The following is a 115343-nucleotide window of genomic DNA, read 5'->3' on the forward strand; positions in this document are numbered from 1 at the left end:
GCCAAATTTAAGTTAACTGAAACTGTCAGAACTTATTTGTTAGTATCACTGGTAGGTTTTCTAGCTTTCATGCCTTGGATAACAATTGTGATGGGTGACTTTTTTCAATTTTTGCTTTCAGCAGATAAAACAAAAATTCAGTCATCTTTGATGCCTATATTTCCATTTTTGCTAATCCAGTTAAGCCGGATTTTTCTTGATATAGACCTTAGCCCAGCTAATCCTTTGAATTCTTTAATTACACCAATATTTTTAATTATTGTAGGATATTCAATTTGTTTTCTTTGTCTAACAACTAATTATAAAGTTTGGTTTTTTCTCATTACATTGATTTTAGTGCCAGCATTACCTCTAATACTGTCAAGTTATGGTAGCATACAATTATCCACTGAACCATATTTGCTACCATCTTATTTAGGAATCCAAGTAACTGTTGCTTACCTACTAGCTACGCAAATATATAATGAAAGCATATCACGCCGCAGCATTTGGCAAATAATCATGACATTGGTGATTATTTGTGGGCTGATTTCTTGTAAGGTGAGTTCCCAAGCAGAAACTTGGTGGAATAAGGGTATGAGTTATGGCAATCCACAAGTTGCCCGAATCATCAATCAGACGAGTAGTCCACTTTTGATTAGTGATGCTTTGGGTAATAATTATAGGAATGTTTTCTCTCTAAGCTATCTTTTGGAACCAAAAGTGCGATTTTTGTTGGTGAACAACCAACAAATCCTTAAAATACCTGATGGGTTTGCTGATGTATTTTTACTCAATCCTTCAGACAATTGGCGCGAAACAATAGAAAAAAATTATAACTTAAAGACAGATATTGTTTACAGCAATCAATATTATTCGGTCTGGAAATTGGTTAAATCTTCTAATTTGCGCCGACGTAATATTTCAAATAATAAGTTAGTTAGTTAGCCATTTCTAGCACAATATATTTAAGTTAAGGATTTTTTTTGGTATTTAAAGACGTTACATGGCAACATATCTACAAAAAATTTGGGGCTTAAATGAACTGTGTTGATTTATAGCGGTTCTCAGTTGAATAGGTACAGAACTTCACCCCCAACCCCTTAAGAGCAAGCGGGGAGCTTAGATTATTTGATTAGGAAAAGCCATATAGTGAGGCTATTTGATTCTCATTTAGCCCGCCTCAGAATTAATTTTGAGTTTGATACCGAAAGTCGTCTAAAAACAACTGAGAAAATGCAAGATTGTCTATAAGCGATCGCTAATTATTTTAAGTTGCTCTTGAGTATTAATTGGCTCTCGCGGTGCTGGTAATTCGGTGTTAGGCCAGCTAGGTAAATCATTACAGGGGCATAACAACGGCGGCATTCCGACGTTTCGCGCGGCTACTGGCATACTACAACGGCTGCAAGGTAGCATTTCCCACGCTGGTGTCAAAAGTTCAGCAATGGTTTCGTGTGTACCCTCTAGGTAACAATCACCCGATTCCGGTGAGAGAATTTTTTGCCAGCACTCTTCAAATTCTTCACTATAGCGATCGCCATTTAGCACCGATTGGGGCAAAAAGCTTGCCTTACCGTTGCTCGTAATCACTTTCTTACCCAACTGAAACCAGTAGGCAAGGTATCCTCTAACTTCTTGTTTGGTTGCCATATTACAATTTTAGATTTTAAATTTTAGATTTTGGATTAATTTGAATTAATAGTTAAGAATCTTGACTCCTCACTTCTCCTTTATTTGGCAATGGATAACCAAGCCTGCTGAGATTGAGAACATGACCACCTGTAACTAAATAAACAGTATTACTAAGTACACCTAGCTGGCGGACTAAAGAACCCAGGCGATCGCGGAACGCCCTTCCAAGAGGATAAGCTGGTATCACACCCCAACCAACCTCTTCTGCTACAAACACCATATCAGCAGCCACCAGATCCACCGTCTCTAACAACTCTGCAACGATGTTTTCCCAGCTAGACTCGTCCTCTTCTAAGAGATTCGCAACCCAAGTTCCTAAAGAATCAACTAAAAGACAGGTATAAGGTTTGGCATCAGCGAGGGTAGCAGACAGTTCCACAGGTACAGATAAAGTCACCCAGTCTTGGGGACGACGTTGTTGATGTTCTAAAATGCGTTGATGCCATTCTTCGTCATCTGGGTTATCGGTGGCTGTTGCTACGTAAATAACAGCTTTTTTTGACTGCATAGCCAGAGTTTCCGCCCATTCACTTTTACCAGATCGGGCTGGCCCTATTACTAAGATGATTTTACCCAAAGTTGTTTCCTGAATATTTTAACAATATGCTTACGGTTGTAATTTATCACCCCAGTTTTTTACTTTCTTGGCAAAATTTTTAGTTTCAAATAACTTTTAAGAGATAAAATTAGCACCAGCATCATTGATGTCAAAATTGGCAAAAGCCGAAAATCCCAACAACCCCATTCTTAATTATCCAACACCATCGGGGACAGCAAACCTTAGGATGTCTTTATGAACGCAGGCTTAAAACGCATAGAAGCAACTCTACATGATTTAGTGAATCGCGGCACTGCCTCTGCCGCCGAAGCTGGTGATTCGACAACAAAACGGCCTTTCTCCTTTAGAATCAGTGTCGGAGCCAACGAACCCACAGAAAGTACACAAACTCAATCTTCTCAAGAAGAACAAACAGTTGACACTGAGAGAGATTATCCTGCTGAACAAGATTTCTTTCCTCACCATGAGTCTGTGCAGACCTTTCAAGCACAAGAGGATGGTAGCAAAACACCTAGCCTACCCAAGTTGAAAACTCCGAGCTTTAGTAGCCATCGCCACGGAGCGAATCCAGGATTGGCGATGAATTTATTGCAAGAAATTCAGGAAACTGTCGCCGGTTGGCAAATAGAACTGCAAAATATTTTGAAGCAAATTCAGGATATTTACTTAGAAGGGCCAATTGTTAATGGCTGGTTAGAATCCAATCCCAAGGAACCAGAAGCAGGAGGAACTGCAACACTGCGCCATGCAGAAGTTGACCGCCTGATGAACTATGTAGAAGAAATTTGCGCCACTGGTGGGAAAGTATCTTATCAATCATCTATTACTGGCTACCGTCTCTGTGGTATAGACGATACTGGTAAAGTCTGGTCGCGTCCATGTCCAGCAGATCAGATTCCCAATGTTAGCATGGCGATCGCGCGTTACCAAAAGTTACGTCAACTGTTAGGACGCAAGCAATCTTTGGAAACCCGCCTGAGTCAACTGGCCCAAACACTTGTTGTTTTACACGGTCATATTCAACAAACGTAAAGTTTTAAAGATTAATTCCGAAGAAACTCGGTTGGTGGGTCGGTAATTTTTAGTTTAGATTAACTCTCAGCAGGTGTGCCTTGGATTTCAGATTTTTATCTAAAATCCCAAATCTAAAATCCAAAATAAAAGCTATGCCAGACACCCAAATCTCTGCCATTATCTGTACCCACAATCGAGATACCTATTTAGGGGCTGCAATTGATAGTCTTTTAGCGCAGGATTTTCCTGCTGACTTTGAAATTGTAGTAGTTGATAATGGGTCTAGCGATCGCACCCGTGAGGTTGTAGAACAAAGGGCCCACAATCCGCGCTTGAAATATATATTTGAACCTACCATTGGTTTATCTGTCGCCCGCAACACGGGTGCAAAAATAGCTACTGGTGATATTCTTGCTTATCTCGATGACGATGCCGTTGCTAGTAAGGGCTGGCTACAAGTTTTATATTTTGCCTATTACAATAATTCTAAATTAGCGATCGCAGGTGGCAAAGTCACTCTCATCTGGCCTCCAGGAATTCAACAACCACGGTGGCTATCTCCCGGATTAGCTGCAAATCTAGGTGCATACGATTTGGGTGACAGTATCATCTACATCGAGCAACCTGGCTTAACACCCAGAGGCTTAAATTACTCCATCCGCCGCAGTTTTTTAGAAGAAATTGGCGGTTTTGATCCTCATCTCGGCCGAGTGGGAAAAAATTTATTATCAAATGAAGAACTGCAAATGACCGAATTTGCCCTACAGCGTAATTGGCAAGTCGCTTATCTTCCCGAAGCACTGGTTGCTCACAATGTTGCTCCAGAACGCCTCCAACGCTCCTGGTTTTTAAACCGGGGCTGGTGGCAGGGTATCAGTGAATGCTATCGAGAACAACTCGTTGGTAAAGCTGGAATTGCTCAATTACAGCGAGGTAGCGAACGGTTTGTGCGCGGCTTGTATAAGGCATTGCAATATTTTTCTGATCCAGCAGAACGGTTTGACAAACTTGTATATGCTTACGGTCAGATTGGGTACTTAAATGCTGCTATTCAAGGTCTTTTATCCAGAGCAAATAAGAAATAAAAAAGAATTCAGAATTTAAAATTCAGAATGCTTTACTCCTAACTCCTGTACAGACGCGATTAATCGCGTCTCTACTTATAACTCCTAACTCCCAAATATATGTCATCTAAAATACCAGTTTCTGTATTAATTCCGGCAAAAAATGAACAAGCAAACTTACCTGCTTGCCTTGCTAGCCTCAGCAGAGCAGATGAGATATTTGTAGTAGATTCTCAAAGTACTGATAACAGCATTGAAATTGCTAACAGTCATGGTGTAAATGTCGTACAATTCAACTTCAATGGACGCTGGCCCAAAAAGAAAAATTGGTCTTTAGACAATCTACCTTTTCGTAACGAATGGGTGCTAATTGTAGATTGCGATGAGCGTATTCCTCCTGAACTTTGGGAAGAAATTGAGCAAGCAATTCAAAACAAGGAATATACAGGTTATTACCTAAATCGCCGCGTATTTTTCTTAGGAAAATGGATTCGTTATGGCGGGAAATATCCCGATTGGAATCTACGTTTATTTCAACATAAAAAAGGTCGTTACGAAAATCTACATACAGAAGATATTCCCAATACTGGTGATAACGAAGTACACGAACATGTGATTTTGCAGGGTAAAGTTGGGTATCTCAAAAATGATATGCTCCACGAAGACTTCCGCGACCTTTATCACTGGTTAGAACGACACAACCGCTATTCTAACTGGGAAGCCAGCGTTTATTTTAATATTCTCACAGGTAAAGATGATAGCGGCACTATCGGCGCGAATCTATTTGGTGACGCAGTGCAACGCAAGCGCTTTTTGAAAAAAGTTTGGGTACACCTGCCATTTAAACCCATTTTACGATTTGTTTTATTTTATATTATTCAACGCGGTTTTTTGGATGGCAAAGCCGGATATATCTATGCACGTTTGCTGAGTCAATATGAATATCAAATTGGTGTTAAACTCTACGAATTACGCAACTGTGGTGGTCACTTAAATACTGCAACTACCTCGAAGGAGGGAGCAGAGGGGCAGGGGAGCAGGGGAGCAGAGGGAGAGCTATTGACCATTGACTCTTGACTATGACAATTTTAGATTTTTAATTTTTAATTTTGGATTGAAGGAAAAATTTAAAATCTAAAATCTAAAATCTAAAATCCAAATTTTAATTTTGAATTGAAGGAAAAATCTAAAATCCAAAATTGAATGACTAATGACCCTTTCGTAGATTTACGCAAATACGACCAATCCTGGTTTGATCGGGGGCGCCCAGGTTGGTATATTTTGTTATGGTGGCTTGTGCAAGCGATCGCCTTTCCCCTGACTCCTCAACCGTTAAATATTCTGCGTTGTGCTTTGCTACGACTATTTGGCGCTCGTATCGGTAAAGGCGTATTAATTCGACCCACTGCCCGCTTCACCTACCCTTGGAAAGTTACGATTGGCAACTACAGTTGGATTGGAGATAACGTAGTTTTATATAGCCTCGATCAGATCCTCATCGGTGAACACTGCGTAATTTCGCAAAAAAGCTACCTCTGTACTGGTAGTCATGATATCCAAGACCCCGCCTTTGGGTTGAAAACAGCGAGTATCACCATTGACAATGGTGCATGGGTAGCCGCAGATTGTTTTGTCGGGCCGGGAGTGAAAATCGGCGCTAATGCTGTGATTGGCGCTCGCAGTAGTGTTTTTACTAATATGCCTGCTGGGCAGGTTTGTTGGGGAAGCCCCTGTTGTTCCAAGACAGTTCGGATAAAACTTGATCCCTCCACAACCCCATGATTTGATGGATAAACAACATAGTAAGGTAGCACAGCTAGCTGTGCTACCTTTGTTTTCTATTTATATAGCGGTTCCTAATCTTTAAAATAAATTTAATAATAGACCTCTTGGTATTTGTGCTTTTTGCACTCTTGGGGAAAAGGGTTCATGTTAAAGGGGAAAAGGACGATACAGAACTTTTTCCCCTTCCCCCCGCCCCTTATCCCCAGAGGGGGCCCCACCTTCCCCTTTTCCCGACTTATGCAAGAAGTCTAATATGCAAGTATGAATTTTAACAAAAATATCATTCTAATAGTTGATGATACTCATATTCACTTAAAAGTATTAATACAAAGTAGAGTTAGTCATTTGTGATTAGTGAATGCAGATGCCCAAGCAAAATTGTAAGCAGCAGTGGTAATATATTTTTACGGCTGCTCTAATCCTTGCTATTGATGAACAAATTACTGGATGAAACGCTGTCAATCAAAATTGCTGAAAGTATAAACAGCAGAGCTAGCACTCCGTTTGATAATGCTTATAAAGCAGCATTATCCACTGAGGGAGCAAGATATATTCAGGGATTTTTAGCTTTTGCAGGGAAACCATACAGACCGATTGAACACGGTTGGATTGAGGTAGGCAACGGTTCCGATGTCCGTATTGTCGATCCTACATTACCGTACCTAAACAAAAATCCTCAAGAACTTTGGTATTTTGCAGCACAAAGGCTGAGTGTTAAAAAACTGAAAGCCATCATTGAAGAATCTAAAGAAGATTATCCAGAAGATGATCCATTGCCAATCTATGGCGATCCACCTTATGAATATTACGGTGATGTAATGTTGGGTGGTCAAGACTATCTAGCAGCATATCAAGCCGCAGAGGCTAAATGCCGAGAAATCAGCGAACTAAACCCTGAGAGTAACTAAGAAGAGTCTATTAAATAATTCATAATTACGAATTATTTAATATGATTTACTGTCACTGCCAAAGTATTCCCTATAGCTGCAAATTTTTTCTCCACGCACATCAAAAGAAACTGCTACCCGATTTTTGTAAGGCTGTCCAAACAAAAGTCCTTCATCCCGAAACTCAAAGACAGCCGTTGTTTCATTGCTAGTAACACGGTCTAGACTAGTCAGGTTCAACCCAGGACTGAATGATTCAGAAACGTATTGGAAAAATTCTCTAGCTCTCTCTTTTCCCACATTCAAACCGTGGAATTTTCCCATTGGGAACCAAAGGGTAAAATCTTCTGTGAGCATATCTAAAAATGGTTCCCACTCTCCTGTTGCCATACCATGCGTTAGATTCTCAAATGCCTGTTGAGCAACTTTTAAAGTATTTTCTGAATTTTGTGTCATTCTCACCCCCGACCGGATATAAACTAATACCATGTTACTTAAAACCTCACCACCACTTTGCCACAATTCTGACCACTGAGAAGATATTCTACAGCGTCGGGTATAGATTCTATGCCTTGAAACTGTGTTGGGTCAACGGCAACTTTAAGTTTGTCTGTGTAGAACAGGTTTAAAAGGCGATCGCGTGCTTCTGGCATATATTCTTTATAATGAGGCATCAGAAAACCTCTCACAGAAGCAGCTTTCCAAAATAGCTGGTGATAAATGCGTGATTGTGTAATTTGCTCTACATTATTTGCGTATTCGGAGATAAAACCAACCACTACTAAACGTCCGCGCACTGCCAAGTTTTCAACACAAGTATCAAATACTGCTTTGCCTACACACTCAAAAATTAGATTAATCCCATTGGGGTATTCTTGTTTGAGAACTTGATTGAGGTTTTCTGTGCGATAGTTGATAATGCGATCGCACCCTAATTCCTTTAATAAATCTGCCTTCGCCTCAGAACTGCAAGTACCAATGACATGATTCCCGGCTAACTTTGCCAATTGCACCGCAATATGACCGGTTCCTCCTGCTGCTGCTGTTACTAGAACGACTTCATTACTTTTCATCTCTCCCACTTGTTCCAATGCAACCAAAGCTGATATACCTGTAGGTATTAGTGTTAGCACCTCTGGCGTTGCTTCCCGCACCTTCACCGCTAAGTTTGCATCGATAAGCTGATATTCTCGATAACCGCCACCACGCACCGTAGTTATTACAGCATCACCTATTTGAAAATCTTTAACATTTTCACCTACAGCAACAACTTTTCCCACAGCTTCCACGCCCAAGTCAAAGGGAGGAATCAAGTTAACATAGGGAACTCCACCACGACAAAGTAAGGTGTCAAAGCCACCGTTAACGCCAGCAAATTTGTTTTGAATTAAAAGTTCACTAGACGCAGGTTTAGAAATAGGAACTTCTACAATTTCAATGGCAGATTTAAAATCTTGATTAAGTTGTTTTGCTATTAACTTTTTATAAGTTTTTGCGTTCATTTACTCATCTTATTTAAATATAAATGAGGGAGTTTTAGTTGAAAGTATAACGCACCATTAAAAATCTAAGGTGCATTATACTAAGCTTATAAAGCTTTATCCCACTCTAATTGATGAGCTAAACCATACTTGATAAAATCTTCTTCTTTAGCTTTATCGCTTTTACTAAAAACACCTAAGCTGTAAGGATTATCTTGCATACGTTGCGTAACTTGCTCTTTTTCAAATCGGATAACTTCATCTCTAGGTTTATCGGGTTTAAAAAAATCTACAACCAAGACGGTTCTATCATAATTAGTGTAATTGTGTGGACAATGTGGATAACTGTGATCTAAAACCAGGAATTTTCCTTCATGCCAATAAAGTTGCTCATGGCATATTTTCATAGCCACATCTCCCTTTGGGACGATTAATCCTAAATAGCCACGATTCATGTGAGGATTATAGTTTACATGCAGTTTGATATCTAAGCCTGGATGGAATGTTCCAAAATACACATTTCTGATGATTCCTTCATCGCTAAAGTTGACTTTTTCTATTACTTTAGCCAAACTCGGAAAATATTTTTCTCTTAATATAAGTGCTTTTTGTGATGCGTCATCTGGGCCATAGTCAGGATATTGTATTTGATGCGCTTGAATATATTTATCAATAAACATACCTTGAAATAAAATCCCAAAAGCACTGTATTTTGCATCACCTTTGGTTTTAATTGTTTGACTTTTAGGCCCCAAAATATCATAAGTTGACTTTAACTCGTCATCAGATGCATTCTTAAAAAAACATATAAACTCATCTCTAATCACTTGCCAGTTATCTTCAAAACTTTTGAGGAAAGCAAATTCTTTTGGGTCTATATGATATTCATTAAACCTTTCCATTGTCTTTTCTCCTGAAGATGATTTCATAAAAAACCGTTATATAATGATGAAATTTGGTCTTCGTCCCAATTCGATGTTGGAATTCCTGACTAAACTCATTTTAGTGTGAGGTCTACTGTGTCTGAAACTCCCGTATTAGATAAAATTATCAAAAATGTGCGGGTAGTTCGTCCCCATCAGGATGCAATCGAACTACTTGATTTAGGCATTAAGGATGGAAAGTTTGCTCAGATTGCCTCTAATATTAGCCCAGACACAGGTAAAGAGGTATTTGATGGCAAAAACCTACTAGGCTTTCCTGGGGTCGTAGATGCCCACATGCACATCGGTATCTATCAACCTTTGGATAAAGATGCTGTAACTGAAAGCAAAGCAGCAGCAATGGGAGGTGTGACAACCAGCTTAAATTATATCCGTACAGGGCAGTATTATCTTAACAAAGGCGGCTCCTACCGCGATTTTTTTCCAGAGGTCTTGGCGTTATCCGCAGGTAATTTTTTTGTAGATTACAGATATCACATCGCACCTATAGCTAGCCAGCATATTGACGAAATACCTTTATTATTTGAAGAACACGGTGTTTCTTCGTTTAAAATCTTCATGTTTTATGGCGGATATGGGTTGCATGGTTTGTCAGACCAGCAAAACCTCTTTTTGATGATTAATAAAGAGGAACGGTACGATTTCGCCCATTTTGAATTTATTATGCGTGGTCTAACTCGCTTGATGGAAGCACATCCAGAAGCGCGAGATATTATCAGCTTGAGTTTGCATTGCGAAGTTGCAGAAATTCTCAACGCCTACACCAAAATAGTTGAAAACGATTCTAGTCTTAGCGGATTACACGCTTACAGTGCAGCACGTCCACCTCATTCCGAAGGGTTAGCAATTTGCATTGCTTCTTATTTGGCGCATGAGACTAACTGTGCAAATATCAATTTGCTGCACCTGAGTTCGCGTAAAGCAATGGAAGCAGCTTTGACTATGCAAACTGCTTTTCCTCATATCAATTTTCGGCGAGAAGTTACTATCGGACATTTACTATTAGATGTCGATACTCCCAATACAATTTGGGCAAAAGTCAACCCTCCTATTCGTCCCCGTGCTGATGTGGAATACTTATGGCAAGCAGTACTCAACAATCAAGTAGATTGGATAGTTAGCGACCACGCTTGCTGTTCTGCTGAACAAAAAAGAAGTGCTAAAGACCCGAATAATATTTGGTTAGCGAAGTCTGGTTTTGGCGGGACAGAATATTTACTTTCTGGTGTATTTAGTGAAGGTAGCAAGCGGGGGATGTCTTACAACCAGATGGCTAAGTTGTTATCTTGGAACCCATCGCGGCGTTTTGGTTTGTTAGAAAAAGGCGATATTGCAATTGGCTATGATGCTGACTTGGTGCTGGTAAATTCCAATGAAAGCTTTGTAGTATGCGCTGCTGAGTCGGAGTCACAACAAGGTTACACACCTTTTGAAGGAGTGGAGTTAACTGGAAGGGTAAAAAGTACTTTTTTGCGCGGAAATTTGATTTACAACAATGGACAGGTTATAGGTTCACCTATTGGGCGGTATTTAAAAAGACCTTCTAGAATGCCCACATAGAAACCTTGCTGGTTACAAACTATATGTTAATTAGTATGGATATGACAAGACTGTTCCAACTTGTGATAAATCTCTATCAACTCTGACAAAGAACAAACCGCCATCATCTGTTCTATGCCAAGGAGAGGTCATAAAACTAGGGCCATAAGCAAAATAATCTTTTACAAATCGGTGATCTCCAATATCACAGTATCCAGCTAGGCAATACCCTTCCTCGTTATAACATTGAATCATTGGGGACTTACCATCATAATGTGGCAAGATAGCAAGCAGCCAGACTCCACCTCCGTTACTATTCTTCCTTAGCCACTTCTTATTTGCTTGTACAAATTGAACTGTATCTGTATTGCCCCACGGTAGCAATTTGCTATCTAATGCTGGGATGAAGCCACTTAACTTAGCATCTGGATGATTATTTAGTGCATATTTATACTTGAGAGAACCGTTTTCCATCCAGAGGATTTCCGCTTCCTCATCACCTAGTACTTTCCAAGGGCCTACTCTTACTCCTGCAGGGATAAAGGAGTAGCCATGCTTGCTTAATCGCCACTCTCCTACTTGGATTGCACCCCTAAGCATGAAAATCTCTAAATCAGAAGTAAAAAAGCCAGACGGTGCTTCAAATTGCCGTGGTATTACAACTCTTGAGGTTGATGCACCACTGTCATGCCAAGTAAGTAATCGACGGCTTCCAGCTACTACATTCTCTGGCATTCCACTGACTCGCCAACCGTGTTCTTCTGGTAGGGTATTTGTATCAAAGAATTGGTATTGGCGAGGTACATACTCTTTCGAGATCGCTGTGTGTCTTCCTGATAAATTCATGCGCCCTCTGCCATCTCCACCCCAATCCTCTTTTACAGATGCTACGTGCAAAAAATCATCAGTTTGGTTTTCTTCTGCGGAATTAAAGTTTATATTTTCTTCGCCCACGACTTCGCATTCTCCTAGTTATATGCTTTTCTTTAGGCATTCAATTTTATATTGTGTTGGCTGGATTTTCCTCCAAAAATTAAATTGTTAATTTAGCAAATTACCTTTTCTATGCTATGGTTTGTAACCATTCAATCAGGGGTCTTAAAGTTCCTGGCAATGCTGCCTCACTAACAATCACTGTATGCTGCTTGCCGTTATCTTCTACTGTTAACTTATACTGAAAGCGATCGCTCTGAGGATTTGGCGAGGTAATATGTTCAGGTAGCCTAAATAAATCAGCAACTTCCACCAGTCGGACAAGTGTGCTGGCTTCATTTGGCGGGAGAGTATTTGTATCAACGCTTGTTTTCTTAGTAATCCCAGCAAAGCCGCCTGTGCGTTCAAAGGATATCTGCATTTTTCTGCTCTCCATTGTGCTACCTGGTTGGGAAAATACAAGTACTGGGAGATGATAGTTTTCACCTCCCGGTTTAGCAATAACAAATAGTACATCTAAAAGTTAGAAGTTAAAATAAAACTCCTAATTCTAAACAACTCCTACATTTTGCCAAGCATTCTGTACAGCTTTTTGCTCATCACTGTCATTACCGTAGACTTCGCCTGCAACTTTAATGGTGACGTCGGCAGCTTTTTTAAAATCTGCTTTGGCATTTAAGCGATCGCGTAAAGCAATATACCAGATTTTGCCTACTGTTTCCCAAGCATAACCACCAATCTCAACAGCCGCTAGATAAAAGGCATGGTTAGGAATTCCTGAGTTGATATGCACCCCGCCGTTATCATCAGTACCAGTATATTTATCTTTTATATGGGCTGGTTGCGGATCTTTACCCAATAATGGGTCATTGTATGCTGTTCCTGGTGCTTTTAGCGATCGCAGGGCAACACCTTTAACTGTGGGTATCAACAGACCTTCGCCAATCAGCCAATCTGCCTCTTGTGCAGTCTGATTTTTGCTCTTTTGTTTTACTAGGGAACCGAAGACATCAGAAAACGATTCATTCAGTGCCCCAGGTTCGCCATAATACTGTAAACCCGCTTCATGCTGGGTTATACCATGAACTAGTTCATGCCCAATAACATCTATTGACTTGGTGAAGCATTGAAACATTTCTCCGTCGCCATCACCATAAACCATTTGGTCACCGTTCCAAAAGGCGTTGTCATATTTTTCCCCATAATGCACGGTGGAGTCTAAGCGTAGTCCTTTGTCGTCGATGGAATTGCGATCAAATATCTCATAAAACAATTCATAAGTAGTACCAGCAGCATCGTAGGCTTCATTAACTGCTTCATCACTGCTGGGAGGATCTCCCTCACCACGCACTAGTGTACCAGGAAGTTGCTGGCCATATTTTGCATCGTAGATAGTGCGCCGCTTTATACCCGGAGAAGGTGCAAAGGAGACATTACCTATTACATCTCTCCGTCCACGAAGCTGTGCCGAAATATTTAATGTATGAAAAGCCCAACTACGCTGCTGGGAGTTGCCATTTACAACGATATTTTCCAGGATATGGGGCGGGATAATACAACAAATAGGGCATCTAGAGTTAAGTGAATGCTCAGAATTGAACCCAGCTGATTTTTTATTTCGAGCCATCCAAGATATTCTCCTTTTCAAACAGGTATATGGTACATCGGTGGGAGAAACATTTAGTATTAAAATATATGGACTAAAATATACTTTTTCAAAAACAACGTACAATGTTATTGAGAGGCTTGCTAAATTCGTGATAGTGAGGATAACTCTGTGGGATTGGGGTTTGAATGGCATGAAAAAAAAGCCAAAGAAAACCTCAAGAAGCATGGAATTAGCTTTGAGGAAGCAAAAACTGTATTCAATGACCCGTTTTCGATTACTATCACTGATCCTGACCACTCAATTGAGGAAGAACGATACATTGATATTGGTCTTTCTGTACGAGGAGAGTTACTCGTTGTAGTTTATACAGAACGTCAATCTAATATTCGCATTATCAGTTGCCGCCAAGCCACAAAAGCAGAACGGAGAGTTTATGAACAAAGTTAATTCTGAGCAGCCTGATATCACGGATAACGATATGCTTCTAGAGTACGATTTCACTGATGGTGTTCGTGGAAAGCATTACCAAGCTTATCGGCGTGGACATACTATTACCATTCATCAAGCTGATGAGACAACTGTTGTACAGCACTTTACCCTTGAAGATGGGGCCGTAATGCTTGATCCCGATGTACAGGAATATTTTCCTAATGGAGAAGCTGTCAATCAGGCTTTACGTACATTGATTAGTCTGTTCCCGAAAAATAACGAATCCATTACACCTCAATCTGTTGAATAATCTGCATTGTCTCCACGCTGACGGTGCAGACTCTTTGTAGTAAATCTATTACCTGTTCTTTGTAGTCAGCAAAGCTATATGTATTGAATTTTTCAGCAATAGTAGGGTCTTTAGGTTTCTTTTCTTTGTATTGATCTAAAATCCATTCTAAAGCACAACGGTTGCCAAGACGATATTCCCAAGCAATTTGGGGAACACCTTCTAAAGTTGTGACATCATCTAAAATTATGGTTCCTTTCGTTATATCAGCTTTGAGTTTTGCCTTTGGTGTTCTATTTGTAGCGAGAGGTAAATCAATTCGTTTTAAAGGATAGGGTTGGACAGTTTCATAATTGATGTGCAAATCCATCAACTGTTTACCCCAGTTAACCCATTGGTGAAAGTCATCATAGAAGGGTATGCGGGGAAATTCTTGTTTTAGTTTGAGTTCGTATTTGGTGCGATAGGCGGGATTGTGCAGGACAGCGTAGGTGTAGTGAAAAATATCTAATTTGCTAATTGTCGAGTTATTGTAACGGGTTTGGAATTGTGCCAATCCCCAATCAGTGATGTTGTCCATGCGGTTCCCTTTTTTGTCGTATCGATAGAGTGATAATCCTTGAGTACCTCTTGAACCTAAACCAGCATCAAACAGACAATCTGTAGCTTGAACAACAAAAGGAACTTGTTGATGAACCGTTAAACAGATAGTCAAGTTTTTTTGATCACATTTTTTACCAAATAATTGAGTATGAATAGAGGTTAATCTATCACTAAAAATAAAGTCTGTATAGTAAAAAGTTTTGAAATATGGGCGGTAATTTGCTGAAACTATATTCTCTTTATTAAATATTACTTTTTTTATATTATTAGCATTAGATTTTAAAGATTCACTCCATTTAATAGAATAATCTAAAAAAGTATTAGCTTGTTGTGAAGACCAACTATTTTTAGTAATATCCTGTATTTGCTGATTGTAAATATTAGATAATAATTCTATTTTAAAACTTAAATCATTTAGGTTTAAATCATAAACCCATTCATCTCTATTAGTAGAAACTCCAAAAGAAAATAATTTGAATACTGCTTTCGCCTCATGCTCAAGATTAGTAGCTTTAGTTTCCTTATCAGCTAATGGTATTAAGTTATAAAAATCACCATAATTAAGATTCATCCAATTATTGGTATTATCAGGCGTAATATGTTCAAAACAAATTGTACTAAATTGATTACTTGCTATGAAATTCAATTTTTCATCAGCAGTTTCAAATTCTCCTCTTCGGGTATAAAATATTTTACACCGATTACTATCATTAACCTCTTATATGCTTTATAGAAATTCTCATAAAGCACTTTTAAAAACTTCTGCTTTTCATGATGATTGTAAATATTTGCAGCAGTTCTTCTAATGACTCCATAGTAGCGTTCAATAGTACCAAGAGTATTCTTTTTGGTGCTACCTGTAAAAAATGTATCGATGATAGTTTTTAATTCACGAGCAATATTATTTTCTCGATGAAACTGAGATTAATTGAAGATGCTGATAAAGATATCTTCAGTTAAAATATACTGAATCATCATTTCTCTAACATCCAGCAAAGTGACTTCAGGATTAATTGATTCTTTGCAGATACCCCAAAATTTAGCCCTTGCTGTTTGAAAAGCTGCGTTTGTTTCGATTTGGCTATCAATTAAATCACGCAAAGCATTTAAAACAGTCGGTAAATCTTCCTTAAAAGTTTCAATCGCCTGACGAAAATCTTTAACTTCAGGGCGAACATAATTAATAAAATATGTAATTATTCCATCCAGCGCGTCGGCATCTTTCATCGGGACACGCATAGTTTCTTGTACACCCTGAATTAAAACTGCTGTTTGCGAGTCTTCAAACAGAATGTTACTGTCTGGGTAGCCTTTTATTAGCTTTTTCTCAATCTCTTGATCTAAATTGTCATACTCATCCTTACTTTCCCAATAGCCCCAATCCAAACGCAAAGCATCTTTAACAGTGCCATCTGGATAAACAAGTTTGCCGCTAGGTGTTTTATAATCTAGTTCAGGAATAAGTCTAAATTCTCTAGGTTTGCAATATTCATTAACTAAGTTTTGAAATGCAACCCGAATCGATGTTTCTTTACGTGAACCGCCATACTGGATAATTCTTTCTACTTCTGTGTGATATTGGCTAACCAGAAGTTTGGACATACTTTATCAAATTTTTATAATTTTCTAACCTGACCAATTTAGCTGCTATGCCACTTAGCCACCTCAGAATATATAACGAAGAAAAATTAAAGTTATTTTGGGATGTCCGTAAAAACTAAGAGACGTTATTAATTGCGTCTCTGCAAAAGATATCTTTATAAATGCACTGACAACTTTAATAGTGTTGAGTTGTCCTACTACTATATCTGTAACCACAATCTACTTAGTTAAACGATCGCTCTCGCATTTAGGCTTAAATAAACTAAAGTAATTAGTTCAACAATCAGCTGTCTTTTCACTAACCTCCATTTTCCATCAGTTGCCAACTTGACATCAAATGCACTAAGCTAGCTCTAGCGCAAGGGGCTTCGCGCTGACTCTGTTTGGTTGGGCAAAAAATGGATTTTAGTCAAACTTTAATTGCAAAAAGTGATGCCATTCTCGATCAATGGGTAGAAGCTGTTTACCAAGATGAACAAATTGAAGCTACTAATGAACTTACTTTCAAAGCTGTACGGGATAGCTTACCCAGCGTTTTGAAAGCATTAGCAACAGTACTTTCTGAATCTGAAACGAGCGATTTGCAAACAGTAGTAGATGCAAGTTTAGAACACGGCACACTCCGCGCCCAACAGGGATTTGAACCAGCTGAAATTGCGCGAGAGTATCGTTTACTCCGGTTTGTAATTTTTTCCTTTTTAGAAGAAGATTTATTACAAGGATCTGCACAAGATGTGTTAAGGGCTGTTCGCCTAATTGATACAGTAATTGATGAAGCGATCGCGCGTTGCTTTAACAGTTATACTCAAGGACGATTACAAGAGCTTAAACAACTCCAAAGTCAATTGCGCTTGACTAACCAAGAACTAACTCGTTTGGTTCGCGCTAATAAAGATAGTCTCTCTCATTTAGCTCATGAACTGAAAACCCCCCTCACCTCAATTATCGGTTACGCAGACTTATTTTTGCGCCAGCAGCGTCAACAATCAGAACTCAAAGACAGCTATGCAAATCTTGAAAGTATCGAGCGAGTTCTTAAGAGTGGTAGACTGCTTGTCCGGTTAATCAACGATACTCTGGAAATTTCGCGCTATGATGCCGGACAGATGAAATTGCACCCTACTCTAAGCGATGTGCTTAGTTTAATCAACTTTATTTTAGAAATGGTTGAGCCATTAGCGCGTGCTAAAGAATTATCCTTAGTTGTTGAATGCGAACGCGCTCCAAGTCAAGTGATCACAGATCCGCTTCGGCTTCAGCAAATTCTGACAAATCTGCTGAGTAATGCAATTCGCTACACAGAATCTGGCTCAATTCATTTGGAGTGCTGGACGGTATCTCAACAGCAATGGGCTATCTCTGTTACTGATACTGGTATTGGTATTTCTTTAGATGCTCAAGCACAAATCTTCAATCCTTATTTTCGGGAAGTGACTGTTCCCCAAGTGCAAAGTTCTGATGGTACAGGATTAGGTTTAGCAATAGTCTCTCGATTGGTTCAGTTAATGGATGGTGAAATTAAAGTAGATTCACAGCTAGGAAAAGGGTCTACATTTACAGTAATTTTGCCATTAGAAACCATCGCTTACGATTAGGGCTGATTATTTCAAGGAAATTTGAAAATGAAATCGCAACTTAAATTGGTGCGTTACACTGCGTTAACGCACCTTACCAATTGGGACACCTACTCGTCAATTTGACCAATGCGGCGGATATTCAAAATGTCGCTCATTTTTTTTATTTGGACAAACACTTGCTCTAATTGAGAGCGATCGCGTATGTCTATTCCTAAGTCGATTAATGCAGGTTGACCAGCACAGGTTTTCACCTGAGCATGGCGGACATTAATTCCTTGGTCACTCAACCGTGACAAAATATCCTTTAGCACCCCTACGCGGTCAAGAGCTTCAATTTGAACATCTACAGGATACGTATGCGGGCGACCACTATTTTCGGCGGTGGGGTTCCATTTAACTGGTACTAAGCGCTCATACTCCACAGTTTCCAGATTATTGCAGCCTTGGCGATGAATCGAAATCCCCCTACCTCGCGTCACCACACCAATAATTGGTTCGCCAGGAATCGGGGTACAACACCCAGCTAAATAATACACCAACCCCTCTACCCCAATAATTGGCGAATCACTGGCACGGGAGATAGGCGCAGGTGAATCCCGCAAAGCTTTTGATGTACTTGGTTCTTTGGGAATAAATGGCGACACGGTGGAAATTGGTTGTTGTGCTTTCGCCACTTCTCGCCAACGATTTAGCACCAAATTCAATGTGACTTCTCCGTAACCCAAACCCGCGAGTAAATCGTCCACACTATGGTAGTTACACTTTTGGGCGACAGTCTCCATTGCATCCGATTTCAGCAAGCTATCAAAACCAGTTTTACCCAGTTCCTTTTCTAACAATTCGCGTCCACGGGCAACATTTTCTTCCCGGCGCGATCGCTTGTACCATTGTTTTATTCGATATTTCGCCGCCGAACTTCTGACAAAGTTCAACCAATCCAAACTCGGATGGCAGTTCTTTTGGGTAAGAACTTCTACAATATCCCCATTTTGTAGCCGCGTTGACAAAGATACCATTCGCCCATTCACCCGCGCCCCTGAACAATGGTTTCCCACTTCCGTATGAATGCGATAAGCAAAATCTACAGTGGTGGAACCTGGACTTAAAGGAACAACATCTCCCTTAGGGGTGAAGACATAGACATCATCTTCAAATAGATTGTCTTTGATGCTATCAAGATATTCTTGGGCATCCTTGAGATCAGTTTGCCATTCCAGCAGTTGTCGCAGCCAAGTAAACTTGTCATCCGTCTCTGTGAAATGGCTAATACTAGAACCGCCTGTTTCTTTGTATTTCCAATGGGCGGCAATCCCGTACTCGGCGATATGATGCATTTCGATTGTGCGAATTTGCACCTCTAAAGGACGGCCAGTTAGTCCAATCACCCCAGTATGTAATGACTGGTAACGGTTAGGTTTTGGCAGCCCAATGTAGTCTTTAAATCTCCCAGGAATTGGGCGAAAAGCATCATGAACCACCGCCAACGCCCGATAGCATTCCTCATTAGTTTGAACAATAATCCGCAGTGCCGCCAAATCGTAAATTTCATGAAATTCTTTTTGCTGGCGGTGCATTTTTTGGTAAATGCTATAAAGGTGCTTGGGACGACCGCTAATATCCTGAAAGCGGATTCCGGCTTGCTGCAAACGCTCTTGCAGCATTTTCGTAGCTTTAACCAATTTCTCTTCTCGAGCCGTTCGTTTTTCGGAAACAAGCTCCTGCATTTGACGGAAAGCTTCCGGTTCCAAATACTTAAAAGCCAAATCTTCCAGTTCCCATTTAATTCGCCAAATCCCCAAGCGATTGGCTAAAGGTGCAAAAATATCTCGCGTTTCTTGGGCACTGCGGCGGCGGCTGGCCTCTGACATGTATTGTAAAGTTCGCATATTATGCAAACGATCTGCCAATTTCACCACAATTACTCGAATATCTTGCGCCATTGCCAAAAACATTCGCCGGAAATTTTCGGCTTGGCTTTCGGTTTTGCTGGTGAAATTAATTTTAGAAAGCTTAGTGACACCTTCAACCAATTGCCGCACTTCTGCGCCAAAGCGTTCTTCTATTTCTTGACTTGTTACTTCTGTATCTTCAACGACATCATGAAGAAACCCAGCTGCTATCATAGCAGCACTGCCTCCAAAATCATGCAGCAAGTCGGCTACAGCAACGGGATGAGCAATGTATGGTTCTCCCGATTTGCGATATTGACCTTGATGCAGTTGGTAAGCAAATTCAAATGCGCGACCAATTAAGACTGCATCACTATGCTTTCGGTCATCTTCTGCTGCGCCGCTACTTGTGGATGACTCCTTCAAACATTTCTTTAACCATTCCGGAATGGTTAGATCAATTGATGAATTTATAGCTAGACTGCTCATACAATTGGGTCGGTATAGGATCGGTAGATTAAGTGAATGATAAATAAAACTGGCAGCATCAACCTAAGAAGATGCTGTCGCCCAGAGACGGGTAAAAAAACAGTGTAAGGATGATTTTCCAATTGCCGATAGCGTAGCGTAAAGCCTTCTCTATGAGAGGCTGCGCCAACGGCATAGATTCGCTTAGAGCGACGCAGGAGCGTCCGGTACTCATCCAATTTGAGTTTCAAGGTTCATAAAGAAAATCCATTGATGGCAAACAAAGCCCCAAATCCTGATTTGAGGCTTTTAGTGCTGATAAGTCTTTAAGAAAGTTTATTGTAGAAGAAAAATTACTTGACATTAATACTATCTTAACTAGCACCGGATGTCTTTAAACCCTGAGAAATATTTGGCACTCGTAACCTTGCTAGAGCAATTACGTTCCGATGCCGCAACTACCCAAATTGTTGCACCAGAACTGCGGCAGCGTGTAGCCTCGTTGCAGCAATTCTTTGGGGAGCAGATTGTACCTTTGGCTGATGAAAACTGGCGAGTGCAATCTTATCAAACCGAAATGAGCAAGCAACTGCGCTTGTTGGCAATAGATGTGATGTTTTTGCAAGGAGCGCGGCAAGCATCTACTGCACAAACGAGACTTCAAACGATTAGCGATCGCTTGACAACCCTCATCCAATACTGTGATGCCATCCTGCAACCAGAAGCGGAAGGAGAAAAATAACAATTGTTCACCTTTTTCTCTAATTTCTCCATCATCTCATTTATGACCTGTGATGGAAAGTTATTTTGGCAACAAGTTGGGAGTGGGCATTGGGCATTGGGCATTGAAAAGAGGCAGAGGGGCGGGGGGCAGGGTGCAAAGGGGAAAATTCTTCTTCCCCTGCTTCCCCTGCCTCCCCTGCCTCCCCCGCCCCCTCATCTCCCATTCTCAATCCCTTTGAGGAGAAGATTTATTGTGCGGCGCATGTATGCTTCTACCGGCTCGGTTGTGGGTTTGAATATCAGTGCATAATATAGTGACCCGCTCACAAGGTCAATAATTAAGTCTACGTCTGCGTCTTTGTGAATTTCGCCTCTAGACTTGGCACGCTCAAGTACTTTAGAAAAGGCTTCGCGTCGGAGTTTTGTATATTTTGTCCAGTAAACCTCTGCAAACTGAGGATTGCTAGACGCTGTACTAATTATCAAAGCCAGTGTCTGACGACCAAGGGGACTATCTATTTTTTTAGCAGCATTATTTATCAAAATATCCATGTCTCCCCAAAACCTGCCAGTATTGGGGATCACTAAATCATCTCTCAAACTTTCTATCGCGTCTGCAACTAGTTCTTCTTTGGAAGTGTAACGCCTATAGATAGTCGTTTTACCAACTCCAGCACGAGAAGCGATCGCTTCTATACTCATGCTTTCATATCCTACCTCTGCAAGTAAATCCAAAGTCGCTTGCACAATAGCCTGATTGGCGTGAATGCTGCGTGGTCTTCCAGAGGGGCTATTGATTTGCTTATTCATAAAAATATCATCCCCAAGCAATATCTTATTGGCCATTTGCTTCTAGCTTTGGGCTTAGAAAGTAGCTTACAGGAAACAAATAAGCCCTATAACCCAATTCTCATGCATGAAAACAGCAGCAGTGACTATCCATCCTTAGCATAGGTATTTCTGCTACTTTTCATTGAATTTTCCCTTGACCATTTCAATATGATACGCTACCGTAGCGTATGTATACAAAATTTAATTTTAGCTTTGGCATTAGTGTTCCAACCAAGGCATTGTTTGACATCTCCCAAAGATTATTTATGTAAGAATGGCTACCAATATTAAAAGTTCTAGTTTTGACGAATTTGGTTATGTCCACGGCCCATTGAAGTGGGCGATCGCTTTTACGGCTTCCCTTGGTGCTATTTTAGAAGTAATTGATACTAGTATTGTTAACGTAGCTCTCACCGACATTCAAGCTACCTTGGGTGCAACTGTCAGTGAAGTGGGTTGGGTAGTTAGCGGATATGCGATCGCTAATGTCGTCTTAATTCCCTTATCTGCATGGTTGGGAGACTACTTTGGGCGTAAAACCTACTTTATCTTCTCGCTGATTGGTTTTACCATTTCCTCCGTTTTATGTGGGCTGTCCTTCAATCTACCGATGTTGATTGTTGCCCGAATTCTCCAAGGTTTATGCGGTGGCGGGTTGCTAGCGAAAGCCCAAGCGATTTTATTCGAGATTTTTCCCCCGGCTGAACAAGGTTTAGCCCAAGCAGTTTTTGGTGTAGGTGTAATTGCTGGCCCGGCAATTGGCCCAACATTGGGAGGATTCTTAGTAGATGGTTTAGGCTGGCGCTGGATTTTCTTTGTTAACATTCCCTTTGGGATCATCGCAGTAGCGATGTCTTTGGCGTTTTTGCCAAAGAATAAAGCCAGGAAGGATACCCAAAATCAAGCTGTTGATTGGTGGGGGATTGGATTTTTAATCGTGGCTGTGGGTAGCTTACAAACTGTATTAGAAGAAGGGGAGCAAGATGACTGGTTTTCTTCTAGTTTTATTGTCACTCTGACGATTGTCGGTATTATCGGCTTGGGGTTGTTTATTTGGCGAGAACTAAAAACAGATCACCCGGCTGTGGATTTGAGAGTTTTGCGTCACCGTTCTTTAGCTGCGGGAAGCGTTCTCTCAGCAGTAGTGGGTATGGGACTTTATGGCGCACTTTTTGCTGTGCCAATATTTGCTCAGAGTGTGCTGCAATTTACGGCAACACAAACAGGATTATTATTAGCACCTGGGGCTTTAGCGTCTGCGATCGTTATGGTTTTATTAGGCAAACTGTCTAGTATAGTTGATGCCCGATTTTTAATTGCACTGGGCGCTGTCGGATCATCTGGAGTCATGTTTCAATTGGCGACAATTACCCCACAAACAGGTACAGATGATTTATTCTGGCCATTGGTATGGCGTGGGGCTTTTACCGTGTTGATGTTTCTGCCTTTGAGTTTGGCAGTTTTAGGGCCGCTACCCAAACAAGATGTTTCAGCCGGTTCTGGTTTCTACAACCTGACTCGACAATTAGGTGGCAGTATCGGCATTGCCCTACTTACTACTCTGCTTGACCAAAGACAGACTTTTCATCGAGCCATCTTGTTAACTAAACTTAGCCCTTATGACCCAGAAACCAATCAGCGTCTAGATTTACTCAATGGGGCACTCCAAAGCCAAGGCATGGATGCGGCAACAGCGCAACAACAGGCACTAGCTTTATTAAGTCAAACAGTAGATATTCAATCAGCTGTTTTATCTTACGCAGATTGTTTTCGAGTCGTAGGCGTAGGGTTCCTTTGCTCATTACCTCTGTTATTGTTCCTGGGAAAAGGCGGCGCAGGAGCGAAAGCGCCAATGGGTCACTAGTGGTCTGTCCCATCAAAATTAATGGGACAGACCACTAGGGATAAATAGCGATCGCATCCCAATTTTAAATTCTTTGATTGCAAAACTACGTAAAAACACGGCTTCCCAATTATTTTCTACTGAGAAGTCATAGAAAAAAGTTAATATACAGGGACTCATTTGTATTAAAATCAAAAGCCCTACTCAGTTTTGAGCAGGGCTATATGAAGTTTTATTATTAAAATTAGAAATCTTTATCTTAGAAAAAGTTCATTATTGTAATTATGCCAGCGCTAGTCAACATCATTAAAGCACCCATGATTATAGATTCACCTAAGCGATTGGGGGATTTTGAAGTGTTCATTTAAGTAAAATCCTTTTTATTAATTGTTCCTTAACCATATCAAAATCAGTATAAATATCTATAAAAGCATTGTAAAACTTAAATTACCGTAAAGTTTCTTAGTAATTACTTAATTTATACTTAAATATTTTTACTTATGTATTCCTTTTGACTGAATCCTAAAAATAGGACAACGCCCAATTCCCCATACCCCATATTGATAATGTAGTAATTTCCGAACAGAATAATTACCTTATCTCCGAGCGGAATATGGGCCTTTGTGGAGTAAAATAAATCTTAGTCAAGGTAAAAATATTTGAACAGAAGATTATCATGACAGTATCCACGGCATCTAGAAACCAAGCGATCGCTTTTGACTTAGATACATTAAATCAGCAATTTGAAACTGCCACTCCCAAAGAAATACTGGCATGGTCTATAGAAAATATTCCAACGGGACTGGTGCAAACAAGCGCCTTTAACGTGGATGATATGATAATCACCCATATTCTTTACACTGAACTGAAGCATCCAGTTCCTGTGATATTTCTCGACACTTTGCACCACTTCCCTGAAAGCCTAGAATTAGTAGCCAAAGCCAAACAAATTTACAACCTGGATTTGCAAACTTTCAAAACTCCAGACGTAGACACCCGCGAAGCCTTTGAAGCGAAGTACGGTGACAAACTTTGGGACAAGGATATTGCTCAATTCCACCACATTACAAAAATTGAACCACTATTACGGGGTCTAGACGAACTCAACAGCGTCGCTTGGATTACCGGTCGCCGCCGTGACCAAGCAGTAACCCGTGCGAATATGCCTATATTTGAATTCGACGGTAAAGGTCGGCTGAAAGTAAATCCTATCGCTACTTGGACACGCAAAGATAGTTGGGTTTACGTGGCTGAACATGGAGTCATTTACAACCCCCTTCACGACAAAGGTTATCCCAGCATCGGCGATGAACCCATCACCACTAAAGTAGGCGAAGGCGAAGACGAACGCGCCGGACGTTGGCGGGGAAGTGATAAAACAGAATGCGGAATTCATATTTAGTTGTTATGTATTGGTCATTAGTCATTAATATTTAGACAAATGACTAATGACTAAGGATAAATATGATTAAAATCCTCCATCTTTCCGATATCCACATGGGAAGCGGCTTCTCTCACGGACGAATTAATCCAGAAACGGGATTAAATACACGATTGGAGGATTTTGTCAATACCTTGTCTATATGTATTGACCGGGCGCTGACAGATGCTGTTGATATGGTGATATTTGGTGGCGATGCTTTCCCGGATGCTACACCACCGCCTTATGTACAGCAAGCTTTTGCCAGCCAATTTCGCCGTCTCATGGATGCCAATATTCCAACAGTGCTGTTGGTAGGCAATCACGACCAACACTCTCAAGGACAGGGAGGCGCGAGTTTAAATATTTACCGCACTTTGGGAGTGCCAGGATTTGTTGTCGGTGACACAGTAACTACTCACTGCATCGAAACCCGTAATGGCAAAGTGCAAGTAATCACGCTTCCTTGGCTTACCCGTTCAACTCTGATGACTCGCCAAGAGACTGAAGGTTCTTCTTTGGCGGAAGTCAACCAACTATTAACGGAACGCCTGCGAGTTGTTCTAGAAGGGGAAATTCGCCGTCTTGACCCCAATGTGCCAACTATCCTTTTGGCTCACTTGATGTCTGACAATGCTGCTTTGGGTGCAGAACGTTTTTTGGCAGTAGGTAAAGGCTTTACTCTGCCCTTATCTTTACTGACGCGACCTTGTTTTGATTATGTAGCCTTGGGACACGTCCACCGCCACCAAAATCTGAATAAATCCAACAACCCGCCAGTGATTTATCCAGGAAGCATTGAGAGGGTAGATTTTAGTGAAGAAAAAGAAGACAAAGGCTATGTGATGATAGAGCTGGAACGGGGGAAGGTTGAATGGGAATTTTGTCCCTTAACAGTTCGGACTTTCCGCACCATTGAAGTGGATGTCTCGAAAGCAGATGATCCGCAAGGGGTGTTAATGAAAGCGATCGCTAAGTATGATATTCAAGATGCTGTAGTGCGGCTAATCTACAAACTCCGCTCCGAGCAGATGGATTTAATTGACAGTTCTTCTCTACATACTGCTTTAAGTCCCGCTCATACCTACACCATTCAAGCAGAATTAGTAAGTCAATTAGCCAGACCCCGCATTCCTGAATTGACTGCAAGTAGCAGCATCGACCCAATGGAAGCCTTGAAAACTTACTTGAACAATCGTGAAGACCTTAAAGATATAGCAACCTCAATGATGGACGCAGCACAGAAGTTGTTAGCAGATGATGTAGAAGTTTGGCTGGAAGCAACAACTAGTGAATAAGTTCAAGTAATTCGTAACTCGTAATTACCATTTAAGCTACCCTAGATGGGGTTCTTTGAAAAGAGGTTAACACCCTATGATGAATTGTCCGATATCGGTTAGGATAATCCATCAATTAGAGGAAAAACTTCAAGCACGCTTAATCGCGCTGCAACCTGAAAATCACCCAAATATAAATTTGGACAGACTTTATAGGAGTTTGCTACTCTACATATCAATTGTTGTTTTTCTTCTAGCTAGAGGAAATTTTAGACTCAGTACATAAAGTTATCGAGCCTTGAATAAGCTATTTTTTACAGGTAAATCTTTTCGTTTTATGGCTTTTGTCCTACCGCTAATCATCTGGTGGGGATACAAAGAAGTACAAAACCAAATTGTACAGCCGCAAGCAGTTGTAGTGTTGGGTGGTTCAACGAGACGTTTAGAGCGAGAAAAGTTTACGGCCGAATTCGTTCGCCAGCATCCAAATATACCAATTTGGATTACTGGGGGTAGTCCAGCTAGATTCACCCAACATGTGTTTACCAAAGCTGGTGTTGATCCCAAACGTTTACACTTGGACTATGAAGCCGTAGATACTGTTACTAATTTTACTACGTTGGTAGATGATTTGCAATCTCGCGGCATCAAGAGCGTTTATTTAATTACTTCAGATTTCCACATGCGTCGGGCTTGTGTCATCGGCGAAATTATTTTGGGTAGTCGAGGTATTTATTTAAAACCAGTGCCCGTTCCTTCTGAAAAACCCCCTGAATCTATCGAAAAATCTGTTCGTGATGGAGCTAGAGCGATACTTTGGCTAGCAACTGGTTACACTGGTGTGAATGTAGTTAAAAATAAACGGTAAATCAAACCAATTGTGGATTTTAGAATTGAAAATCTTTCGATTCAGAAGGTTTATCGATTTCAAACGATACAAAGTATTCCAATTTTGTATAATTTATGAGAATTTGCCCGATCTTGATCTTAAGTCAATACAGGCAAATTCAGAAAACTAATGCCAATAATATTGAAATTAGCTTAGTAATAATAGACACATAAAAGTAGAATTGCCGAAAACTAGCGCAACCCCAATCTTCAAAGAACACAATATAAAAACCAATTAGCAAAAATTGGTAATTTGTTTGCCTAGTAAATACTTTATGTCCATCAAAGTTTTGAGCAGCAGCTCGGGTGGCTCGAATTTCTCTGTGTAATTTAGGGAAAAAACGCCCCAAGATATCTTACAATTTGATACCCTAGCTTAAACAGATTTGAGAAAAATTAAAGCGTGGAAATTCAACTTGGACGGGGAAAAACAGCTCGCAGAGCTTACGGGATAGATGAGATTGCTCTAGTCCCTGGTAACAGAACACTAGACCCCAGTTTGGCAGATACTAAGTGGCGTATTGGCAATATTGAGCGAGAAATCCCGATAATTGCCAGTGCGATGGATGGTGTTGTAGATGTTCGCATGGCTGTACGTTTGTCACAGTTAGGAGCATTAGGTGTTTTGAATTTAGAGGGTATTCACACTCGCTATGCTGATCCAGACCCCATATTAGATCGGATTGCCTCTGTGGGCAAAGATGAATTTGTCGGGCTGATGCAAGAACTCTATGCCGAACCAATAAAGCCAGAATTAATTGAACAACGGATTCAGGAAATTAAACAACAAGGTGGCATTGCGGCGGTAAGTGCGACTCCAGCCGGTGCAAGTAAATACGGTGAGGCGGTGGCAAAAGCTGGAGCAGATTTATTTTTTGTACAGGCTACGGTAGTTTCTACTGCACATCTGTCACCAGAGTCTTTAGTACCACTTGATTTAGCAGAATTTTGCCGTTCCATGCCCATCCCCGTAGTGTTGGGGAATTGTGTAACTTACGAAGTCACTTTGAATTTGTTGAAAGCTGGCGCGGCTGGGGTACTTGTAGGAATTGGGCCTGGTGCAGCTTGTACGTCCCGTGGGGTGTTGGGTGTGGGTGTACCACAGGCGACTGCGATCGCAGATTGTGCCGCAGCACGAGATGATTACTACAAGGAAACTGGCAACTACATTCCCATTATTGCTGATGGCGGTTTAATCACCGGTGGCGACATTTGTAAATGTATCGCCTGCGGTGCCGATGGTGTGATGATTGGTTCCCCCTTTGCTAGAGCCGCAGAAGCCCCAGGACGAGGTTATCATTGGGGCATGGCCACTCCCAGCCCAGTCTTGCCCCGTGGTACCCGCATTCGCGTTGCCACTACCGGTAGCCTAGAGCAAATACTCGTTGGCCCAGCAGGGCTAGATGATGGCACTCACAATCTTTTAGGAGCCTTAAAGACCAGTATGGGCACTTTAGGAGCCAAAAATATTAAAGAAATGCAACAAGTGGAAGTTGTGATTGCGCCTTCTTTATTAACCGAGGGGAAAGTTTACCAAAAAGCTCAACAATTAGGTATGGGGAAATAAAATTGGGGCATGGGGCATGGGGCATTGGGAAGAGACAAGGGGACAAGGGTAAGGGAAAGACTGATTGCAAGTTTTGTTTTTCACCTTGTCCCCCTGCCCCCTGCCCCTCTGCCTCTTTCCACTCCCCAATTCTTCAATAAATTTTTCCAGCCCCCTAAACAATTGCTGGAAAAATTCTATATCTCGCCTACAATAGAGATAGCGGAGACGAATGTTTCCGTTCACTCCTCACACCACACTCCGCCCGGACTACTGTTCGGGCGGTTCCTTATGTTTATAAATAAAATAAGAGAGCTTCTTTGCAAATGTACATCCTCGCACTTCCAAGCTGAGGTTTTTGCTATGGTAGAATTTTCACCAAGTTCAGATATTATTGACGAAGGTTTTAGGCATGTCAACAGCCGCGCAAGTTACCGATTCTAGTTTCAAGCAAGAAGTACTCGACAGCGATGTACCCGTTTTAGTTGACTTTTGGGCACCCTGGTGCGGACCATGCCGTATGGTAGCTCCTGTTGTCGATGAAATCTCCGAACAGTACAAAGGTCAAATCAAAGTCGTCAAAGTCAACACGGATGAAAATCCTCAAGTTGCTAGTCAGTACGGCATCCGCAGTATTCCCACATTAATGATTTTTAAAGATGGACAGAAAGTGGATATGGTAGTTGGCGCTGTGCCTAAGACTACATTAGCTTCCACTCTCGAAAAGTATCTTTGAAACTCAATTGGCAATAAACTCCTCTTGAGTTATCCATCTTGTTCTAAGTTTAGGTTAATTTTTATAAACAAGTTTGAGAGGCGCGAATTTCTCGTTTCTCAAACTTATTTATATTTGTATACAGTTTCAGAATATTTTTAGGAGTTTTCTAGCTCAAAAATAACTCCCTAATTCCTGTACTACCAATTTCAACCGCTAGCGCCGCCAACAAAAAACCTAAAAGTTGAGTCACAATCACTCCACCTTCTGCACCAATCCACTGGTCAATCACGTTTGCTAAACGCAAAATTAACCAAGTGACAAACATCGCTCCTAAGATACCTACCACGACAGCAATATGCGGACTCTGTGATTTCGACATCAACAACATCACCGTTGTCAAAGTCCCAGGCCCAGCTAACAGTGGTAAAGCTAATGGAGTAATTGCGACATCGCGTCCCTCTTCAATAATCGGCTGATCTAATTCTCCACGCTGCATTTGTAAAGCAATTAACAGCAACAATAATCCTCCTGCTACTCGCAAAGAACCGATACTAATTTCCAAGTAATTTAAAATTATTTGCCCTGCAAAGGCAAATAGCAAAAGAACTATGATCGCAATGACAATTGCTTTGTCTATAACTTTGTTTCTTTGGTCTGGCATCATGCCTTTAGTCAAAACTAAAACAATCGGTATATTGCCCACAGCATCCGCCAAGACAAACACAGCGATAAATGTTTGAATGAGAATAGGAATATCCACAGTAGACAGTTTTTATCAAGGTTTAATCACAACCTAATCTTTATCTTGCTTCGTTTGCTATAACCCAGAGGAAGATTAAGATCAGCATAAAACAAGTCTGGTAAAGAAAATCTTGGCTGAAGCATTTCTAATTAAGTTCCACAGATGTTGAAGTAACGATATATTTTGATAATCACTTTTCCATAAATCAACTGTTCGTTGTTGAATCTATGAAGTCTTATTTAGCCGCCGCTATTCAATTGACCAGTGTGCCTGATCTACAAAAAAATTTGGCACAGGCAGAAGAATTAATAGAGCTTGCCGTGCGTCAAGGTGCTGAATTGGTAGGTTTGCCAGAAAACTTTTCCTATATGGGAGAAGAAAAAGACAAACTCGCGCAAGGTGATGCGATCGCTCTTGAAAGTGAAAAGTTTCTCAAAAAAATGGCTCAACGCTTTCAAATTACGATCTTGGGCGGCAGCTTTCCAGTTCCGGTAGACAATACAGGCAAAGTTTATAACACCACTCTACTTATCGACCCAAACGGTCAAGAACTTGCCCGCTACTGCAAAGTACACCTATTTGATGTTGATGTCCCCGACGGCAACACCTATCGGGAATCCAGCACGGTTGTGGCTGGTACGCAATTACCACCTGTCCATTTTTCAGAAAAGCTTGGTAATTTAGGGCTTTCCATTTGTTATGATGTCCGCTTCCCGGAACTGTACCGTCATCTGGCAGACAAGGGAGCCGATGTTATCTTTATTCCCGCCGCCTTTACTGCTTTTACAGGCAAAGACCACTGGCAAGTATTACTACAAGCCAGAGCCATCGAAAATACCGCCTACGTCATTGCTCCTGCCCAAACAGGCAATAACTACGCCCGCCGTCTAACCCACGGCCACGCCGTTATTATCGACCCTTGGGGCGTAATTTTAGCCGATGCCGGAGAAAAACCGGGAATTGCGATCGCAGAAATCAAGCCCACTAGGCTTGAACAAGTCCGTCGTCAAATGCCATCTTTACAACATCGGGTGTTCTAGGGAGCAGGGGGAGCAGGGCAGGGGAGACAAGGAGACAAGGGGACAAGGGGACTTAAATTAGAACTTGCAACAAGTGTTTCCTCTTGTCCCCAAGTCCTCTTCTCAATGCCCAATGCCCATTCCAGCCTTTATAAATAAAACAAAAAACCGGGTATTTACCCGGTTTCTGACAACATTAAAGTTATCAGTTTTTTAGGAGCATAGTCCTGCTATGCTCCTATTTATTTGTTGTCAAAATTAAACTTTAGCAGCTGACTTGGTAACAACGTTGAGTTCACCCTTAGCATACTTAGCAGCAAAATCTTCCAAAGAAATTTGTTTAATCTTGCTTGCGTTGCCAGCAGTACCAAATTGCTGATAGCGTTCAGCACAAACCTTCTGCATGTATGTAATAGAAGGCTTGAGGAAGTGACGGGGGTCAAACTCCTCTGGTTTTTTAGCCAAAGCTTCACGTACAGCAGCAGTAATAGCCAAACGGTTATCGGTATCGATGTTTACTTTACGTACACCGCTCTTGATCCCTTTTTGGATTTCTTCTACAGGTACACCGTAGGTTTCAGGAATTGCACCACCATACTGGTTAATCAGTGCAAGCAAATCTTCAGGTACAGAAGAAGAACCGTGCATTACCAAGTGGGTGTTAGGCAGACGGCGGTGAATTTCTTCAATGCGGCTGATTGCCAAAATTTCGCCAGTCGGTTTACGGGTAAACTTATAAGCACCGTGGCTTGTGCCAATGGCAACTGCCAAAGCATCTACTTGGGTTGCTTCTACGAAGTCAACAGCTTCATCGGGGTCGGTTAGCAGTTGTGAGTGGTCGAGTGTACCTTCAAAGCCGTGACCATCTTCAGCTTCACCAGCACCAGTTTCTAGAGAACCCAAACAACCGAGTTCACCTTCAACGCTGACACCCAAAGCATGAGCTACATTTACAACTTCGCGGGTAACATTAACGTTGTACTCGAAGCTAGCGGGGGTTTTCGCATCAGCTTCTAAAGAACCATCCATCATCACGCTGGTGAAGTTGTTCTTAATTGCTGAGTAGCAGGTAGCAGGCGCATTACCATGATCTTGGTGCATGACAATGGGAATGTGAGGATAGGTTTCTACGGCTGCCAAAATCAGGTGGCGTAGAAAGTTTTCTCCTGCATAATTACGAGCGCCGCGTGAAGCTTGTAAAATTACGGGGCTATCTGTCTCGACAGCAGCTTTCAGGATTGCCTGAATCTGCTCCAAATTGTTAACGTTGAAAGCTGGGATGCCGTAACCGTTTTCAGCTGCGTGATCCAACAGCAGCCGCAGTGGTACAAGCGCCATAGATAGTCCTCCTAATGTGGTTGTCAGCTAGTCGGTCTGAGAGAAGCGTAATTATTACGCTAAATCTTAAGAGTTTTTTCAACTTATAGGAAATTATAACTAGTGTCGTGTGTCTATGTTGAAAAAGTTTATGCCATCGTTACTATAACTGTGTTCTATACTCTTGTACTATGAACCATAGTTACTCTGTATTGCTGTAGATTTAGTTACCCTACAGCTAGTAGCTCTGGTAGCCCAGTATCCCAAATGGTTATCTTAAAGCATCGCACTCCTAAACTATTTTGGCAAATCTACAAGCGATCGCATCAGGCAAAAGGCTCTAGTCTCTGGACAAATGCTGCGTGTTCAGGAGATTGCAAGCCTGTTTGTAAAACAGTCAACACGGACTGCATATTCCCCGCTAATAACTCTGTAACCCCTAACCACAACCCTGGAAAAATTTGACTTCGTAGAATACCGTTACTATCAGTAGCCAACTCTACATACTCACCCTGTTCCAAATAGAACCAGGTCAATTTCTGATCGAGTACTTGCCAAACGATATATTCTTTGACTCCATTGCGGCGATAGGCTTGTTTTTTAGCATGGAGGTCGATGGCGACACTACTAGCAGCAATTTCGACAATTAACTCTGGTGCGCCTTCAATATAATCATCTTCACTCAGCCTTGCTTGACCACCTGCTTCTGGGTTGATTAGAAGTACAGCATCTGGTTGAGGTTCGTTATCTAGGTCTAGGCGCACAGTGGGTTCTACTCCCAAAGCTACACCGGGTGTCGCAACTTCGTAAGTACCAAGCCATGTAAGAATCCAACCATGCGGTTGACCATGACTTTTAAAACGCAAAGCAGCAGGTATGATGTAAACAATTCCCTCAATCAATTCGGCTTTTTTCAAGTTAGGCATGGCGTTGTAACGACGCTCAAATTCATAAAGACTGAGTTTGTCGCCATTTTCTAAAAGGGGAATTGTCCTATGCTGTGGAAGTGTTTTTACCATGACAATGGTGTTTGGGATTAGTCTATGCCTATCCTACCGAATTGCAGAAATTTCTTGAATGCTGCGATCGCCTTCTTTGTAATCCAAATTATATTGTGTTAATTTTATGGGTCGCCCGGGATTCGAACCCGGAACTAATCGGTTAAAAGCCGAGTACTCTACCGTTGAGTTAGCGACCCTTTCGCTGCATTTCGCAACTTTGCCATCATAGCACAGATATCTGTAGATTTGTAAAGAGGTTTAGAAAAAATTAGCAGTCAACCTTATAGATGCTGTATGGCTAGCTCCTGGTGCTAACACAGTCAGGTTATCACCAGTATTGAGAGAGTTACGGGTGGCACTCCACGGTTCTAGACAGTAGAACTCTTTGCCTTTGACTGTCCAAAATACCAGATAGGTAGAGAAATCATCATAATCCAAAGTGAGTTTTAACTTCCGGCTGCGATCTATGGCAGTCGCCGATTGACTCGTTAACTGTCCAAAGGCAAAATCAATTTCATCACGGCTAAAGTCAAAATTGCCGTCAAAAGAATGAATTTCCTTAGTTAGATTGTCTTGATACTGCTTAGAAGGAATTTCAAACTCTAACTGAGTTTTATCACCACAGAGAAAGTAGGGATGGAAACCAGCCGAAAAAGGCATTGGTGTGGATGACAAGTTTTTATACTGCTGGCGGACTTCTAAGGTATTACCTTGAAGTTCGTAGGTGAAAGCCAGCTGAAAATCAAAAGGATAAACTGCCTTGGTTTGCTCATTGCTATCAAGAACGACAGTGAGACTAGCTTTATCTCCAGTTTCTTGTTCTGTTACTTTCCAGGGCAATTCACGGGCAAAACCGTGTTGTTTGAGAGTATATTGTTGCCCGTTGTGAGTGTAAGTATTATCTGGTAAATTGCCACAAATAGGAAACAAAATTGGATTCCCACCTCTGACAGTCAACTCAGGATGAGTAAAACGTTCAGTGTCCAGGTAAAAAATCTCTTGCCCTTGAATGCGCCAACGAGTGATGATACCACCGCGTTCTGGTACGACTTCTAATTGAGAACCTGCGGCTTCATCAGAAAGAATGTAGGTCTTGTACTGTTGCTGTTGAACTGCAATACTAAACACAAATTTTAGTCCTGGGGTATTGGGTATTGGGGATTAGGGATTAAAGATTGGGTATTGGGTATCGGGGATTAGGGATTAGAGATTGGGGATTAGAATAACTTTTTCCCAGTCCCTAGTCCCCAGCCCCTAGTTACCAGTACCTAGTACCCAATCCCCAGTCCCCAAAATTTACTCGTCTTCTGCAAACACGAAACGATATAACTCGCTGGGGTCTGGTTCGGGGCTGCTTTCGGCGAATTTAACCGCTTCGTCGATTACATCCTGAATTTTACGATCAATTGCTTTGATTTCTCCCTCATCCGCCAGGTTTTGCTCCAGCAAATAAGCTGCCAACTTCTTAATTGGGTCACGGGCGAACCAAAATTCTTTCTCCGCTTTGCTTCGCATTTCATCTGGGTCAGCCAAGGAGTGACCCCGGAAGCGGTAGGTAAGCGCCTCTATTAATGTTGGGCCTTCACCTGCGCGGGCACGGGCTACAGCTTCTTGAGCCACGGCTCTGACTGCTAGCACATCCATGCCATCGACTTCCACGCCCACCATGTTAAATGCACTGGCTTTTTTATAAATCTCTGGCTGGGAAGTGGCTCGTTCGTGAGACATCCCAATGGCCCACTTATTGTTTTCGACTACGAAAAGAATTGGCAGTTTCCATAAGGCTGCCATATTTAGCGTCTCGAAAAACTGACCGTTGTTAGCTGCACCGTCGCCAAAAAAGCAAGCTGTCACTTGGTCAGCATTTTTATCTCCCAGCACTTCGCGGCGGTATTTGCTCGTGAAAGCCGCTCCAGCTGCTACAGGAATTCCCTCAGCCACAAAAGCATAGCCACCTAGCAAGCGATGTTTGGCAGAAAACATGTGCATGGAACCTCCGCGCCCTTTGCTGCAACCTGTGGCTTTGCCAAATAATTCTGCCATTACCTCTTTTGCTGGTACACCGGCACTGAGAGCATGAACGTGGTCGCGGTAAGTACTACAAACGTAATCTTCACCCGGTCGCATTGACTGTACAACACCACTGCAAACGGCTTCTTGACCGTTGTACAAATGGACAAAACCAAACATTTTGCCTCTGTAGTACATTTCAGCGCATTTGTCTTCAAACAAGCGCCCTAACACCATATCCTCATACAACCGTAACCCTTCTTCCTTAGTAATGTGCGTAGTAGCAGGATTAAAAGTGGGTAAAGTACGCTCTTGAACCATTATTTTTGAGTATCCCTGTTGTACAACTTAAACTTACGGTCTTAAATAAGTTGGTCTGATAACACCTCGGCTTTTAACAGGCTAGCGTTTGCAAGACTCAACAATCAAACTTTATTTATGCACCAAAAAAGGATCTTAGGGAATAGCTGAATTTTTAATTTTTTGATTTTTAAGTTTTCAGCCCATGTCCCGTGAGGATTTGACTCCAAATCAGTTACGAGTAGTAAGTACTGAGTGAAAAAAATTATAAGTACTACCTCTGACTTATTACTTCTTACTCAGACGGGCTAAACCATAGCTATCCGCTAACAGCACTCCTAAATATTCCCCTTCATAGACTAGCAATCAAGATAGACTGCTTTCTGCATATCCATTAACAATTTAAAAAAAGGAGGCAAAATCTATATATCCAAATAGGTAATTGTAATTAAAGGTAAATTATGATATGATTTTTTTCTCTAGTTATCAGGGTAACAAATTTCCAATAGTGGTATTTTATTGACCTTCTAGTTGGAAAGTCCCGAAAAAATCAATCATCAATAGATTCTTGCAACCACAACAATTATGCCGTGATTAAAAGCGGTAGTTGTGGTTTGTGCTATCGAAGGCTGATAATAGTTGTGTTAAATAAAAATACTAAGAATTAAAACAAACAACTGAGGCTTTCTAGGCGAAAGCAAAAAATTAGTACTAAAATGTGACTCGAAATTTCGGGAAGGTACAAAACAAGTTGTTGCAATATACACTTGTAGAGTAAATTCTATACGGCATTGTTATGGCACGGTTTTACAGGCCTGGAACGCTCTAGGTGAATTATGTTGATCACGGTGCAGGGGAAGTAGGCTGTGCGAATTCCGCTAGATTACTACCGAATTTTAGGACTACCGTTGGCGGCAAGTGATGAACAATTGCGGCAGGCATACAGCGATCGCATTGTACAATTGCCTCGACGTGAGTATTCTCAGGCAGCAATTTCTTCTCGTAAACAACTCATAGAAGAAGCTTACGTGGTTTTATCAGATCCAAAACAACGCAGTACCTACGATCATCTCTATCTTACCCACGCCTATGACCCTGATAACCTTGCTGCTGCCGCAGTAGCAAAGGAAAATCGTCCAGAAAGCACCAAAAGGGGTAGCGACACCCAAAGTTTGGGTATCGAAATTAGCCAAGACGAATTAGTTGGCGCTTTGTTAATTTTGCAAGAGTTGGGCGAATACGAGCTTGTATTGAAACTGGGTCGTCCCTACCTGGTAAATAAAAATGGCGCTAAAAGTGTAATAAAAAGTAATAATTTAGCAGACGAAGAAATATACGAAAGCGCTGAACATCCAGATGTTGTTCTCACTGTTGCCCTTGCTTGTCTAGAATTAGGTCGTGAACAGTGGCAGCAAGGTCATTACGAAAATGCCGCCATATCCCTAGAAACTGGTCAAGAACTCTTAGTACGCGAAGGGTTGTTCACTAGTGTACAGGCAGAAATTCAGGCGGATCTTTACAAATTGCGACCATATCGAATTTTGGAGTTGTTAGCACTACCTCAAGAAAAAACTGCCGAACGAAGCCAAGGCTTGGAATTATTGCAAAACCTTTTAGAAGATCGTGGTGGCATTGATGGCACTAACAATGATGAATCTGGTTTAAATATAGATGATTTTTTGCGATTTATCCAGCAGTTACGCAACCACTTAACAGTCGCGGAACAGCACAAATTATTTGAAGCTCAAAGCAAACGTCCTTCTGCTGTTGCCACTTACTTAGCTGTTTATGCCTTAATAGCACGGGGATTTGCTCAACGGCAACCTGCTTTAATTCGGCAAGCAAGGCAAATGCTGATCCGTTTGGGCAAGCGCCAAGATGTACATTTAGAACAGTCACTATGTGCATTACTTTTGGGACAAACTGAAGAAGCAACTCGTGTTTTAGAACTTAGTCAGGAGTACGAAGCTTTAGCTTTTATTCGGGAAAAATCTCAAGACTCTCCAGATTTATTACCAGGGCTGTGTTTATATGCAGAACAGTGGTTGCAACACGAAGTATTTCCCCATTTCCGAGATTTAGCAAACCAGCAAGCTCTTCTAAAAGATTACTTTGCTAACCAACAGGTGCAAGCTTATTTAGAAGCACTGCCAACGGATGCAGAAACAACTAATGAATGGGCTGTAATTAACCCCCAGTATTTTCCCCAGCCTAAGACAAAGAAGACCTCTTTTGACAGCAATTCAACTAGGACTTCAGCGCCATTTAATCACAGCAGAATCCCTGATTCAGATTTACCAAAAACACCAACAAAAGAAACGTCCGAACATCCAAACTTCTCACCACCTATGTGGAATTCATCTGGAAGTGTAAAATCAGAGATTCCTGCTGCTGAACGGATGAGCAGAGGCACTAATCAGCATTTGAACGGTTCAGCTAAAAGTGCTGCACCTGTTCATAATCAAAAGCGTAGGCGGAGAAAACCTGCTCAATCTACTATCCGAGAGCGTATACCAGATAATCGTCCTTATTCTCGTCGTCCCCGGCGGCGGCGAACTTTTGCTAACACCATCGAAGGGAAAACACGGCTGGTATGGAGAGTGTTTATTTCTTTGGTGAGTCTATTAGTTCTCTGGGTGGTAGCCACAACAACTTTTGGATGGTTAAAAAATTTGTTTTTCCCTACACCACCTATGCGTGGTTCAGAGTTATTTATACAGATAAATCAACCACCAATATCTATTCCCGATCCAAACAGTAAACTAGAATCAGCAGAAGGGCCTTTAACAAATGCAACGGCAGAGGAAGTCATTCGGGCTTGGTTATTAACCAAAGCTGAAGCTTTCGGGCCCAATCATGAGATTAATAATTTAGAGCAGATTTTAACTGGTTCAGCTTTGTCTCAATCGCGGCAGACTGGTGAACAGTATAGGCTAGAAAAACAATACTACAAGTATGACCATAGTCTGAAGATAGAATCTGTAGAAACAAGTGATTTATTTGCAAATCGTGCCGTAGTGAAAGCTACGGTTAAAGAAGTGAAACAGTTATATGAAAATGGTCAGTTTAAAAAGCCTTCTAGCGATAATTTGCGAGTTCGGTATGATTTGATTCGAGAACGAGGTAAATGGCGCATTGAGAGTATATCTGCTGTCAATCAGATAATTTAGATAAGTTTGAATTTTTAGGTAATCTTTACGACTTACCCCAGCGATAAACGGTTTTATTGTAAGGCTTTAACAATTAATTCAGTAATTTGACGATTAAATAATATAACAAAATACGGTTCAGTTAACTCTAGAACTATTTGTCAAAGTCAATTTTTTGAATTAACCGCCAAGGACGCAAAGGACGCAAAGAGAAGAAAAGAAGGAAATACTTAACTGTATTGCAATATAACAAGACAAATTTATATAGCTTTGGAAAGCCAATTTCAAGAAATCGTCGTCCAATTATGATGATTTAACTAAATTATATGGGAATACTGATAAATGGAAACCTAAATATTTATCGAAGAGCATTTTGTTTGGAAAGATTACAGCAGCCTTTAAGGAGTCTAGACAATTTATCAAAAGAAGCCTAGAAGAATACATTATCTTTAGCTCAGGCACTAAACAGTTAACTTTGACAAAAAGAATGGTGGTTCTTCTTTGTCAACAAGCTGAATCTAGAGTTGAACAATTAAAAACCTTAAAACCACACTCTGAGGAAGGACTTGTTGCAACAATAGAGTACAAGAAAATTCAAGTGCAATTACACTTTACTCCTGAGAAAATAACTCTTCATGAAAATTGCCTTGAAGGGGAACTTCGCTTATTGAAACCCCCTCAGTTTGAGACGGAATCGATAGTTTACCGTTACCTGATTGCAGGTTGGACAACATTTTTGGGAGGTAAACTTCCCGATGGAGCTTTACCAAAAGAGGTTAAAATTGAAAATAATAAGGTTTACTATACTCTTCCTCGAAATCAATTGCAGCTTTTAGATGACCTTTTCCATAGTCTTGAAAATGGTTCTGCTTTGATGAGTAACCTTAAAAAAGGAGATTTAACTATTGAAACTTCAGTAGCTTTGAATTGGAATAATTTCAAGCTTCAAAATCTGCTTCAACTTCTGAATCTCAAATAGTTTCCAATACACCTAACAAACTCTTCAACATCAAATAAGCAGAAGTCCCCCCTGGATCTGGATGTCCGATACTTCGTTCCCCCAGGTAGCTAGCCCGTCCCTTTTTCGCCTGCATCTGTATAGTTTCTTGCAATCCCCTTTGGGCTGCTGCGACAGCCTGTTGCAAAGCTTCTAGCGTTCCCTTACTTTCTCCTACAGCTTGTCCAAAAGCGCCTACAGCCGGAGATAATACATCCACCATTGTTTTGTCTCCTAGTTGCGCTTTGCCACGTTGCACCACGCCGTCTAAGCCTGCTTGGAGTATCGCTAAAACATCTTGTTCTGTTAATTCTTGCTTACCAACTACTGCTGTACTGGCTCGTAAAAACCAGGTGCCATAAAGAGGGCCACTCGCACCGCCAATAGAAGAAATTAAGGTCATACTGACGGTTTTGAGAATGTTGCTAATGTCTTTGTCTGTAAGAGTTGGTAACTGAGCGCTTACCTTTTTAAAGCCGCGATCCATATTGATCCCATGATCTGCATCTCCGATCGCAGCATCTAATTCTGTCAAATATGCTTTATTCTGCTCTATCTCGGTTGCATAAGCCTGCAACCATTGTAATATCTGCACCTGACTCAACATAATTCGTATATTAGTTAAATTCCCCAGCGCCAATTTGGTGTTTTTACTGGTGCATCCCATAGGCGGATCATCTCATCATCTAATTTCAGCAGGGTAATGGAGCAACCTTGCATTTCTAGAGATGTGATGTAAGGCCCTATCAAGTTTCGCACAATTTGCAATCCTTGCTGCTCGCAGATTTGGGCGAGTTTACGGTAAACAATATACAGTTCGGAAATCGGGGTTCCACCCATACTATTGACAAAAGCTAATAAGCGATCGCCTTTGGCAAATGGTAGACTTGTTAACTCTACATCTAGCCATTCTCCTTTGTCTTCATCCCACTCGCGCAGTGTGCGGCTGTATGGTGCATCTTCAAGGAGCGATCGCGTCAATATTTCGGTAATCTCGTCTACTGGTTTGATAGTTATACGCTCTATTCCTGGCTCACCGTGAATACCGATACCTAATTCGATTTCGCGATCGCTCAATTCAAAGGTCGGTGTTCCATTAGCGGGGACTGTACAGGATGTTAGAGCAATTCCCATACTCCGCCCATTCAGATTTACCCGGCGACACAAATTTGCTATTTGTGGCAAATCATACCCTGCCTCAGCCGCCGCACCACAAATTTTCTCCGCCAGTATTGTTGTTCCCACACCCCGGCGTCCTTGGGTGTAGAGGCTGTCTTTCACTGCTACATCGTCATCAATCAAAATATTTAGTGATCGAATGCCCTCACTACGGGCTAACTCCGTTGCCATTTCAAAGTTCATCACATCGCCACTGTAATTTTTGACGATATAAAGGATACCTGAGCCTCCATCTACAAGCTTTGCTGCTTCTAGCATTTGGTCAGGAGTTGGTGAAGTGAAAACTTCACCAGGACAAGCTGCGTCAAGCATTCCTCTGCCCACGAAGCCAGCGTGCATTGGTTCATGTCCACTGCCACCACCTGAAATAATTGCTACTTTACCCGGAATAGGTGCATCGGCTCGATAGACAAAAGCGGGATCGTAGTTCAATTTAATTAAATCGGAATGAGCCGCCGCCATACCTTCTAGACTTTCTTGCACAAAGTCTTCCGGCTTGTTGATCAGCTTTTTCATAATCCGTGTTTGGTTAAAAAAGTTCTAAAATCCAGGTTATAGTGCTTCTGGTTTCTATGCAATTAATATATAGCGGTTCTCAGTTGAGTGCAGTACAGATTTAACCCCCAACCCCTTCCCTAAATTTGTTATTTCGGCATACTCATTTGTTATTTCGGGGTACTCATTTGTTATTTCGGGGTACTCATTTGTTATTTCGGCGTACCCATTTGTTATTTCGGGGTACTCATTTGTTATTTCGGCGTACCCATTTGTTATTTCAGGGTACTCATTTGTTATTTCGGCATACCCATTTGTTATTTCGGCGTACCCATTTGTTATTTCGGGGTACTCATTTGTTATTTCGGCGTACATAGTTGATAAATATCGATTTTACCCCACCCTAACCCTCCCCCTTGCAAAGGGGAGGGAACTGGATTTTCCGGTTTTCCCCCTTTACAAGGAGGGATTAAGGGGAGTAATTCGACTTGTGTATACACGGTAGCTTCCCGCGTCGGGAAGGGGGTTAGAGGGTTAGGTTTTTCTATATCGCGTGAGAAAAGTCAGTTATCTAGTGTCAATCCAAAGATTCCATTAAATCAATACACTTGTGCATCTGCTGGCGTATGGTTTCCTTATCAGCATGAAACCTTCGCCCATGACCTGGTAGCACCCACTCAAAAGAGTAATTAGCTAAGTTACGCATTGATTTAGTCTGTTCTGACCAAGAATACCAGCAGGCTCCGTGGAATGCTGTCAACTGGTGCAAGCTTTCTGACCAAGCGAGATGATCGCCAGTGAATAGAAACTTATTTTTGTAGAGTAAAACAGTTTGTCCTTTCGTGTGACCGGGAACTGGAATAATTAATAAATCTGGTGTCAAAGAAAATGGTTCAGAACCAGTTATCTGTATTTCTACATTACGAGTATCGGCAGTAAGATCATCAGTATGGAGAATGCGATCGCACTTAAAATGCTCGGCAAATTTTTGATGATCTGCCACATCATCCTTATGAGTTAGGTACATATAACGAATTGGCCCCATTTCTTCTAAACGCTTGACTAAAGGCGGCGTAAAACGGGGAGAATCCACCAAAATATTACCTTCTGGAAGGTGAATTAAATAGCTAGCAGCACCGTAAGATTTTTCAGAATGATAACCGCAGTGGTAAACATTTTCTGCTACTAATATTGGAAACTTTTCTTGAGCAACTTTGATATCTTTTGGTTTCTCAATTGTGCCAATAGAACTAGTAGGACATGCTAAAAGTGCTTCCAGCGCTGCTAATCTTTCCGCATCATTGGTTGGTTGATGATAAACAGCCGATTGGTCATCAACATCATAAAATACTTCAGGAGCCATCCAGCGACAGGTATCACAATCAATACAGGTACTATCTACATAAAAATCGCCGTTGACATTTTGGGGACGACGCTGATTTAAATGAGCCATATTAATCCTTTTGCTTCCAGGCGCTTACTGGAGAGCGATAAAGCTTATATTACTACGCTAGCAAAAGTTGACTTAAACCGTAGACTCCTGAAGGTTAGATATAGGCTATCTTAAAAAAGACAGCCTATCTGGACTTAAAGTTCAAGATTGTTTGTAACTAACTGCAACCCTCGCTCATATAAATCTTCATATAGTTTTTGAGAGATGTATGCTCATATCACTAAATATCATGGTAGACATAGCCGAGACCCTAATTTTTGTTAAATATTATTAGTCTCGGCATTTTTTTGTGACTTTTATTGCTAGATTGTCAATCAATCGTAGCGTAGGCGTAGCCCGCCGCAGGCATCCCACTTCGCCTGCCAGTTAAGCAAATTAATATCTAGCAAGCTTTTTTGACTTTTATACCCGTCGAACTGACGTTAATTTAAAAAGCCTGAATCCATTCTTTAACAGAATACTCAGTCCAGATGCCATTTTTCCAATAGGGGTCATTTTCAATTAACTGGCGTACAGTGGCTTCGTCTTCGGCTTCGTAAATCCCAAAAACTTTTGTTACATCCTTGGTAGGGCCAATAGTAATTAGCACACCAGATTCTTTTTGTTTTGCTAATCCGTCTAAATGAGCTTGACGGTGGGGGGCGCGTTTTTCGAGAACGTCTTCGCAGTAAGTTCCCCAGAGTACATATTTTGGCATAGCTAATTAATTCCAAATAAAAAATGAACAGGGAGTGGGGAGATGGGGAGATGGGGAGACAAGGTGACAAGGTGACAAAAGTTTAGAACTTCCAATAAGTCTTTCCCCTTGTCCCTAATTCTCCTTGTCCCCAAGTCCTCTTCACCATGCCCAATAATTAACTTCTCAGGTTTACGCCGAATTTTTCCACCAAAGCTTCGCGGACTTTATTGTGTACTGGTTCGACTTCGGCCTCAGTAAGAGTGCGATCGCTAGCCCGATAAATTAAGCGGAAAGCTAAACTTCGCTGTCCTTCGGGGACATTTTCGCCGCGATATTCATCAAATAATTCTACCGATTCGAGCAAATCTTTACCCGCTTTGGTAATTACTTTTTGAATTTCGGCAACTGAGATTTTCACGGGTGCGAAAAAGGCGATATCGCGATCGCTAGCTGGATAGGTAGAATAGGGCTGAAATGTTGGAACCAGAACTTCATCTTCTCCCAGAGAATCTAAAAGCACATCTAGATTCAATTGGAAAACATAAACGGAATCTGGTAAGCCTTTTTCTCGTCGCAATTGGGGATGGAGTTGTCCAAAAATACCCAGCCTGTTACCCCGAATCCACAGGGAAGCAGTGCGTCCTGGATGTAAGCGATTATCTCGGCAATCGGGTTGAAATTCTACCGGCAAGGCAAGTTGCCGAAATACACTTTCTAAAATGCCTTTGGCTTCAAACCAGGTGATGGGTTCTTCGCGTCCACTTTTTGACCATTTGCCAACAGAAATATCCCCTCCCACAATCCCAGCAAGGGCTTCTGTTTCTTGCAAGCCGTCTTCTTCTTGCCAGAAAATTTGCCCGATTTCAAAGCCGTTCAAGGCTCCATTACCCTGCTCTAAATTGTATTGAAAGGCATCAATTAATCCAGAGATCAAATCGGTTCGCAGCGCTGAATATTCGACAAATAAGGGGTTTGACAATACTATATTTCTGTCTTCTCCTGGTTTGACTAAAGAATAGTGAATTAATTCTGTCAACCCTTCAGCCCGGAGGAAAGCTCGTAATTTGCGAATTAATTCCTCATCTAAAGGCAGATAGCCAGCTTCCGCTTTTTCTGGTAATGTATCGCAAAATTTGTTGTAGCCATAGAGACGGGCTATTTCTTCAATTAAGTCAATTTCTCGCTCTAAGTCGCGGTAACGATAGGGCGGAACAGAAACTGACCATGTATGTTGATGGTTAGTATCTTTTTCTGAAGGAGTCAACTGACATCCCAATGCAGCCAGGATACGCTCAACATCCTGTTCTTGCAGTTCACCTGTATCCTCTCCCAAATCTATCGGCCCCAATATTTGATTAACGCGGTCTAAACGCAGGGCGATAGAACGACTCCAGGTAGACGGGTCGGGGCGGGTGTCGGCAATTTCCTGCTGGACAAGAATTCCACTAGCTAATTCGCCAATTAAGGACAAGGCGCGGCGATTAGCTATTTCCAACTCGGCTCGGTTAACTCCCCGTTCATATCTGCCAGAAGCCTCACTTCTTAAACCGACACTCCGGGAAGAACGGCGAATTGCTACGGAATCAAATAAAGCTGCTTCTAAAACTAGGCTTTGAGTTCCTTGATGAACTTCTGTTTCTTCACCACCCATGACTCCCGCCAGTGCAACGGGTCTGTCGTTTGCGGTAATTAACAAATTTTGGGTTGATAGGGTGCGAGTTTGTCCATCGAGGGTTTTGAGGGATTCTCCAGTATTGGCGAAGCGAACACCGATGGTTAAATTTTCACTACTTGCAACTGATTTTAGGCGATCGCAATCAAAGGCGTGCAGAGGTTGTCCCCATTCCAACAAAACGTAATTAGTAATGTCCACTACATTACTGATGGGACGTACCCCAGCAGCCCGTAAACGCTGTTGCAACCATTCGGGAGAGGGAGCAATTTTTACCTGTTCAATTACCGTACCAATGTATGCAGGACAAGCTTGAGTATCGGCAATTTTTAAAGCTAAATTTCCGGCATTTTTGGTAATGGAGACTTCACCGGGTTCAGGAATGCTTAACTTTCCACCAGTTAAAGCTGCTACTTCCCGTGCTACACCCACCATACTCAGAGCATCAGCGCGATTGGCAGTTGCAGTTAAGTCTAAAATTACATCATCTAGACCCAACAACGGACGCACATCACTACCCAATGGTAAATTTTCCTGGGTAAAAATATGAATTCCGTCTACATCGGTGGGCAAACCGAGTTCCTTTAAAGAACAAATCATGCCCTGAGATGGGACACCACGCAATTTTGCAGGTTTAATTTTTAAATCGATGTTGGGTAAGTAAGTACCTGTAGTTGCTACTGGCACATAGATATCTGCCTTCACATTGGCAGCACCACAGACAATATTTAAAGTCTCACCTGCACCAATATCCACTTGGCAAACACTTAATTTATCGGCGTTGGGATGGGGTTGACGCTCAAGCACTTTGCCGATAACCACACCATTTGCCCAAGTGCGACGGTCTTCAATATCTTCAACCTCAAACCCTGCCATTGTCAGGGTTTCGGCTAATTCTTCTGGACTAAGTTTTATCTCTACTAGTTCGCGCAGCCAATTTAGAGAAATACGCATGGAGTGTGCTTGTTTTAAGAATCGTCTTTTGCTCTTATTTTAGGGTGCAAGAAGCGATCAATGGCTACTCATCGCCCAAGGCGTACCCTTTCACTTGAACAATCCTACTACGTTAGACTCGCAAAACAATATACTCCAAAAAATTGAGCTAATTAGGTAGGAGATGCGATCGTAAACAATAGTAGTGCTAAGAGTTGCAAATATTCAAGTAGAAATTTTGAGTAACAGAGAGGAAATCATTCAATAAGTCATTTATATTATCAACAATTATTTGTAAAAACCCTGCAACGATTCATTTCTAAGCTCTTTACTAAGTTTAGACTTCGTTACATAGATTGATTTTTTAACGCCGACTTACTTAAAAGTATTAGTCCCAAATACTTGACTAATTCAATACTTTGTTGAAATATATAATAACTAGCAAACAGCATGACGTAACTTTTAGATTGAAGCGTTTATGTTTGCAATTAATAACAATTTCTAGAGGGGTTTAATCTATTATGATGAATCTGAAGAAATTATGTGTGTCTACTATTTTAGCGACTACTGCTGTAACTCTGACGACTTTTAAAATTAATTCGGCTCTTGCTGTTGAGCTTTCAAAGAACTCATTTCAACAATTCAATCAAATAGCAACTGTTACTGGAAGAGATGATTTTAATGATGATTTAAAAAACTCTCAGCAAGAAAAAATGGTGGAGTTATATCCAAAAGATACCTACCTGATTGCTCAGGCATTCCCTTTCACTGCCAGAACTTTCTATTTAACGACTACAACAGACCAGAATGGTTTCTTTTCTGTAGCACATGGTTTGCCTAGTACATCCATTTTGGGAATAGTAGTAGCCATACAACATGCTAATGGAAATTGGCACACTCTAGAAGGAAGTAGTTTCACTAATGACGAGCGTTTTTGGTGGAATACTACAACAGTAACTGGAGGCATAAATTCACCTAACTTTCAGTTTCGTCCTGTAAAAATTATCATTTTTGTATATCCCTAGAAATACTGTATAGCTATATACAGGATAACGATATAATCTGGGCTTGTTTTTTCTCTGTTCTCAACAAGCCCAGCTTTTTACTCTGAGCAATTGATTTATTTTTTAATTTTTAACTTTTAATTAAAAAAAGTCAAAGGTTGGTCATCTAGTTTCTATTAACAACAAGTTCAACAATGTAGTCTTGGAGCGCGATCGGCTTTTCGCTCTGTGGGTACGGGGAAACCCCTATCAATTTCACCGTATATTTATCTAAAAATTGAATTGGTAAAGCATCACGACCTGGGATAAGAGTTAGCATCAATGTTGAAACTTGCTTACCATTTTTTATGATGTCTAATCCAATAATAACTTGTCCTTGCCAAATACAAGTTACATCAGAGGGACACCGAGAATCCTGAATAACTTTTGAAAATTTGATTTTAATATTTTCAGTAGGGAGGTAAGCTGTCTTTCCATATTTAAGATAAAATTGAGTATCTATAGTTCCAACTCTAGCCATCAACTGTTGATGATTATCTTTAACAATTGATTGGAGCTCTATTCTTGAAGGCTTGATATTTGATAAGAGTCCATAGCTAGGAAGAGAATTTACTCCACCAAGAAATGTTAATATAACAGCGCTCACTACACTTTTCATTTTTGATACTCCATAGTAGGAATTTTTATTAGTTTAGCTAGAAAACAGGTTTATAAATTGTTCTGTTTTCTACTAGAGCGAAGCTTTAAAACATAAAACCTAATTAGCTAACTTTTGTGCGTAGGCGCAGCCCGCACTTCTCTACTAGATGCTGCGCGGATTTCAAGAACTTCAACACAACAGCACTTTTCAAAGAATTCGTTGCTTAATTTATCTGGAATATTCACTCTAGTTTTACTTTTTAGCATTATTACTCCATCGTTGAGCAATTATTACATTATGTAAAAGGGACATTATTTTTTCTCTGTTATCAATAAGCCCAGCTTTTTGCGATGAGCAATGACCACGATTTTACAAGGCGTAGCGCGTCGTAGATATGGTTTTGATGGAAAATAATCAAATAATAAATGCTGATTTTTTCGTTAGTTTTTAATATTAGTTGGGAGAAGAGTGATTGAAATGCGTTTGCTCTAGCGATCGCAGAACTTAAATTTTTAAAACTCAATAAAACCTTATAAGAATATTTTCTTACTCAATAGACTATAACAATCAAACTTTATTCTTTATTTCTAGTGTAATTGCATTGCATTATTGTAGAACTTTAAAGAGGTAAATTTGCCCTCTTTGTGCTGAAACATCACTAAAATAATTCTTGTAAAGCATTCACTGTAAAGATTATCGGCCAATTTTCTGAAATTTACCTGAATACTATCGAAAGAATAGACAATCGAATCTAAAGAATCGGCAATCCAATCTAAATTTTGTTCATTTTAAATGCAAATCTAATTTTGTATACTTGCTAAATGTGGTACCTGCTCTTTTTATTGAAAATGAAAGTAAATAAATGCTTTCAAATGCTTTCATTAATATCGCTAATTTTCTTCTTGATGGAAGGATTTTAGTTTGAGTAATAGGAGTTTAATTCTAATGGCAACTGACAATAGTAATCAAACTGTTGGGTCACAAAGTACTAACAATAATCCAACTGGTAATGGTAATTTTTCTTTCAGTGATGGCAAATGGCAGTCTACCGATGGCAGCAGTTTAGATAGTGGCAGTGGCTTTAGTGGCGCTGCTACTGATAGTAATATTTTCGCTTCCTTCATCGGTGGTGGTAACTCATCCACAACCAGTGAAGATGGAAAGTACAAATATAATTACCAACGACCACTTGACGAGCGGGCTTTAACTGATACCAATAATCCGTTCAATCAACTCATCGGAGTCCGAAATGTAGCATGTAAGCTAGAGAAAAAACAATTAGCCAGAGATGAACACGCTCTCCTTAATTAAGTTTTCGTCAAATTTCAGATTAGTATTAATTTCCTCACTCGCTCAAAATTTTTAGGTTTTGTGGCTAATTTAAGTCAAATGCATAAAAATTATTTTCAGTAATTCGGCGCGAGTAAACGGTTTAGTCAGATATCCAGATGCCCCAACTAATTTGGCTTTTACTTTGTCTAAAACCCCTTTATTCCCAGTGACAAAGATGATAGGAGTCTTCTGAAATATGGAATTATTTCGTATAATCCGGCACAACTCATAACCGTCGATTCCTAGCATGTTTAAATCCAACAAGATTAAATCTGGTTTGTGCCTTATAATTGACAAAACGGCTTTTATCGGATCGTTGATAGTTACTACAGAAAAATTTTCGTTTTCTAAGAAACGGCTAATTTCTTTGAGAATTGTGGGGCTATCATCTACAGAAACGATTTTATGAGCTTTTTGTGCCGTTACAGTAGCAGACGCTACTCTTTGAAAAAAAGGAGTTATGCTATTTGATATTATTGGCTCCTGAAACTTCTCTTTTGGAGAAGGAGAAATCTGAGGTAATCGTTGGACAGGAACTATATTTTCTTCAGAAATATCTAGGTAAGAATTGACGGTGATATTTAGTTCTTTTTTGGTATCAATTAACTTAGGAATGAATTTTGAGATAAGCGATTGCTCTTCAAATATCTTTGGTAATTTATCATAAGGTGGATCAGCTTCATGCAAGATAATCGCACCCTTAAGGATGTAAGAGTATAAAGTGTGAGCCAGTTGGATTTCATCTTGATTCAAAATTACGGCTAGATGACACAAACTAAAACCTTTCATCCAATTAGTTAAATCTGATTGGAATTTTGGTAAATCTTTTTCCTCGATTTTGCTATTAATCAACAGATATGGACGTTGATATGGAGAAGAAATTTGAGGAACAAAAGCTTGCCATTCTTTTAATCTTACTTGGCAATGCTCTAGAATTTTTTCTACATCTAACCTGCAAAATATTGGCATTGTATCAAGTGTTTCTGTTAATTTATAAGTACCTTCTTTGATTAGTAAAAATGATTCGATCACCTCTCGAACTAATTCTTGAATCAACACTGCTGCTTGTATAGAATGTAAATATTGTTGACTAACAAGCCAGGATATAGCCTGATACTCAGGAGGCTGGCTTCTTGAATCGCTATCATCTTCAATTAACTGAATGTGTGAATCAGGTTCAAACATTAGACGTAATTGAACACGAACCTCACTGGTAAGCAGCGGAATTTGGTGGCTGAGGCGACGCAAATGACGTTCTAGCCGGTCAAAGGGTTCCACTGAATGGGTAGCGTAGGTTATTCTTCCCTGTTCTAGGTAAATTGACCAAGAAACGGAGTTACTCAATGCTTGTAAACAAGTACTGTCGGAGCAATTGGATAACTGTCTTAACAAACTTATTGGACGTAGTTTGGTGAATGTACCGGAATTATTCATATTTCTCAAGTTTTTTGCGGAATTCACAACCGAACATTTGTAAATTGAAAATATCAGCTATGAAATATTTTCTTCTTTGTAATATTTCTCTCCGTACAAAATATTTATTTTAAAATATGTATATATGTTAAAACTAGTAAATTTTAAATACAGATTGTTGCAATTAGCACATTATACTTATTTTATCGATCTTAAAACAAAGTAAGTGGGTATGAATAAACGTAAATACCTATCCTAACTTGACTCTCAGTAGATGTTAGTTACTTCTAGATTTTACTTACTACCGACAACTCTTAACTGAAGACCTTAATAATGATGTTTATTTATGCCCACTTCCTTAAAAGTGTAAATTTGATTCCATGTTTTTGCAGCGACACTGCTATCCTATTAGAGCTAAGAAGCTCAATTATGGTTAATTACTTTTATGTAAAAGAGCGATTTTTCTACATAAAATCTTTAAAAATTTATCTAGGAAAGTTTACGTATTTATTGTACTGTAGGGTTAATGGATATAATTTTTGGGTAGATACATTACAACAGGGAATGCTGCGTTTTGATAAACTCTTTTTTGCTAAACGAAGCTGTTCTCAAGTTCTTCTTAAATATGTCGAGAACTTTATGAAAAAAATTTGTTTAATAAAAATTAGAGCATCTACCACTAGCTACTATATTCTGTAAGTCGCTTGGGCGACTGTAATTATATACTCTCAAGAAAGGGAAATAAAGCTTTGAACTTTAACATAACACGAAAAGTTATGGATGATACATTAAGACTTGATGAAGTAGTAGAATTTGCTGAGAATCCAGAACCACGTTGTCCTTGTGTACTGTTACTAGACACATCTGGTTCGATGCAAGGAGAACCGATTGAGGCTTTAAATCAGGGTTTACTAAGTTTAAAGGATGAATTAGTCAAAAATTCCTTAGCTGCAAGACGGGTAGAAGTGGCGATCGTAACATTTGATAGTAATATCAATGTAGTACAAGACTTTGTGACTGCCGATCAATTCAATCCGCCAATTTTGACGGCTCAAGGATTGACTACAATGGGTGCAGGAATCCATAAAGCTTTAGACATAATTCAAGAGCGGAAATCTCAGTATCGTGCCAATGGGATTGCTTACTATCGTCCTTGGGTATTCATGATTACCGATGGAGAACCACAAGGCGAGCTAGAGAATGTTGTAGAGCAAGCATCCCAGCGGCTACAGGGAGATGAAGCTAATAAGCGTGTAGCATTTTTTACAGTAGGCGTAGAAAATGCGAATATGACTCGTTTAAATCAAATAGCTGTGCGTACCCCCCTGAAGCTGAAAGGATTGAATTTTATCGAGATGTTTGTCTGGCTGTCAACTAGTATGTCAGCTGTTTCTCATTCGCAGGTAGACGAACAGGTAGCACTACCGCCGATTGGTTGGGGGACTGTTTAATAAAAAATTGCAGCTTGATGTTTAACACAGCTAGCTGCTAGAAAAAAATCTATGAACATATCAAAACAGATTGCTCAATGGCGGATTGTGGCTGCGTCTGTATGTGGTACAAGTCACTTAAAAAACAATCAATTATGCCAGGATGCTCATCACTGGCAGGTATTATCAGATAACGTTTTAGTGGCGGCCGCAGCAGATGGCGCGGGTTCTGCATTACTGGGGAAAGTGGGAGCGATGATTGCTGTGGAAACAGCAATAGAAAACATTTCAACCAAAGGACTCACTCGGAAAAGTTTGACTGATGATGTATTGGTGCGATCGCTCTTAAATGATGCCATACTAGCTGCCAAAAAAGCTGTGGATGATGAGGCGGCTACTTGTGACAAACAGCCTCAAGATTTAGCAACTACCTTAATTGTGATGCTTGCCACACCAGAAGTTGTGGCTGTAATGCAAATAGGTGATGGTTTAGCAGTAGCAAAAGATAGCATGGGCAACCTCTTGGCACTGACTATACCTGATAGCGGCGAATACATCAACGAAACTACTTTTTTAACTTCTCCTACTGCCTTAGATACAGCGCAGATGAGAGTCTGGCGCACAGACATAGAAAATGTTGGCATCATCACTGATGGACTACAAATGCTGGCTTTGAATATGGTTGTTGGCGAACCTCACAAACCCTTCTTTTTTCCCCTGTTTGAATTTGTAGCTAATGCCGAGGATAAGACAGAAGCAAAGGAGCAGTTAGTAAAGTTTTTACGCTCAGAACGGATTACGCAACGCACTGATGATGATTTGACACTCATTATAGCTGCATTCAACAACTCATAAGCAAAAAATTTACAGGTTTCACATCTTACAATAACTCCGTTAGCGGTAATTTCATTATGCAGGTACTACGTTGTTCCCCTAAAAAAGAAATCCTCAGTCTCAATGTCAGTTTGGGACGTGGCGGTGAGGCTTGTGTTTATGCAGTGCCATCCGATAACAACTTGGTGGCAAAGATTTACCACAAGCCAACGACTGCTCATGCTGATAAACTCCAAGCGATGCTTGCCAACCCGCCAGAAAACCCGACGGCGAGTTTAGGGCATATCTCTATCGCTTGGCCAGAGGATTTATTACGAGCAGCAGATGGCAAAAATATCATCCTGGGGTTTTTGATGCCACGCATTCAGGGGATGCGTCCAATTATCGACTTTTACAACCCTAGAACCCGTCGCCAACACTGCCCCCTATTCAACTATCAGTACCTGCTCCGCACGGCTCGTAACTTGGCGGCAGCAATTGCTGCTTTACACGCTAGTGGATATTGTATTGGTGATGTAAACGAGTCAAATATCCTCGTCAGTGATACAGCACTGGTGACTTTGATAGATACAGACTCCTTCCAAGTACTTGACCCCAGCAGCAATGTTGTTTATCGCTGCCCAGTGGGTAAACCAGAGTTTACCCCACCAGAACTACAGAATAAAACTTTTGCCCAGCACGATCGCGAAATTTCTCACGATTTATTTGGGTTAGCGGTGCTAGTATTTCAACTCTTAATGGAAGGTACGCACCCATTTTCGGGGATTTTTCAAGGTGCTATTGAGCCACCGCCCTACGAAGCTCGCATTGCATCGGGTCATTTCACTTATAGCCAAAAGCGCTACGTACCCTACCTTCCTACACCAATTGCACCTGCTTGGGAAATTCTTCATCCCAGCTTACAAGAATTATTTGTCCGTTGTTTTGAAGATGGTCACAACAACCCACAGCTGCGCCCCAGTGCCCAGGCTTGGCTATCGGCTATTGCTGAAGCTGAAGATTCCTTAATTACCTGTACGACAAATCCTCAGCATCGCTACAACAACCACATGCGTAGCTGTCCCTGGTGTGAACGTACCGTGCGATTAGGCGGACGCGACCCCTTCCCATCACATCGGGCTATAGAAGCTAGAGAACATCTTCAACCGCGAATCAAACGGAAAAAGCAATACACCCAGACACCGCATTTTCCACAGCGACAGCGAACCATGTCACCGCACGCAGCTAATTATTGGCAGCCAGTAATTACCCCAAGCGGTACATCTTATAAACGTTCCAAAAAGTCAAAGTTGTACCCGATTATTTGTTGCTTGCTGGGTTTTGGTTTATTGGGATATGCGGATGTAATGATTAAATTTACTCAGCCATTAGTTACCCAAAATGCTTACACTCAACAAACATTGAAGTCTCCCCAGACAAATAACAAACTCAGCTTTGCTGATTATTATCAGCAAGGTTATACTGCTTACCAAGACCGAGATTATGAAAAAGCAATTGCCAGCTTTACCGGAGCAATTGAACAAGAACCGACACATGTCAGAGCGATTGTAAATCGTGGCAATGCTCGCTATAACATGAAAGATTACGAAGGAGCAGTTGCAGATTATAGCCAAGCTCTCACAATCAATCCCAATCAAACCAAAGCTCTTGTGAATCGGGGTAATGCCCGCTATATGCTTGCCGAATATAGCAACGATCCCGATTTAGAGTATAACCTAGCGATCGCAGACTATAATCGCGCCATTGGTCTGGATAGTAATGAAATTGAAGCTTATATCAGACGCGGAATTGTCCGCACCCAAATGGCTAAATATAGCGGTGAATCTCAACAAGCTTACAAAAGAGCGATCACAGATTTTACTCACGCCATAAAACTTAATGTATCCAAAGCAGAAGCTTACTTTCAACGCGGTGTTGTCTATTATCAAATTGCTCAATATAGCAGCAATTATGAGCAAGAATATCATCAAGCGATCGCTGACTTTAACCAAGCATTAGCTATCAGCCCCAAACTAGCAAAAGTGTATCTCAAACGAGGCATGGTTCGCTATGAACTAGCACAATATGGCGGTAGTGAATCTAACAAAAATCAGGCGAAAGCTGTCGAGGATATACAGGCATCTGCCAAAATTTTTCTTGAGCAAGATGATATGGATAATTATCAGCAAGCACTCAGTAACATGTGTGTAGTCATAGAAAACAAATGTGACCCTTTATTCCAAAGCTCAAGTAATGTAGAAAAAACTAACTAAAAACAAGTAAGTTTTTTTACTGGTATATTATTTAGTCTGAATTTCAGAAATCAAGCCTAACTAGGGTTAGCTAACGCTAACCCTAGTTATTTATTAGGTAAAAATTATATCTAATTTGATAATTTGTTTTCTTATTTATAGATATTCATAGAGCTTTTATATAGAAAAGATTTTAATTTATATTTCCTTCATGATTTCATTGAAAATAACAGTTAGATTATTGACGTAGAAAAAGAAAAAAGAAATCAATTTTTCTCTATCTAAGTGCATCCTCTTCATGTCGATAAAGTCAAACAATTTTGGATTTTGGATTTTGGATTTTTGAGAAAAAGAGTTTTTTGGCACATGCCCCGTTATGAAAATGGGCAGAGCAAATCTACTCATAGGCTTGTGACATTCGAGCATTAATCCCAAATTGCAAATCCAGAATCTAAAATTGGCACAGTCAAATAATTATATCCCTACAAATCTCCGAGGTAATTGCATGAAAGCGGTGATTTTGGCTGGAGGACTTGGTACACGCCTCAGTGAAGAAACTAGTATCAGACCCAAGCCGATGGTTGAAATTGGTGGTAAGCCAATTCTCTGGCACATAATGAAAACTTACTCTGCTCACGGCATTAATGACTTCATTATTTGTTGCGGTTACAAAGGTTACATAATTAAGGAGTATTTTGCTAACTACTTCTTACACATGTCAGATGTTACCTTTGATATGCGATTTAACCAGATGAACGTGCATTCTGGTTATGCTGAACCCTGGCGTGTCACCTTAGTAAATACAGGTGATAATACAATGACAGGTGGACGCTTAAAGCGAATCAGCGAACATCTTGGTAATGAGACTTTTTGCTTTACTTATGGTGATGGTGTTAGTAATATTAATATCACCGAGCTAGTTAAATTTCATAAAGAGCAAAAGACCTTAGGAACCCTCACAGCCGTTCAACCAGCCGGACGTTTTGGGGCTATTTCTTTAGGATATGAGCAAACTAAAATCACCAGTTTTCGAGAGAAACCTGAAGGTGATGGAGCTTGGATTAATGGTGGTTATTTTGTGTTAGAACCAGAAGTAATCAATTTGATTGCTGATGATTCTACCGTGTGGGAACAAGAGCCATTAGAAAAGCTAGCTGATATGGAACAACTATCGGCTTTCAAACATGATGGTTTTTGGCAACCTATGGATACTTTACGCGATAAAAACTACCTAGAGGAACTATGGAAAAGCACTCAAGCTCCTTGGAAAGTATGGTAGAAAGATAGTTAGGAGTGGAGACGCGATTAATCGCGTCTGTACAGGAGTTAGGAGTCAGGAGTTAAATGACAAATGACAAATAACTTTATAGATTTACTGTAATTTCAAGTACAATAATCCTAATGTATGATTTTGCAATTATAGGTGGGGGAATAGTTGGACTCTCTACAGCGCTGGCTTTAGGAAAACGCTATCCTAATGCCCGTATTTTAGTAGTAGAAAAAGAGAGACAATGGGCATTTCACCAAACAGGCAATAATAGCGGTGTAATTCATTCTGGTATTTACTACAAACCAGGGAGTTTCAAAGCTAAATTTTGTCGTGACGGTTCTCGCTCAATGGTAGAGTTTTGTCAAGAGCATGGAATTGAGCATGAAGTTTGTGGTAAGGTGATTGTTGCAACAGAAGAACAAGAGCTACCACGCTTAGAAAATCTCTACAAACGTGGCTTAGACAATGGCATAGAAGTTAAAAGAATTAGCCCGGAAGAAGTCAGGGAAATTGAACCTCATGTAAAATGTGTAGGTGGACTTCGGGTATTCTCAACTGGTATTGTTAATTACAAGCAAGTTTGTTTGAAATATGCCGAGCTAATTCAACAGCAGGGTGGGGATTTACACCTGAATACAAAAGTTCTGAAAATCTCCCCAAGTGGAAAAAATCAGGTACTGCAAACAAACAAAGGTAACTTTGAAACCCACTTTGTAATTAATTGTACTGGATTGCATAGCGATCGCACCGCCAAATTAGGTCAAGTTGAACCCCAAGCAAAAATTGTTCCATTCCGGGGAGAATATTACGAACTCACTCCAGAAAAACGTTATTTGGTCAAGACACTAATTTACCCAGTTCCCAATCCAGATTTTCCCTTTCTGGGTGTTCACTTTACCCGAATGATTGATGGTAGCGTCCATGCAGGGCCAAACGCGGTGCTGTCGCTTAAACGCGAAGGTTACAAAAAAACCGACTTTGACTTACGGGATTTTCTTGAAGTTATCACCTATCCTGGTTTCTGGAAGTTGGCAGCCAAACACGCTGATGAAGGAATTAAAGAAATCATTCGTTCCTTTAGTAAAGCAGCCTTCACCAGAAGTTTGCAAAAACTAATTCCCGAAGTTCAAGCAGAAGATTTAGTTCCCACCCATGCGGGAGTTCGCGCTCAAGCCTTAATGAACGATGGCAAGCTTGTAGACGACTTTTTGATTGTTTCCGGTCAAAACTCCATTCATGTTTGCAATGCTCCTTCTCCTGCGGCCACATCTTCTCTAGAAATCGGTAAAGCGCTTGTGGCAGAAATTCCCCAACTTTCGCATCTAGATGTTGCAGTAACTGCATAGATAACATTGTTATTACTTCCGGGCTGCTGAATTAAAGGATGAATCTTGTATAGTGGGCATCTTTTCCAGCCTGGAAATATAAGAGACGGGTAAGATACCCATCTTACAAGAAAAAAGTGTAGTGCATCAATTAAGAACCGCTATAGAGTGCTGCTACGCAATGGGTTAGTTGGCAAACTATGTAATGAATGTTAGCCGATATATATAGCGCTTCTGGGTTGAGTCCAATGACCTAACCCCCAACCCCTTGCCTTGTAGGGAAGAGGAGCAAGATTCAAAGCCTCTCTTCTCTTAGGAGAGAGGTTTGGAGAGAGGTCAAGCTATTGTATACAAACGAAAAATATAGCGGTTCTCTCTTGAATGCAACACCCTTTAGGGCAAATATTTGTGCGTCCCTACTAAACGAAAAATTTAACTCATCAATACAAAGGCATTAACCACAATGAAAATATTAGTAACTGGAACAGAAGGCTATCTTGGTTCGTTATTACCGCCTCTGTTAATTGAACGAGGACATGAAGTTATCGGTCTAGATACCGGTTTTTATAAAGTTGGTTGGCTATACAACGCTAATGGGGTAACACCCAAAACCCTTAACAAAGATATCCGCAACATCACCCCTGATGATTTGGAAGGTGTTGAAGCCATAGTTCACATGGCGGAACTCTCCAACGACCCAGCCGGACAATTAGCACCTAATATTACCTACGAAATTAATCATATAGGTTCAGTTCGTCTAGCTAGCCTAGCTAAAGCTATGGGTGTGCGCCGTTTTGTATACATGTCTTCATGCAGCGTCTACGGTGTTGCTACCGCAGGTGATGTCACAGAAGAATCGCCTGTTAATCCCCAAACCGCCTATGCAGAATGCAAAACTCTCGTAGAAAGAGATGTCAGACCACTCGCTGACGATGACTTCTCTCCCACCTTTATGCGGAATGCAACTGCCTTTGGTGCTTCTCCCAGAATGCGTTTTGATATTGTTTTAAACAACCTAGCAGGGTTGGCATGGACTAGCAAACAAATCAAAATGACCAGTGATGGTACACCCTGGCGGCCATTAGTCCACGCACTGGATATTTGCAAAGCAATAGTCTGCGCTTTGGAAGCACCACGAGACATTGTACATAACCAAATCTTCAACGTGGGAGATACAGCAAATAATTATCGCGTCAAAGAAATCGCAGAAATTATTGCTGATATTTTCCCAGATTGTAAATTGTCCTTTGGTAACAACGGTTCAGATAACCGCAGCTATCGAGTATCCTTCGAGAAAATCAACACAATCCTACCTGGATTTAAGTGTGATTGGAATGCCCGACTTGGTGCCCAGCAGTTATTTGATTTATTCAGTCAAATAGATATGGCTGAAGATACTTTCTTGTTTAGAGGATTTACCCGCTTAAAGCAACTAGAGTATCTGATTCGTACTGAGCAAATTGACAAAGATTTTTTCTGGAATAAAAAGTAGTTAGATTAGCCTAGCAACAGCGAACAAATAAACTAAGTTTCCGAATCAAATAGGTTGATTCGGACTTATCCATCTATCAAATTATTTGCAATTAGTGAGTTAAAGTTTATGGCGATCGCAAAATGTCGTTTCAGTGGTCAACCCCTGCACCAAACCTTTATTGATCTAGGGATGTCACCCTTAGCTAATGCCTATTTGACAGCAGAACAGCTAAATAATGCAGAAAAATTTTATCCTCTCCACGCTTATGTTTCTGAAGACACTCTTTTAGTTCAATTAGAACAGTTTGAAACTCCAGATCATATTTTCAGCGATTATGCTTATTTTTCTTCTTACTCGGTAAGTTGGCTAAAACATGCCAAGGCTTACACGGAGATGATGGTAGAGAAGTTTGGCTTTAATCATCATAATCAAGTTATTGAAATTGCCAGTAATGACGGCTACCTTCTGCAATATTTTCTAGAAAAGGGAATCCCTGTTTTAGGAATAGAACCAGCCGCAAATATAGCTAAAGTTGCTGAAGACAAAGGCATTCCTAGTATCAACAAGTTTTTTGGAGTTGAAACTGCCAAAGAACTAGTGACACAAGAAAAACTAGCTGACCTTTTGATAGGTAATAATGTTTTAGCTCATGTACCGGATCTAAACGATTTCATTGCAGGAATGAAACTCATCCTCAAACCGAATGGTATTTTGACGATGGAGTTTCCTCACATTTTACAACTTATTGAACAAAATCAGTTTGATACTATTTATCACGAGCACTTTTCTTATTTTTCATTCCTCACTATAGAAAAAATATTTGCAGCACACAACTTGCAACTTTTTGACGTAGAGGAATTACCAACTCATGGCGGTTCATTAAGAATTTATGCCAAACATGACTACGCTGTTCATCTCAGCATTAGTCAACGAGTTAGAGATTTGAAAGCTAAAGAAATTGCCGCCGGACTGCATCGCATAGAGACTTACATTACATTTGGAGAAAAAGTCAAAAAAACAAAGCACAAACTATTAAATTTTCTCTTGACAGCTAAGGCAGAAGGTAAGTCAATCGCTGGTTATGGCGCACCAGCCAAAGGCAATACATTGCTCAATTACTGTGGGATTGGAAAAGATTTTATAGATTACACAGTAGATTGCAATCCTTACAAGCAAGATTTATTTTTACCTGGAACTCATATTCCCATTTTTGAACCAGATAAAATCCGCGAGACTAAACCAGATTATCTTCTAATATTGCCTTGGAATCTTAAGGAAGAAATTATGGAGCAAATGGCATTTATTGGCGAGTGGGGTGGACAGTTTGTAGTGCCAATTCCTGAAGTTAAAATTTATCCATCTCCTCTTCGAGATAGGGTTTTAATAGGGTCTTAATGCCTATTATTACTAGATTTATATAGAATTGCGATCGCGGGCAATATTTAAGTGATTTTCAAGAGATAAATACTTTGATGTATTTTGGAAATCGTTAAAGAGTAATTAAAAGGTGTATCTACTATAAATTTTTGCTGCCAAACCACAAAAAAAAGACTGGGAAGTAGCTTAATACCTTGTTAACTACAAATTAGAGCTTAATATGAATAAACTGCTGACTATTGCCATTCCTACATTTAATCGTGCCCAACTTCTAGATAAACAACTTACTTGGTTAGCTCAAGCTATTAAAGGGTTTGAAGACGACTGTGAAATTTTAGTTTCTGATAATTGTTCAACAGATAATACTCAGGAGATAATCCAAAAATGGCAAACAACGCTTAATAATATTACATTCAAGTCAAATAAAAATTTTAAGAATTTAGGCGTAGTCAAAAATATTATGTATTGCCTAAATTCTACAACAACCAAATATGTTTGGACAATTGGGGATGATGATCCAATTCAAGATAGAGCTGTTGCTTATGTGATTAACAAACTCAAGCAGTATGAAGATTTATCATTATTGTTCCTCAACTTTTCTGGACGGAACCAAATTACTGGTGAACCAGTCCATCCACCAACAATTGTTGGTAATCGCTGGTTTGATATAGATAGTGAAAATGGTGATGGTGATGGTAAAGCTATATTTGAGCATTGTTTCTCAAAAAGTGTCGGTGCAGTTATTTTTCTAACTGCTACAGTCTACCGCACTGATTTAGTGAAACGCGCTCTCCAAAATTGGCAAGATGCTGAAAACAACTGGATATCTTTAGCATATTTAGCCGGTTATTGTGCTGCTAATGGCAGAGTAATCGTCACTCAAGAAACTTATTTGGAATGTGTTGTTGGTGTGAGTTATTGGCAAAAAGAACCAAAATCTGCACTGTTAATGCAATACAAACATATACCCGAAGTGATTTTGAAACTGGAAGAGAATGGATATTCTAAGCAGTTTTGTAGACGGATGCTTTTACAGAACAGTAAAGAAGTTAACTTGAAAGTTTTCTTGGGTGCTTTAAGAAGATGGCCGATGTCCGCTATCAAAATAGTAGTTCCATTTTTGGCTTTGGTTAGCTTGTGTGCTTTTGATGTGATGGTTTCTAAAGAACTCGCGTTAGCAGAATCAAATGAAATACCTACTCAAGAAGTGCGGACTTATAAACCGTAAGCTATGAAGTTCCTAACAAATATGTATCAAAACAAGGAGGATTTACACCATGTTTAGTGCTATAAAACGCAAAATATCTACACTATCTTCTGACTTTGAATATTACCTAGCCCGTTGGAAGCATAGCAGAAATTTGCCAGTGTTAGAAGGAAGCGATCGCAACATTCTTAAGGCTCTCAAAAAAGATGGCGTTTACGTCACAACACTGGCAGATTTAGGGTTAAACTCTAGCTCAGAACTGCTCAAAGCTGCTTACCATCAATTGTCTGAGATGGAAAATCCTAACAACAATCATCTAGACGAAAAATTACCACAAATTACCACAGTAACAGGTTTACCAGAATTTTATGCTTGGGGAACCGAGAAAAGACTTCTTAACATCATCGAAAATTATATTGGTCTTCCTGTTGCTTTTCATGGTGTACATTTACGCAAAGATTTCCCTAGCAAACATCAGTTTGGCACACTGCTATGGCATAGTGATGCCGAAGACCGTCGCATCATCAAAATATTCATTTACTTAAATGATGTAGAAGAAAAAACCGGGCCTTTTGAATACATTCCTCGCTCTTTAACTTCCTTATTTAGTTGGAGTTATATTCAACTTTATTACAAACTTTGGAAGTCAGGTTATATGGGTATCGATGATGAAGAAGTAAAACCAGTCATCCCCAAATCAGCTTGGAAATCCTGCCCAGGCCCAGCAGGTACTGTAATTATTGTAGATACGAAAAATGCTTTGCATCATGGCACAGTCCGCACAGAAGAACGGTCAGCGCTATTCTTTTGTTACACTGCCAATCCTCCTGAAAGACCAGACCTTTGCACTCAATACTGGGATGATACTTATCCTAGAGCTGAGTTACGTTCTGCATCTGATGCAGTTAAAGTATCAACTTAAAAACGTTATTGTCGGAAGAATATCTAATTTAATTAACCAACATTCATCTCAAAGGAATCATAATGATTTTCACTGAAACTGCACTCAAAGACGCATTCATTATTGACTTAGAAGAAAAGCCAGACCAGCGTGGTTTTTTTGCTCGATCTTTCTGCGCTCAAGAATTTGAAGCATACGGATTAAAGCCAACAGTTGCCCAATGTAACCTGTCTTTTAACTATAAAAAAGGCACTATTCGGGGAATGCATTATCAAATTCTCCCAGCAGCAGAAACGAAATTAATTCGCTGTACTAAAGGTGCTATCTATGACGTAATTATTGATATGCGTCCAGAATCTCCTAGCTTTTTATCACACATTGGTGTAGAGCTAACCCCAGAAAACCGCCGCGCTTTGTATGTTCCAGAAATGTTTGCTCATGGCTATCAAGCACTCACAGATGAGACTGAAGTTATATATCAAGTTGGCGAATTTTACACGCCAGGGTATGAAAGGGGTTTACGCTATGACGACCCATTCTTTGCCATTGATTGGCCTCTAGATGTGACTGAAATATCTGAGAAAGATTTAAATTGGCCTTTGTTGAGAATGATGACTGTTGGCGGTACAGCTTCCAGATAACTATAGACTCTTTCTCTACGCCAGGTGTTTATTGTAGAACACACTGGCTGCTTTTCATGAGCTAATACAATAATTAATTAGGATAGAAATAAATGCCAAATAATCTTCTATCTCGTGTCGGTAATACTATCTCTTTTGTCTCTAAAAAAGTCGAAGCTCGCATCAATTACGCTAAGACATTACAGGTTGTCTCCCTAAAGCCTAAACAGCCTTCCAAAGGAAATGTACTTCTTTCTTATCGGATTGAACCATTCCTCTTAAAACCTGGTCAGCCAATGCCTAATGACCATACTTGGTACTGGGAAGTTTGGCAAATTGCCCAAACTTTTTTAACTTTAGGCTATAACGTTGATGTTATCCAGTTCCACAATAATAAATTTGTTCCTCAAAAAGATTACGCATTTTTCATTGATATCCGTCATCGAATGGAAGCGCTTGCACCAAAACTCAATAAAGATTGCATCAAAATTTTCCACGTTGACATTGCGAATATGGTGTTTCGCAATGCAGCAGAATGCAATAGACTTCTAGAACTACAACGGCGCAAAGGTATCACCTTAAAACCACAGCGATTTGAAGTTCCTAACTTGGGAATTGAATATGCCGATTGCGCGATTGTGTTGGGTAACGATTTCACAACTGATACATTCAAGTATGCCAATAAACCGATGTATCGCATTCCAATTTCTTCGCCTGTGGTTTATCCTTATCCCGACAAAAAAGATTTTGAAGCGGTAAGAAAGCGCTTTCTCTGGTTTGGTGGTAGTGCTTTAGTCCTCAAAGGATTAGATTTAGTTTTAGATGCTTTTGCCCAAATGCCGGAATACCATTTAACAATTTGTGGGCCGGTAAGTAGCGACAAAGAATTTGAGCAAGCTTTCTATAAAGAACTGTACGAAACACCTAACATCCACACTTATGGGTGGATTGATGTTACTAGCCCTGATTTTATAGAGGTAACAAATAACTGTTTAGGGCTTGTTTATCCTTCTGTTTCTGAAGGACAGTCAGGAGCAGTAATTAGTTGCTTGCAAGCTGGGTTAATTCCGATTTTGAGCTACGAATCTGGTGTAGATGTTCACGATTTTGGTGTGATTTTTGATAATCTTTCCGTTGACGAAATTAAGGCGAAAGTTAGAAGTATTTCCAATTTGCCTGTTGAAGACCTAAAGCTGATGTCTCGTCAGGCTTGGGAATATGCAAGAGCAAATCATACCAAAGAAAAGTTTGCCCAAGTTTACAGAAATGTTGTGGAGCAAATTATCGAAAATCATAGCCAGAAAAAACAGACTGCTTCTATAGCATCTAGCAAAGAACCAGTTATTAGCTATAGCTAATCTTAATTCCCATGAAAATGTACTTAATATTTAGCCGTAAAAAATTATTAAGTGCAAGTTTATAGAGAATTTGTATCACAACCAACAGTTCCAAAAAGGAGTTTAGTTCATGATTATTATCGATCGCGCCTTACAAACCCGTGCAGCAGCAGGAAATCCTATTAAGGTGGGAATGATTGGTGCTGGTTTTATGGGTCGAGGAATTGCCAACCAAATTGTCAATTCAGTGCCAGGAATGGAGTTAGTTGCTATCTCCAATCGCCAGATTGATGCAGCTAAACAAGCTTATTCGGAAGCAGGAATTGAAGATATTCAAGTTGTTGCAACTGTCAGCGAATTAGAAGATGCGATCGCTAACGGTAAGTATGCAGTCACAGAAGACGCTAAGTTACTGTGTCGGGCCGAGGGCATCGATGCATTAATCGAAGTCACAGGTGCAGTGGAATTTGGCGCTCACATCGTTATGGAAGCGATCGCTCATTGCAAGCATGTGATTATGATGAATGCCGAACTCGACGGCACCATTGGCCCCATCCTCAAAGTCTATGCTGACAAAGCAGGTGTGATTCTCACTGCCTGTGATGGCGATCAGCCAGGGGTGCAAATGAACCTCTACCGCTTTGTCAAAAGCATTGGTCTAACTCCGTTATTGTGCGGTAACATTAAAGGACTCCAAGACCCCTATCGCAATCCCACCACCCAGGAAGGATTTGCTAAACGTTGGGGTCAAAAGCCCCACATGGTGGCTAGCTTTGCCGACGGAACCAAAATTTCCTTTGAGCAAGCGATCGTTGCCAATGCCACAGGGATGAAAGTCGCCAAACGGGGAATGCTAGGATATGACTTCAACGGTTATGTCGATGAAATGGCCCATATATATGATGTTGAACAACTCAAAGAACTGGGCGGCATTGTCGATTATGTAGTTGGAGCAAAACCTGGCCCAGGCGTATATGTATTTGCCACACACGACGACCCCAAGCAACAGCACTATCTCAACTTATATAAATTAGGCGAAGGCCCACTTTACAGCTTCTATACTCCTTATCACCTCTGTCATTTTGAAGTTCCCTTGTCCGTAGCGCGTGCTGTCCTATTCGGTGATGCCGTTATGTCTCCACTAGCAGGCCCGCTAGTAGATGTTGTCACCACTGCCAAAATCGACCTGAAAGCAGGAGAAACCTTAGATGGCATCGGCTACTACATGACCTACGGACAATGTGAAAATTCCAATATCGTCCAACAGCAAAATCTTCTACCAATTGGTTTAGCCGAAGGATGTCGCCTCAAACGAGATATTTCTAAGGATCAAGTCCTCACTTATGAGGATGTAGAATTACCTGAAGGCAGACTCTGCGACCAACTAAGAACTGAGCAAAACACTTATTTTGCTTCAGAAAAAATCTTAGTAGCAGTTGGGTAATAGCTACAAATGAATCGGCTGTAGGGGCGTACAGCTAGTTGTACGCCCCTATTTGTCGCCAGGATTTCGTGAAGAGGATAGGAGTTATACTGCGGGACACTAAAGTTGTTGATAATAACTTGCTGGGGAGCGTTGAAACAAACCTGATCGAAACTTTAGGCCAAATTCATGAAAATTGCTCTAGTCCACGATTATTTAACCCAGCGAGGTGGAGCAGAGCGTGTGTTTGAGCTGCTTTGTAAACGCTATCCCGAAGCAGATATTTTCACATCTCTGTACGATCCAGAAAAAACTATTGATCTAGGCGATCGCATAGTCAATACAACCTTTTTGCAAAAGATTCCCGGTGCAGCAAAATATTTTAGGTCAATGGCTCCTTTATATTTTCCTGCCTTTCGTGCCTTGGATCTGCAAGACTACGATTTAATTATTAGCAGTAGCACCAGCTTCGCCAAAGCAGTGCGAAAAAATCCCAATGCCCGTCACATTTGCTTTTGTCATAACGTCACCCGTTTCTTATGGGATACAGCAACCTATTTAAGAGAATACGGAGACTATAGATATTTTGCTCCTTTAATCGAACAAATATTTCAAGTAATGAGAAAGGTAGACCTGAAATATGCACAGGAACCTGACCTTTACATTGCCAATTCTAGTGTCGTTGCCCGCCGTATTGAAAGTATTTATGGCAAAAAGGCAATGATGGTAAACTATCCAATTGATACTAGTAAATTTCTTTTTTCTGATATAAAAGAAGAATATTATCTGGCCTCAGCCCGGATGATCAGCTATAAGCGCCTTGATATAATAGTTGAAGCTTTTAACTGGCTGGGATGGCGATTATTAATCTCAGGTGATGGGCCTGAACTTGCTCGGTTAAAATCCAAAGCATTAAAAAATATTGAGTTCTTGGGACACGTAAGTGATAGAACCCGCAAAGACTTGTTTTCCAAAGCCAAGTCTATTATTGTCGCAGCCTTAGAAGACTACGGATTAGTTCCAGTAGAGGCTAATGCTAGTGGTACACCAGTCATCGCTTATGGTGCAGGTGGAGTATTAGATACTCAAATACCAGGTGAAACCGGAGTCTTTTTCAAAAGGCAAACACCCGAATCTCTACAAATTGCATTACTAGAAGCCAATGGCATTTCTTGGGATTACGATCGCATCCGTAATCATGCAGTAGCAAACTTTTCAGAAAATGCCTTCTTTAGTAAAGTTGAGCAAATCATTAACCGAGCTTGTGGTGTGCATCAATTATTCATTTGATTCCTGAATCTCTTCCCCCTATAAGATTACCTATTTATTTTTCTTTCTCCTTCTTGGCAGTTCGTAAAACAAATAGGTATTTTCGGAGAATCTCTTAGCGTAAGTCTTGAAGACAAGGATAATAAAAGTGGTTCAAACTAGTCTAAATCCTCAGATAACTCCAGCTTCGGAAACTGAACCAAGCTACGGACAATTGTTTGCCGTATTTGTGCGAAGATTTCCTTGGTTTCTAGCAGTATTAATTACTTCTATTGCTATTGCAGGCATGGTAACTTTTAAAACCAAGCCAACTTATAAAAGTTCCATGCAACTGCTAGTAGAACCTAACTATCAAGGAAAAACAGAAGGAGGGGGTGTAGACAACCAATTTACTGACTCTAATGTGGTCATAGATACTGCAACTCAGCTTAACTTGATGCAGAGTTCAGGACTCATCCAAAAAGCAGTTGATAAACTTCAATCTGATTATCCAGATATAAGTTCGGCTGAGATTAAAGCTTCCTTAGTACTAACTCAAATAAGGAGCAAAGAAGATAATGTTGCTACTAAAATATTTCAAGTTGAATACACTGCTGGAGATCCAGAAAAGACACAAAAAGTTCTGAGCGCAATTCGACAAGTTTATGTGGAATATAACAAAGAACAACAGAATTCGCGTTTACAAAAAGGTCTGCAAATTATCAGAGAACAGTTAAGTAAAGCCAGTGAAGAAGTAAACGCGGCTGAGACAAATTTACAAAGGTTCCGCAGAAATCAAAACTTAATTGATCCAGAGTCACAGGCCAAAGCGATTGAGACAGCTTTAAATAATATTGCCCAAGAAAGACAGACAACTCGTGCCCAGTATGGCGAAGCTTTAGCACGCCAAAAATCTTTAGAAGAACAACTTAACCGTTCTCCTCAAAATGCTCTAGTTGCTTCTCGTCTGAGTCAATCTACTCGCTATCAAGGCTTACTGAACGAAATTCAAAAAAGCGAGCTGGCATTAGCACAAGAACGCTTACGCTTTACAGATGAAACTCCGAGTGTGCAAAAGCTCAAAGAACAGCTTAAAAGCCAGAAGGAATTATTGCAACAAGAGGTAGGAAGAACTTTAGGCGAAAAGTCTGCTGGTGCATTCACGAATGGAGATTCTCTTCTCGAAAAAGGACAGCTTGGCCAAATTGATCTCAGCCTAGCTGGTCAGTTAGTAGAAACACAGACAAATATAGTTGCTTTAACTGCTCGCGATCAAACTTTGGCCCAGAAAGAAAACGAGTTGCGTTTTGAAATCAAACGTTTCCCGCCTCTTTTAGCTTATTACAATCGGATGTTACCGCAGCTGCAATTTAGCCGTGAAAGGTTAGAGCAGCTTTTAAGGGCAGAACAGCAATTACGGCAAGAACTTTCTAAGGGTGGATTTAATTGGGAAGTTGTAGAAGAACCTCAAAAAGGCGGACAATTAGGCCCCAATCTTCAACAGAACTTGCTGTTAGGTGCTGTAGTTGGGTTTATGTTAGGAGGCATTGCTGCCTTTGTTCGAGAATCGGCTGATGATGCAGTTCACACCACTGCTGAATTAGAGAAGCAAATGGCCATGCCGTTGTTGGGAACAACTCCCAAATTACCGCCAGCCAAACCCAGAGAATCAATGATCAAGTTGCCCTTTGGTAAGCCAGAAGTTCTCGCCCCCTGGACAATTCAGGTATTGCAATCTCCACCGCGCTGGGAATCGCTGGATCTGATTTACAAAAATATTGAACTTTTAAATACTGTTGCTAACCTGAAATCTTTGATGATTACCTCAGCTTTACCTGATGAGGGTAAGTCAGCTTTGGCGTTGGGTTTGGCGATGAGTGCTGCCCGTTTACACAAAAGGGTACTGCTGATTGATGCCAATTTACGCGATCCCAGCCTGCACGAACAACTGAATCTTCCTAATGAACAGGGGCTTTCAACTCTACTGGCTAGTGATGCAACTCTACCCAACCAGATTAGTCTTCAATACTCAGGTTCCGCCTACATCGATATTTTGACCGCCGGCCCCAGACCTGCTGATCCAGCTAATCTGTTGAGTTCCCCTCGGATGATAGAATTAATGGCAGCATTTGAGGAAAACTATGATTTGGTACTCATAGACGCTCCCCCAGTTCTCGGTTTGGTGGATGCCATGCTTACCGCATCATCTTGTCGTAGCGTGGTTATGGTGGCAAGCATTGGGATTGTAACGCGAAGTCAGCTTAATCAAGCTACAGCCATGCTGAGTAAGTTAAATCTGATTGGCGTTGTAGCTAATGGGGTCTCAAATAGTAGCAATTACGTACCTTATATCAAACAACAGCAATTAGCTCTGCGTCAAGCTGTAGAAAAATAGTTAGTACGGTGACGAAAGATCCCCGACTTCTTAGAGAAGTCGGGGATCTAACAGTTTAAATACAACACGCAATGGGGTAGCACAGGTGTGCTACCCTACATTTTTTTGAACAAAATTTAATTTTATTGCTATCAGGAAAAAATCAGTATATTTATGCTATCTTTATAGGTTTTCCGAGAAATCACTGGCTCTTTAAAGAGTAAATAAAGAATTTATATGAGCGATCGCTATTCCTAAATAGTCTTATATTCTAGAGATTAAAGCACCTTCATAAAGGCTAGAAGATAACAGCAGACTGGTTTTGGTAAATCTATCGATACAATAAACACCTCAGTGCAATTAAACGTAGATATAAATTTATGGGTAATTTCCCTCTACATATTTCTACTTTCAGTAGTTACCGGAAAATACCGATTACCCATGAATATTGATAGTAACGTTGATTTATAAACCTCTACACCAGCATAATTCTGCACAATGTGTGCTTGGCTAGGTGGCAAATAGCAATAACATATTTTGCCCTCAATTATCTCCAACTTTTTGGACTTACAACAAGATTCGGATTTGGGTCTTTGGCATTGATAGCCTTTGATAACGCCTCAGCAATTTACTCCTGTATAATCCAAAGACATTATGACAACTTCAATAATTCCAACTCTAGAGAATTTATATGATATAACCCAGGAACACCAAGATAATCGTGGGTACTGCACACTCCAGTGGCGACGGGGTAAGCTGTTGGTGAAGCCGCTTGGACAAGTTAAACAACCATATTTGCCTTCATTAAATAGTAAGCGATCGCTAGTAGAATGCTTACAACATTCTCCGGTAAGTTTGGTAAGCATAGATCCTAAATTGGGTGAGGCTTTGCTGAGATTTTGGGCAGATGCATGTGAAGAAGCTCAAAAGCCAATATTCCTAAACATATCCGCTAGCAATAAACTGTCTAACCAACCCTTCCAACGAGTAATTGATTGGATTGCCGCTTTAGTGTTGCTGCTATTAGTAAGTCCAGTCATGTTGGGATTGATTGTGCTAATGCAGGTTTACTCACCAGGGTCACTTTTTTGCCGTGAATGGCGTGTTGGAGAACGAGGTAAACTGTTTCAGGCAATGAGGTTTCGCACGCAAAACACCACACCGCTAGGGGGTTGGATAGGTAAATCCAGTCTCGACAATCTGCCACTATTATTTAATGTGCTACGGGGTGACATGAGTTTAACCGGATCTCGTTGTTGGACTTTAGAAGATGCAGTACAGCTAAATAAACTACCAGAAATTAAAGCTTCTTGGGAAGTAGAAGCACAGTCTCACCTGTTACATCTAGATAGCCAAACACTGTAATTTATCTGTGCGGTAAGTAATTGATGTTTTCATCTACCGCACTGAGGCTAAAACACTATAGCGGTCTATCTACCTTGCCAAACTATTATAAAATCCATGCATTTCCAATTTCCTCAAAAACTTCGTAGTCTACTTAGAGCTTCCAGCTTTTGGCAGGACAACTATTTGCTATTGCGAGAATTTAAGCACTTTCGCAAGATTGTAATTTTAGCTTTGATATTCTCAGTTCTGGCGGCAACTTTTGAAGGTGTCAGTATTGGTTTTTTACTTTCTTTTTTGCAAAGCTTAACTAGTCCCAACGCTCAACCTGTACAAACAGGAATAGAATGGTTCGATAATTTCGTATTGGGAGCTAATTCCTCGGCGATTAATCGTCTGTACCGAATATCTTCGCTGATTTTATTGAGTACTTGGTTACGTGTTGCCTTCAATTATTTTGGACAAGTATATACTGAATTATCTCAACTGCATTTTGGCGATCGCTTACGCAAACAAATTTTTGAACAGTTACAATCATTATCGTTAAGTTACTTTGCCAAAACTCGTTCTGGCGAACTAATTAACACAATAACCACAGAAATTGAGAGGATAAGACAGGGTTTCAGTGGCGCAGCATTTTTAATAACTAGAGGAATCACAACTCTTGTCTACTTGATTTCAATGTTTTTGATATCATGGCAACTGACTGTAATTTCAGCATTGCTATTTACACTTTTAGGTGTAGGTTTATCTAATCTGAATGCCAGAGTCAGAGAATCAAGTTTTGGCATGACAACTGCTAATGCTAATTTTACATCAACAGCCATAGAATTTATTAATGGCATTCGCACAGTTCATTCCTGTGGTACTCAAGAATTTGAGCGCCAGCGTTATTATAAAGCCAGTGACAAGGTAGTAAGTACTACAACTAAAGTTGTATTCACTTGGACACTTGTCAAACCAATTGCCGAAGGAGTAGCTACTACGGTATTGGTGGGAATGATTATTTTGGCATTCACTAGCCTGGTTAGTAATGGAACGCTACAAGTTGCTTCTTTGCTAACATTTTTCTTTGTCCTATTTCGCTTCATCCCGTTTGTTCAAGATATTAATGGTACTAGAGCATTTCTCAATACTCTACATGGTTCGGCAGACAATATTAAAAATTTGCTCAAAAGTGATGATAAAAATTATTTTCAGAATGGAACACTTCAGTTTAAAGCTTTAGAAAGGGCAATAAATTTAGTATCTGTAGATTTTGGCTACGATGACAAAAATATAGTGTTGCATAATGTTACCTTAACCATTGAAAAGGGGAAAATGACTGCATTAGTCGGAGCCTCTGGTGCTGGTAAAACAACTCTTGCTGATTTAATTCCTCGCTTTTATAATGCTACAGACGGAAATGTTTATATCGATGAAGTTGATATAAGACTGTTTGAAATTAACTCTCTTCGTCGTCAAATAGCTGTAGTCAGTCAGGATACTTTTATCTTCAATACTGATGTTTGGCAAAATATTGCTTATGGTACTCCACAAGCTACTAATGAGCAAATTCAAGAAGCTGCTAAATTAGCCAATGCGCTGGAATTTATTTTAGAAATGCCTGAAGGTTTTAATACCCAATTGGGAGATCGGGGTGTTAGATTATCTGGAGGACAAAGACAGCGAATTGCTATCGCACGGGCGCTACTAAGGAACCCAGAAATTTTGATTTTGGATGAAGCGACTAGTGCTTTAGATTCTGTATCAGAGCGCTTAATTCAAGATTCATTAGAAAAGCTATCTGTGGGTAGAACAGTAATTGCGATCGCTCACCGTCTTTCTACTATTGCTAAAGCCGATAAAGTTGTAGTTTTGGAAGCAGGACGGATTGTAGAACAGGGTAAATATCAAGAATTACTAGGACGTAAAGGCAAGCTTTGGGAATATCACCAGATGCAATACTATAATTCGTAATTCGTAATACTCGCCTCCGGCGAGAAGCAAGCTACGTAATTTGTAATTGGCAAATTACGAATTAATTTCACTACTAAATTATTTATATAACTAGGAAAAATAAATGGTAAACATAGGCTATCATACTGCTAAAATTCAGGGTAGATTTAATCGTTCCTTATATAAAGCAGCCCTTTCTCAGATTGTCAGTATTCCGATAAAACAAACTCGACAAGTTCCGGTAAGTGTCTATGCTTTCTCATGTGAACGTGATTTACCAGAACAAGTAGCAAGTATTCGCTCATTCATTCGTAATGTTGGCATTCCAGATATATTCACTGTAGTTTCTGATGGTAGTTACACTGAGTCTAGTTGTAATTTACTCCGCCGTATCCATCCCTGCGTTAAGGTAATACTTTTACAAAACTTCCTGAGAACAGATTTACCTCAATGTGTTCATGATTATGCCCAACTGCATCCACTTGGCAAAAAGTTGTCAGCATTAATGTCAATTCCGGTTAATGGAGCTACGATTTACACTGATTCAGATATTTTATTTTTCCCCGGCGGTATTGATTTAATTGATTTGAGTAAATCGGACGATAAATATTCTCTTTATCTACCTGATTGTTCTATGTCACTAGATGAGCGAATTATTTATGATGATTCTGAAAAACTAAATCCAGTAAATGGTGGATTTATATTCTTTAGGCATGAATTTGACTGGAGTTTTGCTATCGAACGTTTAGCAAATCTCCAAGAAGCTCCTACTTATTTTACGGAACAAACAATTGTTCATTTGACAATGCATCACAATCATGGTAAACCTATATGCTCAAAAAAATATGTTCTTAATGTAGAAGATCAGTTCATTTATCCAGATAAATCTGCAAGTAAAAACATTGCTCTCAGGCATTATGTGAGTGATGTTAGACACAAGCTTTGGTTTAATGTTGGCATATAATTTTGATGAACTTAAGCCTCTATTTAGATGATGAATACAGTTAGTAATAACGTAAAACATGGTGGTTAATGCTTAACTCAATCAATGATGCCAAGCGAAATGATGAACAGTTGGACAGAGGTATTTTTGAAGAAGACCTAATTTATCAATGCTCCAATTTCGATGTAGGCGAGGGCGGAGGTGTTGAAACTTATTTAGCCTCTCTATTTGAACATCGACCACCTGAAGTTAGCGATCGCGTGATAAAATCGCTTAAGAATGTTGACCAAAGCCAGTTTAAGCTGCTGCACCTCCACAGCCCAGATTTACTTTTGCAGCTTACAGGCGAGTGTCCCACAGTTTTTAGCGTTCATAATCACTCATTGTACTGTCCTAGCGGCACAAAGTATTTAGCTGGACAAGGAAAAATCTGCGATCGCAACTTCTCTTACTTAGGTTGTAGTTGGGGTAAATTAGCAGATAAATGTGGTAGCCGTAGACCGTTAAAAACTCTTAAAGAACTTCAAATTACTCATCAGTTATTAGATGCCTTAAAAAAGGTAAAAATTACTTTTGTTGCTAATAGCGAATACGTGCGTCAAGAGTTGATTAAAAATGGTGTAAACTCTGAGAAGATTGTAACGTTACATTGTGGTATTTCTATACCAAAAATAACCGTTGCACCTTTGAGTTTAGATATCCATCAAAATCATAGAATTTTGTTTGTTGGTCGCATTGTTTCTGATAAAGGTTTAGAATGGTTACTCAAAACCTTAATACATACAAATCAGCAAATCAAACTTGATATTGCAGGTGAAGGTTGGGAACGACCACGCTTAGAAAGGTTAGCAAATACACTCGGATTAAGTAACCGGATTACTTGGCATGGTTGGTGCGATCGCAACACATTAAATAACCTTTACGAACAATGTTTTGCAGTCATCTTTCCTAGCGTTTGGCCTGAACCTGCGGGTCTTGTAACTCTAGAAGCATATTCTCGTTATCGACCTGTAATTGGTAGTGCAGTGGGAGGGATTCCAGAACATTTACGAGATGGAGAAACAGGTATTCTTGTTCCAGGTAATGATATCAAAAAGCTGGCTGATGCGATTCATAATTTGTATGGAGATTATGAAAAAAGCCGATACATGGGAGAACAAGGTCATGCTTTATTAATGAAAGAATTTACCATGAATGCTCATGTGAATAATCTTCAAACAATTTATGCAAAAACAATAGCTGAATTTCCTTTTAGAGCCAAAAAAGTGTATAGCATTTCTCAAGTGAAATAAGCTTAGGTTTTGTATATCAAATTGTCCATATTTTAACTACGAAATATAAGGGAATAAACTATGTCATTGTCTCAAGAATCCCAACAGCCTTTGGTTAGCGTTATTATCCCCACCTATAATAGACCAGAGTATCTTAAGCAAGCGATCACTAGCGCTGTTAAACAAACTTATCAAAATATCGAAATTATTGTTTCTGATAATTGTAGCCCAGAAAATCCTCAAGAACTTGTGGCTTCTTTTGGTGATTCACGTATAATATTTTGGCGACATCAGCAAAATGTAGGTATGCTTGCTAATCAGCAGCATGGCTTCAAGATAGCGCGAGGTAAATATGTTGCTAGCCTCCATGATGATGATATCTGGAATGAAGATTTTTTAGCAAAGCTAGTACCACCTCTAGAAGCAAATTCTGAATTAATTCTCGCTTTTTGTGACCAATATATTATAGATGCTAATAGCATAATTAATCATGCTGGAACTGAAGAAAATACACGCGGTTATAAGCGAGACAAACTAGCAAAAGGAATTCATCAACCTTTTTACAAAATTGGATTGGTAGATAAAAGCATACCCACTGCTGCATCTTGTGTGATTCGTAATAATATTATCGATTGGGATAGTATGCCCTCAGAAGTTGGCGGAATGTGGGATTTATATTTAACTTATCTCTGTTGTATATCTGGTTACGGTGCTTACTATTATCCAGAAAGATTGACGCGATATCGCGCCCATGAGCAAACTGATACTATGCTCAGTGGTAGTCGAGATATGCAAGCAAAAATCCGCAAAGCTAAAAGCGAAATGTTTTGTTATCAAGTCTTTATGAAAGACGCTCAGTTACAGCAATTTAAAAGTTACTTTCAACAAAAATGGTTAGAAGCTAATACAACTTTGGGAATTGGTTTGCTACGAAGTGAACAGATAGCCGCAGCACGTCCATATTTTTGGCAGGCGTTGAATCAACAAAAATTTGATGTGCGAACTGTGGCTGCACTAACTCTTAGTTTTACTCCGCGTTTTTTCGCAGAAAAATTAATAGAAATCTCTAAATGATAGAGGAATAGTGTCTAAATTCTAGATTAGACCTCTTGCAAAAATCCTTGAATTACCCCTCCCCAACCCTCCCCTTGTGAAGGGGAGGGGGCAAGATTTCAAGTTTCCCCCCTTTATAAGGGGGGTCTATTCTTTTAACGAACCGCAGAGACGCAGAGGGAACAGAGGTAATAAAAATCTTTTTACTTTGCGTCTTTGTTTTCGCTTATTTTACCAAGCAAGGTAGTGTATGAAATTTTGTATTGTTACTCATAAAATCAAAAAAGGAGATGGTCAGGGGCGAGTAAACTACGAAGTAGCTCAAGAAGCAATTTGTCGTGGTCATCAACTGACATTATTGGCTAGTGAAGTCGCACCAGAACTAGAAGAGAATAGTCAAGTTAATTGGATTAAAATTCCAGTCAAAGGCTATCCGACAGAATTTGTTCGCAATTTGATATTTGCCCAAAAAAGTGCAGATTGGTTACGTCAACATCGCTTTGAAATTGATTTAGTTAAAGTCAATGGCGCAATTAATCTGGCTGCGGCTGATGTAAATGCTGTACATTTTGTCCATAGTTCATGGTTGCGATCGCCTGTTCATATTTCCCGCAACCGTCGAGACTTATATGGTTTGTACCAATGGCTGTTTACGGCTTTTAATGCGCGTTGGGAAAAACAGGCTTTCCAAAAAGCCCAGGTTGTGGTGGCTGTCTCCGAAAAGGTAGCACAGGAATTAATTAACATTGGTGTGCCGCGTTCTCGGATTCGTGTAATTATCAATGGCGTTGATTTAGAAGAGTTTGCCCCTGGCCCAAGTGTAGGCGTAGCCCGCCGTAGGCATCGCCAAAAATTAGGTTTAACGGAGAATGTCACCTTAGCATTGTTCGCCGGAGATATCCGCACACCCAGAAAGAACTTAGATACGGTGTTGCACGCGTTGGCGAAAGTTCCCGATTTACATTTGGTGGTGGTAGGACACACACAAGGTAGCCCTTTCCCAGAATTAGCAGCATCTTTGGGGTTAAGCGATCGCGTGCATTTTGTGGGATTTCGCCGTGATATCCCCCAAATTATGCAAGCAGTAGATTTATTTGTTTTTCCTTCCCGATACGAAGCTTGTAGTCTCGTATTGTTAGAAGCACTTTCTTCAGGACTGCCTGTAATTACTGCCACAGCCACCGGGGGCGGAGAGTTGGTGACACCAGAATGTGGCATCGTCTTATCCGACTCAGATGATATTGATGCTTTGGCTGTGGCGTTGATGTCCTTGGTGAGCGATATCCCGTTGATACAGCAAATGGGCAAAGCAGCTCGTTCTGTGGCAGAAAAACATAGCTGGACTACTATGGCACAAACTTATGTGGATCTATTCGAGGAGTTAAGCAAGAATGCGGAACACCGTTCTGATACCGACTTATCGCCGTCCACAAGACCTATCACGCTGCCTTTTGGCGCTACAGGAGCAAACTAAACCGGTTGATCAGGTGATAGTAGTTGTCCGTGACACGGATGCAGAAACTTGGGAATTTCTAGCACAATTAAACGCGCCCAATCTGCCATTGCATACTGTGAAAGTCACACAACCGGGAGTAGTAGCAGCCCTCAACGCCGGACTAGCAGCAGTGGAGGGTGATATTGTTTCCATTACTGATGATGATGCTGCACCTCACCCAGATTGGTTAGAGCGCATCGCCGCTTACTTTACCTGTGATAGCCACCTCGGCGGACTGGGAGGGCGTGATTGGATATACCACGGCAGCAAACTAGAAGACGAATCCCGCCCAGTAGTGGGACAGTTGCAATGGTTTGGCCGAGTGATTGGCAACCATCACCTGGGAGTAGGAGAACCTCGCGAAGTTGATATTCTCAAGGGCGTAAACATGAGTTTTCGTACCCAAGCAATCGGACAACTACGCTTTGACGAGCGGATGCGCGGTACTGGAGCGCAGGTACATTTTGAAATGGCATTCACTCTGACATTAAAACGGGCAGGTTGGAAGATAATTTACGATCCTAATGTTGCTGTAGATCACTATCCGGCACAACGTTTTGATGAAGACCAGCGAAATAATTTTAATGAAATTGCCTTTATTAATTTAGTCCATAATGAAACCTTAGTTTTATTAGAGCATTTGCCATTTATCCGCCGGATTATATTTTTATTCTGGGCAGTATTTGTGGGTACATGCGATAGCTTGGGTTTCGTCCAATGGCTGAGATTTTTACCTAGCCAAGGGCAGTTGGCAGGGAAAAAATTGCTGGCATCTTGGCGTGGACGTTGGCAAGGATATAAACAATTTGTCATTGGTCATTAGTCATTTGTCATTGGTCATTGCAGACTAATTATTTCATTTGGGATTTTTTATGTGTAAATCTAAAATCTAAAATTGAATGAATTATAGACAGATACTTTTCAATAGTTTTTTACAAGAAAGCTATTCTCCCGAAGAGCGATCGCAACAGGGTTGGATGGCGATCGCAGGCTTTATATTACTAACTGTAGTTTGCTATTTTGCTGGTGCTACTGCCGCATTACGCCTAATTTATCCGGTGATGGCTTTGATAGTAGCCATATTTTTATACTTGCGGCATCCCATTCTCTACATCAGCTTTACTTGGTGGATCTGGTTTCTCACGCCCTTAGCTACCCGTTTGGTTGACTATCGGGTGGGCTGGGACGCTACCCGTCAGATGCTCATCGCACCATACTTAGTAGTATTTGTCACTATTGCAACATTCTTCCGACACTTTCCCCGCGCTTCACGTCAAGGGGGATTGCCGTTTGTTTTAGCTTTTATCGGAGTCTTCTATGGCTTTTTAATCGGTCTAATTTATAATCCACCAATCCCTGTAGCACGCGGGTTGATGGATTGGCTCAGTCCGATCATTTTCGCTTTTCACTTATTTATCAACTGGCGAGATTATCCCAGCTATCGCCAGAATATTCAACGAACATTTCTTTGGTCTGTGTTAATTTTAGGAGCGTATGGCGTATATCAATTCGTCGTGGCTCCTGAATGGGATAGGTACTGGCTCATCCAATCAAAACTATTCATGAGTTCTGGAAATCCTGTACCTTTCGGGATGCGCGTCTGGAGTACATTGCACTCAGTCGGCCCCTTTGGTTCCGTTATGCAAGCTGGGTTGCTGTTGTTATTTACCAGTTCAGGAAACTTAATTTTTCCTGCTTCAGTTGTTGGTTACTTGTCCTTCCTGTTGACACAAGCACGTACTAATTGGGGAGGCTGGTTATTAGGAATAATTATGATCGTGGGTTCAGTCAAAACCCGGATTCAAATGCGCTTAATCATCATAATTGCGGTGATGGCAATTTGTGTTGTGCCATTGACAACCATTGAACCAATTGCTGGGGTTGTAGCAGCTCGTTTACAAACTTTTTCTAATCTTGAAGAAGATAACAGTTTTAAAGATAGATCGGGAAGTTACGATAAAAACCTTGGTTTAGCCCTTTCTAATGGTCTAGGTAATGGCTTAGGAAATATTTGGAAAGTTAACGAAAAAACTGGACAAATTGAAGTAGTGGTAATTGATAGTGGCATTTTAGATATGTTTTTCACCCTTGGTTGGTTTGGAGCCATCTTTTATATGGGTGGATTAATTTTTTTAATTATCAGTGTCAGCAGTTATGGTGAAGGTCGTTTCGATAGTTTTATTAGTGCTGCCCGCGCTATCGGTATCAGTTCTTCCACACAGCTAATTATCGGTAGTGGCATGTTAAGTGTGGCAGGGATGATTCTTTGGGGATTTTTAGCTATGGCTATGGCAGGACACAAGTATTATCAACATCAAAAGAATTATGAATAAATCCGAAAACATTTGACTGGATACAAATTATTTTTTGCCGTTAGTTAAAAAACAAAATCTTACAACTTAAATAGGACTGATATATTATGAAAGCAATTATTGTAATGCCACTTGCCGAGCAACGAGGTGGCGGTGAAATGATGCTTTGGGATTTGGTGCAACAGGGACGTAATGTCGGTGTCGAGTGGCTGGTGATATTTTTAGAAGACGGCCCGATGGTTGAGCAAGTAAAGTCCCTTGGCATTGATGCGCGAGTTGTAGAAAGTGGACGTTTACGCCAAATCCACCGTTTTGTTGCCGCCGTTTTTCGGATAGCTGCGATCGCCCGCCGCGAACGTGCAGATATAATTGTCAATTGGATGTGGATCACGCATATATCTGGAGGTTTAGCAGCAATGCTGGCGGGCTTGCCTGCTGTATGGTATCAGCTAGAAGTACCTAGCGATAAAACTTGGCTAGTACGAATCGCTACTTTAATCCCAGCCCGTGCAATTATCACTCTCTCCCAAGATGGTAAGCAAGCACAGGCAGAGATTTGGCCGCACAGACCAACACCATTAGTTTATCCTGGTGTCGCATTAGACCGATTTGAGCCTAATGCTTTGCCGTCTCCAGAAGAAGCACGGCGAAAGCTGGGCTTACCTTTACACGGGCCATTGATTGGAATTGTTGGACGATTGCAACGATGGAAGGGAATGCACGTATTGGTGCAAGCAATGCCAAAAATTTTACAGAAGTATCCTGATGCTCATTGTGTAGTAGTTGGCGGTAAGCACGATTTAGAACCAGATTATGAGGATTTTTTAAAAGCCGAAATCGCCGCCTTGGGCTTGAAAGAGCAAGTAATTATGGCTGGTTTACAGCGTAATATCCCAGAGTGGGTACAGGCGATGGATGTATTCGTTCACGCATCGGATAAAGAGCCGTTTGGGATTGTGATTATTGAGGCGATGGCGTTGGGTAAACCTGTGATTGCTGGTGATGCTGGCGGCCCGACGGAGATTATTACCGATGGCATGAATGGATTATTAACACCTTACGGTGATGCAGAGAAGTTAGCGATCGCAATTCTCCGTTATCTTGACGAGCAAGAATTTGCCCAAAGTGCCGGAGTAGCTGCCAGACAACGCGCCCTCGATTTCTCAACGCAGAATTATGCTCAAAACTTTATTAGTGTACTTCGTTCTGCTAAAGCTTGATCCTCAATACTGGCAAGGGAAGAAGAGAAGCTGTTCTTGAGAGAAGAATTAATTACTCAACAATAACCCTCCCCCCTGCTCCCCTGCCATCAAAGTATGGGATCTTTTTTTGATTGGAAGCCCCTTTATCCTTGCTCTTTGATTACTTGAGCTACTAGAAACGCTAATGCTGCTGTACCAGCGATCGCACCCCACTGAAGAAACGGATTTTTTTCTAGCCAGTCGGAAAGACTAGGTATAACTAAGTGACCATAATCTCCGTTAACTCTGTCGTCTTCAGCAACAGGTTGATAAAAATTATTTGGTGCATCTTCAGACTTCGGCTCGGAACTATGCTGTAACTTGAAGCCGACGAGCAATAACAGTGAATCTACTAATGATGGGGAAATGCGCTGTACCAAATCTAATATTTTAGCTACATCCCCAACCAAGTAGTCACGAGTTGGATGTTCGGCTGTATAGAGGATAGCATCAGCTACAAGCTTAGGCTCGTAGTAAGGTGGTATCCCGGCAGGCTTTACGCCTAATTTCGTCCGGCCATTGTTCCAGAAGGGGGTGTTGATCACTGCTGGCTTCACACTTGTGACGCTGATAGGCCATTTTTCATGTTGCAACTCAACACGCATCGCTTCAATAAAGCCCTCGACCCCATGCTTGGCTGACGAGTAAGCACTTTGGTAAGGGAGCGATCGCCTACCTTCCATTGAAGAGACATGGATCAATGCTCCCCTTCCCTCACGCTTTAGATGGGGTAGGGCCGCCATTGCACCATACACCTGTCCCATAAGATCGACATCAATAACATGCTTAAACTCTTCTGGTGTTGTATTGTCGAAAGTTGCAAAGATGCCAATAGCGGGGACATGTACCCATGTATCGAGTCGCCCGTAGACTTCCACAGTTTTATCTGCGATCGCCTTAACTTGCTCAAATACTTCTACATCAGCCACGCAATAAGTTGCCTCGCCGCCAAAGCTGCGAATCTCTTCCACCAAAGACTTTAGCTTTGACTCACCACGAGCGGAAACTACCACTTTTGCCCCACGTCTAGCAAACTCAAGAGCTGCGATCCGTCCGATACCACTGGAAGCTCCAACGACCGAAACAACCTGCTGATTGATTGGCTTTAATTTCATAAATCTTACTCCTTAAAAAGATAGGGATTCGGGATTAAAAGAATTGTTTCCCAATCCCCTGTCACAGGTAGACAAGCAAAAAACTGGTTTAACGCATCGTTCAATAACTACTGAAGACAAATCTGCTAAGACATCTCCAAATTTACTAAGTCGCGTGCGTACTGCTGAGAGAATATAAGCTTCTTCCATACTTCTCATAACTTTAGGGAGTTTGGAATTTAAAAATAATGAAACAACTTTGAATTTTAAATCAATTATTTCTAGCTTCTGTAATAAATTGCTTTTGCTTAAATGATTGATTTTGCACTAATAAGCATAGTTTTAGTTAAACTCAAAGCAAATTAATTTACGTAATATTACTTTACAATAAAGTTTTTAGCAATAAATCATTCTTTAGAAATAAACAAAGCTTTCTATAAAAATATAACCTTAATCTAATTCCAATACGGTTCAGTTAAGGTTAAAACTTTGTTATCCAAGTCAATTTTTTAACGTAGACGCTTCTCTACGAGACGCTACGCGTAGCTTGCTTCCCGAAGGGTACGGCTTGCCGCAGGCTACCGCTAAGGCACAGAGGATGCAGAGAGAAGAAAGAGAGAGAAAAAATTGCTTAAGTGAACTGTATTGAATCTAATTCAACAGGATTAAATATATAGGACTAATGTTTGATTTATGAAAAAGCTCGGTACAAATTAAAAGCATAATTCCCTATTCCCTACTCCCCACTCCCCGCTCACGGAGATAATTTCAAAAATCAAATACGATTCTTATAATTAATTAAGCATAATAAAGCGATCGCCCTTCTAATAATAGGACGCTGTAACCAGCTTTCAAAAGGTAGCCAGCACAAACTAAGCCATTATGACCAGCGCCAATAATTACAACGTCATACGATTCCATGAGTGCAATGGGGGGATTAAAGTATATTCCCCGATATTAGAAAGTGCTGAAGATATCTAAATCTTTCGTAGGTTATAGAATATTTATATATCTAGTAGTAGTGTTTTTCTCAAACAGAATTCAGGAGTCAGGAGTCAGAATTCAGAATGAATTTTAACCGAAAAAGCGTCTGAATTACCGGGTTTAAAACCCCCATAAAATCGTAGATTTGGTGGTTTTCAATTAGTCGCAGGTCTGAATCTCCGACTGATAGCGTAGCGTTAACAAGTCATCGATAGCGGAGCGGTAGCGAGTATTTTCGAGTAGCGTCTTTATTCTGGCTCCTGAATTCTGACTTCTGAATTCTGAATTCTTCTTAAAATTATTTATAGTTAGTATCAGTTTTTACCTCTATGCTGGCAGTCATTTCTTCCAGTTTTTTGAGATGCTGTGCATTCACAAGCCATTTTTCATCATAGTTAGATTTATCTGTACCATATTGACTTTGTTGCTCTTTTAATATTGCAATTTCATGATTAATTATTGGTAAGGCTTTTCCTTGGGTAATTAATTTTTTTAGCAACTCAAACCGTGATGTTTCATTAATTTGACGCAAGAGTTGTGAGATACAACGACTAATAATAACTTCATTGCTAAAAGCAAGAATGCTATGAGATTCATCATCTTGAGATAATAATTGCTCACTGACATCAAACAAAGCTTCTACAACTGAAGGGATGTAATTTACAGGAATTTCTTCAGTGGAATTTTCTAGCTGTTCTATAAACACTCTGGCTTGCGTTGTGCCGTTTGGAAGTTTTTGTCTAGTAAGTTCTATCAAATAACTTCTAAACTTCTCTGTATTTTCAACCAAACCAAGGATAATTTTTATCTGAATATTAGACAATTCACCTGCTGATAACGACAGACGAAAGTAAATAGGAAATATTTCTAAACTACATATACGTAGCTGTTCGCGCCATTCTAACTCTTGCTTTTCATCTAAAGAAGTATTACCCAAAATGAATTTCAACTTAGGAAAAAGGTGCATTAGCAGGTTTTTAATAGGCTGCTTGTCTTCATCTCGCAGTTGAGCAATCCAGGTATTCAGAAGATTTTTGAGTTCGTCTATCGAAAAGTTTACCTCTCCTACAAAAATATGAGGATTTTGATGGATTGTACTATAAATTTTTGGGCAAAAGACTCGCAAAGACTCAATAGCAAGGAAATCAACAGGATTTACTTCATCTTTTACTGCTGGATAGGTCACTGTTAAAGTATTAATAAAACGAGTAATATCGCGGATGTTAGTAATAAAGTGTTCTATTCCTTGAAAGTAAATATCACCCCAGCGAGTTTGGTTTATTTTTTGTTTTGGTGTTTGAGAAAATATATTATCTAGTTTTTCAAAAAGCAGCCGACGAAGTGAAGTTTTATCAGGATTAGGTAACTCAAAACTAACTTGAATAATCTGTTCTAAGTATGCTTCTTCAGATATTTCTTTAGTATCTGCAATTGTTCTCATTACAACTTCTTTATTAAAAACAAGAAGATAGACAAGATTAGTAAAATTTCGCATTGCTTTAATAATACGAAATAACTGCTTGATATCTTCCGCAGACAACCGATCAATATCGTCTATTGTTACGACTATTCGCCGTTGCTGCTGTGCTAAGGTGTCTTCTACTTCTTCTTTTAATTCGCCAGCTTCTTTATCCTTATCGTCCAATAATGCTGCTAATGCCTTGCCAGTTTGAGCATAAGGTAGAGGAATGTCTGAAATAACGGCGGCAAAATCGGCTACTCTCTCCCTCAAACTTTTTGGTACAGATGACTGTTGGCTTAAAGCGTTTTTTAATTGGTCAAAAAAGCGCCTTGTAATATTTTGGTGTCCAGAGAATAACCAAGGATTAAAAGGAACGATGATTGGTTTCTCCTTCTCTGGCTTTTGTTGAAGATAGTGAACTACAAAGTTTAATAATGTAGATTTGCCAGAGTTCCAAGAACCGTAAACTGCAATAACGAAACCTTCAGGATAGGTCATTCTGCAAATACTTTCCGCTAGATACTTGGCAAAGTTTGCATGTCCTAGTAAGTCTTTTTCTGGATCGACTAAGGAGCTATCTGTCGATATATCGTTAATTTCCGTCTGTGCCATAAAAAAGTTTTTTATTGATGTTGCGATCGCCTCCGGCGGCGCATAGCCCATCCTTGCACATTCTGTAAGATGAGCAATGATACCTCACGATAGAAATTTCTAGTAAATAATTTCCTCAAGGCTTATACAATTGGTTACATATTAGTTATTTAGTATCGCTGTTAACAGGTTGAATAAACAAACAGCGTTGGGGTGGAAATCCTATCTCCATGTCATCTAGTAAAATTACTCATAGAAGTTCAATTTAACCCCCGATCCTAACTATTGATTATATAAATTCAGTATTATTTCTGTCTATGTGTACTAGTGCCAGCTAAATTTTAAGTTACCTTTACAAAGGTATTAATTCTTAAGAGTGAATTTAGCGAGTATCGATTATTCTATCCCCACAAAATATTAATTAACTGCTAAAAATATATATATAAGAAGGAAGCTTTTAGCGAAATCTGTATACATAAAATTAAATTTATGTCAATTAATTGGCTTTTTTTATTAGAAGCCTGAGTGCTGCTATATGACGCCTGTTTTTCTTCAAAAGCAGCCTATAGTCAATACTTACTATGAACTAGGGCGCGTTTTTGAATTCTTAGATCCCCTAAACCCCCGATAAATTGGGGGACTTTAAGAGACTCCAATGAAGCTTTTTTAAGGAAACTCAGTGCTATCTTGCGGTTTCCCCAGCAAGTGGCGTGGATTTATGGGCATTTAAAAATTTAGAAGGCAAACGAGTAGTTTGAAAACACACTCTAGTCTTTTGCCCAGGCAAGGGATTGCAATACGTTAAAGCTTATTGATGAAATATTATATAAGTTTTACTAATTGTGGCTAATAGTAGTTATAACAATTTAACTCTTTAAATATTGATCAGATAATATGGTTCAGTCTCAAGAAGATGACATTTCAGTAGAAGCTAGCTCTCTTCCCCCTGTCCCCATTCAAGAAGTCTCAGAAGATAGGGCATTAACAGAGACGGTACTTTTTCCAACTCCGAAACTGTTTTTGAAAATTTCTAAGCTAGAAATTCGCAAAAGCCTTAAAGCGCTAACTTATGAGAGTGTATTTGCTACGATTTTTTATAGTGTCATCGGCGGCGCGTTGCTCAGTAATTTCTTGCTAGAGTTAGGTGCTGGGCCAGTACAAATTGGTCTGCTGGCGGCTATCCCTCAGATGGTAAATCTGCTGCAACCACTGGGAGCATATTTGGTAAACCGAAGTACCAGCTTTCGCTGGTATTTTCTGTGTATTTTCATTCCATCGCGGTTGGTGTGGTTGATTCTTCTACCGGCGATTGTCTTGGTTACTTCATCTCATCTGGCTGGATACCAAGTAGTGCAGTTGACTTTGGCAATTATCTTGCTAAGTAATATTATTGAAGCTTTCGGTCGTGCGCCTTGGCTTGGGTGGTCAGCTGTGTTAGTACCTCAACGGTTGCGGGGGCGATATTTCGGCTTTCGCAATAGTCTTGTCGGCTTAACTAACCTTGTTGGTGTGCCTTTGCTAGGTTTAGCAGTATCGGTTTGGCCTGGTGGAACAGTTCAAGGCTATGGTGCAATGTTGGTTCTAGGAATTTTACTAGGGCTAATCAGTCAAATGTGTCAGTTCTGGATGACTGATGTAAACCCGCAGCTTTTAACAGCCACAGGTTCAGATACATCCCAACCCCAATCTCATGGTATAGATTTTAGCTTTCTCAAAGATGCTAATTTTTGCAAGTTTGTACTTTACTTGAGTGTTTGGTGCTTTGCTGTTAACATCAGCGCTCCCTTCTTTAACCTCTATATGCTAGATAACCTGGATATAGATATTAGTGTGGTAACGATTTATCACGGTTTAGGAACTGGTGCGAACATGTTAATGCTGCTTTTGTGCGGGAAACTGGCTGACCGAATTGGGAATCGTCCGCTACTGCTATTGGTGGGAATCTTGGTGGCGGTAACACCTCTGCTGTGGCTAGGAGTCGGAAGCGATCAAATTTCTTTTTGGATCTGGCTACCTTTATTACATATACTAACTGGTGGGACGTGGGCGGCAATTGATTTGTGTACCAACAATCTGATGATGGAAATATCACCGATGCGTCATCAGTCGAGTTATTTTGCGATCGCAGGTGCAGTTGCTGGTATAACTGGAGCAATGGGTATCACTGTTGGTAGCTTTCTAACAACTCTACCTTTTATCGAAGGTTTGCTGGGGCTGTTTGTTCTCTCAGGCTTATTACGAATAGCTGCACTTGTGTTTTTGGCTTTTGTTCAAGAACCGCGCTCAGTACCACTGAGTCAGCTAATGCGAGTCCTGTTTCCCATTAGACCGTCAACCGATCTGATTGAAGTAAAAGAATAAGTTGTTAACTATTAATAGGGGCAGGGTTTGCCTTTTATTACCTGCCTCATTAAGTTCAGAGCAAAACTTATTTCAACAATATCCCAGCAAAATATACAATTTCTTAGCATCACGAATAGCATGTCCGTTGGGGTCGTTATTAAAGTATACATAAACGTTAATCCCCTGCCTCAGAAATGAATGAATACGCTCGCCCCATGTAGATAACTCTTCATCGCTATAGCCAATATCTCATTGCCCACTATGCATACGGATATATGTCCAATGAGTAGTCAAACACACATCAAGAGGAACTGTTGGGCTTACAGGTAAGCAAAGGGCTACACCTGCACTTTCTAGTAGTTTGTAAACTTGGGGAACCAACCAGCTTGTGTGACGAAATTCAACCGTAAATCGTTGTTTTGGGTAAGTTTGAAGTAATTCCAAAAATGGCTGAAGACGCTCAAGATTAATGTGCCAGGTATGAGGAAATGCAAAAATCCTTGAATCACCCCTCCCCAACCCTCCCCTTGTGAATGGGAGGGGGCAAGATTTCAAGTTTTCCTCCTTTATAAAGGGGGATTAAGGGGGGTCTATTCGACTTATGCAAGAGACTCCATGAACACGGTTCACAACGAAGGAATGAAAATATTTCTTCCCCAGTCCCCATTCCCCAATCTCCAGTCCCTATTTTCAAGGCAGGTCTAATGCGTATTGCCCCTCCCCTACAGCGTGTACTTTTGCGTAAGTCCCAATAGTTAATCTTTTTTTAGCTTGTTAAAAGTAAAAAAAGTTTATAACATGTCAAAAACAAAAATTACATCAAGTTAGCTTAATGCCTTTGCCAATGTAGCAGACAGTTTTGATTTCAAATAATTCTGTTTTTTCACCTTAGTAGTGCTGTTTAAGGGAGCCATTGTAAACCTTTATTCTGTAATTTACGCTCGATATGCTGCATTTCCTCGATATTTTCTCCAGTAACGATCGCATAAATATCAGTGTTGATTTTTCCGTATTTAATTTTCTCTAAAGCCGACAAAATGATTAAATCCTTGCGATCTAGTTCTGGTTTTAAGGTGGCTAAAATTGAGTCTAATGTTCCTTCCATGCGGTAGTCACTGGAATATTTAGCTACTCCTTTTCCCAATCTCATTAGGGTATTACGCTGTAAGCACAACGGAGTGGAGCCATTAACTCGGAAATTGGCATCGATCGCATACAATTGTCCGTCTTTGTCTTCCAGCACATCAAAGCCAATCACGCCGAAATAACCCTGTTTGTGAGCATACTGACCAACGTTAGCAATCATCTCAAAGAACTTGCTCATGTCAGTGTTGCAGTAGTCAATCAGTCCGCCTAAGTAGTTGCCTTCTGGAGTGACGAGTTGACTGGTAGTGCCGATAAGGGTTATCTCTCCTAGTTTGTTGACATAGAACTGTACACAGTAATTCTGCACTTCATTCTTGACGAACTCCGAAACAATAATCGTATCGAGCAACTTAATATTCAGATATTTCCTAATCTCTTCAAGACAATAGTTCAAATCGCTGGGACTTTTGATGATATAAGTGCCTTCTCCTGAAAGTCCGTGGGACGTTTTAATTAAGTAGGGAAATTCTGGTAATTGAATGTCTTCAAGATTAACTTGGTGTAGATTGTAGCTCTTGTATTTTGGGCATTGCACTCCCAATTCGGCTAGGGTTACTTTGCTGAGTAAGCGGTAATGAGTGTCTGGATCAACAGCGTGTTTTTCAGGTTTGAGGCGATCAAAGGGAAATAGACTAATCAGTTTGTCAAAGCGTTCGCTGTGGCTGAGATCATCTAGATAAGTCGAGCAATTCATCATCGATGTATTGGAGTGGCTGAAGCCGAAATGCTCTTGCCAGTAGCCAATTAGCGATATTGGTGGTGGAATAATCACAATTCCGGGAATGCGATCGCCTAATACAGCCAGAATCTTCCAAGGTTCCTTCTGACAAATCTTGTCAAAGGAGGTTTTAGTGGCTTCACTACTACCATCTTGAATAAAATATTTGTTCCGGTTGGGATAAGCAGCCCAACTAGCAGTTGCAGGGTAATTTAAAATAAACCCATAAGATCCATCTGTGATATCTTGAGCAAACAGATCAGAAAGAGTACTCCCTTGAAAATAATGAAAGTCGTATTTTGACATCTAATCCTCCGAGAAACCGCATCCATAAAGGGATGCGTTTGTTTATATTAAATAAGTTTCCAATATGATGTTCGGGCAATTAAGCATAATACGCTCAAGCCCACCCCGCCAAAGCTATGCTTTGTCTACCCTCTCCGCAGGCGGGGAGGGGTTGGGGGTGGGGTTCTTTTATTATGGATAATTTGGCAAAGATTATATAACACGAACTTGGAAAAACAAGGCTATGTATTCAAACTTGAAAACTCAGATGTAATTTAGCTTCATTAACTACGCATTACCTTAGCGTAGCCCATTACGAATTGGTATAGGACTCCTATTTTATTTTTAAAATAACTCGCCCTCAACTCGAAAAGGCTGATTCCCTACTCCCTACTACTTCGGCTTTTCTGCGAGACGCTATGCGTTAGCGGAGCTTTCGCTTTAGCGATACGCTTAGTACAAGCCCTTATACCATTTCACGAAAAATCTGATACAGATGCAAACCTTGAAAGCATTGCTGTATTTAATTTTTTTAATTGCGTTAGCGTTAGCGATAGCGCAGCGTTAGTGAGGAACGAACGTCGGAACGAGCGTCCGTAGGAGCGTCATTGCGAATTGTGGATTGGTATTACTCCCTACTGTAGCCTGGGTTTGTCATCCATAACCTTCCGTGCCACTGAAATGGGATGACGGATGCCTTGAGCTGCTGCGATCGCTCCCCAACTTAATGAGCCTTCCATGATCGCCGCGTCTAACTCCACCTCTCCGTCGCTGTTGAGAGTTGCACCAAGACCAGCGTTAAATGTCTGGTCAGCTTCTAGAACTCGAATAGCTGCTTCAACAGCTTCTGCGGCTGTACCTCCACTGATTAGCACTGCCCAACCAGCTTCTGCTGCTGTACAGCCTGCATTGTTGGCTGCAACTTTATCATCTGTGATAGTTTTTGCCCCACCGTGAACAATGATGGTCGGTATCATATAATTTCTTCTTATTAGTATGAATTTTGTGGGACTGCAATCGCTTTAACGGGTTCTTCAATTAGTTAGGTTTATTCATGCTTACTTACTCTTTGCGATCGCTGTTATTCAACAGTTAAGTAACATATATAATTCAATACGGTTCAGTTAAGGCTAAAAAATAAAACTAATGTAGTAGCGCGGCAAGCCTAAAATATTGGGTTCCAACAATCTAAAAAATCCACCAACAAAAAAATATTCTCTGATGACTCAACCCAACAAATTAAGCTTGCTGCGCTGGTAGGTTGGGTTGAGGGACAAAACCCAACATCTAAAAGTCTTGTAATTGTTAAGTAACACTAAAGTTCAACCCAACCTACGATTCTTCTTAACCCAAGCGTATTGATATATAATTCGATTTTAGATAGTAGACACGTTATATTCTTAATTTAATAGAATATAACTAAAAAACCTAATCTAAAAATCCCATACCTTAAAGATATAGACGTTATTTCAGCTTGCATAGAAGTGGACAAAGAAAGGTAAACTTGTATTTCATCCAATTAGATAGCTATAGACAAACCTGTACTTATACAGGATAATTTATTCCGGTTAATATCCCCAATTGTGAACTAACACCGCTTATGTAATCTTTATTGTTTAAAAGTTGTGCTGGTAGTCTGTGAGCATTGATCGCAGTCTTGATTAAAGATTCGGGAGTAATATTTCCGCGCTGTACTTCAAAAATAAAACTTCCTCCACTAGGAACTCCTTGCTGCTTGAAACCACCTTGGTAAGCAAGATTAACAAGATTAAAGGGTTTAATATAGCTGATATTGGTAGAATTACTACCTAATGCATCAGCATTAACTGCTGTATTTATTGATTTCTCACTAATTGCATCAGCACTCATATAGTTTTTATTTGTGGTTGTTTGAGCGCTAGCAATACCAGATGTGAGGGCAAGGAAGGCAATAATAACTGTAGAATTTATCAATGTTGTTAATTTCATAACATACTCCTTAACTAGAGGAAGTAGAATCAATAGTTTCTAGTAATATCTTTCCCTTAGTTATAGAAATTAACCTCATACAACTGACTCATTCAAATGGTTGAATTGTTTATCATCCAAATGGGTGACTTTACCGCCTTGTCGTTATGGTAATTGGTAGCAGTAACCAAATCTCACAACTCAAGGATGAAACTATCTCGTAAATGAAAGTCAGGCTCCGCGCCTTGATGAGTTAAAGCCCAGTAAGTCACCTCACCATTTCTATCTTTAATAACGGTAGTAATGCCAACTTCAATAGCTTGTTCTGCCGAGATGATTTTATCCAAATCTATATCCAACACAAGTATTAAACCATCGGCTTGATTTTGAACATTAAACGGTAGATTTTCAAAAGCTGTTTCTTCTTGCATTCCTTGACGATATCCATCAAAGCGATAAACATTCCAGTGTCCGGCGAGAGAGAGGTTAAATTCCCAATACTGTGCAAAATTCTTGATGCCAAGAAAGAACTCGAAGCAGGTTTCTTCCCAAAGTTCATGCTTGCGTGATGGTGTGTTTAATGGTGGAGGAATTACGATTTCTTTTAAATCGCCCTCAAGCATATAGCGGATGGCAAGTTGATTACCATTTCTGGCAATATTACCTACAATTTTAAAATTAGGTAGGGATTTTGTAGAAGAAAAGGGTTGCAGGGAAAATGTCTGTTCGCTCATTTCATGTCTTTAATAATATTGCAAATCTGCGTTTCTTGTGATTCAATACTTTCGGTAAGTTTAAACTGGACGATCGCTCTGGCAAGATTATGCTCTGGATGCTTAACTTTAAAATAGACATTCCCTGCTAAATAATCAGCAAAAAACCTCAATCCTAGTTCAAAGGCAATCAGACGAATTGCATCGTATATATATGTATAGTCATTCTCAGTCAGAAATGCCTTTGCTACCGAGAGATAACCTTGTAAGATTCCCTGACACAAGTCGGTATCGAAATAAACACTGTCCCAATTTTCGGTTTCTTCTCCAGCCGGATTGCAACCCGATCGCAAGCAATCACCAATATCGTAATGTACCAGACCAGGTTTAACAGTGTCTAGGTCAATGACGCTGACGGCTTGTAAGGTAGCAGTATCAAACATCACGTTATTGATTTTTGGATCGCCGTGCATCAGCCGTAAGGGTAGCTTGCCTTCAACTTTGGCATCTTCTAGGATATGTGCAAAGGTTTGGCGATCGCTAACAAACTGCAAGCAATAATTAACTTCCGAAGATTGACACGCACTAGTTTTCGCCAACACTTCTTCGTAATGCTGGAGATAAAGCGGTGTAATATGGAATCCTTGAAGGGTATCGGCGAGTTTTTCTGGTGGCAAATCGCTGATCAAATTGTGGAACATCCCCAAGGCATAACCGATTTCTTTCGCGTGTGAGCGATCGCCCATAGTATCGAAAGACTGAGAGCCTTCAATAAAGCTGATTGCCCGCCAAAAAGAGCCATCTGCATCCCTACAGTAGTCTAGAGAATCCTTAGTTAATAGTACGCGTGGCACTTCCCAGCGACGATTTAGAGGCGTATGCTGTAACCGTTTGCGAACATGCTCAGTGAAGGTACGCATATTCTGCATAATCAGTTGTGGCTGCCGGAATACCTGTGTATTGATGCGTTGCAAAACAAAATATTGCTCTTCTGAAGAATCTATATCTACTAAGAAGGTGTCATTTATATTACCACTTCCAAAAGCTTTAACGCTTGTAACCTTCCCTAGCCCAGCGAATTGATCTGCGATCGCCACCAGATTCTCTGCACTCTGTGTATTAAATTCTTTTTTCATGTTTTTGACCTGTACTACTCCTCACATACATTGCACAAAGGCAATAGGGGATATCGTAGCGCAAGTATATAATTTGTAATTCGTAATTCGTAATTCGTAATTGAAAAGACTTTGATTCTCTAGAGGTTAATTATGATTTTTTAAAATTACTATAACACAGGGCGCGACACTAAATAGCCTACCGGAGATATTGCTTTTGCCGACCCTGTGCTAATTCAAAAGTTAGGAAATTTCGTCACTATCAACCCACTCATCATAGGATGAGTCATAACCAATGTAATGAACAAAGTATTGCTGATTTTGGATTTGCTCAATCGTTGCGGAATACCAAGCCTCTTGGTCATCATCCCAACATTTTACCTTTTGACCCACTGCATATCCATTGTCATCTGTAGAGCGAAGATCGCGAGTCCGAATGTCATCTTCGCCTACCCACTCGTCATAAGATGAACCGTAACCAAGGTAATGAATAAAGAATTGGTCATCTTGGATTTTCTCAATTGTTCCCTGATACCAATCTTCTTGCTCACTATCCCATACTTCTACTGTTTTGCTGAGTTCATACTGATTTTTATCTGACTTAACAGCAGATGAAACATCTTGGATAGGCTTTTGTTCCTCTTGTTTTATTTCCTCTTGGACTAAAGTATAAGCTTGCAAAATCAAGCTGCGAGCGACAGTTTGAATTCCTGTATGTTCGTAATAATTGGTAGTTTGATCTAAAAATGCTGCTACAAAATCTAAATTATCATCAGCAATTTGAATAAAATTACCCAAATGACTAGAAATTGATTGCGGGGTTATACCTGTTTTGGATACTAAGTTATTCATCCAACTTTGCACAGAATTGAAACCTTGACTGATAAAGTTGATTTTATCAGAGGGGTTACTACCTGGTAAAAAGTTATTGATAGCTAAAAAAACCGGATTTTGAGTTATTGCACCAGTATCAGCACCACTAATAACTCCATGAATTTTGCCTAGAAAATCGGGGCCTAGTGGTAGAATTCCGTCTATACAAATTAAAGCTATCATCCGCATTAAGGATGCATTTTGATAGTTGTTAGCGAGGGAATTAGCAAACTCTTGGGGATTCGGTTGAGGAATGCCATTTAGTTTGCAAAAGGCGATGATTTCGACGGTGATTTTCAGTAGTAAATCGATGGATTGAGTTACGTCAGCTTTCGGAGTAATTTTGCCTAAAAAAGAGAGAAAGCCAATTTTTTCACTAACTTTATTCGCTAAAGCCGCCGTTGCCATAGCTGTGTCTGTCTTATCAATTGTTTGATAAAGTTTGATTGCAAACTGGTAGCCTTGTTGAGGATCTTCGTATAAAACAACAGCGCGATCGCGGATTTTCTGAATTACCTTAGCATCGCTAACTCCTGTAATGCTGCGAATATTATTCTCAATTCCCGTCAAATTGCTCCACTCACCTGGTGCTACATAATCAAGAGCTTTTAAAACTTTGACAGTGATATTGTCAGTCGGTAATTCGTCAACCAACTGAATAATTGATTTATCCATAAACCGAGCCTCAAAACATAAAATATTTTTACAACACAGTTCAAGTAAACCTACAACAACTCTCTCCCAGTTGCTACCCTACGGAAAGTCTTTCTCTGGTCAACGCTTGTACGAATTACTGAATCGTATTAATAGAATTCCCTGATCTGACCAAAAAATAACAACTGACAATCGCGCAGATCACGATAACATTGTTTCAAAAATATCTCAAAGGCTAACTTATGGCAGTCTGCAAGTAAATAATGTACAAAATGCAAGACTCAAATTAGACAGGACTTACACAAAATACCTCTTAAACTCTTATCTCCGTGTTGCGCCAGTTGCTAAAGAGCGGGAACGCCAAAGGCGTAGCTTGCTTCCCCGTAGGGGTACAAGTCGGGGAACCGCAAGGGCGCACTGGGTTCTCTGTGCTCTGTGGTAGCCTGCGGCAAGCTCCTTTATGTCTACGATTTCTCCTTTAACAGATGCTCACCATCTTGGATACTACTAACAAATATCAAATGACAAATATTGATTTTTGTTATTTGAATAGTATCATAGTTGTATCAGCACAATGGAGAATTTACTATGTTGTCACGTCAACTGGGAAAAAACGGTTCAACAATATCGGCACTTGGGCTTGGCTGTATGGGCATGTCTGATGCTTATGGCCCAGCCGATCGCAAGGAAAGTATTGCAACGATTCATGCAGCACTTGATGCAGGCATTACCTTATTAGATACAGGCGACTTTTACGGCATGGGGCACAATGAACTATTGCTACACGAAGCCCTAGCAGGACGGCGGCGGGAAGATGTTTTCATTGCTGTTAAATTCGGGGCGCTGCGATCGCCTGACGGCAACTTTATTGGCTTCGATGGTCGTCCTGAAGCCGTAAAGACTTCACTTGCCTATACATTAAAACGACTGGGAACCGATTACATTGACCTTTACCAGCCAGCTCGGCTCGATCCGACAGTCCCCATTGAAGACACCGTTGGGGCGATTAGCGAAATGGTGAAAGCTGGATATGTTCGCCACATTGGTTTATCTGAAGTAGGTGCAGATACAATTCGGCGTGCTCATGCGATTCATCCCATTACCTGTCTTCAGATCGAATATTCGCTTCTGACTCGTGGCATTGAGGATAAAATTCTCCCAACTGTGCGGGAATTGGGCATTGCTGTTACCGCTTATGGAGTCCTTTCACGGGGCTTATTGAGCGGTCACTGGTCGAAACAACGCTCTGAGCAAGCGCAAGACTTTCGCGGACATCTACCACGCTTCTCTGGAGAGAATCTGGATCGCAATTTGTTGCTAGTCGAAGCCCTTCGCGTGATTGCCCAAGAACATAGTGCGACGGTTGCTCAAGTGGCAATTGCTTGGGTGTTGTCAAGGGGGAACGACATTGTGCCACTGATTGGCGCACGGCGTCGCGATCGCTTGGATGAAGCACTGGGTGCGCTGGATCTACACTTAAGTCAGGATGATCTCGCCCGGATTGAGGCAGCAGTGCCACTGGATGCCGTGGCTGGCGATCGCTATACTCCAGATCAAATGAGGATGTTGGATAGTGAAAAGAGATGAATGATTCAGCTTTGACACCGGAGCGGATTCTCGACGCTGCCGAAGAGGTTTTGCGTCGTTACGGTCTGGCAAAGGCAACAGTCGTCGATGTGGCTCGCTTTTTAGAGGTGAGCCACGGCACGATTTATCGGCATTTTCCCAGCAAGGCTGCCTTGCGCGATGCGGTAGCAGAACGGTGGCTGCATCGGGTTTCTACACCGCTAGCAACGATCGCCGAAGAACAGGGTTCTGCCGTTGAACGGTTGCATCGATGGTTTGAACAACTCATGACTCTGAAACGTCAAAAAGTCCTGAACGAGCCAGAGTTGTTTGCAACCTATTCTGCGATCGCTCAAGAGGCGCGAGGGGTGGTTCAAGCTCACATTGCTGAACTAGTAAGCCAAGTTGCTGCGATCGTCGAGAGCGGTATTTCCAGTAACGAGTTTAGGGTAACAGATCCGCAGGTAGCAGCGAAGGCAGTCTTTCAAGCGATGGTTCGATTTCATCATCCAGCTCACGCACCCGAATGGAGCGATCCAAACATCGACACGGATTTTGCCCAAGTATGGCGCTTGATAGTTGCTGGTCTTGTGGTGGGTGAGTGAATAGCTATTGAATCTAAACAATTTGCCTATTTTCCCGTATCCAATTGCTCCCGTTGCTTACCATACTCCCGCAGCTGCTTTAACAGGTCTTCTTGGGATGAGTTAGAAATAGACGGACTGGGGGTTGGGATTGGTTCAGGGTTGATGTCGGCACTTCCAAAATTAGCAGGTGGAGGATTAATTACGTAGACGGGTAGAGACTTATCATTAGACATCGCCTCTTGAGTTGGTGCTGGGGTAGGAATTAGATTCTTTGGTTTGCTCACAGCAGTTTTTACCGAATCTAGATTAGTAGCAACTTGAACTTGTTGCTGCATCTGTTGTGTAGAAGATACCAAACTACTTAGACCATTCACCAATTGCCGCAAATTTTGTCGGAAAGTAGGATCACCTGTCAACTCATCTAAATCAGATGTAATTTTTTGGCTATTTTCAAAGGTTACTCGTGCTGAATCTAAAGTTTGTTGTAGCAGCACGGTATTCTTTGGATCATTTAAGGTTTTTGAAGCATCACGTAAATTAGCTGAGGCTTGCGCTGCATTTGCTGAAAGAGTTTCTAAATTGTTGATTAATTGTCCTTGAGTGAATCGATTCACAACTGGTGATAGGCTACTGACTGTAACACGTAGTTGGTTGCTGGTTTCGGTGATATTGTTCAAAGCGCCAACCAGCGAAGAACGATTTGTTGTCAATAAATTATCCAAATTGTTCAGCAAACGATTTGCTTGAGTTGCAGTTGCACCGAATTTATTTATTGTTTGACTCGAAGATGCACTCAGTTGGTTTGTCGCTTGTTGCACTGAATTAGCAGTGGCTGAAAAGGTGTTAAGTTGTTGTCGCAAGTTTTTGGTCAAACCTTGTAAATCTTGACTCAGCCCAGTAAAACTAGTTGCTGCGCTTGTGGTAGTTTCTAGAACCCTATTGACATTTCTATAAAATTGGGGGCTATTGTATGCAGCAGCTAGCTCAGTTGAACTACGAATTAATTCATCAACACTGATGCCAACCTGACCTTTTAAGCGAGAGCCATTACAAATTATCAGGCTCTGATCGCAATTTTTATCTAGGGGTTTAGCAATTACAACCCCAGTAGGTAACGTTGCTTTTGGTGTGATGTCGATAATACTTTCGCTAATTAATCCGCTTTGATTAGCTTCTACTACTACATTCCGGGGGAGAATTAGGTCAGGTTGGCCAATTTCAATCTCTACATCAATAGCATTTGCTCTTGGTCGAACCTGGGAAATAGTTCCTACCTTAACACCACGATAGCGAACTGCTGCTCCCTTTTGCATTCCGCCAGCGTTAGCAAATTCTACAATAACTTTGTATGACCGCCCTGAAGGAGTGAATCTATTTAACCACAGAAAGAATAACCCAAATACCCCTAATCCTAGCAGGAGTAACAATCCCACAGAGCCTTCTCTAAATGTTCGCCCAGACGCGTTGGCGAAGCCTCTCGAAGAGAAGAGGTTTGTCATAAGACCTCGCATTTTTTTCCTCCACTCAATAATTAGTTATGAGTTATGAGTTAGCAGTTGAGAGTTAGGAGTTGAATTTAATCGCTCCTGATTCTTAACTCCTCACTTTCTAACCGACGACTTGAATCGGCCCTTGCACACTTCCACTGAGAAATTGTTTAATTAAAGGATCTTCTGTGTTGTATGTTTCACTAACTGTACCCTGCCACTGCACTCTACCTTCATAGAGAAATATAAGTCTATCAGCTGTACGGCGCATAGTGCTGTCTTGGTGGGTAACAACAGCATAAGTACTACAAACTCCATGTAAACATTGCAAATAGCGGATTAAATCTTCGATTACTGTTGAGGCAATGGGATCAAGTCCGGCTGTTGGTTCATCGTATAGTAGAACTTCTGGCCCTTCTGAAGGATTATCGGGGTTAGACATAATCGCACGGGCAAAACTGACCCGTTTTCGCATTCCCCCGGAAAGTTCGGCTGGGTAGAGATGGCTTATTTCTGGCAAACCTACCATCTCCAGTTTTTCTTTTACCAAATCTTGGATGCGCGATCGCGGTAGCTTTGAATTTTGATAAAGTAAAAATCCCACATTCTCCTCCACCGTCAGCGAATCAAATAGCGCCGCCTGCTGAAACACCATGCCAATGCCAACCTGCTGGCCACCATCCTCAATCAAACCGTCTCGCCGCACTCCTTGCACATAAATTTCTCCTTCATCGGGACTAAGTAACCCCGCAATCACCCGTAAAATTGTTGATTTACCAGTCCCTGATGGGCCAATAATCCCTAGTGCTTCTCCCCGGTAAATGGTCAAGTCTACATTATCTAGAACTTTATGGCTACCAAAGGACTTAGAAACACCTTTCAGTTCAATCAATGGTTCAGTCATTAGTTATTAGTCATTGGTCATTGGTCATTGGTCATTTGTCCTTTGTCCTTCGCTAATGACAAATAACAAATAGCCCAATAGTGATGTCATAGTTATGGTCGGGCATTGTATGCTACATTATAAGTATATGGTTATCATTTTAATTAATAAAATTTATTTTTTTAGCATAATACTTAGTTTTTTGCAATGTTTAATGTCTCACAATACCCTCAATGCAAGCTTGACGAAGGCACTATAGTAATTTAACGTCTCAGAAATAAATAATTAAGACTCCAGTTTTTTGTGGACATTAGCAAAGTTATACATACAACAGTGTAAACTACTTAGAATAAATATGCTGATTGTTGTTATAAATACTTAAATAAAAGCTACAATAACAAAAAATAATTAAGCAAGTTGATGCAAGAGATAGCAATTATATTTAAGTTGTGAAAATTAAAAGGTTTAGATTCACAAATTTTAAATAACTGAGTCGGAAGTTTTTGTTCACAAAAGATTCAGTAGGGCTATTTCGTTCTAGGCAAGAAAAATAATTAACCACAAAAGAATAAACATATTCATAAGGATAGGGCAATGCCGTATCTCTAAACAATAACTATTCAAATTAGAATTGCTATAATTTGAGAGGTTGATAGCATTTCTGTCAATCTTAGAGTTGCCAAATATCAAAATTATTCACTAACCTTATAAGAATTACTGATAAAAATTTAAGTAGACATTATGAGTAGCCAATTAGAACAGTTTGCAAGTGATAATTCCTCTGGGATTTGTCCGGAAGCCTTGGAATATATGATTAGGGCAAACCAAGGTAGTGTTCCAGCCTATGGAAATGATGAATGGACTCAAAAAGCCACAGATTATTTTCGGGAACTCTTTGAAATTGATTGTGAAGTATTTTTTACCTTTAATGGTACAGCCGCAAATTCTTTATCTTTAGCAGCCCTTTGTCAGTCATATCATAGCGTCATTTGCCATGAAACATCTCACATAGAAACAGATGAATGTGGCGCACCTGAATTTGCATCTAATGGCTCGAAATTGTTACTTGCTCAAGGTAAAAACGGTAAGTTAACATCAGAGGCTATAGAGGCAGTAGTCACGAAACGTACTGACATTCATTATCCCAAACCTAAAGTTATTAGTATCACCGAATCAACTGAATTAGGGACTTTATATTCTATTGAAGAACTTTTGAAAATTAAAGAAGTTGCGAAAAAGTATAACTTAAAAATCCACATGGATGGCGCTCGTTTTGCAAATGCAGTTGCTGCTATGAATAAAAGCCCTGCTGAAATTACTTGGAAAAGTGGAGTGGATGTGTTGTGCTTTTGTGGTACAAAGAATGGAATGGCATTAGGTGAAGCCATTATTTTCTTCAACAAAGAGCTAGCAGAAGATTTTGATTATCGATGCAAACAAGCAGGTCAGCTAGCCTCAAAAATGCGCTTTATCTCTGCTCCCTGGTTGGGTTTATTGGAAACTGGTGCTTGGTTAAAAAATGCCAGACATGCCAATCAATGTGCTGAATACTTAGAAAATCAACTATTGAATATAGAAAATGTTGACTTAATGTTTCCTAGAGAAGCCAACGCCGTGTTTGTTAAACTACCTGAGCAAGTCATTCACGCCTTAAAAGCAAAGAACTGGCAGTTTTATACATTTATTGGTGTGGGAGGAGTACGTTTTATGTGTTCTTGGAATACGACTCAAGCGAGGATTGATCAATTGATAGATGATATTAAAGATGCAACTAATTCTAAAAACTAAATATGAAAAATTTAAATGAATGAAATAAGTACAACATTTAGGAGTATCAGTCTATGAGAGAACGCAAGTATTTAGCATTAGTCCCGCAGACATGAAAAAAGCGTTGGCTACTCCGCTTTGTATCTAGGCGTCGCAGGTTTAGATGCGGGAGCCGATGATTATATAGTTAAGCCCTTTAGGATTTAGGAACTACTAGCTAGAATTCGGGCCCATCTCCAGCGCCCACAAGAGCAAGAGACAGACGAGGATTTGTTGCAATTTGAAGGTTTAAGCTTAAATAGCCGTACCCGTGAACTTCTTCGCGGGAAAGGAAGCGGTGAGTTAACAGCAAAAGAGTTTAACTTATTTAGAATATCTCTTCTCACATCTGCCTCTAGTGTTTACTAAAAATTCAAATAAGAGAGAAAGTTTAGGGTTATGTCTTCATAGGTAATTCTAATATTTTTGACGTTTATATTGGTTATCTGCGATTAAAATTGAAAGACAATAAAGAAAAGCGTGTGATTCATACAGTCTGTAGTGTAGGTTATGCACTGCGGGAAAAATCCTAATGACTTGGTGATTTCGGCAAAAAGGAACATATTAAAGACAAAAGAGGATCATGAATAAAAAATGGGCTGTTAAACGACTGACAGTAAATCTTACAACCGAGGAAATGAAGAAACTTCAATCCTACTGTGCTTCGACAGGAAGACCAGCAACAGATGTAATTAGAGAATTGCTCCGAACTCTTGAGGTTGACAATGCTGAAGGCTCTAAAATGGAAACAGCAGACTCAACAAGAACAGTTGGTAGTGGGTCAAAATCACAGTAACTATTGACTCAATATCCCGCCAAATCTCAGAAATCTGCTATCCTGATTTCCTGACAGATAAAATTAAAGGATGATCATCTTTTGGTATAGTTTTTGCTGTTCTATCTAGATATCAGCAAAAGTACTCTTACCAACCATTCTGGTATGGCGGTAACTCTTAATTGCAAGACAAGTGAGGGGGTTAAATGCCCCCTCTTCTCATACTCATTTAAAGACTTCGATTTAACAGATTCAATATAAAGCGATCGCTATGAGGCGCTGTTCAGTGACGCTCGAATTCATAACTTTTTCATAGGGTACTATGGAGTTAGTTTTAGAGGAGCATTGAAATATGACTCTGGCATCAAATGGACAAGCAGCTATTATTCGCACAGAACGCGGACTGACGATCGCAGGAACGCGCATCACTTTGTATGACGTGATGGACTACGTAAAAGAACAGTATCCACCGAAGTTTATCCGAGGCTTGTTCGATTTGACAGAAGAACAAATTAATGCTGCTCTAGCTTACATCAAGACAAATCGTGCCGATGTTGAAGCTGAGTATCAAATAGTTCTTAAGGAAGCTGAAGAGCTTCCTTAAGAACTATGAAGAGAAAAATCGTGATCTCATTGCCCGGATTGCCCTAAAGCCTCCAAAGCCTGGAACTGAAGCGGCTTGGGAAAAACTTCAGGCAGCTAGGGCAAAGCGTGAATCTAAAGCATGATTTTTTTGATTGACCACAATTGAACTAGGTTTATCACAAGAATGTGAGCAGTCTGCTATGAAAACCCTGGCTAAATGGTCTGTAGACGACTATCACCGCATGGTTGAGGCGGGCATTCTGCGTGGTCGTCATCTGGAATTGCTAGCAGGCGAAATTTTTGAGATCAGTCCAGAAACCCCAATTCATTACACCACAGCAAAACGAGGTGTAAAATATTTAGAAGAATTGCTCTCAGGTAAAGCTGATGTCCGCTTCAATGGGCCCATTACACTATCCGACTCGGAACCCGAACCTGATATTGCAATTGTTCGACTTCCAGAATCATCCTACAACGATCGCCATCCTGCTCCTAAAGATATCTTCTGGATTGTAGAAGTTGCCAACACAAGTTTAAACAAGGACTTAGAGATTAAGGCTGCGATTTATGCGACGGCTGAAATTCAAGAATATTGGGTTTTAAGTTTATCTGCTAAACAGATGATTGTGTTCAGAAACCCTCAAAATGGTAAGTATATTGAAGAATATACTATTAACCAAGGAACAGTTACACCATTAGCGTTTGCGGATGTTTCAATATCCGTTCAAAGACTTTTGCCATAGGGTGGCGTTGCTGAATCGAGTGATGAATAGGTTTATATAGGTAGAGTTCTTTCGATATGCAACGCCAGTTTTTTTACTATCTGAGAATCTTAGCTGTAACTTACGGTGTTCTGATAGGCCTTTGGGTTAAATTCTGATTTTTAACTCCTGCCCAAACGGTGAGTGGTTGTCCAACCTTTTTATACAGCAAGCTTTCTAGAATTACACCATTATTATTGGCAGTAAGAGTTTTATTCGGCTGACGCAGAGACTCATAAAAGCCGTTGTACCAGCCGTCTTTAGATTTAAGGTTAGCTTGGACAAAATCAAATAGCTGGCTAGTATAAGTAGTATTGTAAAGCACATGCCAACCGATCGCAGCTTTGGCACTGAGGAACCGCAAATCGTTGTGTTTTTCTCTGGTATCTGCGATGGTTGCCCAAGGTTCTCCGTTGACAAACAAGCTGCTGTAAACAAAGTATGGGGGGCGATCTAAGTTGTCTTCAGTAACAGCAGTTAATTGTTTTGTCGCTTCATAACGTGCTGCTTGAGCAGCTAAAATGCGATCGGCATAAGCTTTAGGCAAAGCTTGAAACCCAGTTTCGATGCCATCTAAGATATAAGGTTCGCTAAGAACATAGTTATTGGCTCCAGAGTTTTTGAAGTCCCGTTGGTCGTAAGGAATTCCCTGTCCGTAAAGATCAACAAAGGCAGTATGGGATTGATAATCCAATGCTTGTGTAACATTCAAGCCCCAAAGCTTTAAACCATAAGCAGCATAATTCTCATAGCCCAAGCGACCTTCTTGATTGTACTGTTCTTTGCCTTTGATAACGGCAGTACCGTACATTTGTCCATTTTTGGTCAAACGCTTGACTTGCCAACGTTGCCAAATTGCTTCTGCTTCTCGCTGCATCTCTGGATATTTTGTCCCGACAATCTTCAGCCAGATTGCCATCCGCCCTAAATCTATGGCTGACCAACCAATTTCTTCGCGTTTTTCTAGTTGACCATAATTAACGGGTACAAGGGTTTTAGCATTGTAGACTTTATTGGGTAGCTCCCCTTTGTATAAAGGCATAGATGCCAGTGTTTTCAACATTTTAGTCATTTTGGCATCAAATTCAGCCGCAGCCACGATATTGAGTTCTTTAGCGCTGACTAAAGCTGCGATCGCTGCTGTTTGATCCCACATACTGACAGAGGCAAAGCCATCAACGGAATTGACTAAACCAGTTTCATCGTTCCAGTTGCGCTGGAAGTATGACCAAGCTTGACGGGCAGTTGTCGTTTCCTCTGGGGTCAATTTTCCAATGCTAGGAGCAATGTATGAAATTATTGATACAGTTAGTTGGTTCTTAGGAATGGGCTGACCTGGTAAAACTACGGATTTCGCATCAAGACTAGCAACTATTTCAGGTTCTTTAGCACCAGCAACAGGGCGTTGGGATTTCTCGGGTTGTACCAATTGTCGTGCAACAGTTTGGGATGTTGATATATCAGGTTTTTCTATGGAAGTCTTGGGAACTTGCTTAGACCAAACATTTAAAATTGCGATCGCTATCAGACCGGTAACGATTCCTCCGACCGAAGCTAGTATGGACAAACTCTTAGATGGCGGTTGAAAATCAGAACTCATACTGATTAAAGCCTTATCTTGTAGGTTAGTGTTGCTTGCGTATTTTCACCAAATACATTCTTCCCAATTTTTAAATCTAACTAACACTCAGAAGTTCACCTGACTACTACAATAAAATAGTCACGCACCCGATCTCTGGAGTTCTAGCAGTGGGATTATTTGATGATTTGAGTCGGTTTCTTGAAAACCGTTTAGAAGAATTCTTACGTAACAATCCACATTTGGAGTTAGAGGCGCTGCTAGAACAGCTGCGTGAGCAAGAAGAAGGGACATTAAAGCTGATCGCAGATTTAAAATTACAAGAGAAGCGATCGCAAGAAGAAATTCTGTCCACCGCTCAAGAAATTCAGCGTTGGCATATCCGTATTCAAAAAGCCAAAAACGCCGGCAGAGAAGATTTGGCAAGTGCGGCAGGTGAACGAGAAGCAGCCCTGTTGCGCGAAGGAAATCAGCGCTGGGGACACATGCAAGGGCTGAAAGAACGCATTAACCAATCTCAAGAACTACTGCGAAAAATTCAGCAACGACGACAGGAAGTGCAAGCTAAAGCAGCCGAAGCACAGACAGCCCGTGCTAAAGCGCAAACCCAGCAGCGTTTTGAAACTAGCGGCTGGTCGAATAAAACTAGCAGTTATTCTGGTGGCTTTGATGACTTAGAAGAGAAGTTCCGTAGCTGGGAAACTCAGGATGAGTTAGAACAAATGAAGCGGAATTTAGGAAAATAATCGTAAAGATAATTTTGGATAATTTATTTTTTGGAAGTCCCTTAGTAGCTCACCAGATTTATTACTATATTTTGTTTGTCGAAATTGGCACAATTACCCCTAAATATGTATGGTGTTATTGACCTGACTCATTTTTAAAGAAAAATGAATTACGATATTTCGCACAAACGAAACCTTCACCGATTTGATCCTGTTGCGTATCTAGTAATTGAAAAATTTCGTCTTTCTCCTCTAACTTTTGGACTGTTGGCAGGAGTCACTGCTACTGTAGTTTATCTGTTTACTGCATGGATAAGTAATACGCTGTGGTCTAAGCAGGGACAGATGGGGTTACTTAAAGACTGGATTCCCTGGTTAGTAGGACTTTTCATTAATCCAGTAACATTGGGATATTACTTGTGGAGTTTTCAAGCAATCGATAAAGTAATTCAAGACCTGGAAAAATCTGACGTATTAGAAATAGACAAATTTCAGATTGATCAATTTGTTATTAACCTCTATTCCCAAAAATGGCGCAAACTCTCTGCACTTGCCAGCGCTCTCTTTTTCAGCACTATTGTTTTTATCATCAGACCTAGATTAGAAGAGAGTTGGACTAGCTCTAGTTTCCTGCCAGGACTAACCATTACGATTGCCACATTCGCAGTCGTATATATGGGTAGTATACTTGTCATTAATTTGATTACAAATATTTGGATTTTCTATCGAATTTTAGGAAACAAGGATTTAGATATTAATCCTCTTCATCCCGATCGCTGTGGTGGTCTTCGATGTCTCAGTGATTATTCGCTTAAAACTGCCTATCTAGTTGCTGTTTTGGGTATCTGGATTGGCGTGATTGAGTATCAGGTGATTACACAAGATGTCGGAAAAGGATTCTGGTTTGTTCATCTGGTAATCCCATTGTATATTTTTATATCAATGGGATGTTTTTTTGGGCCATTGCTAGCAGCAAATAGCGGTATGAAAAGAGCTAAAGAAAAGTCTTTAGATAAAATTGCTCGGCAGTTCCGATCAGATTATTCAGGGATTTATACTAGTCTGGCTGAAGACACAGAAGCCTTCAAGAAAAAATCTGAAAAAATTCAGCAGCTACGCACTTTATATACTATGACCGATGAGTTGCCAGTTTGGCCTTTTGATGTCAAAACTTTTCGCCGATATCTCCTAACTGTTCCTACTCCTCTTATTGGTATCCTAAGTGGCATATTTAAAAAATTGCTGGTAAATATACTCAACCAACACGGTATCAAACTTGGGTAGTTAAAGGCATTATCAGATAAAACTCAAATTCCTTTATCTAGCGATTTCCAAAGATTGATAGGGGAGAGGCAGTAACAAGATTAGTGATACTATGACCACTAACTTAAACTTGCCTGAACTTATCAGAATAAAGTTCATCAGACACTTCTTTGAGTTTTGGTTCAACTACTGTCAAATGTTGCTCCAAAATTGCCAAATTGCGAATATTAGACTTATAGAAAGCATCAAATAAATCACCCACTAAAGGCACAGTACCAACGACTGCTTCTAAACCAACATTAAAAATCATTTTGGTTAAATCTTGACGTGGGATGCCAAAACGGGTAGCTAAAAATATGATGTAAGCTGAAAACGCTGTACTGATTAAATCACCAGCACCTGGAACTAAACCGATAATTGGATCTATTCCAATGCGAAAACCTGTTAGAGGGATGCGTATAGATGTATCCATCAGACGGCTGAGTTTGCGGATGCGATTGAGAGTAGCAAGGCGTTTAGCAGCGTCCATAATTTTTGATATTTACACTATTCTTAATTTGCACCATTTCTAATTATTTGTCCTGTACCGTCAGAAAGAAAAGGTAGTGGACTACCCACACTGACGCTATGAAATTGCTCCCGAACAATTTGCTCAAGTCACAGTCTGACCAAGCTTGATTTTGTACAACTTCATTAATAATTGGTATTAGTACAATTATCAAGCAAGTAAATTCTGGAAATTGTATTTAATTTACTAATCAAGATTTATTTTTCTGATAAGGTTTAGTAAAGCAAAGTTTTACCTCTTCTTTGTATTACTACTAGCACATCGTAAGAATACTTAAGTTTTTGACTAGTCATCAAGGAGAAAAAATATCAAAAATCTTACGGTGTTCAAAGATAACGTGTAATTAAATACACTTTTCTATTCCTATTTTGTGTTATTGCCACAGTATTTCCCAAAAGGTTTTCATGAGAACTGAGGCACAGAGAATAATATGTTTTTAGACATTTTAGCTAGCCTACAACGGTTATTTGTCGGTTACATTCCAGCCGTTGTTTTAGGTAGTTTTATTGGATATTTCATAGGTCTAAATAGCATGATTTATCAGCTATTTAGGCTAATATTTCAAATCCCACATAGTATCCCACCTATAGCTTTGCTACCTCTTAGCCTAATAGCATTTCAAGAGAGTGAATCGGCTGCTATTATAGTAGTTTTTTTAGGAACTCTCTGGACGATGATTATTAATACGGCAATAGGAATGCGGCATTTTCATAGACAGAATAAGAACTTTCGAGCAGCTATATTTCATCTATTTCACGCTTTGAAAGTTAGCATTTGGGTAGCCTGGTTTATAGTTATTGCTACAGAAATGTTAATCGGCCCAAGAGGACTTGGCTTTACCCTTTGGGATGCTTATAAAGCTGGCAATGCCGATTACATAATCCAAGAGATCCTCTACATCGGTATCATTGGCTTTATGCTAGATCAATTACTAGATTTCGCAGCCTATATTCTCTCGCAAATGGTTTCAGATGGGAAAAAATCTTCCTAAATTTTATAAAGAAGAATTCAGAACTCAGGAGTCAGAATTCAGCATGATAGGGCAGCAGTAGCGAGTCTGCGTACTCTGTAAAAGTTGCAAGCTACGCGTAACGCGAACATGGGTGGAGTATTCTGATTTCTGAATTATGTTTTCTGACTCCTCTTTATCTAGGCTTGCGGATTGCACCCTGCCAGCTAATAGTTTGTTTCGCAGAACGTATTCCCAAAGAACGAGTTGCTACGACTTCAATATCAACGTTGATACCAGGGCGTAAAGCTTCATCAGGAATTTTAAGTTTGCCCAAAGCTAGAGTAAAACGGTTGTAGTCACGAGTCACAAGTTCGTTAGGAATATCCCCTTCATATTCAGTTTTGTAACCAGAAAAACCGTATAAGCTATCTTGGGCGCGGAATTTTACGCGAAATTGAGTATTAATAGTATCAGACTTTGCTGCCAAATCGACTATTTTTAAGTTGAGGTTTTGTCCTGCATCGGCAAACTCTGCCACCGCTAACCGGGTAACATCTTTTTTGGGAATGGCATGGTTAACGGTAAATGTTGTCAAGTTAGCCTCACTTTTGGTGTTACCCTCAACCCATAAGTCTTCAGGGAAAGTAATTTCTACTTGTTTGTTATCAGTTAAATTTAGTGTTACAGCTTGATTGCCAAAGCTGGCGATAGGTTGTCTTTCTTGCCAAACTAGTTGAAAAGCCTCTTCTAGACGCTGTTCAAACTCAAGGTAATTATCAGCGATCGCAGAACCAGGCGCAAGTAGAGAAGTTGCCCCCATGCGTTGATTCCATTTATTTTTCGAGAGGTTGAACTGTTGGTTTGCCAGTTCCGAAATTGCTAGCTTCACAGTTGGAGTATCAGTTGCCAAAAGTTCCTTGCTATTGACAATACTCAAACTTCCTAAGCGCCCTTGGCTATCATCGCTACCATCGCTGCCATCTTGCCCATCGTTACCGTCGCTACATCGATAAACATTTTCAGTACATTTATAATCAGGGCTACCAGGAGTTCCCTTGCAGGTTTTCACTTCCCATCTCCGTCTGTGACAGTTGCAACCCTTAGTACCGTTACCACCTCTACCACCGCGCCCGCCTTCTCCACCAGTGGCCCGAACGTAAACGTTCCGTAAGTTGGCTAAATTGCTGTAATACAGTGTGAGGGAACCACCATTTCCTCCATCTCCTCCTTTGCCACCGTTACCGCCATTACCACCATTTGGTGCATTTATGTCGTGGCTGACGCGTAGGCGTTGCCCGCCCTGAGTATCGCGTTGGTAACTACAATCAGGTTGATCGCCATGCTCCCCATCTTCCCCGTCTTCACCATTTTTACCGGACAAGTCCAGATTAACGGATGAACCATTGACAAAAATATTTTGGTTTTCACCACTTCTACCATCTCTACCCGATCGTCCATCGCTTCCTGTGCGTCCATCTCTGCCATAATTTCTGGCTACTTTATAGTATTCGTCAGAAGCAACGGCGGGACATAAAACTGAACTAGAGACAGGCAAAAAGCTAGTAAATAAGCAGAATGTCAGCAGTAGTGGGAGCTTACTCCTAAAAACATTGTGCATCTAGTTATACCTAAAACTTTAGTTGAATTATCTACTACTGACGCTGATTTTCAACAATTTGCTCCCTTTTCTTTAGTAATGTGCTACTGATTTGCGTCAACATAGCACACACCTAGCTTAATAGCCGATCAAGCTGCTGTTGGGTCGTCATTAACCTTAACAACCAACTTGCCAAAATTATCACCTCTAAGTAAACCGATGAATGCACCAGGAGCGTTCTCTAAACCATTAACCACATCTTCTCTATACTTGAGTTGACCAGATTGTAACCATCCAGAAACATCACGCAAAAAATCATTAAATCGATGTTGGTAATCACCAACTAGAAAACCTTTAATCAAGGCCCGCTTAATAAGTAATGGTCTTAAATTAGGCCCTGGTGGAGTAGATGTAGCGTTATACTCTGAAATCAAACCTACTAATGGAATTCTTGCCCCAAGGTTGATTTGCTGCAACACAGCTTCTAAAATTACACCAGCTGTATTGTCATAGTAAACATCAATCCCATTCGGAGCAGCTTCTTTGAGCGCTGAATCAAGTTCTTGAGTTTTGCGGTTAATGCCAACATCGAAACCTAATTCCTTAACTATATAATCTCGCTTATCGTCACTCCCGACAATTCCCACGACTCGCGCACCTTTAATTTTGGCAATTTGACCTGCTACTGCACCGACAGCGCCAGAAGCGGCTGAAACCACAACAGTTTCACCTTCTTTCGGCTGACCGATATCAAGTAGAGCAGCATAAGCAGTCAGACCTGGCATACCCAATACACCTAGACTATAAGATAAAGGTGCTTGAGTAGGATCAAGTTTACGCAGTGTATCACCCTTAGAGACAGCATAAGTTTGCCAGCCGTTATTGCTAAGAATAAAATCCCCAACTTGAAATTGAGGATGATTTGATGTAATTATTTGACTGACTGTACCACCCACAATAACTGAACCCAATTCTACTGATGCAGCATAAGACTTGCTTTCACTAATGCGACCACGCATGTAAGGGTCGAGAGATAGATAAATTGTGCGGCTAAGAATTTCGCCTTCACCCGGTTCAGGAATTGGTGTTTCTACTAAAGCAAAATCACTCTCCTTTGGTTCGCCGATTGGACGAGTTTTAAGGATAATTTGTTTGTTAATTAAATCAGACATAAATTATTTTACTCTAAATTAATTTGACAATTTCTTGGTATCTAAGATAACGTTACTGAAGGTCTTTCTAATAGCAAATCCTCTGTTTGTAGTTGGATAAAAGTACTATTGACGAACTCTGCGATTTCTATCCGATTCCCACCGGGATCGCGCAGGAAAAACCTTACACATCCTGGAATTGGTCGTTGATCGGGAATAATTTCTACTCCATGTCCTTTTAGATGTTCCTCAAAGGCTTTCAAGTTATCGACTTGAAAACAATAATGTCGTCTAGATGCTTGGTTATTGGTGTTTTTCTCTTTACTAATGTGCAGTTCGATATCTCCCAACTTATACCACGCTCCTGAATCGTTTTTCATTACCTCAGGTCTAGGAATTTCAGTCAATCCCAAAACTTTGCTGTAGAAAAACAACATTGCATCCTCCACTTCTAGAGAATAGGTTACTTGAATATGATGAACTGCTGTAAGCTTCATAAATTTTCTCCTGGTTTGGGTTAAATTTGGCAACGCTACAATCACCTATACGACAAGCTTTCCCATACTGATGCGTTCTTCGATGAGATAGCCAAGTTTTCTATAAAACTCAACCACTTCTGCGTTGGAGACACGGACTTGGAGATTGATTTTGAGGCATCCCATCGTTATCAATACCTGTTCTGCGTGCCGCACTAGCTTGCTACCAATACCCTGTCGTTGATAGTGAGGACTGACCGCAACTGTATATAGCCAACCGCGATGGCCGTCATATCCTGCCATGATAGTACCTACAATTACGGAGTTAATCTCCGTAACGAAAAACAACTCAGGCTGTACAGCAAGCTTCTGACTGATGACCAATTTTGGGCTGCTGTGCGATGGATTATTAGGAAACACCTCATCCCACAGAGCGCTGACTGATTCAGCATCAGATTCTTGATATGGTCTTATATTCATCTACATCTCTAAATCAAAGGACTTGCCTTTGCCCATTGTTTGTGAAATACTACTCTAGAAAACTACGGTAAATCGGTAAAGTTTAAGTAATATTGTACAAAACTTACCATAAAACATTTCGTCCTGAAAGCAATTAGCTAATCCCTAAGATGACAAACACAGAAATTCGCACCGCTCAAGTTAAAGTCCCTAACGGTGATTTGCAAATTGATGCTTACTTAGCGGAACCAGCACAAAAGGGAACATTCCCAGCTGTTATCGTGATTCAGGAAATCTTTGGCGTCAATATTCACATTCGGGAAGTTGCTGAGAAATTTGCCAAAGAGGGATATGTGGCGATCGCACCGACTTTATTTCAACGCACCGCTCCCGGTTTCGAGGGTGGATACACCCCTGAAGATGTCCAGAAAGGAAGAGGGTATAAAGAGCAGACAACAGCAGATGAAATATTGAGTGATATTAAGGCTGCGATCGCCTACTTAAAAAGCCTACCAAACGTGCAAGGAGATGCGATCGGCTCTATTGGTTTCTGCTTTGGTGGTCACGTCGTTTACCTAGCTGCCACGTTACCAGATATTAAAGTTACAGCTTCCTTTTATGGTGGCGGTATTCCTAACTCAACTCCCGGTGGTGGAGAACCAACCATTACACGCACTCCAGAGATTAAAGGCCCGATTTACGCATTCTTTGGTCTTGAAGATAAAGGAATCCCCTTGGAGCAAACAGAGCAGATCGAGGCGGAACTGAAGAAACATCACATTCCTCATGCTATCTTCCGCTATCCTGGTGCAGAACACGGCTTTTTCTGCAATCATCGCGCCAGCTACAATGCCGAAGCTGCTGCTGATGCTTGGAAAAACGTTCAAGAACTTTTCCAAAAGAATCTTCAGTTTCAAAAAGTTTAAATCTTTGAATTAGGAGCATACACCTGTACGCTCCCATGACTGAAATATCTGCACATATTAGTCAAATAGTCAATCAAAAGCAAATAAAAACAACGTATTACGTTCATGATTACCGTCTTAAAACAGCCACGAGTTAAAATTTTCCAACGTTTTTCATTATTTCTATTACCTGGATTATTAACAATCTCAACAACTTTAATTAGTTGCTCAGTCCAAACCGCAAACTCAGAAAATAATACTACTGGGTTGAAAACCAAAATTGTCCGAATGGGATATCAAAGTTCTGGGGATATTGTCAGATTAAAAGGATTAATAGAAAAACGTTTACAGCCTTTGGGTGTTTCCGTCGAATGGGCGCAATTTGCCGCCGGGCCACAACTGATGGAAGCAATGAATGTAGGTAGAGTTGATATTGGTTCTGTAGGTGAAACTCCCCCGATATTTGCCCAAGCGGCTGGGACATCTTTAGTTTATGTTGCTAGTAATAAACCCAGTACTGGTAAGGGAAGTGGAATTATAGTCCAAAAGAATTCACCAATTCGCACGTTAGCCGATCTCAAAGGTAAAAAAATAGTTTTTCAAAAGGGTTCTGCTTCCCATTACTTATTAATAAAAGCTTTGGAAGAGGCTGGTTTGAAATATAGTGATGTTCAAGCCATCAGTCTCCCACCTTCAGAAGCCCGTGATGCTTTTATTCAAGGAAAAATTGATGCCTGGGTAACTTGGGATCCTTATTTGGCTGTAGCAGAAAAAAAGGCAAATGCTCGTGTTTTGAGAGATGCTAGTGGCATTTCTACTCAGGGCGGATATTACATGGCGGCACGAAAGTTTGCCACAGAAAATCCAAAGTTAGTGCGATTAATTCTTGAAGAGATAGATAACACAGGTCAATGGGCTGATAAAAACCGATCAGAAGTTGTAAAACTTACTATTCCTCACCTCAAAATTGATGAAGATATTTTAACAACAATGGTTGAAAGGCGAACTTATGGCTTAAGACCAATTACGCCAGAAATCATGGAAAATCAACAGAAGATAGCTGATTTGTTTGCCAAAGAAAAAGTTATTCCTAAACCAATTAGTATCAAGGAAGCGATGTTGACTAGCGAACAATATGCAGCCATTACACCAGAAACTATCAGTCAAAAATAGTGCCAGGAGATAGTAACATGGAAGTTTTTTGGTATTTACCTACACAGGGAGATGAGCGTTATTTAGGTACTACAATTGGAAGGCGACCAGCCACTTATCCCTATATGCAGCAAATAGCTCAAGCTGTTGATAAATTGGGCTATGGCGGGATGTTGATTGGTACTGGACAAAAACAGGATACCTGGATTGTAGCTACTTCGTTAATTTCAGTTACGGAACGCTTGAGGTTTCTTGTAGCCTTCCGTCCAGCAATTATGTCGCCTTCTTTAGCTGTGAGAATGGCTGCGACTTTTGACCAGATTTCTAACGGTAGAATTATTCTAAATGTTGTCACTGGTGGCGATACAAAAGAACTTGCTAAAGATGGGATTTTCTTAGATCACGATCAGCGTTATGAACTTACAGATGAGTTTTTGACAATTTGGCGATCGCTCATGCAAGGTGAAGAAGTAACCTATAGTGGTCGTCATCTGAAAGTTAAAGGCGCAAAACTCCAATTTCCTCCCGTACAAAAGCCTTATCCTACCTTATATTTTGGTGGTTCT

The 115343-nt window shown here is 40.5% G+C and carries 98 protein-coding genes, 1 tRNA gene and 4 pseudogenes (2 of these 103 only partly in view); 59 read left to right on the plus strand and 44 right to left on the minus strand.

Features of this window, described 5'->3' with window-relative positions:
* On the plus strand, positions 1 to 927 hold the 3' portion of the coding sequence (locus RMZ43_RS03415) for a glycosyltransferase family 39 protein (RefSeq protein WP_322654640.1). Its footprint begins 726 nt before the window's first position; 927 of the gene's 1653 nt are visible here — the last part of the coding sequence; the start codon falls outside the window, past its left edge; its stop codon occupies positions 925 to 927.
* 300 nt (positions 928 to 1227) lie between these two features.
* Here the strand turns inward: RMZ43_RS03415 and RMZ43_RS03420 are convergent, their stop codons facing one another.
* Positions 1228 to 1632: a hypothetical protein gene (locus tag RMZ43_RS03420; RefSeq protein ID WP_322654639.1), complete on the minus strand. Its 405-nt coding sequence runs from the start codon at positions 1630 to 1632 to the stop codon at positions 1228 to 1230.
* Between the two features lie 52 nt (positions 1633 to 1684).
* Positions 1685 to 2251 carry a bifunctional adenosylcobinamide kinase/adenosylcobinamide-phosphate guanylyltransferase gene (gene cobU, locus RMZ43_RS03425; protein WP_322654638.1) on the minus strand — a complete coding sequence of 189 codons (567 nt, stop codon included), beginning with the start codon at positions 2249 to 2251 and terminating at the stop codon, positions 1685 to 1687.
* A 216-nt stretch (positions 2252 to 2467) separates the two neighbouring features.
* On the opposite strand from cobU, the gene RMZ43_RS03430 reads away from it, so the two are divergent.
* The 5 genes from RMZ43_RS03430 (at position 2468) to RMZ43_RS03450 (ending at position 7004) form a co-directional block, all read left to right on the plus strand.
* Complete coding sequence (locus RMZ43_RS03430) at positions 2468 to 3265, plus strand: hypothetical protein (protein ID WP_322647419.1); 798 nt, start codon at positions 2468 to 2470, stop codon at positions 3263 to 3265.
* A 134-nt stretch (positions 3266 to 3399) separates the two neighbouring features.
* Entirely contained in the window at positions 3400 to 4332 is a 933-nt protein-coding gene (locus RMZ43_RS03435) for a glycosyltransferase (protein ID WP_322647420.1), read from the plus strand.
* 99 nt (positions 4333 to 4431) lie between these two features.
* Positions 4432 to 5388: a glycosyltransferase family 2 protein gene (locus tag RMZ43_RS03440; protein ID WP_322647421.1), complete on the plus strand. Its 957-nt coding sequence runs from the start codon at positions 4432 to 4434 to the stop codon at positions 5386 to 5388.
* A gap of 126 nt (positions 5389 to 5514) precedes the next feature.
* Positions 5515 to 6093, plus strand: coding sequence for a hormogonium polysaccharide biosynthesis acetyltransferase HpsU (gene hpsU / locus RMZ43_RS03445; protein ID WP_322654637.1), 579 nt, complete (start codon positions 5515 to 5517; stop codon positions 6091 to 6093).
* A 434-nt stretch (positions 6094 to 6527) separates the two neighbouring features.
* Positions 6528 to 7004, plus strand: a complete 477-nt coding sequence (locus RMZ43_RS03450) for a hypothetical protein (protein ID WP_322647423.1) — start codon at positions 6528 to 6530, stop codon at positions 7002 to 7004.
* 36 nt (positions 7005 to 7040) lie between these two features.
* Here the strand turns inward: RMZ43_RS03450 and RMZ43_RS03455 are convergent, their stop codons facing one another.
* The 3 genes from RMZ43_RS03455 to RMZ43_RS03465 all read right to left on the minus strand — a co-directional run bounded on the left by RMZ43_RS03455 (position 7041) and on the right by RMZ43_RS03465 (position 9366).
* On the minus strand, positions 7041 to 7439 hold the full coding sequence (locus RMZ43_RS03455) for a nuclear transport factor 2 family protein (RefSeq protein ID WP_322647424.1): 399 nt from the start codon (positions 7437 to 7439) through the stop codon (positions 7041 to 7043).
* A gap of 38 nt (positions 7440 to 7477) precedes the next feature.
* Complete coding sequence (locus RMZ43_RS03460) at positions 7478 to 8485, minus strand: quinone oxidoreductase family protein (RefSeq protein ID WP_322654636.1); 1008 nt, start codon at positions 8483 to 8485, stop codon at positions 7478 to 7480.
* A gap of 86 nt (positions 8486 to 8571) precedes the next feature.
* Positions 8572 to 9366 carry an aspartyl/asparaginyl beta-hydroxylase domain-containing protein gene (locus RMZ43_RS03465; protein WP_322647621.1) on the minus strand — a complete coding sequence of 265 codons (795 nt, stop codon included), beginning with the start codon at positions 9364 to 9366 and terminating at the stop codon, positions 8572 to 8574.
* 117 nt (positions 9367 to 9483) lie between these two features.
* On the opposite strand from RMZ43_RS03465, the gene RMZ43_RS03470 reads away from it, so the two are divergent.
* Positions 9484 to 10968: an amidohydrolase family protein gene (locus RMZ43_RS03470; protein WP_322647426.1), complete on the plus strand. Its 1485-nt coding sequence runs from the start codon at positions 9484 to 9486 to the stop codon at positions 10966 to 10968.
* A gap of 30 nt (positions 10969 to 10998) precedes the next feature.
* On the opposite strand, the gene RMZ43_RS03475 is transcribed toward RMZ43_RS03470, so the two are convergent.
* From RMZ43_RS03475 to RMZ43_RS03485, 3 genes are all read right to left on the minus strand, one after another.
* Positions 10999 to 11901: a DUF4437 domain-containing protein gene (locus tag RMZ43_RS03475; RefSeq protein WP_322647427.1), complete on the minus strand. Its 903-nt coding sequence runs from the start codon at positions 11899 to 11901 to the stop codon at positions 10999 to 11001.
* 109 nt (positions 11902 to 12010) lie between these two features.
* On the minus strand, positions 12011 to 12301 hold the full coding sequence (locus tag RMZ43_RS03480) for a protealysin inhibitor emfourin (protein ID WP_322647428.1): 291 nt from the start codon (positions 12299 to 12301) through the stop codon (positions 12011 to 12013).
* Positions 12302 to 12430: 129 nt separating this feature from the next.
* Positions 12431 to 13507 (minus strand): M4 family metallopeptidase, encoded by a 1077-nt coding sequence (locus tag RMZ43_RS03485; protein ID WP_322654635.1) that lies wholly within the window; start codon positions 13505 to 13507, stop codon positions 12431 to 12433.
* A 150-nt stretch (positions 13508 to 13657) separates the two neighbouring features.
* On the opposite strand from RMZ43_RS03485, the gene RMZ43_RS03490 reads away from it, so the two are divergent.
* A complete protein-coding gene (locus RMZ43_RS03490) occupies positions 13658 to 13936 on the plus strand; it encodes a BrnT family toxin (protein WP_416212454.1) in 279 nt (92 codons plus the stop codon).
* Positions 13923 to 14228: a hypothetical protein gene (locus RMZ43_RS03495; protein WP_322654634.1), complete on the plus strand. Its 306-nt coding sequence runs from the start codon at positions 13923 to 13925 to the stop codon at positions 14226 to 14228. The genes RMZ43_RS03490 and RMZ43_RS03495 overlap by 14 nt, the downstream gene beginning before the upstream one ends.
* Here the strand turns inward: RMZ43_RS03495 and RMZ43_RS03500 are convergent.
* Both RMZ43_RS03500 and RMZ43_RS03505 read right to left on the minus strand, forming a co-directional pair.
* Positions 14206 to 15381 carry a type ISP restriction/modification enzyme gene (locus RMZ43_RS03500; RefSeq protein WP_322654633.1) on the minus strand — a complete coding sequence of 392 codons (1176 nt, stop codon included), beginning with the start codon at positions 15379 to 15381 and terminating at the stop codon, positions 14206 to 14208. The two genes, RMZ43_RS03495 and RMZ43_RS03500, sit on opposite strands and share 23 nt — an antisense overlap.
* 353 nt (positions 15382 to 15734) lie before the next feature.
* Positions 15735 to 16412, minus strand: a complete 678-nt coding sequence (locus RMZ43_RS03505) for a hypothetical protein (RefSeq protein WP_322654632.1) — start codon at positions 16410 to 16412, stop codon at positions 15735 to 15737.
* A gap of 398 nt (positions 16413 to 16810) precedes the next feature.
* Between RMZ43_RS03505 and RMZ43_RS03510 the strand changes: the two genes are divergently transcribed.
* Positions 16811 to 18007, plus strand: a complete 1197-nt coding sequence (locus RMZ43_RS03510; RefSeq protein ID WP_322654631.1) for a HAMP domain-containing sensor histidine kinase — start codon at positions 16811 to 16813, stop codon at positions 18005 to 18007.
* A gap of 89 nt (positions 18008 to 18096) precedes the next feature.
* Here the strand turns inward: RMZ43_RS03510 and RMZ43_RS03515 are convergent, their stop codons facing one another.
* Both RMZ43_RS03515 and RMZ43_RS03520 read right to left on the minus strand, forming a co-directional pair.
* Positions 18097 to 20367, minus strand: a complete 2271-nt coding sequence (locus RMZ43_RS03515; RefSeq protein ID WP_322654630.1) for a RelA/SpoT family protein — start codon at positions 20365 to 20367, stop codon at positions 18097 to 18099.
* A complete protein-coding gene (locus RMZ43_RS03520) occupies positions 20364 to 20597 on the minus strand; it encodes a hypothetical protein (protein ID WP_322654629.1) in 234 nt (77 codons plus the stop codon). The genes RMZ43_RS03515 and RMZ43_RS03520 overlap by 4 nt, the downstream gene beginning before the upstream one ends.
* A 137-nt stretch (positions 20598 to 20734) precedes the next feature.
* Between RMZ43_RS03520 and patD the strand changes: the two genes are divergently transcribed.
* Positions 20735 to 21088, plus strand: a complete 354-nt coding sequence (gene patD, locus RMZ43_RS03525) for a heterocyst frequency control protein PatD (RefSeq protein WP_322647436.1) — start codon at positions 20735 to 20737, stop codon at positions 21086 to 21088.
* Positions 21089 to 21282: 194 nt separating this feature from the next.
* On the opposite strand, the gene RMZ43_RS03530 is transcribed toward patD, so the two are convergent.
* Positions 21283 to 21879 (minus strand): TetR/AcrR family transcriptional regulator, encoded by a 597-nt coding sequence (locus tag RMZ43_RS03530; protein ID WP_322654628.1) that lies wholly within the window; start codon positions 21877 to 21879, stop codon positions 21283 to 21285.
* 295 nt (positions 21880 to 22174) lie between these two features.
* On the opposite strand from RMZ43_RS03530, the gene RMZ43_RS03535 reads away from it, so the two are divergent.
* From RMZ43_RS03535 to trxA, 6 genes are all read left to right on the plus strand, one after another.
* On the plus strand, positions 22175 to 23764 hold the full coding sequence (locus RMZ43_RS03535) for a DHA2 family efflux MFS transporter permease subunit (protein WP_322654627.1): 1590 nt from the start codon (positions 22175 to 22177) through the stop codon (positions 23762 to 23764).
* Positions 23765 to 24419: 655 nt separating this feature from the next.
* On the plus strand, positions 24420 to 25145 hold the full coding sequence (cysH, locus tag RMZ43_RS03540; protein WP_322647440.1) for a phosphoadenosine phosphosulfate reductase: 726 nt from the start codon (positions 24420 to 24422) through the stop codon (positions 25143 to 25145).
* A 62-nt stretch (positions 25146 to 25207) separates the two neighbouring features.
* Positions 25208 to 26461, plus strand: coding sequence for an exonuclease SbcCD subunit D (locus RMZ43_RS03545; protein ID WP_322647441.1), 1254 nt, complete (start codon positions 25208 to 25210; stop codon positions 26459 to 26461).
* A gap of 316 nt (positions 26462 to 26777) precedes the next feature.
* Positions 26778 to 27308 carry a YdcF family protein gene (locus tag RMZ43_RS03550; protein ID WP_322647623.1) on the plus strand — a complete coding sequence of 177 codons (531 nt, stop codon included), beginning with the start codon at positions 26778 to 26780 and terminating at the stop codon, positions 27306 to 27308.
* Positions 27309 to 27731: 423 nt separating this feature from the next.
* Complete coding sequence (locus RMZ43_RS03555) at positions 27732 to 28895, plus strand: GuaB3 family IMP dehydrogenase-related protein (RefSeq protein ID WP_322647442.1); 1164 nt, start codon at positions 27732 to 27734, stop codon at positions 28893 to 28895.
* A 391-nt stretch (positions 28896 to 29286) separates the two neighbouring features.
* Positions 29287 to 29610, plus strand: a complete 324-nt coding sequence (trxA, locus tag RMZ43_RS03560) for a thioredoxin (RefSeq protein WP_196522884.1) — start codon at positions 29287 to 29289, stop codon at positions 29608 to 29610.
* A gap of 148 nt (positions 29611 to 29758) precedes the next feature.
* Here trxA and RMZ43_RS03565 read toward each other — a convergent pair whose 3' ends face one another.
* Positions 29759 to 30352 (minus strand): MarC family protein, encoded by a 594-nt coding sequence (locus RMZ43_RS03565; protein ID WP_322654626.1) that lies wholly within the window; start codon positions 30350 to 30352, stop codon positions 29759 to 29761.
* Positions 30353 to 30561: 209 nt separating this feature from the next.
* On the opposite strand from RMZ43_RS03565, the gene RMZ43_RS03570 reads away from it, so the two are divergent.
* Complete coding sequence (locus tag RMZ43_RS03570; protein WP_322647444.1) at positions 30562 to 31374, plus strand: carbon-nitrogen hydrolase family protein; 813 nt, start codon at positions 30562 to 30564, stop codon at positions 31372 to 31374.
* Between the two features lie 237 nt (positions 31375 to 31611).
* Here RMZ43_RS03570 and fba read toward each other — a convergent pair whose 3' ends face one another.
* The 5 genes from fba to pdhA all read right to left on the minus strand — a co-directional run bounded on the left by fba (position 31612) and on the right by pdhA (position 36002).
* A complete protein-coding gene (gene fba / locus RMZ43_RS03575; RefSeq protein WP_012411833.1) occupies positions 31612 to 32691 on the minus strand; it encodes a class II fructose-bisphosphate aldolase in 1080 nt (359 codons plus the stop codon).
* 305 nt (positions 32692 to 32996) lie between these two features.
* Positions 32997 to 33689, minus strand: coding sequence for a Uma2 family endonuclease (locus RMZ43_RS03580; protein WP_322654625.1), 693 nt, complete (start codon positions 33687 to 33689; stop codon positions 32997 to 32999).
* Between the two features lie 107 nt (positions 33690 to 33796).
* Positions 33797 to 33868: transfer RNA gene (locus RMZ43_RS03585), tRNA-Lys, on the minus strand.
* Between the two features lie 61 nt (positions 33869 to 33929).
* Positions 33930 to 34799, minus strand: a complete 870-nt coding sequence (locus RMZ43_RS03590) for an aldose epimerase (protein WP_322654624.1) — start codon at positions 34797 to 34799, stop codon at positions 33930 to 33932.
* A gap of 168 nt (positions 34800 to 34967) precedes the next feature.
* On the minus strand, positions 34968 to 36002 hold the full coding sequence (pdhA, locus tag RMZ43_RS03595; protein ID WP_322654623.1) for a pyruvate dehydrogenase (acetyl-transferring) E1 component subunit alpha: 1035 nt from the start codon (positions 36000 to 36002) through the stop codon (positions 34968 to 34970).
* 845 nt (positions 36003 to 36847) lie between these two features.
* Between pdhA and RMZ43_RS03600 the strand changes: the two genes are divergently transcribed.
* Together RMZ43_RS03600 and RMZ43_RS03605 are read left to right on the plus strand one after the other, a co-directional pair.
* Entirely contained in the window at positions 36848 to 39151 is a 2304-nt protein-coding gene (locus RMZ43_RS03600; RefSeq protein ID WP_322647448.1) for an IMS domain-containing protein, read from the plus strand.
* 352 nt (positions 39152 to 39503) lie between these two features.
* Entirely contained in the window at positions 39504 to 40109 is a 606-nt protein-coding gene (locus tag RMZ43_RS03605) for a hypothetical protein (protein WP_322647449.1), read from the plus strand.
* On the opposite strand, the gene dhaL is transcribed toward RMZ43_RS03605, so the two are convergent.
* From dhaL to pheT, 5 genes are all read right to left on the minus strand, one after another.
* Positions 40102 to 40734, minus strand: coding sequence for a dihydroxyacetone kinase subunit DhaL (gene dhaL, locus RMZ43_RS03610; protein WP_322647450.1), 633 nt, complete (start codon positions 40732 to 40734; stop codon positions 40102 to 40104). The genes RMZ43_RS03605 and dhaL overlap by 8 nt on opposite strands.
* Positions 40735 to 40748: 14 nt before the next feature.
* Positions 40749 to 41822 carry a dihydroxyacetone kinase subunit DhaK gene (dhaK, locus tag RMZ43_RS03615; RefSeq protein WP_322654622.1) on the minus strand — a complete coding sequence of 358 codons (1074 nt, stop codon included), beginning with the start codon at positions 41820 to 41822 and terminating at the stop codon, positions 40749 to 40751.
* Between the two features lie 556 nt (positions 41823 to 42378).
* Complete coding sequence (locus tag RMZ43_RS03620) at positions 42379 to 43254, minus strand: MBL fold metallo-hydrolase (RefSeq protein WP_322654621.1); 876 nt, start codon at positions 43252 to 43254, stop codon at positions 42379 to 42381.
* 427 nt (positions 43255 to 43681) lie between these two features.
* Complete coding sequence (locus RMZ43_RS03625; protein WP_100898250.1) at positions 43682 to 43951, minus strand: YciI family protein; 270 nt, start codon at positions 43949 to 43951, stop codon at positions 43682 to 43684.
* Between the two features lie 157 nt (positions 43952 to 44108).
* On the minus strand, positions 44109 to 46559 hold the full coding sequence (pheT, locus tag RMZ43_RS03630; protein ID WP_322647453.1) for a phenylalanine--tRNA ligase subunit beta: 2451 nt from the start codon (positions 46557 to 46559) through the stop codon (positions 44109 to 44111).
* 524 nt (positions 46560 to 47083) lie between these two features.
* Between pheT and RMZ43_RS03635 the strand changes: the two genes are divergently transcribed.
* Positions 47084 to 47563, plus strand: a complete 480-nt coding sequence (locus RMZ43_RS03635; protein ID WP_322647454.1) for a hypothetical protein — start codon at positions 47084 to 47086, stop codon at positions 47561 to 47563.
* A 145-nt stretch (positions 47564 to 47708) separates the two neighbouring features.
* Here the strand turns inward: RMZ43_RS03635 and RMZ43_RS03640 are convergent, their stop codons facing one another.
* Positions 47709 to 48200 carry a hypothetical protein gene (locus RMZ43_RS03640; protein ID WP_322654620.1) on the minus strand — a complete coding sequence of 164 codons (492 nt, stop codon included), beginning with the start codon at positions 48198 to 48200 and terminating at the stop codon, positions 47709 to 47711.
* A 927-nt stretch (positions 48201 to 49127) separates the two neighbouring features.
* Between RMZ43_RS03640 and RMZ43_RS03645 the strand changes: the two genes are divergently transcribed.
* Positions 49128 to 49493 (plus strand): hypothetical protein, encoded by a 366-nt coding sequence (locus RMZ43_RS03645; protein WP_322647456.1) that lies wholly within the window; start codon positions 49128 to 49130, stop codon positions 49491 to 49493.
* Between the two features lie 69 nt (positions 49494 to 49562).
* Here the strand turns inward: RMZ43_RS03645 and RMZ43_RS03650 are convergent, their stop codons facing one another.
* Entirely contained in the window at positions 49563 to 50948 is a 1386-nt protein-coding gene (locus RMZ43_RS03650; RefSeq protein WP_322647457.1) for a response regulator, read from the minus strand.
* Positions 50949 to 51703: 755 nt separating this feature from the next.
* Between RMZ43_RS03650 and RMZ43_RS03655 the strand changes: the two genes are divergently transcribed.
* The 23 genes from RMZ43_RS03655 (at position 51704) to RMZ43_RS03765 (ending at position 81554) form a co-directional block, all read left to right on the plus strand.
* Positions 51704 to 52378 carry a vWA domain-containing protein gene (locus RMZ43_RS03655; protein ID WP_322647458.1) on the plus strand — a complete coding sequence of 225 codons (675 nt, stop codon included), beginning with the start codon at positions 51704 to 51706 and terminating at the stop codon, positions 52376 to 52378.
* A gap of 51 nt (positions 52379 to 52429) precedes the next feature.
* Positions 52430 to 53212, plus strand: a complete 783-nt coding sequence (locus tag RMZ43_RS03660; protein ID WP_322654619.1) for a PP2C family serine/threonine-protein phosphatase — start codon at positions 52430 to 52432, stop codon at positions 53210 to 53212.
* Positions 53213 to 53268: 56 nt separating this feature from the next.
* Positions 53269 to 55443 carry a tetratricopeptide repeat protein gene (locus RMZ43_RS03665; RefSeq protein WP_322647460.1) on the plus strand — a complete coding sequence of 725 codons (2175 nt, stop codon included), beginning with the start codon at positions 53269 to 53271 and terminating at the stop codon, positions 55441 to 55443.
* 484 nt (positions 55444 to 55927) lie between these two features.
* A complete protein-coding gene (gene rfbF / locus RMZ43_RS03670) occupies positions 55928 to 56701 on the plus strand; it encodes a glucose-1-phosphate cytidylyltransferase (RefSeq protein ID WP_322647461.1) in 774 nt (257 codons plus the stop codon).
* A 122-nt stretch (positions 56702 to 56823) separates the two neighbouring features.
* On the plus strand, positions 56824 to 58038 hold the full coding sequence (lhgO, locus tag RMZ43_RS03675) for an L-2-hydroxyglutarate oxidase (RefSeq protein ID WP_322647462.1): 1215 nt from the start codon (positions 56824 to 56826) through the stop codon (positions 58036 to 58038).
* Between the two features lie 442 nt (positions 58039 to 58480).
* Positions 58481 to 59509: an NAD-dependent epimerase/dehydratase family protein gene (locus RMZ43_RS03680; protein WP_322647463.1), complete on the plus strand. Its 1029-nt coding sequence runs from the start codon at positions 58481 to 58483 to the stop codon at positions 59507 to 59509.
* 108 nt (positions 59510 to 59617) lie between these two features.
* Complete coding sequence (locus RMZ43_RS03685; protein WP_322647464.1) at positions 59618 to 60886, plus strand: class I SAM-dependent methyltransferase; 1269 nt, start codon at positions 59618 to 59620, stop codon at positions 60884 to 60886.
* 202 nt (positions 60887 to 61088) lie between these two features.
* Positions 61089 to 62096 carry a glycosyltransferase family 2 protein gene (locus RMZ43_RS03690; RefSeq protein ID WP_322647465.1) on the plus strand — a complete coding sequence of 336 codons (1008 nt, stop codon included), beginning with the start codon at positions 61089 to 61091 and terminating at the stop codon, positions 62094 to 62096.
* A gap of 49 nt (positions 62097 to 62145) precedes the next feature.
* On the plus strand, positions 62146 to 62997 hold the full coding sequence (locus RMZ43_RS03695) for a phytanoyl-CoA dioxygenase (RefSeq protein WP_322654618.1): 852 nt from the start codon (positions 62146 to 62148) through the stop codon (positions 62995 to 62997).
* A 62-nt stretch (positions 62998 to 63059) separates the two neighbouring features.
* A complete protein-coding gene (rfbC, locus tag RMZ43_RS03700) occupies positions 63060 to 63617 on the plus strand; it encodes a dTDP-4-dehydrorhamnose 3,5-epimerase (RefSeq protein WP_322647467.1) in 558 nt (185 codons plus the stop codon).
* 92 nt (positions 63618 to 63709) lie between these two features.
* A complete protein-coding gene (locus tag RMZ43_RS03705) occupies positions 63710 to 64954 on the plus strand; it encodes a glycosyltransferase (RefSeq protein ID WP_322654617.1) in 1245 nt (414 codons plus the stop codon).
* 109 nt (positions 64955 to 65063) lie between these two features.
* The gene (locus RMZ43_RS03710; protein WP_322654616.1) at positions 65064 to 66377 is read left to right on the plus strand and encodes an NAD(P)H-dependent oxidoreductase; all 1314 of its coding nucleotides are present in this window, start codon (positions 65064 to 65066) and stop codon (positions 66375 to 66377) included.
* Between the two features lie 168 nt (positions 66378 to 66545).
* Positions 66546 to 67646 (plus strand): glycosyltransferase, encoded by a 1101-nt coding sequence (locus tag RMZ43_RS03715; protein ID WP_322654615.1) that lies wholly within the window; start codon positions 66546 to 66548, stop codon positions 67644 to 67646.
* A gap of 127 nt (positions 67647 to 67773) precedes the next feature.
* Positions 67774 to 69999, plus strand: a complete 2226-nt coding sequence (locus RMZ43_RS03720; protein WP_322654614.1) for a GumC family protein — start codon at positions 67774 to 67776, stop codon at positions 69997 to 69999.
* Between the two features lie 633 nt (positions 70000 to 70632).
* Complete coding sequence (hepC, locus tag RMZ43_RS03725; protein ID WP_322654613.1) at positions 70633 to 71343, plus strand: heterocyst development glycosyltransferase HepC; 711 nt, start codon at positions 70633 to 70635, stop codon at positions 71341 to 71343.
* A gap of 96 nt (positions 71344 to 71439) precedes the next feature.
* Complete coding sequence (gene hepA, locus RMZ43_RS03730) at positions 71440 to 73281, plus strand: heterocyst formation ABC transporter subunit HepA (protein WP_322654612.1); 1842 nt, start codon at positions 71440 to 71442, stop codon at positions 73279 to 73281.
* Between the two features lie 103 nt (positions 73282 to 73384).
* On the plus strand, positions 73385 to 74224 hold the full coding sequence (locus RMZ43_RS03735; protein ID WP_322654611.1) for a hypothetical protein: 840 nt from the start codon (positions 73385 to 73387) through the stop codon (positions 74222 to 74224).
* A gap of 68 nt (positions 74225 to 74292) precedes the next feature.
* Positions 74293 to 75495, plus strand: a complete 1203-nt coding sequence (locus RMZ43_RS03740) for a glycosyltransferase family 4 protein (RefSeq protein WP_322654610.1) — start codon at positions 74293 to 74295, stop codon at positions 75493 to 75495.
* A 60-nt stretch (positions 75496 to 75555) separates the two neighbouring features.
* Positions 75556 to 76548, plus strand: coding sequence for a glycosyltransferase family 2 protein (locus RMZ43_RS03745; RefSeq protein WP_322654609.1), 993 nt, complete (start codon positions 75556 to 75558; stop codon positions 76546 to 76548).
* 229 nt (positions 76549 to 76777) lie between these two features.
* Complete coding sequence (locus RMZ43_RS03750; protein ID WP_322647477.1) at positions 76778 to 78001, plus strand: glycosyltransferase family 4 protein; 1224 nt, start codon at positions 76778 to 76780, stop codon at positions 77999 to 78001.
* Positions 77919 to 78845: a glycosyltransferase family 2 protein gene (locus RMZ43_RS03755; RefSeq protein ID WP_322647478.1), complete on the plus strand. Its 927-nt coding sequence runs from the start codon at positions 77919 to 77921 to the stop codon at positions 78843 to 78845. Before RMZ43_RS03750 ends, RMZ43_RS03755 begins: the two co-directional genes overlap by 83 nt.
* Positions 78846 to 78921: 76 nt before the next feature.
* Complete coding sequence (locus RMZ43_RS03760) at positions 78922 to 80355, plus strand: O-antigen ligase domain-containing protein (RefSeq protein ID WP_322647479.1); 1434 nt, start codon at positions 78922 to 78924, stop codon at positions 80353 to 80355.
* An 86-nt stretch (positions 80356 to 80441) separates the two neighbouring features.
* Positions 80442 to 81554 (plus strand): glycosyltransferase family 4 protein, encoded by a 1113-nt coding sequence (locus RMZ43_RS03765; protein WP_322647480.1) that lies wholly within the window; start codon positions 80442 to 80444, stop codon positions 81552 to 81554.
* Positions 81555 to 81679: 125 nt separating this feature from the next.
* On the opposite strand, the gene RMZ43_RS03770 is transcribed toward RMZ43_RS03765, so the two are convergent.
* The 3 genes and pseudogenes from RMZ43_RS03770 to RMZ43_RS03780 all read right to left on the minus strand — a co-directional run bounded on the left by RMZ43_RS03770 (position 81680) and on the right by RMZ43_RS03780 (position 85778).
* The gene (locus tag RMZ43_RS03770) at positions 81680 to 82690 is read right to left on the minus strand and encodes an SDR family oxidoreductase (protein ID WP_322654608.1); all 1011 of its coding nucleotides are present in this window, start codon (positions 82688 to 82690) and stop codon (positions 81680 to 81682) included.
* A gap of 789 nt (positions 82691 to 83479) precedes the next feature.
* Positions 83480 to 83590, minus strand: a pseudogene (locus RMZ43_RS03775) (FAD-dependent oxidoreductase); the annotation flags it as partial.
* Positions 83591 to 83951: 361 nt separating this feature from the next.
* Positions 83952 to 85778 carry a KAP family NTPase gene (locus RMZ43_RS03780; RefSeq protein ID WP_322647482.1) on the minus strand — a complete coding sequence of 609 codons (1827 nt, stop codon included), beginning with the start codon at positions 85776 to 85778 and terminating at the stop codon, positions 83952 to 83954.
* An 822-nt stretch (positions 85779 to 86600) separates the two neighbouring features.
* On the opposite strand from RMZ43_RS03780, the gene RMZ43_RS03785 reads away from it, so the two are divergent.
* Positions 86601 to 88067, plus strand: a complete 1467-nt coding sequence (locus tag RMZ43_RS03785; protein ID WP_322654607.1) for an MFS transporter — start codon at positions 86601 to 86603, stop codon at positions 88065 to 88067.
* A 72-nt stretch (positions 88068 to 88139) separates the two neighbouring features.
* Here the strand turns inward: RMZ43_RS03785 and RMZ43_RS03790 are convergent.
* The 7 genes and pseudogenes from RMZ43_RS03790 to RMZ43_RS03820 all read right to left on the minus strand — a co-directional run bounded on the left by RMZ43_RS03790 (position 88140) and on the right by RMZ43_RS03820 (position 95521).
* Positions 88140 to 88604: pseudogene (locus RMZ43_RS03790) on the minus strand (DUF72 domain-containing protein).
* 346 nt (positions 88605 to 88950) lie between these two features.
* On the minus strand, positions 88951 to 90219 hold the full coding sequence (locus tag RMZ43_RS03795) for an ATP-grasp domain-containing protein (RefSeq protein WP_322654606.1): 1269 nt from the start codon (positions 90217 to 90219) through the stop codon (positions 88951 to 88953).
* A gap of 614 nt (positions 90220 to 90833) precedes the next feature.
* The gene (locus RMZ43_RS03800; protein WP_322654605.1) at positions 90834 to 91175 is read right to left on the minus strand and encodes an isoaspartyl peptidase/L-asparaginase; all 342 of its coding nucleotides are present in this window, start codon (positions 91173 to 91175) and stop codon (positions 90834 to 90836) included.
* Positions 91176 to 91743: 568 nt separating this feature from the next.
* Complete coding sequence (locus RMZ43_RS03805; RefSeq protein ID WP_322654604.1) at positions 91744 to 92166, minus strand: hypothetical protein; 423 nt, start codon at positions 92164 to 92166, stop codon at positions 91744 to 91746.
* 173 nt (positions 92167 to 92339) lie between these two features.
* Positions 92340 to 92879, minus strand: coding sequence for a DOMON-like domain-containing protein (locus RMZ43_RS03810; protein ID WP_322654603.1), 540 nt, complete (start codon positions 92877 to 92879; stop codon positions 92340 to 92342).
* Positions 92876 to 93994: a phosphotransferase enzyme family protein gene (locus RMZ43_RS03815; protein ID WP_322654602.1), complete on the minus strand. Its 1119-nt coding sequence runs from the start codon at positions 93992 to 93994 to the stop codon at positions 92876 to 92878. Before RMZ43_RS03815 ends, RMZ43_RS03810 begins: the two co-directional genes overlap by 4 nt.
* Before the next feature lie 222 nt (positions 93995 to 94216).
* On the minus strand, positions 94217 to 95521 hold the full coding sequence (locus RMZ43_RS03820; protein ID WP_322654601.1) for a Tudor-knot domain-containing protein: 1305 nt from the start codon (positions 95519 to 95521) through the stop codon (positions 94217 to 94219).
* A gap of 567 nt (positions 95522 to 96088) precedes the next feature.
* On the opposite strand from RMZ43_RS03820, the gene RMZ43_RS03825 reads away from it, so the two are divergent.
* Complete coding sequence (locus RMZ43_RS03825; protein ID WP_322654600.1) at positions 96089 to 97087, plus strand: aldo/keto reductase; 999 nt, start codon at positions 96089 to 96091, stop codon at positions 97085 to 97087.
* Complete coding sequence (locus tag RMZ43_RS03830; RefSeq protein WP_322654599.1) at positions 97084 to 97671, plus strand: TetR family transcriptional regulator; 588 nt, start codon at positions 97084 to 97086, stop codon at positions 97669 to 97671. Before RMZ43_RS03825 ends, RMZ43_RS03830 begins: the two co-directional genes overlap by 4 nt.
* A 26-nt stretch (positions 97672 to 97697) precedes the next feature.
* Here the strand turns inward: RMZ43_RS03830 and RMZ43_RS03835 are convergent, their stop codons facing one another.
* Positions 97698 to 99164, minus strand: coding sequence for an MlaD family protein (locus RMZ43_RS03835; RefSeq protein WP_322654598.1), 1467 nt, complete (start codon positions 99162 to 99164; stop codon positions 97698 to 97700).
* A gap of 97 nt (positions 99165 to 99261) precedes the next feature.
* On the minus strand, positions 99262 to 100044 hold the full coding sequence (locus RMZ43_RS03840) for an ABC transporter ATP-binding protein (protein WP_322647492.1): 783 nt from the start codon (positions 100042 to 100044) through the stop codon (positions 99262 to 99264).
* 720 nt (positions 100045 to 100764) lie between these two features.
* Here RMZ43_RS03840 and RMZ43_RS03845 point away from each other — a divergent pair.
* The 5 genes and pseudogenes from RMZ43_RS03845 (at position 100765) to RMZ43_RS03865 (ending at position 103932) form a co-directional block, all read left to right on the plus strand.
* Positions 100765 to 101811, plus strand: a complete 1047-nt coding sequence (locus RMZ43_RS03845) for a low specificity L-threonine aldolase (RefSeq protein ID WP_322647493.1) — start codon at positions 100765 to 100767, stop codon at positions 101809 to 101811.
* 129 nt (positions 101812 to 101940) lie between these two features.
* Positions 101941 to 102362, plus strand: a pseudogene (locus RMZ43_RS03850) (response regulator transcription factor); the annotation flags it as partial.
* Positions 102363 to 102412: 50 nt separating this feature from the next.
* The gene (locus RMZ43_RS03855; RefSeq protein ID WP_322647494.1) at positions 102413 to 102625 is read left to right on the plus strand and encodes a CopG family transcriptional regulator; all 213 of its coding nucleotides are present in this window, start codon (positions 102413 to 102415) and stop codon (positions 102623 to 102625) included.
* Positions 102626 to 102956: 331 nt separating this feature from the next.
* Positions 102957 to 103332: pseudogene (locus RMZ43_RS03860) on the plus strand (DUF433 domain-containing protein).
* A 57-nt stretch (positions 103333 to 103389) separates the two neighbouring features.
* A complete protein-coding gene (locus RMZ43_RS03865; RefSeq protein WP_322654597.1) occupies positions 103390 to 103932 on the plus strand; it encodes a Uma2 family endonuclease in 543 nt (180 codons plus the stop codon).
* A 100-nt stretch (positions 103933 to 104032) separates the two neighbouring features.
* Here RMZ43_RS03865 and RMZ43_RS03870 read toward each other — a convergent pair whose 3' ends face one another.
* A complete protein-coding gene (locus tag RMZ43_RS03870) occupies positions 104033 to 105550 on the minus strand; it encodes a DUF3131 domain-containing protein (protein WP_322654596.1) in 1518 nt (505 codons plus the stop codon).
* A gap of 149 nt (positions 105551 to 105699) precedes the next feature.
* On the opposite strand from RMZ43_RS03870, the gene RMZ43_RS03875 reads away from it, so the two are divergent.
* Together RMZ43_RS03875 and RMZ43_RS03880 are read left to right on the plus strand one after the other, a co-directional pair.
* Positions 105700 to 106275: a TIGR04376 family protein gene (locus RMZ43_RS03875; RefSeq protein WP_322647498.1), complete on the plus strand. Its 576-nt coding sequence runs from the start codon at positions 105700 to 105702 to the stop codon at positions 106273 to 106275.
* 144 nt (positions 106276 to 106419) lie between these two features.
* Entirely contained in the window at positions 106420 to 107538 is a 1119-nt protein-coding gene (locus RMZ43_RS03880; protein ID WP_322654595.1) for a hypothetical protein, read from the plus strand.
* A 103-nt stretch (positions 107539 to 107641) separates the two neighbouring features.
* On the opposite strand, the gene RMZ43_RS03885 is transcribed toward RMZ43_RS03880, so the two are convergent.
* Positions 107642 to 108046, minus strand: a complete 405-nt coding sequence (locus tag RMZ43_RS03885; protein WP_322647500.1) for a DUF4112 domain-containing protein — start codon at positions 108044 to 108046, stop codon at positions 107642 to 107644.
* Positions 108047 to 108515: 469 nt separating this feature from the next.
* Here RMZ43_RS03885 and RMZ43_RS03890 point away from each other — a divergent pair, with 469 nt between their 5' ends.
* Complete coding sequence (locus RMZ43_RS03890) at positions 108516 to 109076, plus strand: nitrate transporter (RefSeq protein WP_322654594.1); 561 nt, start codon at positions 108516 to 108518, stop codon at positions 109074 to 109076.
* A 154-nt stretch (positions 109077 to 109230) separates the two neighbouring features.
* Here the strand turns inward: RMZ43_RS03890 and RMZ43_RS03895 are convergent, their stop codons facing one another.
* From RMZ43_RS03895 to RMZ43_RS03910, 4 genes are all read right to left on the minus strand, one after another.
* Entirely contained in the window at positions 109231 to 110655 is a 1425-nt protein-coding gene (locus RMZ43_RS03895) for a collagen-like protein (RefSeq protein ID WP_322654593.1), read from the minus strand.
* A 128-nt stretch (positions 110656 to 110783) separates the two neighbouring features.
* Positions 110784 to 111806: an NADP-dependent oxidoreductase gene (locus tag RMZ43_RS03900; protein ID WP_322654592.1), complete on the minus strand. Its 1023-nt coding sequence runs from the start codon at positions 111804 to 111806 to the stop codon at positions 110784 to 110786.
* Positions 111807 to 111847: 41 nt separating this feature from the next.
* Positions 111848 to 112282 carry a VOC family protein gene (locus RMZ43_RS03905; RefSeq protein WP_322647504.1) on the minus strand — a complete coding sequence of 145 codons (435 nt, stop codon included), beginning with the start codon at positions 112280 to 112282 and terminating at the stop codon, positions 111848 to 111850.
* A gap of 45 nt (positions 112283 to 112327) precedes the next feature.
* Positions 112328 to 112741 (minus strand): GNAT family acetyltransferase, encoded by a 414-nt coding sequence (locus RMZ43_RS03910; protein WP_322654591.1) that lies wholly within the window; start codon positions 112739 to 112741, stop codon positions 112328 to 112330.
* A gap of 149 nt (positions 112742 to 112890) precedes the next feature.
* Here RMZ43_RS03910 and RMZ43_RS03915 point away from each other — a divergent pair, with 149 nt between their 5' ends.
* From RMZ43_RS03915 to ssuD, 3 genes are all read left to right on the plus strand, one after another.
* The gene (locus tag RMZ43_RS03915) at positions 112891 to 113646 is read left to right on the plus strand and encodes a dienelactone hydrolase family protein (RefSeq protein WP_322654590.1); all 756 of its coding nucleotides are present in this window, start codon (positions 112891 to 112893) and stop codon (positions 113644 to 113646) included.
* Between the two features lie 105 nt (positions 113647 to 113751).
* Positions 113752 to 114798, plus strand: a complete 1047-nt coding sequence (locus tag RMZ43_RS03920; RefSeq protein WP_322647507.1) for a sulfonate ABC transporter substrate-binding protein — start codon at positions 113752 to 113754, stop codon at positions 114796 to 114798.
* 17 nt (positions 114799 to 114815) lie between these two features.
* Positions 114816 to 115343: the start of an FMNH2-dependent alkanesulfonate monooxygenase gene (gene ssuD, locus RMZ43_RS03925; RefSeq protein WP_322654589.1), read on the plus strand. The gene runs 609 nt beyond the window's last position; only the first 528 of its 1137 coding nucleotides appear in the window; it begins with the start codon at positions 114816 to 114818; the stop codon falls past the right edge of the window.

Source organism: Nostoc sp. CmiVER01, from assembly GCF_034531135.2.
In the GTDB taxonomy this organism is placed as follows: domain Bacteria; phylum Cyanobacteriota; class Cyanobacteriia; order Cyanobacteriales; family Nostocaceae; genus Nostoc.

Coding starts and splice junctions, on each gene's coding strand:
- RMZ43_RS03420 (WP_322654639.1), bottom strand. CDS start 1,632: ATGGCAACCAAACAAGAAGTTAGAGGATACCTTGCCTACTGGTTTCAG.
- RMZ43_RS03430 (WP_322647419.1), top strand. CDS start 2,468: ATGAACGCAGGCTTAAAACGCATAGAAGCAACTCTACATGATTTAGTG.
- RMZ43_RS03435 (WP_322647420.1), top strand. CDS start 3,400: ATGCCAGACACCCAAATCTCTGCCATTATCTGTACCCACAATCGAGAT.
- RMZ43_RS03440 (WP_322647421.1), top strand. CDS start 4,432: ATGTCATCTAAAATACCAGTTTCTGTATTAATTCCGGCAAAAAATGAA.
- hpsU (WP_322654637.1), top strand. CDS start 5,515: ATGACTAATGACCCTTTCGTAGATTTACGCAAATACGACCAATCCTGG.
- RMZ43_RS03450 (WP_322647423.1), top strand. CDS start 6,528: ATGAACAAATTACTGGATGAAACGCTGTCAATCAAAATTGCTGAAAGT.
- RMZ43_RS03455 (WP_322647424.1), bottom strand. CDS start 7,439: ATGACACAAAATTCAGAAAATACTTTAAAAGTTGCTCAACAGGCATTT.
- RMZ43_RS03460 (WP_322654636.1), bottom strand. CDS start 8,485: ATGAACGCAAAAACTTATAAAAAGTTAATAGCAAAACAACTTAATCAA.
- RMZ43_RS03465 (WP_322647621.1), bottom strand. CDS start 9,366: ATGGAAAGGTTTAATGAATATCATATAGACCCAAAAGAATTTGCTTTC.
- RMZ43_RS03480 (WP_322647428.1), bottom strand. CDS start 12,301: ATGCAGATATCCTTTGAACGCACAGGCGGCTTTGCTGGGATTACTAAG.
- RMZ43_RS03485 (WP_322654635.1), bottom strand. CDS start 13,507: ATGGCTCGAAATAAAAAATCAGCTGGGTTCAATTCTGAGCATTCACTT.
- RMZ43_RS03495 (WP_322654634.1), top strand. CDS start 13,923: ATGAACAAAGTTAATTCTGAGCAGCCTGATATCACGGATAACGATATG.
- RMZ43_RS03500 (WP_322654633.1), bottom strand. CDS start 15,381: ATGAATCTTAATTATGGTGATTTTTATAACTTAATACCATTAGCTGAT.
- RMZ43_RS03505 (WP_322654632.1), bottom strand. CDS start 16,412: ATGTCCAAACTTCTGGTTAGCCAATATCACACAGAAGTAGAAAGAATT.
- RMZ43_RS03510 (WP_322654631.1), top strand. CDS start 16,811: ATGGATTTTAGTCAAACTTTAATTGCAAAAAGTGATGCCATTCTCGAT.
- RMZ43_RS03515 (WP_322654630.1), bottom strand. CDS start 20,367: ATGAGCAGTCTAGCTATAAATTCATCAATTGATCTAACCATTCCGGAA.
- patD (WP_322647436.1), top strand. CDS start 20,735: ATGTCTTTAAACCCTGAGAAATATTTGGCACTCGTAACCTTGCTAGAG.
- RMZ43_RS03530 (WP_322654628.1), bottom strand. CDS start 21,879: ATGAATAAGCAAATCAATAGCCCCTCTGGAAGACCACGCAGCATTCAC.
- RMZ43_RS03535 (WP_322654627.1), top strand. CDS start 22,175: ATGGCTACCAATATTAAAAGTTCTAGTTTTGACGAATTTGGTTATGTC.
- cysH (WP_322647440.1), top strand. CDS start 24,420: ATGACAGTATCCACGGCATCTAGAAACCAAGCGATCGCTTTTGACTTA.
- RMZ43_RS03545 (WP_322647441.1), top strand. CDS start 25,208: ATGATTAAAATCCTCCATCTTTCCGATATCCACATGGGAAGCGGCTTC.
- RMZ43_RS03550 (WP_322647623.1), top strand. CDS start 26,778: ATGGCTTTTGTCCTACCGCTAATCATCTGGTGGGGATACAAAGAAGTA.
- trxA (WP_196522884.1), top strand. CDS start 29,287: ATGTCAACAGCCGCGCAAGTTACCGATTCTAGTTTCAAGCAAGAAGTA.
- RMZ43_RS03570 (WP_322647444.1), top strand. CDS start 30,562: ATGAAGTCTTATTTAGCCGCCGCTATTCAATTGACCAGTGTGCCTGAT.
- fba (WP_012411833.1), bottom strand. CDS start 32,691: ATGGCGCTTGTACCACTGCGGCTGCTGTTGGATCACGCAGCTGAAAAC.
- RMZ43_RS03580 (WP_322654625.1), bottom strand. CDS start 33,689: ATGGTAAAAACACTTCCACAGCATAGGACAATTCCCCTTTTAGAAAAT.
- pdhA (WP_322654623.1), bottom strand. CDS start 36,002: ATGGTTCAAGAGCGTACTTTACCCACTTTTAATCCTGCTACTACGCAC.
- dhaL (WP_322647450.1), bottom strand. CDS start 40,734: ATGTTGAGTCAGGTGCAGATATTACAATGGTTGCAGGCTTATGCAACC.
- dhaK (WP_322654622.1), bottom strand. CDS start 41,822: ATGAAAAAGCTGATCAACAAGCCGGAAGACTTTGTGCAAGAAAGTCTA.
- RMZ43_RS03620 (WP_322654621.1), bottom strand. CDS start 43,254: ATGGCTCATTTAAATCAGCGTCGTCCCCAAAATGTCAACGGCGATTTT.
- RMZ43_RS03625 (WP_100898250.1), bottom strand. CDS start 43,951: ATGCCAAAATATGTACTCTGGGGAACTTACTGCGAAGACGTTCTCGAA.
- pheT (WP_322647453.1), bottom strand. CDS start 46,559: ATGCGTATTTCTCTAAATTGGCTGCGCGAACTAGTAGAGATAAAACTT.
- RMZ43_RS03640 (WP_322654620.1), bottom strand. CDS start 48,200: ATGAAAAGTGTAGTGAGCGCTGTTATATTAACATTTCTTGGTGGAGTA.
- RMZ43_RS03645 (WP_322647456.1), top strand. CDS start 49,128: ATGGCAACTGACAATAGTAATCAAACTGTTGGGTCACAAAGTACTAAC.
- RMZ43_RS03650 (WP_322647457.1), bottom strand. CDS start 50,948: ATGAATAATTCCGGTACATTCACCAAACTACGTCCAATAAGTTTGTTA.
- RMZ43_RS03655 (WP_322647458.1), top strand. CDS start 51,704: ATGGATGATACATTAAGACTTGATGAAGTAGTAGAATTTGCTGAGAAT.
- RMZ43_RS03660 (WP_322654619.1), top strand. CDS start 52,430: ATGAACATATCAAAACAGATTGCTCAATGGCGGATTGTGGCTGCGTCT.
- RMZ43_RS03665 (WP_322647460.1), top strand. CDS start 53,269: ATGCAGGTACTACGTTGTTCCCCTAAAAAAGAAATCCTCAGTCTCAAT.
- rfbF (WP_322647461.1), top strand. CDS start 55,928: ATGAAAGCGGTGATTTTGGCTGGAGGACTTGGTACACGCCTCAGTGAA.
- lhgO (WP_322647462.1), top strand. CDS start 56,824: ATGTATGATTTTGCAATTATAGGTGGGGGAATAGTTGGACTCTCTACA.
- RMZ43_RS03680 (WP_322647463.1), top strand. CDS start 58,481: ATGAAAATATTAGTAACTGGAACAGAAGGCTATCTTGGTTCGTTATTA.
- RMZ43_RS03685 (WP_322647464.1), top strand. CDS start 59,618: ATGGCGATCGCAAAATGTCGTTTCAGTGGTCAACCCCTGCACCAAACC.
- RMZ43_RS03690 (WP_322647465.1), top strand. CDS start 61,089: ATGAATAAACTGCTGACTATTGCCATTCCTACATTTAATCGTGCCCAA.
- RMZ43_RS03695 (WP_322654618.1), top strand. CDS start 62,146: ATGTTTAGTGCTATAAAACGCAAAATATCTACACTATCTTCTGACTTT.
- rfbC (WP_322647467.1), top strand. CDS start 63,060: ATGATTTTCACTGAAACTGCACTCAAAGACGCATTCATTATTGACTTA.
- RMZ43_RS03705 (WP_322654617.1), top strand. CDS start 63,710: ATGCCAAATAATCTTCTATCTCGTGTCGGTAATACTATCTCTTTTGTC.
- RMZ43_RS03710 (WP_322654616.1), top strand. CDS start 65,064: ATGATTATTATCGATCGCGCCTTACAAACCCGTGCAGCAGCAGGAAAT.
- RMZ43_RS03715 (WP_322654615.1), top strand. CDS start 66,546: ATGAAAATTGCTCTAGTCCACGATTATTTAACCCAGCGAGGTGGAGCA.
- hepC (WP_322654613.1), top strand. CDS start 70,633: ATGACAACTTCAATAATTCCAACTCTAGAGAATTTATATGATATAACC.
- hepA (WP_322654612.1), top strand. CDS start 71,440: ATGCATTTCCAATTTCCTCAAAAACTTCGTAGTCTACTTAGAGCTTCC.
- RMZ43_RS03735 (WP_322654611.1), top strand. CDS start 73,385: ATGGTAAACATAGGCTATCATACTGCTAAAATTCAGGGTAGATTTAAT.
- RMZ43_RS03740 (WP_322654610.1), top strand. CDS start 74,293: ATGCTTAACTCAATCAATGATGCCAAGCGAAATGATGAACAGTTGGAC.
- RMZ43_RS03745 (WP_322654609.1), top strand. CDS start 75,556: ATGTCATTGTCTCAAGAATCCCAACAGCCTTTGGTTAGCGTTATTATC.
- RMZ43_RS03750 (WP_322647477.1), top strand. CDS start 76,778: ATGAAATTTTGTATTGTTACTCATAAAATCAAAAAAGGAGATGGTCAG.
- RMZ43_RS03755 (WP_322647478.1), top strand. CDS start 77,919: ATGCGGAACACCGTTCTGATACCGACTTATCGCCGTCCACAAGACCTA.
- RMZ43_RS03760 (WP_322647479.1), top strand. CDS start 78,922: ATGAATTATAGACAGATACTTTTCAATAGTTTTTTACAAGAAAGCTAT.
- RMZ43_RS03765 (WP_322647480.1), top strand. CDS start 80,442: ATGAAAGCAATTATTGTAATGCCACTTGCCGAGCAACGAGGTGGCGGT.
- RMZ43_RS03770 (WP_322654608.1), bottom strand. CDS start 82,690: ATGAAATTAAAGCCAATCAATCAGCAGGTTGTTTCGGTCGTTGGAGCT.
- RMZ43_RS03780 (WP_322647482.1), bottom strand. CDS start 85,778: ATGGGCTATGCGCCGCCGGAGGCGATCGCAACATCAATAAAAAACTTT.
- RMZ43_RS03785 (WP_322654607.1), top strand. CDS start 86,601: ATGGTTCAGTCTCAAGAAGATGACATTTCAGTAGAAGCTAGCTCTCTT.
- RMZ43_RS03795 (WP_322654606.1), bottom strand. CDS start 90,219: ATGTCAAAATACGACTTTCATTATTTTCAAGGGAGTACTCTTTCTGAT.
- RMZ43_RS03800 (WP_322654605.1), bottom strand. CDS start 91,175: ATGATACCGACCATCATTGTTCACGGTGGGGCAAAAACTATCACAGAT.
- RMZ43_RS03805 (WP_322654604.1), bottom strand. CDS start 92,166: ATGAAATTAACAACATTGATAAATTCTACAGTTATTATTGCCTTCCTT.
- RMZ43_RS03810 (WP_322654603.1), bottom strand. CDS start 92,879: ATGAGCGAACAGACATTTTCCCTGCAACCCTTTTCTTCTACAAAATCC.
- RMZ43_RS03815 (WP_322654602.1), bottom strand. CDS start 93,994: ATGAAAAAAGAATTTAATACACAGAGTGCAGAGAATCTGGTGGCGATC.
- RMZ43_RS03820 (WP_322654601.1), bottom strand. CDS start 95,521: ATGGATAAATCAATTATTCAGTTGGTTGACGAATTACCGACTGACAAT.
- RMZ43_RS03825 (WP_322654600.1), top strand. CDS start 96,089: ATGTTGTCACGTCAACTGGGAAAAAACGGTTCAACAATATCGGCACTT.
- RMZ43_RS03830 (WP_322654599.1), top strand. CDS start 97,084: ATGAATGATTCAGCTTTGACACCGGAGCGGATTCTCGACGCTGCCGAA.
- RMZ43_RS03835 (WP_322654598.1), bottom strand. CDS start 99,164: ATGCGAGGTCTTATGACAAACCTCTTCTCTTCGAGAGGCTTCGCCAAC.
- RMZ43_RS03840 (WP_322647492.1), bottom strand. CDS start 100,044: ATGACTGAACCATTGATTGAACTGAAAGGTGTTTCTAAGTCCTTTGGT.
- RMZ43_RS03845 (WP_322647493.1), top strand. CDS start 100,765: ATGAGTAGCCAATTAGAACAGTTTGCAAGTGATAATTCCTCTGGGATT.
- RMZ43_RS03855 (WP_322647494.1), top strand. CDS start 102,413: ATGAATAAAAAATGGGCTGTTAAACGACTGACAGTAAATCTTACAACC.
- RMZ43_RS03865 (WP_322654597.1), top strand. CDS start 103,390: ATGAAAACCCTGGCTAAATGGTCTGTAGACGACTATCACCGCATGGTT.
- RMZ43_RS03870 (WP_322654596.1), bottom strand. CDS start 105,550: ATGAGTTCTGATTTTCAACCGCCATCTAAGAGTTTGTCCATACTAGCT.
- RMZ43_RS03880 (WP_322654595.1), top strand. CDS start 106,420: ATGAATTACGATATTTCGCACAAACGAAACCTTCACCGATTTGATCCT.
- RMZ43_RS03885 (WP_322647500.1), bottom strand. CDS start 108,046: ATGGACGCTGCTAAACGCCTTGCTACTCTCAATCGCATCCGCAAACTC.
- RMZ43_RS03890 (WP_322654594.1), top strand. CDS start 108,516: ATGTTTTTAGACATTTTAGCTAGCCTACAACGGTTATTTGTCGGTTAC.
- RMZ43_RS03895 (WP_322654593.1), bottom strand. CDS start 110,655: ATGCACAATGTTTTTAGGAGTAAGCTCCCACTACTGCTGACATTCTGC.
- RMZ43_RS03900 (WP_322654592.1), bottom strand. CDS start 111,806: ATGTCTGATTTAATTAACAAACAAATTATCCTTAAAACTCGTCCAATC.
- RMZ43_RS03905 (WP_322647504.1), bottom strand. CDS start 112,282: ATGAAGCTTACAGCAGTTCATCATATTCAAGTAACCTATTCTCTAGAA.
- RMZ43_RS03910 (WP_322654591.1), bottom strand. CDS start 112,741: ATGAATATAAGACCATATCAAGAATCTGATGCTGAATCAGTCAGCGCT.
- RMZ43_RS03915 (WP_322654590.1), top strand. CDS start 112,891: ATGACAAACACAGAAATTCGCACCGCTCAAGTTAAAGTCCCTAACGGT.
- RMZ43_RS03920 (WP_322647507.1), top strand. CDS start 113,752: ATGATTACCGTCTTAAAACAGCCACGAGTTAAAATTTTCCAACGTTTT.